The organism is Arthrobacter sp. J156 (genome assembly GCF_056172865.1).
Map to the genome: position 1 here is coordinate 1,703,345 of NZ_CM149650.1, position 115,343 is coordinate 1,818,687.

The window sequence follows — 115,343 nt, forward strand, 5'->3', positions numbered from 1 at the left end:
CGGCCTGCGCTCCGCTCCGCGCGGGCCCGTCCCCTACCGTCGCTCATGGCGCGAGCTGCTCTCCGTCTACCGCCGGCCCCTCGCGGCGGCACTCGCGGCGCTCGCGGTCGCCTCCGCCCTCGCGGCGCTGGCCCCGGAGCGCGCCGAGAAGGTGCCCGTCGTCGTCGCGGCGCGTGAGCTGCCGACGGGCGCGGTCGTGGGCGCCGGAGACGTCGAGCTCGTCGAGCTGGCCGAGGCCGCGCTGCCGCCGGATCTCATCGCGGATCCCGCGCGGGTCGCGGGAAGCCAGCTCGCGGTCCCGCTCGCCGCCGGCTCGCCCGTCTCGGAGGCGATGCTCGTGGGGCCCGGCCTGCTGACGGGAACGCGTCCGGGAACGGTCGCGGTGCCGGTGCACCCGAGCGACCCCGAGACGGTGGCACTGCTCTCCCCCGGACAGCTCGTGGACGTGGTCCTGAGCGAGGGCAACGGCTACGAGCGGCCCGTCGAGTCCACGGTGCTCGCCCGGCGCGTCCCGGTGCTCTGGGTGCCCACGGGGAACGACGCCGGAGCCTGGCTCGGCGGGCAGGGCGCCTCCACGGGCGGCATGGTGGTGCTGGGCGCGGATCGGGAACAGTCAGCTGAGCTCGCCGGCGCCGGAACGCGCGGGAGGATCTTCCTGGTCCTCGTGGCCGCGGAGGGCCCGCCGTAGCCTCCGGCCGCCGTCGTCCGGGCTCCCGTCGTCCGGGCCGAGGGTCTCGGCCCGGTCCCGGGGCCCGCGCCCGCCTGCGGCTCGGCCGTCGCGGTGGGCTGGCTCAGCCCCAGTGCGGCGGTCGCTGCTCCAGCAGCCAGCGGTCGCGGTCCTCGGAGGAGTCCCCCCACGCGCGGGGATCGTCCTCCGCGGCGCGGCGCGGCAACACGCTCTCGGCCGCCCGTCGTCCGATCGGCTGGGTTCCGGACCCTGCCGGACCCGCAGTCGACCCGGCCGCGGTCGGCTCCGTCGTCCCCGCCACCGAGGTTCCTCCCGTGGCGGCGCGGCGGCCCACACGGGACGTCCCGTCCACGGCTGCTGACGTCTTGCCGGCTGCGGACACGGCCGCTCCCTCCCGCTCGTCGGCCGCCACCGGGCCGAGGTCAAGCGACGCGGCGAGCGCGTCGGCGATCGATCCCGGATCGCTGAAGACGTCGATCGTCCACAGCGGCACGTAGCGCCAGCCGAGGGCCTCGAGCTGCTGCGGGCGCAGGCGGCTGCGCTGGCGCACGGTCATGGACCGGTACTGCTGCGTGCCGTCGGAGACGATCGCGAGCGGCGGGGTGTCCGCGGCGTCGGCGTCCGGGGCCTGGGCCGCGAGGTCGAGGACGCCACGGTGGCTCGGCGCCACGCGCGCGCCGCGTTCCTCGAGCCGCGCCTTGAGGTCCGCCACGAGTGGATCGCCGAGCGCCTCCCCGTCGCCGGAGACGCCGGAAGACCCGGAGAGCACACGCCCGACGAGCTCGATGAAGCGCGACGCTCCTCCCTTGATCCGGTCCGGGTCGAGGTCCTCGGGCTTGAGCGAGGTGACCAGGTGGAGCAGGGCCCGGGAGCGGGTGACGGCGGTGACGAACAGCTCGTCGCCGCGCGTCCCGGACAACGGGCCGAAGTCGTGCACGGCCTTGCCGTGCGGCGTGCGCCCGTAGCCGAGCGAGAACACGACCGCGTCGCGGACCAGCCCGTGGGCGCGCTCGACGGAGGAGACCTGGAACTTCTCGCCGGAGCCGCGGAAGAACTCGACGGCCCACGGGTAGTTGGGCAGCTGGACCTGGATCGCCTCGGCGATCCGGGCCGCGTGGCGCTGGTTCCCGGCCACGACGGCGAGGGAGAGGTCCGGGCGGCGGCGCGCGTGGGCGAAGACCAGGTCCACGACCCGGTTGACCTCGGCGACCGTCGTCTCGACGGCCTCGGCGCCGGCCGCGGGCAGGCCCGTGCCGTCCGCAACGTACTCCACGGTCAGCGCCGGCGACTGCCCGGAGAGGCCCCGCGCGGCGGGGAGCCGGCGCAGCCGTCCCTCGTAGTAGGCATCGCCAAGCGCCTCCGTCAGGCCCTCGTCGACCCCGCGGTAGACGGTGTCGAGGCGGCGCAGCGGCAGGACCCCGGCCAACGCGGTGAACGTCGAGACCGGTTCCGCCGGCCCACGCAGCGACGCGGTGGGATCCACCGAGACCTGGAAGGACCGCGGCGCGCCGAGCAGCGCGTCGCCGAACGCCACGACCTGCCCGGAACGGCTGATGGAGCCGATCGCCGCGCGGAGGGAGAGCGCGTCCGCATCGAGCAGGATCACCGCGTCGAAGCGCGTCTCGGCCGGCACGGCCGCGGGGATCTGCAGCGGCGATCCGATCCACAGCGGCAGCAGCGACGTCACGAGCGGGGCGCCGAGGCCGCACAGCGCCTCGATGGACGGTTCGCCGTCCTTGAGCATGGCACGCAGTTCCCGGGACGCGGCCCGGTGGTCGGCCAGCGCGGCCTTCCACCGCTGGGCCAGGAGCCAGCACAGGCGCGAGGCGCCGGAGGCGATGTGCGTGTTGTCGGCCAGCCGGTACTCGGCCTCGAGCCGGCGCAGCTTCTTGCCGTCGGCCATCGCCAGGTAGTCGTCGCCGCTGATCATGGCCTCGAGGGCGGACTGCCACCAGGCGAGGTCCAGCTCGGCGGCGACCTCGTCGGGGCCGACCTCGCGCTCGGCGAGGTCCACGAGGAGCTCCTCGAGGCCCTGGTTGCGCAGCTGCTCCTGGAGCAGCGTCCGCTCGGGCAGGACCTCGAGCGCCTCGGCGTCGGCCACGAGGGCCTGCAGCCGCTCGACGAGGGTGTCGATCGGAAGCCGGTGCAGGGCGTCCTTCTTGTCCACGCGGGCCAGGGCGTCGGCCAGGCGGTGCAGGCGCTCGTCGGCGTCGCGGTAGGCCTTGTTCAGCTCCAGCAGGCCGGTCGGCACGGTCGGGTGGCGCTGGCTCGTGGCGTAGCGGGACCACAGCCCGCGCTGGACCTGGACGTCCTGGAGCGAGGCGTGCAGGTCGGCGATGTGCACGCCGGGGCGCACGTACTCCTTGGCGACGCGGCGGAGGCGAGAGCGCGTGATCGAGGACATCTCGACGCCGCGGTCGCGCCGCCACGCGGACGTCGCGGTCGCGGAGATGAGGTCCTCGACGGAGCGGTCGAAGATGTCCGGCTCGAACTTGTCCAGGCTGCCCCGCACCGCGACGAGGAGCTCGAGCTGCTCCCCCCACTCGATGAACGTGGTGCCGAGGGTGATCTCCGAGTGCCCTGCCACTTCCTTCATGGTGGTGCGCAGGCCGGGCAGGTCCCCGCTCAGGCTGCGGGCGAGGCCGAGGGCGTCCTCGGTGTCCTTGCGGTTGCGCAGCCGCGCGCCGAACCACGGGCTGCGCGTCGTCTCGACGCTGAAGCTGCCGACCTCGGCGGCACGCTTGAGCCGCGCCGAGGTCTCCTGGCGGTCGGTGATGCTGTCGAGCACGGAGCGCTTCAGCCGCACCGTCGTCGACGGCGCCGGGTCGAGTGCGGTCAGCCGGGCGAGTTCCTGCATGGCCTGATACGGCGAGCAGCGCCAGCGCTGGCGCGTGGTGTGCAGGGAGCGGACGTGGTCCAGGAGGGCGTGGCGGTGCGAGACCAGGTTCTTGTGCAGCTTCTCCAGCTGCGGTTCGGTGGCCCGCTCGTTGCGCAGGATCGCGGCGGTGAGCTGGCGGCGCAGCTGCTCCGGCCCGGTCTCGGGCGACATCCGCAGCGCGAGGCTGCCCAGCTGCAGCGAGTCGAGGCGCTCCGTGAACGCCTCGGCCGTCGAGCGGCGCTCCGCGACCACGAGGACGCGCTTGCCCTGCCCGGCCAGGAGGGCGGCCGCGTTGACGGCCGTCTGGGTCTGGCCCGTTCCCGGCGGGCTGGAGACCACGAGGGACTCCCCCGCCTCGACGAGGTCGAGCACTTCCTGCTGGCTCGCGTCGGCGTCGAGGACCAGCATCTCGTCGGCCGGGTCCCGCTCGTCGCTGCTGAGCACGGTGATCCCCGGATCGGGGACCTCGACCTCTTCCCCGGCGTCGGCGGCCAGGAGGCTGGCGACGACGGGGTGGGACGGATCCAGCCGGTCCGGGTCCGCCGGGTCGGCGAGGTCGGCGAACGTCGAGGCCAGGAGCCGGTGCTCGACGACCGTTCCCGGGATCGGGGACAGCTGCTCGCGCAGGGTGTCCATGGCCTGGCGCGGGTCGAAGCGGGCGGTCATGTAGGCCGCGGCGGCGAGGGCCTCGACGTCGATGCGCAGGCCGTGGGCCTCGGCGAAGTACCGCACGAGCGCCGGATTGACCTGGGCGCGCCCGGTGAGCTGGAGCTCGTAGTCGTCCTGGCCGTCGCGCGCGGTGAGCGCGATCCGGCCGAGCATCACGGGCGCGCTGAACTGCTCGGAACGGCCGTCGACGGTCGCGCGCCACGTGACGAGGCCGGACGCGAGGTAGCCGACGTCGATCCCGCGGTCCTCGGAGAGCTCCTGGATCTTGGCGCGCAGGGCGCGCGCGGTGCGCTTGCCGGCGAGGAAGACGTCCTGGTCCCGCAGCAGCATGGACAGCCGCGTGCGCCGCCCCGCGAGGAACTGCGCGAGCCCCGAGGGGTGCGCGTGCGTGATGTCGATGCTGTTCGACGGCGAACCGGCGAACCGCAGCAGCGTGTCCGTCCCGGCTCCCGGCCCCAGCTTCTCCAGCCAACCGGCCAGCGCCGACGCACCCTCCTGAGTCCCTCGCACGGGAATACCGCCTTCCTAGCTCTTGCGCCGCGGGCCTGCCCTAGCCGGACGCACTCTCTAAACTACTGGACTCGCCGCCTCGAGCGGCCGAACGAAACACTCGCCCAGGCGGGCAATCGGCTCGGCGTCCCGGGAAACGGCGAGGGGAGGAGCCTGCGCCCCTCCCCTCCCGCGGCCGTCGTCCCGGCCGATCCGGCGTCAGGACGCCGGGCCTACTCCCATTCGATGGTGCCCGGCGGCTTGCTCGTCACGTCGAGCACGACGCGGTTCACGCCGTCGACCTCGTTGGTGATCCGGTTGGAGATCCGGGCCAGCAGATCGTAGGGCAGGCGGGACCAATCGGCCGTCATCGCGTCCTCGGAGGACACGGGGCGCAGCACGATCGGGTGGCCGTAGGTGCGGCCGTCGCCCTGCACGCCCACGGAGCGGACGTCCGCGAGGAGCACGACGGGCATCTGCCAGACCTCCTGGTCCAGGCCCGCAGCGGTCAGCTCGTCGCGGGCGATCGCGTCCGCCTTCCGCAGCAGCTCCAGGCGCTCCTCGTTGACCTCGCCGATGATGCGGATGCCCAGGCCGGGGCCCGGGAACGGCTGGCGCTGGACGATCTCGGCGGGCAGTCCCAACTGGGCGCCCACCGCGCGGACCTCGTCCTTGAAGAGGGTGCGCAGCGGCTCCACGAGCTCGAACTGCAGGTCCTCGGGCAGGCCGCCGACGTTGTGGTGGCTCTTGATGTTCGCCGCACCCTCGCCGCCGCCGGACTCGACGACGTCCGGGTACAGCGTGCCCTGGACGAGGAAGCGCACGGGCTCCCCGCTCTCGGCGGCGTCGGCCATGATCGCGGCCTCGGAGGCCTCGAACGCGCGGATGAACTCGCGGCCGATGATCTTGCGCTTCTCCTCCGGGTCGGTGACGCCGGCGAGGGCGTTCAGGAAGCGCTCCTGCTCGTCGGCGACGTACAGCTTGGCGCCCGTGGCGGCGACGAAGTCGCGCTCGACCTGCTCGGCCTCGCCCTCGCGGAGCAGGCCGTGGTTGACGAACACGCATGTCAGCTGGTCGCCGATGGCGCGCTGGACGAGGGCCGCGGCGACGGCGGAGTCGACGCCGCCGGAGAGGCCGCAGATGGCACGGCCGGTGCCGACCTGCTCGCGGATCCGCTCGACCTGCTCCTCCACGATGTTGCCCGTGGTCCAGTCCGGCTCGAGGCCCGCCCCGTTGAAGAGGAAGTTCTCGATGACGCGCTGGCCGTAGACCGAGTGCTTGACCTCGGGGTGCCACTGGACGCCGAAGAGCCGCTTGGACTCGTTCGCGAACGCGGCGACGGGTGCGCCGGCGGTGGAGGCGAGGACGTCGAAGCCCTCGGGGGCCTCCTGCACGGAGTCGCCGTGGCTCATCCAGACGTTCTGGCTCGCGGGCAGGCCGGAGAGCAGGGACCGGGAGTCCCCCGTGGAGCTCGCGTCCGTGGCGCCGTACTCGCGCAGGCCCGTCTTGGCGACCGTGCCGCCGAGGGCGTTGGCCATGGCCTGGAAGCCGTAGCAGATGCCGAGGACGGGAACTCCGGCCTCGAACAGCTCGGCGCCGACGCGCGGTGCGCCGTCGGCGTAGACGCTGGAGGGGCCTCCGGAGAGGATGATCGCGGCAGGGTCCTTGGCCAGGATCTGCCCGGTCGTGAAGGTGTGGGGGACGATCTCCGAGTACACGTGGGCCTCGCGGACGCGGCGGGCGATCAGCTGCGCGTACTGGGCGCCGTAGTCGACGACCAGGACGGGGCGGTGTTCGGTGGCGGGAGCTGGGTTGGTCACGGGCTCTACCTTAGTCGACGGGACGGGGCCTAGTAGCGCTTGGCGGCCTGCGGGTGCTCGGCCAGCTCGCGCTCGACCTCGCCGTGCACGCGCTTCTCCATGAAGAAGGACAGCAGCGGTACGACGCCGCCGAGGGCGATCGTGATGAAGCGCATGAACGGCCAGCGCATGAGCGACCACAGGCGGAAGTCCGCGATCAGGTACACGACGTACATCCAGCCGTGGACGATCAGCACCACGGAGGAGAGGTTGACCCCGCCGGTGAAGGAGTCCTCGGGCAGGAAGCCCAGGACGTTCGACGCACCCTCGGCCGTGGTGCCGCCCGCGACGATCTCGGCCCCGAAGCCGTACTTGGCGACCATCTCGACGACCACGAGGAGGAGCATCACGCCCGTGGCGTAGGCGAGGACCTTGTAGAAGCCGGCGGCGGAACGGATCTGCGCGGGAGTCCCGGCGAAGCGGCGCTTCTTGCCGGCGGGGCGCGGGGCGGGGCTGGGCTGGGTCACTACTGGTCCTCGGATCGGGAATCGGTGGATTGGCGGGCGTCGGCGTCGAGATCGGTGGTGGCCGCGAGGTCGTCCTCGTCCTCGTCGGCGAGCTCTTCCTGCTCGCGCCGGTAGTCGTCCACGACGAGGCGCCACCAGAGGAACACGGCGAACCCGGCGAAGACGACCCACTCGATCCCGTAGAACACGTTGAGCCAGTTGACCTGGCGCTCCTGCGGCTGCGGGCCGATCTCGATGGCGTCGAGCCCGGTCGCGACGGCCCCGGCGTCCTCGCCGGCGGCGGTCCGGACGTCGAACGCGGCGAGGAATCCGCTGTAGGCGTCGACATCCCAGAGATTGATCAGCTGGGCGACGGAGAGCGAGGCGTAGGCGCCGTCGACCGGGGCCTGGTCGAGCGGCGCCTCGGTGGGCAGCAGGCGTCCGGTGACCTCGAGCTCCCCCTCGGGGGCGGGCCCCGGCGGGGTCGGATCGGGCTGCCAGCCGCGGACGACGGCGATCGCCGCGTCCCCGGGGGCGTCGTCGACGGAGAACGGGGCCACGACCCAGTACCCCTCGCGGCCCTCGTCGATGCGGTGGGCGACGAGCACCTGCTCCTGCGGCAGGAAGCGGCCGCTCGCGGTGACCACCTGGTCCGCGTCCGCGGCGAGCATGGGGCGGAAGGGCTCGAAGTGGGCGGTGAGCTCGACGGGCGTCTCGGTCGTGGTCACGGGCGGCGGGGCCTCGCTTTGCGAGCGGTCGAACTGCCACTGGCTCAGGAGCACGAACACGCTCGCCACCGCCAGGGCGCCCACGAGGGCCAGGATCCACTGGGGTTTCAGGGCGGTTCGCAGCACCGTACCAGCCTACTTCGATTGCCTGTAGAACTCCGAATGCGCCTCGGCGCCCGGGGCCTCAGACGGCGCCGAAGTCCACGGTGGAGTTGATCAGCTCGGCGATGACCTCGGGATCGTACGCCCGGCGCAGGGATTCGCGGAAGCCCTGCTTGGACAGGCTCCGGGCGAGCGCTGCGAGCAGCTGCAGGTGCAGGGAGAAGCTGTCGGCGGGCGTGGCCAGGAGCAGCACGACGGTCGCGGGTCCGTCGGAGGCGCCGAAGTCCAGCGAGTGCCCGTAGGCGGTGATTCCGACGGCGATGCTCACCTGGGCGGCGTGCCGGGTCCTCGCGTGGGGCATCCCGACGCCGCCCGGCAGGCCCGTGGCCAGCTGGTGCTCGCGGCGGCGGACCTCTTCGAGGAAGCCCTCGTAGTCGTCGATGCGGCCGGCATCGGCGAGGCGGCGGGCCAGGATCGCGGTGGCCTCGTCGCGGTCGGCGGCCTCGAGGTCCAGGACCACGAGCGCAGGCTCGGTCAGTTCCTGGCCGGCGGCGGTGAGCTCGTCGAATCCGGGCACGGCTCAGGCCTCCCGCACGGGGACGATGTCCTCGACGTTCATCCGCGTCTTGTCCGCGGAGACGTCGTCGGGCTGTTCCTGGCTCGCGCGCTCCGCCTCGACCCGGGCCGTGTAGTGCTTGACCTCGCGCTCCGTCTGCTCCTCGGACCAGCCCAGCAGCGGCGCCATGAGGCGCGCGACCACGGGTGCGGCCTTGATGCCGCGGTCCCAGGACTCGATCGAGATCCGGGTGCGCCGCGTGAGCACGTCGTGGATGTGGCGGGCGCCCTCGTGGGTCGTCGCGTAGACGACCTCGGCGGCCAGGTAGTCGTCCGCCCCGGGCAGCGGGACCCCGAGCTCCGGGTCGGCCGAGATCAGGTCCAGCACCTCCCGGGTCAGCGAGCCGTAGCGCTGCAGCAGGTGCTCCACGCGGGCCACATGCACGCCGGCCGCGCGGGCGAGGCGGTGGCGGCTGTTCCAGGCGGCCCGGTAGCCCTCGGCGCCGAGCAGCGGGATGGTCTCCGTGCACGAGTCGGGGGCGTTGAGGTCCATGGTGCGCACGGCCTCGTCCACGGCGTCCTTGGCCATGACCCGGTAGGTCGTGTACTTCCCGCCGGCCACGACGACGAGACCCGGGACGGGGTGGGCGACGACGTGCTCGCGGGAGAGCTTCGCGGTCGAATCGCTCTCCCCCGCCAGCAGGGGCCGCAGCCCCGCGTAGACGCCCTCGACGTCCTCGCGCGTCAGCGGGCGCTTGAGGATGCGGTTCACGTGCTCCAGGAGGTAGTCGATGTCCTTGCTCGAGGCCGCCGGGTGGGCCTTGTCGAGCGTCCATTCGGTGTCCGTGGTGCCGATGATCCAGTGCCGTCCCCACGGGATGACGAAGAGCACGGACTTCTCCGTGCGCAGGATCATGCCGACGGTGGACTGGAAGCGGTCGCGCGGGACCACGAGGTGGATGCCCTTGGACGCCCGGACCTTGAGCTGGCCGCGGTCCGTGACCATCGCCTGCGTCTCGTCCGTCCAGACGCCCGTGGCGTTGACGACCTGCTTGGCGCGGACGTCGAACGCGTCGCCCGTCTCCTGGTCCTCGAGCCGGGCCCCGACGACGCGCTCGCCCTCGCGCAGGAAGTCCACGACCTTGAGCCGGTTCGCGGCGAGCGCCCCGTAGCGCGCGGCCGTGCGGACGAGGTCCACGACGAGCCGCGCGTCGTCCACCTGCGCGTCGTAGTAGCGGATGGATCCGACGAACGCGTCGTCCTTGAGGCTCGGCGCGCTGCGCAGCGTGCCGCGGCGGCTCAAGTGCTTGTGGATGGGGACGCCGCGGCTGTGCCCGGAGGCCATCGAGAGGGCGTCGTAGAGCGCGATCCCCGCGCCGACGTAGGGCCGTTCGACGAAGCGCTTGGTCAGCGGGTACAGGAACGGCACGGGCCGGACCAGGTGCGGGGCGATCCGGTCGATCAGCAGGCCGCGCTCCTGCAGGGCCTCGCGGACCAGGGCGAAGTCGAGCATCTCCAGGTAGCGCAGTCCGCCGTGGATGAGCTTGGAGGAGCGCGAGGACGTGCCCGAGGCCCAGTCGCGGGCCTCGACGATCCCCACGCGCAGCCCGCGCGTGGCGGCGTCGAGCGCGGATCCGGCGCCCACGACGCCGCCGCCGACGATCAGCAGGTCGAGCTCGCGGCCCTCCTCGGCCGTCTCCCGCAGCTCCTGGAGCGAGGTCCGGCGGAAGTCGGGCCCGAGCACGCCGGGTGCGGCCCCGGCGTCGTTCCCCGTGGTGTTGGCGGCTCCCCGGCGCGGCATCGGCTCAGCCCACCTCGTAGGGGGAGACGACGACGTCGACGCGCTGGAACTCCTTGAGGTCGGAGTACCCCGTGGTGGCCATGGAACGGCGCAGCGCCCCGACCAGGTTGGACGTGCCGTTGGTGTGGTGCGAGGGGCCGTTGAGCACCTCCTCGAGCGGGCCGACCGTGCCGACGTGCACGCGGTCGCCGCGCGGGTTGGCGTCGTGGTGCGCCTCGACGCCCCAGTGCCAGCCGCGGCCCGGGGCCTCCTCGGCGCGGGCCAGGGCGGAGCCCAGCATGACCGCGTCCGCGCCCATGGCGATCGCCTTGACGATGTCGCCGCTCGTGCCGAGGCCGCCGTCCGCGATGACGTGCACGTAGCGGCCCCCGGACTCGTCGAGGTAGTCCCGGCGCGCCGCGGCGACGTCGGAGATCGCCGTCGCCATCGGGACGTGGATGCCGAGCGAGCGGCGCGTCGTGCCCGTGGCCCCGCCGCCGAAGCCGACGAGCACGCCCGCCGCGCCCGTGCGCATGAGGTGCAGCGCGGGCGTGTAGCCGGCGGCGCCGCCCACGATGACCGGGACGTCGAGCTCGTAGATGAACTGCTTGAGGTTCAGCGGCTCCTGGTTCTGCGAGACGTGCTCGGCGGAGACCGTGGTGCCGCGGATGACGAAGATGTCCACGCCCGCGGCGAGCACCGTCTTGTAGTGCTCCTGCGTGCGCTGCGGGGTGAGCGAGCCGGCGACGGTGACGCCGGCGTCGCGGATCTCGGCCAGGCGGGAGGTGATGAGCTCCGGCTGGATCGGGGCCGCGTAGAGCTCCTGCAGGCGGGCCGTGACCGCGGGGTCGAAGTCGCCGCGGGCCTGCCCGGCGCCGAGGCCCACGATCTCCTCCAGCACGGGGGCCGGATCCTCGTAGCGCGTCCAGAGGCCCTCGAGGTTCAGGACGCCGAGGCTGCCCAGGCGGCCGAGCGCGATCGCCGTCGCCGGGCTCATGACCGAATCCATGGGCGCGCCGATGATCGGCGAATCGAACTGGTAGGCGTCGATCTGCCAGTTCACGGACACGTCCCGGGGGTCGCGCGTCCGCCGGTTGGGGACGACCGCCACGTCGTCGAGCGAATAGGCCCGCTTCCCGCGCTTTCCGCGGCCGATTTCAATCTCGTAAGTCACCCGGCCAGCCTATCAGCGCCGCCCGCGGAGGCCGGGGCCCGGGCCGCGTGCCGGGGGTCACGCCCGGTCGCGGGGTCAGCCCGCCGTCCCTCCCGCGGCCTCCTGCAGTTCGCGGGCCGCGGCTTCCTCCGCCCGGGCGATCCGCTCCACGAGGTCCGCCATGCGTGCGAACAGCCCGGAGCGCTCCTCCACGTCGACGTCCGGGTCCACGAGCTCGGACAGCTCCTCCCACATCGGGGCGAGGTCCCGATAGCGTCCGGCGACGGGTCCGAGCGCTTCCAGCCCCGGCCTGACGGCGGCCTCCTCCAGGAAGTCCGCATACAGGCCGCGCAGTCCGCCCGCGCCGCAGAAGCGGTCCGAATCGAAGAAGCCGGCGAGCTGGGCGAGCCCGCCGCGCAGCCTCTCCTCCTCGGCGAACAGGGCCGTCCACCCGCGCTTCGTGGTGGTATCTCGCAGCTTGCCCGCCCACGTGTCCAGTCCCGCGACGCCGAAGTTCTTCGCGAAGTGCGCCGGAAGGCCCGGCAGTTCGGCGGCGCCCAACATGCGGGCCGCGGTGTGGGCGGCGGCCTCGCGGACGGCGGCCCGGAGGTGCTTCGCTCCCGGCGACACGGGCTCGGGCACCCACGCCTGCCAGTGGCGGTCCTTCTTGCGCATCGCGCGCGCGTCGGCGAGCTCGGTGGCGTCCAGGACGCGCAGGCTGCCGGAGCCGTCGTCGACCAGGAAGCCGTCCTCCTCCCCCACGACGACGACGTCGACCGACTCGCTCTCCGCCGGATCGCCCCCGTCCTCGATCCACGGCAGCGCGCCCTCGAGCACGCGCACGACGACGGCGCGGCCCGCATCGAGCCCGGCCTCCAAGTGGTCCAGGGCCTGCTTGCGGCTCGCCGTGTGGGTCTCGCGGACCGGCACGCCGAGGCGGGCGAAGAGCGTCGGGGCGAACGGCTCCGGGTGCGCGCGGGTGACGACCGTGGCCGTCGTCGTCTGCTCGTATTCGAAGGTGAAGACCATAAAGCCGATTCCGCCCGAGAGCCCGGACAGCATCGCCTCGCTGAACGGGGCGCCCGTGTGCGGGTCCGTCACCCCGGCCTGGGTGAGCACGCGGTGCCAGAGGCCCGATTCGTACTGGACCACGTTGTCCGGGGCCGGGTATTCCGGCAGCTCCTCTTCCCCGGGGACGCCGGGTCCGGCGCCGTCGGACGAGGTGCCGCCCGGGGTCCGCCCCCGGACTCCCTGGTCCCCGGCCGTGCGCTGGCCGCCGCGGCCGCCGCCCTGGCCGACGGCCGCTGCGGGACGGCCTCCGCGCTCCGGCTTCCCGGCGAGGAGGGCGTTACGGGCCTGGGTGTAGCTCTCCCCGGTGCGCTCCATGCGCTCGCGGGCGAGCTTCTTCAGCTGCTTCGGCTGGGCCATGGAGTGCTACCGCGACCGGTAGTTCGGGGCCTCGACGGTCATCATGATGTCGTGCGGGTGGGACTCTTTGAGCCCGGCCGCGGTGATGCGGACGAACTTGCCCTTCGCCTTGAGCTCGGCGATGTCGCGCCCGCCGACGTAGAACATGGTCTGGCGAAGGCCGCCGACGAGCTGGTGGGCGACGGCGGAGAGCGGGCCGCGGTACGGGACCTGGCCCTCGATGCCCTCGGGGATCAGCTTCTCGTCGCTCGGCACGTCCGCCTGGAAGTAGCGGTCCTTGGAGTAGGACGTGTTCTTGCCGCGCGTCTGCATGGCGCCGAGGGAGCCCATGCCACGGTAGGCCTTGAACTGCTTGCCGTTCATGAAGACCAGGTCGCCCGGGGACTCCGCGGTTCCGGCCAGCAGGGAGCCGAGCATCACGGAGTCGGCGCCGGCGACGAGGGCCTTGCCGATGTCGCCGGAGTGCTGCAGGCCGCCATCGGCGATGAGCGGCACGCCCGCGGGGATCGCGGCCTTGGCCGACTCGTAGATCGCGGTGACCTGCGGGACGCCCACGCCGGCGACGATGCGGGTGGTGCAGATGGAGCCCGGGCCCACGCCGACCTTGATGGCGTCGGCGCCCGCGTCGACGAGCGCCTGGGCGCCCTCGCGGGTCGCCGCCTGCCCGCCGATGATGTCGACGTGCGCCGAGGCGGAGTCCTTCTTCAGGCGCGCGATCATGTCCAGGACGCCCTGGCTGTGGCCGTTCGCGGTGTCCACGACGAGGACGTCGACGCCGGCATCCACGAGCGCCATCGCGCGGTCGTAGCCCTCGCCGAAGAAGCCCACGGCGGCGCCGACGCGGAGGCGGCCCTCGTCGTCCTTGGTGGCCAGCGGGTACTGCTCCGCCTTGTCGAAGTCCTTGACGGTGATGAGGCCCTGCAGGATCCCGGCGTCGTCGACGAGCGGGAGCTTCTCGATGCGGTGCTTGCCGAGCAGATCGATGACCTCCTCGCGGGAGACGCCGACCCGGGCGGTGACGAGCGGCATCGGGGTCATCTTCTCGTAGACCTTGGTGGTCAGGAACTCCTCGCGCGGCACGAACCGGGTGTCGCGGTTCGTGATGATGCCGAGCAGCTTGCGGTCCTCGTCCACGACGGGCAGCCCGGAGACGCGGTAGTGGCCGCAGAGGTCGTCGAGGTCCCGGAGGCTCGCGTCCGGGGCGATCGTCACGGGATCGGTGATCATCCCGGACTCGCTGCGCTTGACCTGGTCCACCTGGCGGGCCTGCTCGTCGATGGACAGGTTGCGGTGGATGATGCCGATGCCGCCCTGGCGCGCGAGCGCGATCGCCATGCCGGCCTCGGTGACGGTGTCCATGGCGGCGGAGAGCAGCGGGATGTTGATGTTGATGCGCTTGGTCAGGCGCGTCGTCGTGTCCGCCTCGGAAGGGATCACGTCCGTCGGGCCGGGCAGCAGGAGCACGTCGTCGTAGGTGAGGCCTTCGAAGGCAAAGGGATTGAACTCGGACACGGGGGGCCTTTCGCACACGGGGAGGAGTGACTACATCCTAGAACGCCCGCGCCGCGAACCCCATTCCGCGCCGGCGATGTGGGGAACGCGACAGCCCCTACCAGTCCAGCGCCTCCTTGAGCCGGCGCTCGAACACCGGGGCCGTCGTCGCGACGAACGTCTTGGTCAGGTGCGACTCGTCCATGTAGGCCAGGACGTTGCCGATGACGGGAGCGCACGTCCCGTCGACGCAGAGCTGGTCGGTCATGTCGAAGAAGGAGAGCTCGTCGGGCAGCTGCCCGTGGTCGACCTGCGACTCGAGCTCGTCGAGCGGGTTCACCGGGGCCATGAGCTCGTCGGTGCCGTGGGCGCAGGCCTCGGCGTCGGGGCCCTTCATGTCCACGCACTCGGGGACGTTGAACGTGAAGCGCGGGGTGTCGCGCATGCCGACGACCTGGATCCCCGCGTCGAGGAACGGGGCGACGCCCTCGAGATAGCCGGGGACGATCCGCTCGTTGTCCGCGGGCACGGAACCCTCCTCGCCGTTGCCGTGGTGGGCGGTCAGCGAGGCGACGGTGAGCACGGCGTCCGGGCGGTGGTCCAGGACGTACTGCGTGGCCGCGGCGTTGAAGTCGTTGCATTCGGCCTCCCGCTCCCCGCTCCCGGCGCCGAAGCGGCATGCGGGGCGCGTGACCAGGATCCAGGCCCAGTCGTTCTGGGCGGCGATCTCGTTCAGCGCCGTGGTCCAATGCTGGGCGTGCGAGTCCCCGACGACCATGACGGTCTTGGACGCGGTGGCCGGGTCGCCGGCGCTCTGGCAGTACTCCATCCGCGGGTCGGTGAGCGCGTACTCCCCCGTGCAGTCCCCTCCGAAGTTGGCCCACTGCTCGTTCATCTTGTTGGGCAGCGGCAGCACGACGGCGTCGGGGTCCGGCGCCTCCTCGTAGTCGCCGGCGAGCACGAGCGCCCCGGGGTTGTCCTGCGGGGTCTGCTCCTGGACCTTCTGCTCGAACGCGTCGACGCGCGTCTGCCAACCGGTGAGCGGCATGGCGACGAGCCCGATCATGACGGCGATGACGAGGCCCAGCCGGCGGCGGCGCTGGGTGGGCCAGCGCCAGGCGTGGAACGGGGTCTCGATGGCGCGGGTCGTGGCCCACGCGAGGGCGAGGGAGAGCGCGATGACGGCGGTGCCGCCGAGCGGGCCGGCCTCCTTGCGTCCGTCGACCGTGAGGTAGATGACGAGGATGGGCCAGTGCCACAGGTACAGGGCGTAGGAGATGTCGCCGAGGCGCGTGAGCGGGGCGGCGGAGAGCAGGCGGTCTACGCCGAAGCGGTGGCCCGTGGCGCCGGCGGAGATGATGAGCGCGGCGGCAAGCGTGGGCCACAACGCGATGTAGCCGGGGAACACGGCCTGGACGTTGAGCACGATCCCGCACGCGAGCATGGCCGCGAGGCCCATCCACCCCATCACGACGCGGACGGCCTGCGGGAGCCGCGAGGCCCAAGGCAGGACGACGACGAGCAGGGAGCCGAGCGCGAACTCCCACAACCGGGCGCGGGTGTCGAAGTAGGCCAGCGCCTGGTTCGTGTAGGTGACGTGGACGGAGTAGGCCAGGGACGCGGCGAACACGGCCCCGAAGGCGGCCGCGAGCACGGGGCGGAAGCCGAGCGTCGGCCGCAGGCGGCGCAGGGCGGCCCAGGCCAGCGCGGCGGCCGCTAGGATCAGCGGCCAGAGGATGAAGACCTGCCCCTGGATGGACAACGACCAGAAGTGCTGCAGGGGGCTCGCGGTGGAGTGGTTGGCGGCGTAGTAGTCCACCGCCGCGTCGGCGAGGGTCCAGTTCTGGTAGTAGAACAGGCTGGACCACGTCTGCTCTGCGACGTCCTCCCAGCGCGTGCGCGGCAGGAGCGAGACGGTCGCGGCGAGGACCGCGAGGAGCACGACGATGGCCGCGGGCAGGAGGCCCCGGGCGCGGTTGAGCCAGTAGCCGAGGAGCTTGAGCGGCTTGCCGGCCTCGACCTTGTAGGTGAAGGAGACCGTGAGCAGGAAGGCCGAGATGAGCAGGAAGACGTCCACGCCGCCGGAGACGCGGCCGAGCCAGACGTGGTAGACCACGACCATGAGCACCGCGAACGCGCGCAGGCCCTGGACCTCGGGGCGGTAGGCCGGCTTTGCGACGGTCGCGGCGCCGGTGTTCGGCTCCCGCGTGCGGAGCCGTTCCTGGTGGCCGATGGCCATGCTGACTGGTCTTCCCGTAGACGACGAATGGACGGTCGAACCGGCATGCAACCGGCTCAACCGTCCATTCTACCAGCCTCCGTTACCAAACGGTGATCTTGGGAGGCTCCGGGCCACTCCTAGTGGTTGTGGCCGGCGTGCTCGTCGTCCTCTTCGGGCTTGTCGGAGACCAGGGTCTCCGTGGTCAGCACGAGGGCCGCGATCGAGGCGGCATTGCGCAGCGCCGACCGCGTGACCTTGACCGGGTCGATGATGCCCGCGGCCAGCAGGTCCTCGTAGACGCCCGTCTTGGCATTGAAGCCGTGGTTGACGTCCGACTCGGCGACCTTGGCGGCCACGACGTAGCCGTCGAAGCCGGCGTTCTGGGCGATCCAGCGCAGCGGCTGCACGAGCGCGCGGCGGACGATGCCCACCGCTGCGGCGGCGTCGCCCTCGAGCGCCTGGACGGCCGGATCGGTATCGAGCGCGGACAGGGCGTCCACGAGGGCGGTGCCGCCGCCGGCGACGATGCCCTCCTCGAGCGCGGCACGCGTCGCGGACACGGCGTCCTCGATGCGGTGCTTGCGCTCCTTGAGCTCGACCTCGGTCGCGGCACCGACCTTGATGACTCCGACGCCGCCGGAGAGCTTGGCGAGGCGCTCCTGCAGCTTCTCGCGGTCCCAGTCGGAGTCCGTGTTGGCGGACTCGGCCTTGAGCTGCGCGACACGGTCGGAGACGTCCTCGGCGGAGCCGTTGCCGTCCACGATCGTGGTGTTGTCCTTGGTCACGGTGATCCGGCGGGCGGAACCGAGCACCTCGGTGCCGACCTGGTCCAGCTTCAGGCCGAGGTCCGGGGAGACCACCTGGGCGCCGGTCAGGATCGCGATGTCCTGCATCATGGCCTTGCGGCGGTCGCCGAAGCCCGGGGCCTTCACGGCCACGACGTTCAGCGTGCCGCGCAGCTTGTTCACGACCAGGGTGGACAGGGCCTCGCCCTCGATGTCCTCCGCGATGATGAACAGCGGCTTCCCGGCCTGCAGCACCTTCTCCAGGAGCGGCAGGAACTCGGCCACCGTGGAGATCTTGCCGGAGTTGATCAGGATGACGGCGTCCTCGAGGACGGCCTCCTGGCGCTCCGGGTCGGTGACGAAGTGCGGGGACAGGTAGCCCTTGTCGAACTGCATGCCCTCGGTGATGGCCAGCTCGGTCTGCGTCGTGTTCGATTCCTCGATCGTGATGACACCCTCGGTGCCGACCTTGCCGAACGCCTCGGCCAGCAGTTCGCCGATCTCGTCGTTCTGGGCGGAGATCGCGGCGACGTTCGCGACGTCGCTGCCCTCGACGGGACGGGCGATCTCGGCCAGGCGGGCCGCGACGGCCTCGACGGAGGCCTCGATGCCGCGCTTGATCTCGCCCGGGGCCGCGCCGGCGGCCACATTGCGGAGGCCTTCCTTGACGAGGGCCTGGGCCAGGACGGTGGCGGTCGTGGTGCCGTCGCCGGCGACGTCGTTGGTCTTGGTGGCGACTTCCTTGGCCAGCTGCGCGCCGAGGTTCTCGTAGGCGTCCTCGAGCTCGATCTCGCGGGCGATCGTCACGCCGTCGTTGGTGATGGTCGGCGCGCCCCACTTCTTGTCCAGGACCACGTTGCGGCCGCGGGGGCCGAGGGTGACCTTGACGGTGTTGGCGAGCTTGTCGATGCCGGCCTCGAGCGCCTTGCGGGCGTCGTCGTTGAAAATAAGCTGCTTTGCCATGCTCAAACTCCTTGCTGACTGCGTGAAGCCCCGGCCGGGGCCGGGGCTTCACACGGGGAAACTACTTGACGACGATGGCCAGCACGTCGCGGGCGGAGAGCACCAGGTACTCGGTGCCGCCGACCTTGACCTCGGTTCCGCCGTACTTGGAGTAGATGACGACGTCGCCCTCGGCGACGTCGACCGGCACGCGGTTGCCGTTGTCGTCGACGCGGCCGGGGCCCACGGCCACGACCTTGCCCTCCTGGGGCTTCTCCTTGGCGGTGTCGGGAATGACCAGTCCGGATGCGGTGGTCTGTTCGGCCTCGAGCGGCTGAACGACAATACGATCCTCGAGGGGCTTGATGGAGACCGACATGCGGCTCGCTCCTTTGCATGAGTTACCAATGGATAAGGGGGCCGTTGGGTTGGACCAACCGTCGTCGCGGTGCCAGCTGGCAAGTACCTCAGGCTTTAGCACCCGGACGGGCCGAGTGCTAATGAAGACTCTATGAGCTGGCTGGCACTCGGTCAAGGCGAGTGCCAACACGCCGTCGCACGAAGCATCACGGGCCGCCGTCTCCGCGTTTTCCGAAACGCCTCCGCCACACTGCGGCCATCCGACGAATCGCCGTCCAATGGACGACGATTCGTCGACTTTCGGAAGTTCGCCGGGCCAGTCCTGCCTGGGTGGGGCGACGCCTGTCGGCGCGGCCCCGTCAGCCGCGACGCCGGCGTTGGCGGAACACGCCGTACGCTCCCGCGCAGATCGCCGCGAGCGAGACGACGACGGCCACAATGAATCCTCCCAGCGGCACCGCGAGCAGTTCACGGGCCAAAGCGCCGTCGATCCCGGAGCCGAGGTAGTCGATCCCGGCCTGCATCGACGTCCCGGCGACGATTCCCTGCAGGAGGGCAGCGGCCACGAGGCCGAGCGCGGCGATCGTTCCCACGGCCATCCCGGCGTAGAGCAGCACGCGGAACGCCACTCCGGACGCCCCCACGCTGCTGGGGGACTCGTCCTCGGCGCGCGTCGCCTCGACGGCCTCGGGAAAGCGCCCGAGCAGGCCGGCGTCCTCGTCCGGTTCCCCGACCCCGACCCCGACCGCAGCGTCGGCCGGCGCACCGGGGGCGGCCCCGCCGTCGTCCTCCGAGGGCAGGGCGGAAGCCCCTTGAGCGTGCGTCGGCCCCACGGCCGGATCCTGGTCCACGCTCCCACCGTACCCGCCGTCTAGTGCAGCTGCAGGGCGAGGCCGATCTCCCGGGTCATGGTCCGCCACACGTGGCCGGAGTGCGTCGCCTGCACCTTCATCTCCCCGGACGTGATCCGGCCGATCGCATGGTGCCCCGAGGCGCCCGCGACGGACTGCGCTCCGAGGGCCGGAAGCGCACCGGAGGTCGGGCGGGAACGGACCACCACGTTGGGCCGGAAGCCGCCGACCCGTACCTCGAGCGCGGCCAGGCGGGGCCGGTCTTGGCGCTCACGGCGTCCCGCCCGGCCCCGGGCGGCCGGTGCCGGCTCCGGCGTCGTCATCGCCCGGCGCGTCGACACCCAGCCGGCCGTGCAGCGCCCCGCCGGGCCGCAGCGCCCGGGACAGCCTGTCCTCCCCCGCCGCCAGACGCCGTCTGGTCTCCTTGACCCACGCGGGCAGCATCAACGAGGGCAGCCAGAACATGCCCACGATCCCGAGGACCATCGAGGCGAAGAGCACCAAGGCGAAGAGGAGGAACACGAGCGGCGGGGCGTGCTCCATCACGAACCCCGCTCCCGCGATCGCCAGGAACGCGATTCCCAGGTACAGCGACGCGAGCCCGGGCCAGCCCGGAAACAGGAAGGACTTCAACACGAGCCACGCCTTGTACCTTCCCCGGTCGGCCAGGACACCGGCCACCACCAGGACGGTTCCCACCGCCGCCAGCACCGGCGACATCAACTGCCCAGCGTTCACTTCCCGACTCCGTCCATCGTCTCCACCCGTCCGCGGGCCCTGCGTTCCACGCTAGCCGAACACCGGGTTCCAGGCCTTGCCGATCGCATCCCCGGCGTCGGAGAGGAGCTCTTTGCCGCCGGAGTCCAGGACCCAGTTGGCGCTCGGGGCCGCGACGGAGCAGTCCCAGATCGGCACCTGGCCCCCGGTGGGAACCGTGGAGGTGTAGGTGACGCACTGGAAATCCATCCACGCGTGCGGCGTCAGGCCGTCCGAGGGGCTGAGCTCCGGCAGCCATCCGGCGTCACCGTTCGCCCCGGCGTCGATCCCCTCGAGCGCGGACGAGCAGTCCACGGCCGCCTGCGCCAGGTCCCCGACGATCGAGTTGACATACTGCTGCACGGCGTCTCCGCGTTCTCCATCATCGCCTCGTCGCCCTGCTCGAAGGCCGGCACGGCCGACTCCATCCCGTTCACGGCGTTGTCGATGCGGGTCTCGGCGACTTCGGCCTGCAAGGCGATGAGGTCGTTCCACACCGAGGACAAGGCCGTGGTGACGGCCCGCATCGTGGCCGCCGCCATGAACTCGGTCAGGTCCGCGTGCATCGTCTCCCGCTTCGGGATCCCTCCGCCGGGCAATCCATCGTCAAACGATTGGATCCCGCCCTGGGGAGGACTCCCCCTGGCGGCCGACGCCCAGACGCTAGGGTTGAACCCATGCCTGCCGCACCCTCCGTGGAAGACCTCGCGCCCGTCCTCTCCCCCGAGGGCTTCGCCCTGCTCAACGGCCTGCCCGAGGGGGCCGCCGCCACCGAGGACGCCGCGCTCGCGCTCAACCTGCGGCTTCGCAAGGAGGGGCACTCGCCGGAGCTCGCGACCGCCGTCGTGCACCAGGCCCGGATGCGCGCCCTCGCCGCGGCCAAGCTCGGTCCCTTCGCCGCGCACATGATCCTCACGCGCGCCGGGCTCGAGCAGGCGACGCGGCTGAACGTCGCGGCCCTGCACGCGCGGCGCTTCACGACAGCGGGCGTGCGGCGCGTCGCGGACCTGGGCTGCGGGCTGGGCTCGGACGCGATGGCCATGGCCTCGCTCGAGCTGGACGTCACGGCGGTCGAGTTGGATCCCGTGACCGCGGCCGCGGCGACCATGAACCTCATGCCCTGGCCGAACGCGCGCGTCGTCAACGCCGACGCGACGGCGTTCGAGCTGGACGGCTTCGACGGCGTGTGGCTGGACCCGGCACGGCGCACCACCACGACGTCCGGGACCGCGCGGATCTTCGACCCCGAGGCCTTCAGCCCGCCCCTGTCCTTCGTGGAGGCGCTCGCGGACCGCGGGCTCGCGGTCGGCGTGAAGCTGGGGCCGGGGCTGCCGCACGAGTCGGTCCCCGGCGGGTGCGAGGCCCAATGGGTCTCCGTCGACGGCGACGTCACGGAAGCGGCCTTGTGGTTCGGGCCGCTCGCCCGCCCGGGTGTGCGGCGCTCGGCCCTCGTGGTGCGTTCCGGCGGCTCCGCGGAGCTGACGAGCGCCGAGGAGTACGACGCCGGTGCCTCCGCCCGCGGCGAGGTCCCCCTCGGCGACGTGGCCGGGTTCCTCTACGAACCCGACGGAGCCGTGATCCGGGCCGGGCTCGTGGCCGAGGCCCTGGAACGGGTCGGCGGACACCTGCTGGATCCGCACATCGCCTACTTCTGCGCGCCGGAACGCGTCGAGAGCCCGTTCGCCCGGGCCTACCGTGTCCTGGCCGTGCACCCCTACAACCTCAAGGCCCTGCGCGCCTGGATGAAGTCGGAGCGGATCGGGGCGCTGGACATCAAGAAGCGCGGGATGGACGTGACACCCGAGGAACTGCGGCGCGTGCTGCTCGCCGGCAGCGGGAAGAAGAACAGGAAGAAGGCCACCCTCGTGCTGACACGGATCGGCGAGCGCCGCGTGGCGGTCGAGGTCGAGCCGGTCTGAGGCGCCCTGCCGCCCCGCCGTCTCGACCCCTTGGCGTCTCAGCCTGATCGGCGTCTCGGCCCCTCGGCGTGTCAGCCCCTCGGCGTCTCGGCCCCTCGACGTGTCAGCCCCTCGACGTGTCAGCCCCTCGGCGTCTCGGAGATCCCGGCGCTCGGAAACGCGTGTGCGGATAGTGCGATTGGGACGCCTTGGACACCGCATCATCCGCCCACGCGTTGGCCGGGCCCCAAGCAACCACCGGCCCGGCGTGCGCGGGCTCCACCCACGAGACACCCCATGGCCCCGGCCACCTCGGCGTCTCGGCGATCACGGCGCCCCACCATGTCGCACCCCTGGCGTCTCGGAGTTCATGGCGCGTGGAAACGCGTGTGCGAATATTGCGATTGGGACGCCTTGGACACCGCATCATCCGCCCACGCGTTGGCCGGGCGGACAGGCCGCACCGCCGTAGTCCGAGCCGCCGGCATCATCTGCCCACGCGTTGGCCACGCCACAAGCGACTACCGGCCCGGCGTGCGCGGGCTCCACCCACGAGACACCCCATGGCCCCGGCCATCGCGGCGTCTCGGCGATCACGACATCTCGGCCCCGGCCACCTCGGCGTCTCGACACTCACGGCACCTCGGTGCCGACGAACTGCGTGGACCTCAGGCGTTGCCGGCGCCCAGTCCACCCTGACGCTCGAGAGCGCGGACCAGCCGCTGCAGGAACTCGGCACGTCCGGCGTCGGTCAGGATGGCCCGGTCAGCTTTGACTGTGGTCCACCCGTGGGCTTCGAAGGCGAAGTCGCGCTTGATGTCCTTCCCGATCTGGTCGAGCTCACCGTGGTGCCGGCCTTCGTACTGGATGGCGATCCGCAGTACCGGATACTGGAGATCGGGCACGATCTCACTACCGTCCGGCAGCAGGACGGGTAGATTGACGATCGGCTCCGGAAAACCTGCACTCACAATGATTTGCCGGAGGATCGATTCCGGCCGGGAGTCGACGCGTTCCCGCAGCAGTCCGAGAGCTTCCCGAGCAACACGGATGCCGCCCAGGTTCTTGCGGCGTTGCAGCACGCCCCGCAGTTCCGTGATCGACGACATCGGGTGCCGCTCCAGCTGGCCGGCCACGCGATTGGGTCCGTCGGCCCGCTGCAACAGGGAGTCTCCGGCAACGACCAGCTCTTGAAGGCTGAACCCCAGGGCAGCGAGGTCCGTCCATGTCCAGGCCGGCGATGTCAGGCGCATCCCATAGACGTTCCGGACATCCGCATCGGTCAGCGGGGCGCGATGTCCGATGACTCCACGCCGTCGTGGGGCCGCGGCCGTTCCGCTCCGCCGGGTCAGATGGATGGGCTCGACGCCTTCCCGCGACTGTTCCAGCCACATACCCCAGGCCACCGCGGCGCTCGTATGGCTGAGATACGTCTCGCCGTGGAGCTGCGAGTAGGCTGCGAAGAACTCGCGGACGTCAGGTTCAGCCTCCGTATTGATGCGCAGGCCGCGGCTGGGAACGTCGTATCGATCGGCGCGCAGCTGGGAACGGCTCGCCCCCTTGCCCAAGGCCTCATTCCGCAGGAACGCGGACTTGCGCGCAATCAGCGGGACGCGTTTCGGCGTGGGCATGGATCCATGGTGCCGGGATTCCCGCGATCCCGCCGACGTTATCCACAGGCGCCCACGCCCGGACACCACGCTCAGCGCCGCCCGCCAACGCGTGGGCGGATAGTGCGGATCCCTCGGCCATCGAACAGCACCAACTGCCCACGCGTTGAGGATTGCAGGCGTCCAAAGCGGGCGGGCCAACGCATTGCGGACTGCCCAGGCGCGGGCGCCGTTCACCCGTCTGGAGTAGATGGGCCCACGCGTTGGGGGCTACCCGCGCGCTCGAAGCGGGCGGGGCTACGCGTTGGGGACCGCCCATGCTTCAGGAGTGAGAGGGCCTACGCGTCCGCGGAGCGCATGAAGGCCTCGGCCTCGGCGATCTGCCCGGGCGTCGGCGTGATGCCCGTGTAGAGCACGAACTGCTCGAGCGCCTGCAGCGTCATGACCTGCCCTCCCGTGATGACCGTCTTGCCCAGCTCGCGGCCGGCCGCGACGAGCGGCGTCTCCGACGGCACGGCGACCACGTCGAACACGGCGTCGGCGGCCTCGATCTGGGCGCGGGTAAAGGACAACTGCCCTTCACCCGATCCCCCGTCCATGCCCACGGGGGTGACGTTGACGAGGAGGCGGGCTCCGGCGTCGTACTCGGGGACCCATTCGAAGCCGTACTGCCCCGCGAGCGCCCGCCCCGCGGCCTCGTTGCGGGCCACGAGCTGCACGCGCCCGAACCCGGCGTCGCGCAGCGCGGCCACGGTCGCCTTCGCCATCCCGCCCGATCCGCGCAAGGCCACCGGTGTGTCGACGTCGATCCCGCTCTCGGCCAGGAGCTGCGCCACGGCGGCGTAGTCCGTGTTGTGGGCCGTGAGCACTCCGGAGTCGTTGACGATCGTGTTCACGGAGTCGATGGCCGCGGCGGAGGGTGCAAGGTGGTCCACGAGCGCGATCACGTCCTCCTTATATGGCATGGAGACGGCGCATCCGCGGATACCCAGCCCGCGCACGCCCGCGATCGCCTGCGCGAGGTCCGTCGGGGCGAACGCCTTGTAGATCCAGTTCAGGCCCAGCTGCCCGTAGAGGTGGTTGTGGAAGCGCGTGCCGTTGTTGCTGGGGCGCGCCGACAGCGAGATGCACAGGGTCATGTCTTTGTTCAGGATGGGCATGGTGCCAAGCCTAGTGTCCGGGGACCCCGCTCCGTGGAGTACGACGACGGGGCCCGGCTCACGGGCACGTGCTGTGGCCGAGCGGGTGGTCCCCGACGGCGACGGGCAGCGTGCCCGGGGCCGCCGCCCCACCGGTGAGGACCTCGACGAGCGCGGTGAAGGACTCCGGCGAGCGGCCGAAGAGGGCGATCTCCGCGGTGCGCCCGGTGGAGCGCGCGAGGCCCCACGGCGCGTCGAGCGCGACGACGACGTCGCCGTTGCCGGTGCTCGATCCCGCGCCGAGGAGCGTGACGACATCGCCCGCCCCGAGGCGCAGACCGGCCTCGCGGGCCGCGGCGGCGAGGCGGTCGCGGTCCTCCGCCCGGCCGCCGACGATCTGGATCGCCTCGCCGACCAAGGGAGCCCCGCACTCCCCCTCGACCTGTGTCACCGCGGCGCGGGCGGCTTCGAGGGCGACGGCGTGGGCCGTCCGGGAGGCCGGCGCCGCGGACGACGCACCGGAGGAATCCCCGGCCGCCGAGCCTTCGGCGCCGGCGTCCCCCGCGAGCCGCTCCTGCCACATCATGAGCGCGACGACGCGTACGGCGGCCTCGTCGAGCCGCGCCTCGTCGAGCTCCCCGGATTCGACGGCGTCGACGACGGCGGCGTGGGCCCGCCGGGAGTCGGAGGGCATGAGCAACAGGTCGGCACCCGCGGCGAGCGCCCCGACGGCCGCCGTCCCCCCGGGCGCGGACTGCTCCACGGCGCCCATGTTCAGGGCATCGGTCACGATGACGCCCTCGAAGCCGAGTCCGCGCAGGGCCTCGTAGTTGGCGGCGGACAAGGACGACGGCACGCCGGGGTCGAGGTCCGCGACGGCGATGTGCCCCATCATGACCATCGGCGCCCCGGCCTCGGCCGCGCGGGCGAACGGCACCCAGTCGCGGGCGGCGAGCTCCTCCGCCGTGGCGTCCTGGACGGGCAGGCCCACATGGGAATCGGTGGTCACGGAGCCGTGCCCCGGAAAGTGCTTGACGGCGGGCAGCACGCCCGCGGACAGGGCGCCCTCGACGGCGGCCACGGCGTGTTCGGCGACCGTGTGCGCGTCGGAGGAGAAGGACCGCGCGCCGATCACGGGGTCGGCGGGTCCGATCGTCACGTCGGCGTCGGGCGAGAAGTTCATCGTGAATCCGAGCGCTGCGAGCTCGGCGTCCATCGCGGCCTGCGCGCGGCCGGTCAGCGCCGGGTCGCCCGCGGCGCCGAAGGCCATGGGCGTCGGCCACTCGGCGAGCGGGGCCTTGAGCCGGGCGACGAGGCCGCCTTCCTGGTCCACGCCGACGATCCCGGGCCAGTCCCGGCCGGTGGTCAGCACGTCCTGGAATGCGGCGATGGTCTCGGCGAGCTCGTCCGTGTCGACGCCGCTCGCGCCTCCTTCGGCCCCTTCACCGGCCGCGCCGCCTCCCGCTGCACCGCCCGCGGAGAGGGGCACGTTGTCGCCCATGATGATGACGCCTCCGAGGTGGAGCTCGGCGGCGCGCTCGAGCTCTGCGGCCGGGTCCACGCCGGAGTAGAACCCCACGATGACCTGCCCGGCCTTCTCCTCCAGGCTCATGGCCGCCACGGCGTTGCCTGCCGCCTCGACGTCGTCCTCGAGCGGTCCCCAGCTCGTCCTCGCGGGTTCGGGCGGGGCGGTGGAGGACGACGCCGGGGCCGGACTCGAGCCGTCCGGTTCCGGGACCGCTGGCGTGCAGGAGGCGAGGAGTGCCACCGCGGCGACGGCCGCCGTCAGCCGGAGGATCGCGGGAGGCGTCCTCCGCGCCGGCGGCCGGCCGGAGCGAGGTGGGGTGTCGGCGCGCGGCATCGCGGGGGTGGAGGGGCGGTTCACGAAGCGGCCAGGCTGATCCGCTGGACGGGCTGGCCGGAATCGCTCGCGAAGCCGAGCCCGCTGGGGGCCACTCCGTCGGCGACGAGCCGGGCCGCGAGGGCGGCGACCATGGCCCCGTTGTCCGTGCAGAGGCTGGGCTTGGGGATGCGCAGGGCGATTCCCGCCGACGCGCAGCGGTCCGCAAGGAGCTCCCGGAGCCGGGAGTTCGCGGCCACTCCCCCGCCGAGCAGGAGGTTCTCCAGGCCGTGCTCCCTGCACGCGGTGACGGCCTTGGAGGTGACCACGTCCACGACGGCCTCCTGGAAGCTCGCGGCGATGTCCGCCGTCGGAATCTCCAGCCCGCGGACCTCGTACTGCTCGACGCAGCGGGACACGGCGGTCTTCAGGCCGGAGAAGGAAAAGTCGTAGCGGTGCTTGCCGGGCGCCTCCGGCGTGCCGACGAACTTGGGGAGCGTGAGCCCGCGCGGGAAGCGGATGGCCTTGCCGTTCCCCTCCTTGGCGAGCCGGTCGATCACCGGGCCGCCCGGATAGCCGAGACCCAGCAGGCGGGCGACCTTGTCGTAGGCCTCGCCGGCAGCGTCGTCGATCGTCGCCCCGAGGAGCTCGACGTCGCTCGTGAGGCTGTTGATCTTGAGGATCTCGGTGTGGCCGCCGGAGACGAGCAGGGCCCCGAGCCTGGGGGGCAGTTCGCCGCCGTCGAGCACGCCGACGCCGACGTGGGCGACGAGGTGGTTGATCGCGTAGAGCGGCTTGCCGGTGGCCAGGGCGAGGGCCTTGGCGGCGGCGACGCCGACCATGAGCGCGCCGGACAGGCCGGGGCCGGAGGTGACGGCCAGGGCGTCGACCTCCTCGAGCGTGACCCCTGCGGTGCGCAGGGCCTCGCTGAGCGTGGGGATGATCGCGTCGAGGTGCGCGCGCGAGGCGATCTCCGGGATGACTCCGCCGAAGCGCACGTGCTGGTCCATCGACGAACTGACCGTGTTCGCGAGCAGCTCCGTCCCGCGGACGATGCCGACGCCGGTCTCGTCGCAGGAGGATTCGATGCCTAGGACCAAGGGAGCTGCGGACGTCATGGTTTCAAGTCTAGGGCGCCGCGACAACGCCGGAATTCCTCGTCGGCGACACGGCGGTGTGGAAGGTTGCCCAGTTCCCGGACCAGCGGCCCGGCGTGTCGGTGGGACACGCCGGGCCACATCGGCCTAGGCCATGGAGAACCGGGAAGGTCTTCGCGCGGCCCGTCGCGCCTACGGTGTCTGGCGCAGGACGGCCACGTCGCCGGAGTGCCAGTTCGCCGTCAGCAGCTCCAGCACCCCGTCCGCGTCCAGGTCCGCGGCGTGGACCGCGAAGGGCGTGAGCCCGACCGGCGCGCTGAGCGGTTCGGCGTAGCCGCCCGAGCCGGTGCCGAACAGCACGGTCAGGCTCGTCGGCGTCGACCCGTTGGGGTAGTTGCCGTGGGTGTTGGCGGTGACGATGTCCAGCACCCCGTCCCCGTCCAGGTCGGCGACGGCCGCGGCCTTCGGGTGCGGTCCGACGTCGTGGAACACCGTGTCCGCGAAGGTCCCGTCCGCGCGGCCCGCCAGGATGCCGACGACGTTGCCGATCTCCGCCGTGACCAGTAGGTCCGGAATCCCGTCGCCCGTGAGCTCGACGAGCTGCAGGTTGTGCGGACCCAGCCCCGACCAATACTCGACGGGGGCCGCGAAGCCTCCTTCCCCATCGTTCAACAGGACGGTCACCCGGTTGGATCCGTAGGCCGCCACCGCCAGGTCCAACTGCCCGTCCTGGTTGAAATCGGACGAGACGAGCGAGTGTCCCGCGTTGCCCGCCGGGAAGAACGCCGGCTCGCCGAGCTCCCCGTCGCCGAGACCCGGCAGGAGCGCCGCGTCGTCGCCGCCCCAGCAGGCCACGGCCACGTCCAGCACGCCGTCCCCGTCGAAGTCGGCGACCTCTACCTCGTGCGGGCGCAGGCAGGCCGCGTACGTGACGGCCTCCGCGAACGTGCCGTCCCCGGCACCGAGGAACACCGCGACGTCGTCGCCGACGGTCGAGTCCTGGTTGGCCGTGACGAGGTCCAGCGTCCCGTTACCGTCGAGGTCCACGACCGCGGCGTACTTCGGGAAGCTGCCGGGTCCCGTCGAGTAGCGGGTCGGGGCCGCGAACGTCCCGTCCCCGTTGCCGCGGGCGACCGCCACCGCGTCGAGTCCGGCGACCGCCGCCACGACGTCGAGGACGCCGTCGCCGTCGAGGTCCGCCGTTGTCACCGAGTGCGTGTTCGCACCCGTCGCCACCGGCGCCAAGGTCTCGACGGACCAACCGGGGTCGCCCGGCTCGGTCGGATCAGTGGGATCGGTCGGGTCCGTCGGGTCCGTCGGGTCCGTCGGATCAGTGGGATCCGTCGGGTCAGTGGGATCGGTCGGGTCGGTCGGGTCGGTCGGGTCGGTCGGGTCCGTGGGATCCGTCGGATCGGTCGGGTCGGTCGGGTCGGTCGGGTCCGTGGGATCCGTCGGATCGGTCGGATCGACGGCGCCGCACTCGACGCGTGCGCTGCCCCATGAGGCGTGGTCCCACCAGTCGTTGTCGCCCGCATTGGTGACCTCGAGCGTCAGCCGGTCGACGCCGGTGAAGTCCACCGACAGCGCCACTCCGTCGTCCGAACCGGTCAACACCCCGGTCTCCTCCAGCAGCTCCCCGTCGCCGAGAACCCGGAAGACCACCGAGCCGTTGGAACCGACCTCGTCGTCCACCCCGACCACGGCGGAGAACACCGCGCATTGGCCGCCCAGGAGCACCGAGACCGAACTCGCCGCATGCACTCCCAGACCACGCTCGAAGACCGTCCCGCCAATACTGATCGGCAAGCCGTCACCTGAACCGTCCTCGCCGTTGGACTGGTCCAGCTCCACCGGACCATAGCCGTTGGACACGTCGATCAGCTCCAGCTCGGAGACCCACGCCGACTCCGTCGGCTCGCCCGGGTCGGTCGGATCCGTCGGATCCGTCGGATCAGTGGGATCCGTGGGATCCGTCGGATCCGTCGGATCCCCCGCATCCAGCGCGATCGAGTCGAACTGCGCCGCCGCCGGCGGATACCCGCCGTGCGAGGAGAGCGCGAAGCCCACGAACTGGCCGGGCACCGGGGCCCAGTCGAAGGTGTCGAACGGCGTCCAGGAAGCTCCGTCGTCGGACAGGGACGCCGTCACGGTGCCGCCGCTTCGCTCCAGGCGCAGCCATCCGGCGTCGTACTCCTGCGTGCTGCCGACGACGGACGTCGGCGCGCCGGCCTCGGCGCGGCGCTGGAGCATCGCCAGCCCGCCGCCGGTCGCGACGAACGCGGCGTTCGCGGCGTCCGCCCCGAGCCCGTTGCGCAGCATGATCCCGGCCTTCGCCCAGTCGTCGTGGACGTCGAGCGAGGCCACGCGCCCTGTGAGGGAGAAGTCGCCCTCGGCCGGGGCGTAGACGTAGCGGAACTGGTCGCCCGTTCCCCAGATGTCCGTGCCGCCGACACCGAGCGAAAGCACCGCGCCGTCGAACGCCGCGGCACCCGGGTCATAGGGCGTGCCGACGGCCCGCGTCTGCCAGGGATCCGGCATCCCGATCGGCGAGCCCACGCTGTACTCGAGGGCGGCGGTCGCCTGCGCCCCCAGCGAATCGGTGACGACGGCGGTCACCGTCCGCTCCCCGGGGCTCGTGAAGTCGTGGACCAGCTCCAGGCCGGTCCCCAGCGGTTCCCCGTCCTCGAGCCACGTCACCGTCAGGGCGTCGTTCTCCGGATCCGCGACGGTCGCGGTCAGCCGGGCCGTCAGCGGCGCGGGGCCGCTGAGCGCGCCCTGGGCCTGCACCGAGATGGTCGGGGGCAGGTTCTCGTAGACGGCCGTGAAGCTGCGCGGATCGGTCCCCGCGGTGAAGTTCCGCGACCTGGACTCGACCCCGTCGCTCCAGCCCGTGAACGTCCGGCGGGCCTGGATCGGCGCCACGGACAGCGTCTGCTCGGAGGCACGCACGGGCCGGATCACGGCCGGGCCGTGGACCTGCAGGCCCTCGTCCTCGTAGCTGACCGCGAGTCCCTCGGGCTGGGTGTGGACCTCGTACTCCAGCCGGTCCGGGTGCGCAGCGCGACACGCCACGTCCTCGAGCCCGCTCGGCCCGCGGACGGTCAGGCAGATCTCGTACCAGGTCTCGTCCCCATGCTCGTCGACCTCCACGGAGCCCGTGCTGATGCCCGGCTGCTCCGGGTCCTCGGCCCACGTCGGGGTCACGTAGTGCATGTGGGTGTTGTGCCAGAGCCGGACCTCCCAGCGGTGCTCGGAGACCGGGATCGCTTCGCCGGCCGCCTGCCCGCCGCCGCTGAACACCAGGTCGTCTCCGACCTGGTAGACCTCGGGCGCGAGCGAGGCGACCTCGGCCATCGGCGGATCCGTGCCGGCGCTGACGATCACCTCGGAGGTGTGGCTGAGCTGCTCGGGGCTGTCGTCCGTCACCGTGAGCCGCGCGGTGTGCACGCCGGATTCGGTGTAGACGTGCGTCGGCGAGTCCTCGGTGCTGGCGGGGCTGCCGTCGCCGAAGTCCCAGCTGTAGCTGAGCGAGTCGCCGTCCGGGTCGTAGGATTGCGCGCCATTGAACTCGACCGTGAGCGGCACGGTCCCGCTCGTCCGGTCAGCGGTGGCGATCGCCGTGGGCGGGAAGTTGCCCGCTCCGACGTACCGGATGCGCCGCACCTCGCCGCCGCTCGAGGAGTACTTGACCCAGTAGATGTTGGAGTCGGGCCCGGTGAGCAGCTGCACGGGTCCGGATCCGGTCGAGGCGGCGAGCCCGAACGTGCCGACCTCGGAGACCGCCCCGCCCTCGTCGAAGTGCACGGCGCGGATCCAGCGGCGGTCGTAGTCGGTGATGAACAAGGCGCCGTAGTACTCGGCCGGGTAGTAGGACCCCTCGTAGAAGGTGCCCGCGTTGGCGGAGGCGCCACCGGCGGAATGGTCGTAGCTGTAGCGCGGGGCGGTCACGGCGTCGACGCCCTGGGCGTAGACGGCCGCGCAGCCGGCCGCGGTGGCCTGGCTCGTGGCGTACGTGCCCTGCTGCAGGCTGACCGTGTTGGCGCCCTCGGTGCCGGAAGCGGCGCCGCCCTCGTAGCAGGGCCAGCCGAAGTTGGCGCCCTTGCCCGTGTTGATCTCCTCCCAGGTCCCCCAGCCGACGTCGCCGACCCACGGCGCGCCGCTGCCCGGGTGGATGGCCACCCGGAACGGGTTGCGCAGGCCGTAGGACCAGACCTTCGATCGGTTGGATCCGGGGTCGGCGGGATCGTAGAAGGGGTTGTCCGGCAGGCCGTCGCCGGTCGCGGGGTCGATCCGCAGGACCTTGCCGGAGAGCGAGTCGAGGTCCTGGGTCAGCAGGGCGCGGGGGTCGATCGAGTTGTAGTTCGCGCCGTCGCCGTTGGTGAGGAACATGCTGCCGTCGGGCGCGAACGCCACGGAGCCGATCGTGTGCGAGTTCTCGTCGGAGGCCAGGCAGTCGCGGATCGGTTCCCCGGCGAGGGTCCCGCCGGTCATGCAGGAGACGAACGCGTCGTCGCGGCCGTCGTTCTCGTTGCCGATATTCTCGCGGATGCTGTTGGTGCCGGCGAGCACGACGCCGGAGCCCGGCACGGCGCGCAGGTATCCGTGGGCGGGGTCGGCGGTGAAGCGCTCGAGGCGGGAGACGCGGCCGGCTACGGGCCAGCCCTGGTCCGGGTTCACGCCGGGCGGGTCGTAGGTGTACAGAAGGTACACGTACGGTTCGGCGGGGAACTCGGGGTGGACCGCGAGCCCCAAGAGCCCGCGGTCGTCGTTGTCGTGGACGATGTCGGAGAGGTTGATGAACGGCTCGGCGAGCAGCCCGCCGTCCTCGACGACGCGCACGATCCCCGACTTCAGCGCGACGAACATCCCGCCCTCGGGCGTGAACGCGACGGCCGTCGGGTACGGCAGCCCGCCGACGACCTGCTCGTCGATGAAGCCCGGCGGCAGCCCCGTGAGGCTCGCGTGGCTCGGCGGCGCCGCGGGCAGTGCGACGAGGATCGAGCCGACGAGCGCGAGCACGGCCGCAGCGACGACGGAACGCACGCCCCGGCGTCGGAATCCCGGCCGGCCGGTCGTCTGCTTCCGGCGACCGGGTGCGTCGGCCGCCCGCTTCCCGCGACCGGATGCGCCCGGCCCCGCTTCCGCGCCCGCCGCACGGCGCGCCAACCCAGCGCGCCCCACCTCAGCGGCGCGCCCCCGCACGCCCCGTTCCGGCGGCCCGCTCCCGTTGCCGCGTTGCTCGTTCCACGTCTCCTGGCCCATGTCCCTTTGCCTCCTTGCGAGTACACCGGGGGCTCCCCCCACCAGCGTGTGATCCGTTGTGTCCTCGGCGCCGCGGCGCCGTCTGTTGTGGCGCCGCGGCGCCCGTTGGCCGCGGCTTCCAGGCGCCGCGGTCCGCGCCTAGGGCGCGGTGATGCCCGCCGCCCTCCTCCGTCCGCTCGCCTTGCCGCGGGCGGCGATGCCGTAGGCGGCGGCAAGGGATTCGACGATGGCCCCGGGGGCCGTGGTCCGCTGGACCCAGGCCGCCGCGGCGCGGGCGCGGGCGCGTCCGGCGGCCGGGTCGGCGAGGGCCGCGGAGAGGGTGCGCGCGGCGTCGTCGGGCTCGTTGGGGAGCACGCAGACGCCGGCGGCTCCGTCGGCTCCGAGCGTCGGGGCGACCTCGGGCGAGACGGCGCAGGGGACGCCCGCGCGCATCGCCTCGAGGACGGCGACGGACATCCCCTCCCAGCGCGACGGCTGGAGGTAGAGGTCGGCCCCGGCGAGCGCGCGGTCCTTCTCCTCCCCCGTGACGACTCCGGCGAAGTCGAGGTTCGGCGGGGCGGCGTCGATGAGGCGCCGGGCGCCGTCGGGGTCGTTCTTGTCGAAGGTCCCGTGGACGGTGAAGTCGATCCCGGGCAGCCGGGCGGCGAGCTCGGCGATCCGGTCCAGCCCCTTCTGGTGGACGTCGTACCGGGCGAGCGTCAGGACGCGGGGACGCGGTACGACGCCGGGGCCCCCGCCCGTGCCCGGGGCCGCCGGGATGCCGTCCCCGGCCGGGGCGACGACGCCGGACGGGTGGGGCGCGGCGCCCGGGTCGCCGGTGCCGCCGATGCCGCCGGTCCAGCGCGGCACGTCGGCCGGGTCGCCGGCGAGCAGGTTCGCGACGATGCGGGTCCCGGCGCGCGGCGCGGCGGCGAGCACGTCGTCGCGTTCCTGGCCGCTGAGGCACACCACGGCGCGGGCCCGGCGCAGCATGGGCGCGTCCACGAGCCGGATCCACCACGCCTTGCGCACGGCCTGGCGGCGGCGCGCCGCCGCGGCGAGGCCGGAATGCGGTGAAACGACGTAGGGCACGGCGTGCGCCCGGCACCACAGGGCCAGCAGGGCGTGCGCGGGCCGGTAGACGGAGTGGAAGTGCACGGCGTCGGGAGCGAAGCGGGCCAGTTCCCGCTTGGCGCGGAACAGCGGCGGCGGCTCGCCGGCATCGGACTCCGCCCACGCGGGTCCGAGGACCAGGACGGTGGCACCGCGCCTCTCCTGTTCGGCGGCCAGGGTCGCGACGACGGCGCCGATCCCATCCGCGGCGGACGCGGAGCCGCCGAGGTTCACGTGCGCGATCCGGCTCATGCGCTCACCACCACGAAGCGGGCGGCGATCAGCACGATCGCCAGCAGCACGGCCAGGCTCGCCGCGATCCGCAGCGGCCACAGGGCGCGCTGGATCGGGCTGTTGGGGAGCCCGGCGATCGAGGCGCCCACGAGGAGCGGGAGCGAGGCCAGGCACAGCAGCAGTGCCGCGGGACTGGTCAGGAACGCGTAGTCCATTGCTTCACCTCCATCACGGCCCACATCAGGGCAACGGCCGCGGTCAGGATGCCGGCGATCGCCTGCGGGGAGTAGTCCCCGGTGAGCACCAGGAGCTGGCTGACCACGATGACGGCGGAGATTCCGCCGCCGGCGGCGACGGCGATCCGCAGGGCGCCCTCGTGGTTCCAGAAGCCGGAGGCGACCATGGCCACCCCGGCGCCGAAGAGCATGAACGGGGCGATGACGCCCGACGCCCACGCGCCCGTGGCCCCGGAGGCCAGGAGCGCCACGGCGCCGAGGCCCCACGCCAGCACGAGCGCCAGGAGCGCGCGCCGCACGGCGAACGGCGAGCGCCGGGGTGGCGGTGCGACGGCCGGTGGCTGTTCCCTGGTGTCCTGCATGGCTCTCACTCTCCTGATTCCGGCTGGAAGCGGTAAGCGGCCCCGGCCCCGTTGGAGCAGACCAGGGTGTAGCGCGGGTCGGCGGCGAGCGCGGCATTCAGCGTCTCGCCCCAGTCGGCGGGCGCGCCGAGGGCTCGCTCCGCGTAGACGAGCTGCGGTTCGCTGACGATCACGTAGCCGCCTCCGTCGGCCTCCATGAGCTGCCAGCCGATGCCGTCGGGGTCGGTCACGTCGAACGACATCTCGTTGACGGTGAGGTGGTAGTGCCGGGCGACGTCGCGGAACTGCCAGGCCAGGTGCGGGCTGACGGCGAGGATCGCGGTGCCGGCCGGGGCGGAGCGGTAGAGGCACTCGCCGAGCGCCACCTCCTCGGGCGTGACCCGTTCGAACGACTCGTTGCCGTACTTGGCCACGAGGAACAGGGGCGAGGCGAGGGCCGCGGCAAGCACCACGGCGACGCCGGCCTTCCACCCCAGGCGCAGCGCGGGCGCGAACGCCTGGGCGAGAAGGATCGCGACGAACGGCGTGGCGTAGAGGAAGACGCGCAGCATGACCTCGCCTCCATAGTCCTGCAGGAGCACGAGCGCGGCGGGCGCGGCGGCGAGGAGCGGGACGGTGAGGTCGAGCCCCCGGGCGGCGCGCACCGCCCGCGCGAATCCGGCGAACGCGCCGACGCCGAGCAGGCCGACGTAGAGCATGCGCAGGTCCAGGACCCGGGCGTGCTCTTCGGAGACCTGCGGCTTGGGCGCGACGGTGTTCTGGAACACGGCGCCGGGGTCGCCGACCTGCCCGAAGACGTCGTCGAGATGGGAGATCCAGTAGTCGATCGCGCCCCACGAGGTCCACAGCAGGGCGGTGAGGCCGACGAGGACAGGCAGGAGGACCGAGCGCAGGCGGCGCGCCATCCAGAGGGCGCCGAGCTGCATGGCGAGCACGAACGGCGTGAGCTGGTGGCTCGCGGCGAGCGCGGCGGCGAGCAGGGTGATGAGCAGCACGGCGGCGGTCTGGGTGCCGACGGGGACCTTGGCGCTGCCGGGCACGACGCCGGGGCCGCGCCCGGGTGCCGTCGCCGCCGCGAGCGCGGCGCCGGGTCCGGACCCGGCCGGCACGGCTTCACGGGTGCCCGCGGCGGCGGGCGCCCCGGGGTCGGCGGGGGCCGACGTCCCGGGCCCCTGGGCAACGGAACGTGCGGCGACGGCCTCGACAGCAGGTGCGACGGCAGGTGGGACGGCGGCGGCGGGCGGGGCGTCCGGCGTCGTACTCCGGGCCCCGGAGCCGCGGCGGAGGCGGGCGGGCCAGCGCAGGACCTTGGGCGGGCCCGTGAGGAAGCCGAGGACGAGCGCGAGCAGGGTCAGCGAGATGAGGATCGCGGAGGCCTGCGGGGCGAAGTAGTCCTGCCCCACCCAGTTGGCGAAGCCGAAGAGCGCGACGGCGAGCCAGGCCGTGCGCCACGAGGCGCAGAGCCGGCGGGCGATCACGAGCAGGGGCGCCAGGTAGAGGACCTGGAAGAACACGGGAGCCCACCGCAGCACGGGCTCCGGCACGCCGTCGGCGCTGCCGGAGAGGACCGCGGCCGCGGCGGTGAAGAACCCGGGCCAGCTGAAGCGCGCGCCGAGCTGCGGCTCCACGTCGAGGTTGACCATGACGGACTCGGTGTAGCCGGCGTGCAGCCACGCGGTCGGGAAGCGCGCCCACCCCTCCAGCAGCGGCGTGGTGCCGTGCAGGACGGCGGCCAGGACGGCGGTGTTCAGCCCCAGCAGGAGCGGGTGCTCGCGCGCTTGGTGCAGGAGGACGACGACGGCGGCCGTGGACGCCGCGACGGCCACGTAGAACGTGGCGGGGACGGCATGGATGATGCCGAGCGGCAGCGGCCCCTCGGCGGGGTTCGCGGCCGCGACCGCCACGTGGCAGACGGCGACAATCAGGGCCGTGAGGCTCGCCCACGCGGCGGCGGGTGGGACGGGGGTGCGCGCGGGGCGGGGCGGGGTCGTCTGCCCGGGCGACGCCGGGCCGGACGACTGAGGACCGGACGAACCCGGGCCGGGCGAACCCGGGCCGGACGCGGTCGCGGGGCCGGGCGACGACGCCGGGCCGGACGGCGCGGTGGCCGGGGAGGCCGCGCGGCGCCCCCGCTTCCCGCCCGCTCCGCGGGAGGCCGGCATGTCCTTCCCCGTCCGCTTCTTGGCGCCCTTGACGGGCGCGGCGACCCTGCGGTCGGCCGTGCCGTCGAAGGCCAGTGCTCCGTTGCTCATCGAGTGCTCCCCCCGGTCTCGCGTGTGAAGTAGGCGGCGGCGGCCGTGGCGGCCTGGGCGACGAGCCAGGCGGCGGCCATGCCGGTGACCCCGTGCGCGGGCACGAGGACGGCGGCCGCGCACAGCAGCGCCGCCAGGTGGACGGCCTCGACGCCGGACGCGGCCCCCGCGCGCCGGCGGGCCCGCAGCAGGGCCAGCGTGAGGACGGTGTAGCAGCGGGCCAGGCTCGCGAGCACCATGAGGCGCAGGGCCGTGGCCCCGTCCGCCGCGTACTCGGCGCCGAAGAACCCCAGGATGAACTCGGCGAGCAGCAGCGTGCCGGCCACGCCGAGGGCGACGAGCGCGAACGCGCGGCGGCCGATCATCCCGGCGAGGCGGCGTGCCGAGCGCGGGTCGCGCGCGGCCTCGGAGGCGAGCGGGACGCCGGCGTTGTGGGCCAGGGTGTCGAGCATGACCACGAGGAGCCAGACGACGGCGAAGATCCCCGCCGCGTGCGCGCCGGCCCAGGACAGGATGAGGAACGGCAGCAGCGTCGTGGACAGCTGCAGGCAGACGAATCCGAGGTAGTCGACGCCGATGAAGCGCCGGTCCAGGCCGCTCGGCGCCCCGGCCGAGGAGGCGGCAGGCAAGGGCGCGCCCCCCTCGCGCGTCCGGCCCAGGAGCAGCCAGGCGGCGACGGGCAGGACGAGCAGGATGGGCAGGAACGTCGCGAGGACGATCGAGGCGCCGCCGAGCGCGGCGGCGGTCAGCACGAGGGCCGCGATCTTCAGCAGCCCGTACGCGGTGTTCAGGACGGGCACGGCCATAAAGCCGCGCAGGCCCACGAGAAGCCCGTCCTTGAGCGCGAACAGCGTCCATCCGAGCGCGCAGGCCAGGATCAACGGCCCGCCGACGACGAGCTCGTCGCCGAGGTCCGTCACGGTCCACAACAGCAGGGCGCCGCTGCCGACGACGGCGGTCGCGCCGGCTGCGAGCCCGGTGAGCTCGAGGGACAGGCGGCGGCGGCGCGTGCTCCCTGCGAGCAGGACGCCGGCGGTCTGGTAGAGGTTCAGCTGGCCGAGGTTGGCCACGGTCGTGATGGTCGCGACCGTGGCCATGCCGAGTCCGACGTGGGCCACGGGCAGCAGGCGCGCGGCGAGGACCCAGAACACCAGGCCGAGCGCTGCGCCGGCGATGCTGTTCAGGGTGAGGGCGAGTCCGCCCCGCAGGACCGGGGAGCTCCATTCGCTCGTCCGGACGGCGACGTGGCGGCCCCCCCGGCCACGTTGCGCCGTCACGGTCTCAGGCATGGACCGGCTCCTTCCCGTCCTGGACGACGTCGGTCCCCTTCCGGGCGGTCCCGCTCGCGTAGCCGAAGACGGTCGCGGCGAGGCCGAGCACGATCGCCCCGGCGCGCAGTGCCCGGGCGGGCCGGCGCTCGGCGAGGGATTCGACGACGGCGCGGAGCATCCCGGTGGGCAGGGTCTTGAGCGCGTGGGTGCGTTCGCTCGAGAGGCCCGGGCCCCCGCCGTCGCCGATCCTCCTGGCGAGGACGGCCTTGCTGACGCCCTCCCAGTAGCAGCGGCGGAGGAAGTAGCCGAGGTGCTGGCGGTCCTTCGGGACGCGGTGGTGGACGACGGCGGTGCGGGCCAGGACGACGCGTCGGTCCGGCTCGCGCGCGGCGATCCGCAGGGACAGGTCGGTCTCCTCGCAGCCCACGGGCTTGTCCCCGATGCGCCCGAGCGTGCTGGAGAAGCCGCCCGCGGCGCGCACGCTGGGGGCCCGGAAGGCCATGGCGGCGCCGATGGGGTTGCGGATCGGCTGCCGGTCGCCGGGCAGGCCCCGGTAGCTGCAGCCCACGACCCAGTAGAACTCCTCCGGGAACCAGGCCGGTTCCACTCCGCCGTCCCAGGCGGGCAGCACGTAGCCGCCCACTCCGACGACGTCCGGGTCGACGAGCGGTTCCGTCATCTCGCGGAGCCACTCGGGGTCCGCCGAGGCGTCGTCGTCGAGGAACAGGACGGTGTCCCCCAAGGCCACCGACATGCCCGTGTTGCGCGCGCCGGAGAGTCCCTGCTCGGCGAGATTCGCGACGACGGTGGCGTGGGAGAACGTCCGCTGGGCCCGTTCCAGGAGGGCTTCGTTGTGGTCGATGACCACCACGACCTCCTCCGGGGCGACGCTCTGCCGCCCGAGCGAGGCCACGGCCTTGCAGAGGTCGTCCCAGCGTCGCTCCGTGAAGGCGCAGACGACGACGCTGACCCGCTGGGGTGCAGGCGCGGCGTCGGGGCGCCTCACGAGGCCCGCCGTGCGGCGGCGCCGGACTCGGCGGCGCGCTGGAGGGCCCCGGCAGCGCTGTCGGCGATGCGCCGGCCGACGGAGACGAGGTCCGGGTGGACCTCGTGCACGCCGGGGATGCTCAGGACGGGCACGGGCGCGGTCTCCGGGATCCGGGAGATGGTCTGCGGCGCGACGCCCTCCGTGATGAGGGTGCGCAGGCAGCGCGCGCCGTCCTTGAAGGTGTTCAGGTTGCTTTCGCCGTTGAGCCGGTCGGCCTCGAAGCTCGGGACCTCCGAGATCTGCAGGCCCGCCTTCGCGGCGCGAATGGCCATGAGCGTCTCGATCTCGAACCCGTCGCCCCAGACCCGGCCCAGCCCGGGGTCGAAGGGGTCGGGAAAGCGCATGAGGTCCAGGACCGAGCGGCGCAGCGCGACGTATCCGTAGCAGAGGTCGGTGAAGCGGGTCCCGCACATGACGTTGGCCAAGCCGTTGAGGACCTGGTTGCCCGCGTAGCGCAGGGGCGTGATGTCGGTGCTGCCGCCCTCGCGCATAAAGCGGCTGCCGCGCACATAGTGGGCGCCGCCGTCGAGGGCATCGACGAAGCGCGGGATCTCACGGGGTTCCATGGAGCCGTCGGCGTCGATCGCGACGATCCGGTCCCCCGAGGCGGAGTAGAAGCCGGCGACCATGGCGTTGCCCTTGCCGCGGCGGGTCTGGAAGACGAACTTGATGTCGTTGCGCACCTCGGCGGCGGCCTCGATGGTGCCGTCGGTCGAGTGGCCGTCGACGATGATGATCTCATCGACCATCTCCGGCAGTCCGGAGAGCACGTGGCCGATGTTGGCGGCCTCGTTGTAGGTCGGGATCACGACGGAGAGGTTCGGCGTGGGTCCGGAAGCATGCATGATTTTCCCCAATGTTTCCTCGGAAGGCGGTCTCGCCAGCTCAGCCGGCAAGCGATGACGCGACCGAGCCTAGGAAGGGGTCCGCGGGGCGGCACGGGTGGACGGATACCCCATTGGCGCGGTGCTCCACGTGGCCGGGGCGCCGGGTTCCGCGGGCCCTACGTGGTCGGTCTGGGGGGACTACTCGAAAGCCGTTCGGGACCACGTGGTTCCGGACGGTTCGCTTCCCGCGCACAGCGGACCCCGCCACCTGCCTGGAACAGGTGCGACGGGGTCCACCGGACGGCCACCCGCGCTTGGGGGGAGTTGGCCGGACAGGACGGCGTCAGGTCCGGCCACACGGGAAGCCCCTTCACGGAAGGCGGACCGAACCGTGGCTTGCCGGTCGCGGTCCGCAAGGCCAGGGGCGTCCGTGCGCGTTGAGTTCCCCTGGCCCGATCATGGCGCCGACCCGGGCCGCGGTGCTCCGCGGTCCCGTGTTCCGGCGTTGACTTGAGACTACGGAGAACGGGGGCCGCGTGAACGCGTGGGGACTACGTAATCCGGGCCGATGTGCACGTGTCCTTCGGGGCCGGCCTACCCGATGCGGCAGGGTTCCGCAGCGTCCCTCCGCGGCCCCGCGCCCCGTGGTCGGCGGTGGCCCTGGCCGGGCCGGAACCCCATGAGCTCCGCCGTCTCAGGGGCGCCGGGGTGTCTGGCGCACCGGCGGGTCAGGGGCGCCAGCGGGCGAGCTCTGAGCGTTCGCTGATGCCCAGTTTGGCGAAGATCCGGTAGACGTGGCCTTCGACGGTGCGGGGCGACAGCACGAGTTCGCGGGCGATCGCCACGTTGCTCATCCCGCGGGCGACGAGGGCGGCAATGCCCTGCTCGCGATCGCTCAGGGCACCGAACCCGGCGGCACGCTCCACGAGTCGGGAATGCGGGCGACCGGCGCGGGACTGCAGCTCCAGGAGGGAGCGCAGCGCGGCCCCGCGGCGGCGCTCCTGGCGCTCCGCGTCGTAGGCGAGCACCGCCTGGGCGTAGCCGAGCGCCGCGAGGTGCGCTTCGCCGACGTCCTGATGGGCATCGGCCGCGGCCGTCATCTCCTCCCCGCGACCGCTGCGGGCGGCGCGGACGAAGCGCAGCATCGCAGCAGGGCGGGGGCCCTGCCCGGCGGAGGCAAGCGCGGCGAGCCGGTCCAGGACGTCGTCGACGGACGCGGCCGGGACCTCGTCGTGGGCGACCGCAGCGAGCAGGATGTTCGCCTCGGCGAGCGGCAGCCGGGCCGCCCGGGCGTCGAGCGCGGCGCGCTCCCAGCCGGCGGGATCCGCAAGGCCGCGCGCCACGGCGAGCTGCCCCGCCGTGGGCGCCTCGTCGACGCGCGGCAGGGCCGATCCGCCCCGGCTGCGGACCGCTCCGACCGCGGCCGCGAGCTCCCGGGCCATGGTCAGAAGCCCGGCCGGATCGCGCTGCTCGAGCTCGGGCACGGCCTCGCTGAGGTGCCCGCGCGCGGCGTCGGCGTCCCCCGAGAGCAACGCGATCAGCCCGCCGAGCGCCGCGATGCTCCCGCCGCGGTGGTGGATCTCCCACGGAGTCGTGCCGTGCCAGGCCTCGAGCACGTCCCGCGCCTGCGCGTACTCCCCGCCGAGCGCCAGGTTCCAGGCCAGGCGGGAGACGAGCTCGGCGTCGCGGCGACGGACCCGCGCTCCCCCGGCCTCGAGCAGCCCGCGCACGAATTCCGCGGCCTCGGTGGTCCTCCCGGCTCCGGACAGGGCATCGGCGAACGCGATCCGCAGCGTCAGGCCGGCCTTGCGTCCCGCGGCCGGGTCCAGGAGGCCGCGCAGCTGGTCGATCTCCTCGGCCGCCAGCCCACGCTCGCGCACGGCCCGCCACCAGCGTGCCGAGGCCATCGAGTAGGCGTCGCGCTCCCAGCCTCCAGCGGCCTCCCCGCCCCAGACGGCGGTGGCGAACCCCGCCATCGTCTCGCGCAGGATCCCGTCGGCGTCGAGCCGTCCCGTGGCCCGGTGCACGGCGCGCAGCCACAACGGCACGGCCTGGCGGGCGGTCCGGGCCGGCGGCCGGATGGACTCGAGGCCGCGCAGGGCCCCGAGCGCGTCGGAGATCCGGCCCGTGGCGAGGTAGGTGCGGGCGCGCAGCAGGGAGGTCGTGCGGCCCGGTTCGCCTCCGTCGACGGCGTGGCACATGGCCAGGGCGTCGTCGTGCTGGTTGAGCGTCAGGGCCTCGCGTGCGCCGGCGAGCAGGGCGTCGACCGGCACTTCCTGGCCGGCATCGAGCGCCCAGGCCGCGCGGCGGTGCGTCCAGTCCTCCTCCGCCCCGCCGGCCTCCTCCCAGCGGGAGCGCCACACCGCGCCGGGGACGGCGGCGCGCAGGCACGCGGCGTAGAGCTCGGCGGGCACGCGCGCGATTCCGTCCTCGACGACGAGCAGGTGCCCTTCCGGGACGGGCCGCCCCGTCGCGGCCCGGACGGCTTCGACCGGAGCCGGGCCTGTGTGGGCGAGGAGCTCGATCGCCTCGCGCTCGCCCTCGGGCAGCGCCCGGTGGATCGCGAGGACGTCCTGGATCAGGGGCGCGTCGGCCTCGGGCAGGGCGCGGGACAGGTACCACGCACGGGCGGGTCCCTGCTCCCCCGCGCTTGCACCCGATCCGGCGTCGGAGCGGTGCAGGATCCCCTGCGAGGCGGCCGCGTCGATGAACGCCCCGACGAGGGCCGGGTTCCCGGCGGTCGCGGCGTGCACGACGCGGGCCGTCGTGGCAGTGACCGCCCCGCCCAGGAGCGACGCGCAAAGACCCGCGACGCCGTCGACGTCGAGCGCTGAGACCGAGAGCGTGGACAGGACCCGCCCCGTGACAAGCGCGTGGAGCGGCGAGCGGGGCTCGGGCGGGGTGTGCCCGACGGCGAGGAGGAACGCGCTGCGGTTGTAGACGAGCTGCGTCAGGACGAACCCGCTCGCCGGGTCCAGGTGCTGGTGGTCCTCGAGCACGATCACGGCCCGTCCCGCGGCCCATCCCGGCCCCCGTGCCGCCGCCGCGCCCCCGGGTGCGGCCCCGGCGTCGTCCTCCGTCCCGCCCAGCGTGTCCCTCGTACCGCCGGACGTCCCCTGGGCGAGAGCGGACTGGAGGCAACGAAGCACTGAGACGGGCTCCGGCTCGCCGGGGACGTCGAGGAACGGGGCCAAGACGGCGTAGTCCATGGCCGCCAGGTGGGGCGAGCAGTGCAGGCGCAGCGCGCTGCCGGAGTGCCCGGTCCAGGTCAGGACCTCCTCGACGAGGGTGGTCTTGCCGGCCCCCGGCGGCCCGACGAGCACCACGCCGTGGTGCTCGTGGCTCGTGAGGAGGCCGGCAAGTTCGGTGGCGATCGGCTGGCGCCAGGAGGGCGAGGTCACGGGCCGCTCCCGAGGACGGATTCGACGGCGGCGAGGGCCAGGAGCTCCTGCCGTCCCGTGAGCCCGAGCTTCGAGTAGGCCTGGTAGAGGTGGCCCTCGACCGTGCGGACCGACACGGAGACCAGGCGGGCGATCTCGGCGTTGCTGTGCCCGGCGAGGACAAGCAGGGCGGTCTCCCGTTCGCGGGCCGTGAGCGCTTCGGCCCACGCGGGGCCGGCGCCGGCGGGGGCCTCCGCCCGGTCGGCGCCCCGGTGCCCGCGGCAGCGGACGGCGGCGCGGGCGACGCGCCGCGCGGAGCCCTCGGAGAGCAGGGGCAGGAGCAGATTGCCGGGTTCCTCGGCGAAGGCCGCGTAGCCGCGGGCCGCGAAACCCTCGAGCGCGGAAGCGATCCGGGCCGGGTCGCGCTCCAGGACGCCGTCGGCGAGCTCCTGGCACGGGCCGGCGAACGCCATGCCGTGACCGCGTGCGGCCTCGCGCAAAGCACGCGCCCGGCCGGCATCGCCCGCGCGGACCGCGTGGGCCAGCGCGAGCAGGGCGACGGCCCGGTTCCCGTGGGCCGCGGCATCGTCGGCCAGCTCGGCGAAGCGGGCCGCGTCGCGGGCCAGCCCCGCCCGGGTCGGCTGCCCGGTGCCGGCCAGGGTCGTGGCGGTCGACGTCGCCGCGAGGTCCAGGAGGCGGGCGAGGTACGACGTCGGACCCCGCCCGGGTTCCGCGGTGGCGGTGCGCGCCGTGGCCGGCTGGGGAACCGGTGGCGCCGGCGGGATCGCGCGTTGCCGGGTGGCGGTGCGTGGCGGAGCCGTCGGGGCCGGCGGGGCAAGCGCCGGCGCTCCCGGGTGCCGGGCGAGGCCGGCGAGCGCCGCGCGGGCCAGCCCGAAGTCGTCGGGCCTCCCGGTGCGGGCGAGCTGCTGGGCGAGGGGTTCGAGCTGCTCGGCGGCTCCGCGCAGGTGGCCGCCGAGGGCGTCGAGCATCCCGCAGATCAGCTCGGCGCGTTCGGCGGAACCGGCGGCGGGCGAACCAGAGCGGGCGAGCGCGGCGGCGGCCTCGCGGCAGCCCGGCCAGTCGCCGTCGGCGAGCCGGACCTCGAGGAGCAGGTGCGCGATGTCCCCGAGCTGTCCGGGGTCGAGCAGGTCCGCCAGGTGCCCGGAGGAGGCGTGGTAGTCGAGCTCGGCTGCCACACGGTCGGCGAGGTCCCGGGCCGCTCCGTTGCGACCCTGCCATGCGAAGGCCGCCGCGCGGATGGCGGTGGCCTCGAGTCGGAGCCCGTCGCCGCCCCACGTAGTGCCGGAGACCGCGGCCCGCGGTGTCGAGGCGGCGTGACCGGACGCGGACGCCCCGACGCCAGCGGGCGCGGGCGCCGGACCCGGGGCGGTTTCCGTGAGGGCCTCGTCCAGCTCTCCGCGGCGGAGCGCGGTCCGGGCCCTCGAGAGGCGGAGCCGTTCGACCACGGCGGGCAGCGCGTACCCTCCCGCCGCAGCGCGGGCGAGCGCGGCGTCGAGAAGGCGCGCCGCACCGGCGTCGTCCCCTACGGCCACCAGGGCGCGCTCCCGGGTCACGACGATGCCGCACCATTCCCGCGTGCCGACGGTGGACGCGGGAGCCGGCTGCGCCAGGCCGGCGTCCTCGAGTGCCTCGAGGGCGGCGGCGGGGCCGCCCGCGTCGATGAGGTCGTTGGCCGCGGCGAGCACGGCCGCTGGACCGACCTGCGGCAGCAGGGCGCCCAGCTCCGCGCGGCGCTCGGGCGCCAGTTCCGCGCGGGCCGCGTCGCCGTCGAGGTGCCGGTCCAGGACCAGATGGCCCGGTGCGGTCGGATCGGGATGGACGAGGCCCTGCGTGCGGAGCCCGTCCACCGACTCGGCGAGACCGAGGCCCGCCAGCCTTCGGGTGGGCAGCCGGCCGTGCAGGGCGAGTAGTTCGAGGACCGTGCGCCGGTCCCCCGTGGCGTCGGCGGGCCAGGGCTCGGGTTCCTCGCCCGTGGCGGTCTCGCCGGCGACGTGGACCCACGTCCCGTCGATGGCGGCCAGGCGGCCGCTCGTGACGAGCTCCTCGACGACGACGGCGAGGCGGCCCGGGCGTCCTGCGCCGGCGCGGTGCAGGGCGCGGACCGCGGCGGAGGTCAGCGGGGCGTCGAGGTGCGCGGCGGCCGCGGAGCGCAGACCGGCGAGGTCCAGAGGCTCGACCCGGATGGCCTCGAGGACGCCGCCGCGGGCGAGCGCCTCGAAGTCAGCGGGGACGTCCGCGAGATGGTCGGCGTTGACGATGAGGCGGATGGCGGCCTGCTGGGCGAGCTGGGCGAGGACGGCCATCGTGTCGACGTCGACGTGCGCGGCGCCGGAGACCACCACCGTCGTGGGTCCGTCCAGGCCGTTGAGGGCCCGGGCGAGCGAGCGGACCAGGTGGTGCCGCGGGGTCAACGGGACCTCCGGCAGGCCGGCCAGGATGAAGGACAGGGTCCCGTACGGGAACGCGGAGGCGAACGGGCTGCCGTGCAGGTGGACCACGTTCCCGGCCCCGCCGCGGCGCTCCATCACCGCGTCGACGACCGCCTGGGCCTCCACGGGATCCGCGTAGAGCACGGCTCCGGCCGGCCGGGGGCCCTTGAGCGCCCGCAGCAGGGCTTCCTCCGCCGGCTCGCGCCGCGGCGGCGCATCGGAAAGCTGGTGGCCGTCGATGCTGCGGACGGCGTCGCCCAACAGGACGGAAGGAAGTACACCCATGATGAAACCCCAAGCCAGGTAGGGTGGCCCCCGCCACCCGGGACGTCCCCAACGGCGTCCCTGCCTTCGAGTGTAGAAAGGCGCTTCCAAGGCTCACAAGGAGGGTTAACCACACTGATGTGGTTCCGAACCGCAGGAAGCCTACCGGCTCCACGCGGGGCAACGGGGCGACCTGGCGAAAGGCCCGAGGCCACGAGCACTGGCCTCGCCCCAACGCGTGGGCAGATGATGCTGACCAATCACCGTCCGGGCCGCACCATCCGCCCACGCGTTGAAGGCGTTGATGCCATGGCCACGGGCCTCCCCTGAACGCGTGGGCAGATGGCGCTGTCCAACCACGGTCTGATCCGCATCATCCGCCCACGCGTTCAGGGCAGCCCGACGATGTCGTCCACGCACCAGCCATCCGGCGGATCACCCTTCCAACAGCGTGGCGTACTCGGGCTCTCGGGATCGACGGAAAGTCCGTCTGGCATCCGGATCGTCAGCGGCCGGCCAATCGCTCACTCAGGAAACGATTGAGCGAGACTCCCTGCTCGTTGGCGGCGATGGCAAGGTTCCTATGCGTCTCGGGCGAAACCCGTACCTTGAGGTTCCCGCTGTACTTCCGTTCCGCAAACGGCTGGGGAACGGCCTCGCCGGAGGCTGACATGTCGTGCACGACTTCCCGAACCAGGTTCTCCAGCCCTTGAAGTGCTTCGATCTGATCGGCTTCCATCCACGAAAGCGAGGGGAACTCGGCAACCGTTGCCAAGAATTCTTCGTCTTCAGGTGACCACACCACCGAGTACCGGTAGTGCGCCACGATAGAGGGCATCTGGTTAGACATCACCCTGCTCCTTCATCCTGTCGATGGCTGCAAGTACCTGTTTGACTTGGTACGGCTTCGCCATCCCTCCCTTGTTTTGGATGTTGACCCGTGGATCGCCCTGTCACGGTGTCTTGTACGTTCGGTGGCTTCCGCCGTTCGAGTTCCGAGGGTCACCAAAGTAGTGCTGTCAGAGCTTTGCCAGATCCTCGAATCGAACATTCGTCGGAGCGTTCCGCACCTTGCTTTCAATGCCGTCTATCCTCGGCATCTAGCCATGGTTCCACTAATGGAACCATTCTCGCAAGGTGGTCCCCCGTTCAGCCCGGTCATGGGAGGATCCTAGCCCCCACAGGCTCTCGGCTGCCCGGATCGACGCTGGGCCACGAGGCCTGGGGACTGGGAGCGCATCATCGACAGGCCCCGGTGGTTCAGGCGTGTCCGCCTCGCAGGAAAGGGCGGTGGACACGGCGGTGGAGAAGACCCGCATGGTCGTCGCTTCCCGGATGGGCACGGCGCGCTGCATTTCTTCCCACTTCCCGGGTCACACGCCGCCTGGAAAGCGGCGTGTCGCGCCGACACGCCGCGCCTCGACGCGGAGAAGTGGGAACCTTTTCACGAGCGCATTGACCGTTGGGGTGGCGCAGGCAGTGAGGCCACAGTTGCGCCCGTCTACGCCAACGTGAGCGCGCCGGACAACCAGGTCGTGGAAGCACTGGCCAGCTCCACCTGCGCCAACGTGAGCGCGCCGAACAACCAGGCCGTGGACGCGCGCCGACGGCAGCGCGGCTACGGCAGCGCCAGCCGGAAGACCTTCCCCCACGCGGAGCCGACCTGCTTCAGGAGCGGCCCGGTGTTGTACGGCAGGCCGTAGCGGCGGCAGATGTCCCGCACCTGCGGGGCGACCTCGGCGTAGCGGTTCGACGGGAGGTCCGGGAAGAGGTGGTGCTCGACCTGGTGGGACAGGTTCCCGGTCATGAAGTGCATGAACTTCGATCCGGAGATGTTCGAGGACCCGATCATCTGCCGCACGTACCAGTCGCCGCGCGTCTCGCCCTCCACCATTTCCTCGGTGAACGTCTCGGCCCCCTCGGGGAAGTGGCCGCAGAAGATCACGGAGTGCGCCCACACGTTGCGCACGGCGTTGGCCGTGAGCGTGCCGTAGAGCGCCTGCTTCCCGGAGCCGGTGACCATGGCCAGCGCGGGGGTCGCGGCGTAGTCCTTGGTGAACTGGCGCAGTGCCTTCCGGCCCATGGCGCGCAGGTCCTTGAAGAGCTCGGACTTGGGCTTCTTGCCCTCCTTGACCTCGGCGATCTCGAGGTCGTAGATCGCGATCCCCCACTCGAACACGGGGGCCAGGACCGCGTTGAAGACGGGATTGAGCAGGTTCACCGGCTTCCACGGCTGCTCCTCGTCCATGCGCAGGAGGTTGTAGCCCACGTCCTTGTCGAGCCCGACGACGTTGGTCCAGCGGTGGTGCAGGTCGTTGTGGGTGTGCTGCCACGAGCGGGCCGGGGTGACGAAGTCCCATTCCCACGTGGTGGAGTGGATGTCGGGGTCGCGCATCCAGTCCCACTGGCCGTGCAGGACGTTGTGCCCGATCTCCATGTTCTCGATGATCTTGGACCCGGAGAGCAGGGCGGTCCCGGCGATCCACGCGAACTTGTTGCGCCCGCCGAGGATCAGGGCTCCGCGGCCGGCGACCTCGAGGGCCCGCTGGAGCTTGATGACACGGCGGATGTAGGCGGCGTCGGACGCCCCGCGCCGGGCGAGCACGGAGTCGCGCACGGCGTCGAGTTCGCGGCCGAGCTCGGCGACGTCGGCATCGCTCAGGTGCGCAGCGGCGGGCGGGCGGACGGTGGGGCTGCCGGCGGCGGCCAACGCCCCACGGCGGGGCTTCTCCCGGACGACGCCGATGCCCCCTTCCGCATCGGCCCCGCCCCGGGCGCCGTTCCCGGCGGCATCGTGGGCGGCGTCCGCGCCGGGCACCGCGGCGGACGGCGAGGCTTCTCCGGTCGGGAGGGCCCCGTCGTCGTGCTCGTCTCCGCGCGGGGCCCAGCTCGTGGTATCGGGGCCCGGGACGGGGCGGCGGCGCAGGCCGGTGCGGACGTGGGCCGTGGCCCGGGTGGTGTCGGTCATGGCGTGCTCCTGGTGGTTCGGGGCAGTGTGGTTCGTCGTGGCGTGGTCCGCCATCGTGCGGCTTGACGTGGTGTGCTTCGGGGTCGCGTAGTTCGGGGTGGCGTGGTCGTCGGCGTTCCTCAGGCCTCGAGGCTGACGTTGCCGGCGGCCGCGGACACGCAGGTCTGGATGAGCTCGCCGGGCTCGCCGTGGACCTCGCCGGTGCGCAGGTCCCGCACGGAGCCGGAGCGTAACGGGGTCAGGCACGAGTGGCAGATCCCCATGCGGCAGCCGGAAGGCAGCAACAGTCCCGCGTCCTCGGCGGCGTCGAGCAGCGGGGTGGAGCCGTCGCACGCGACCTCGCGGTCCGAGGCCTCGAACGTGACCGTGCCGCCCTCGCCGTCTCCCGCGGCGAGCGTCGTCGTGAAGCGCTCGATCACGAGGGCGCCCGTCGCGACCGCGGCCTGCGCGGCCACGCCGCCCGTCCCGCCCGGGACGCCCCCGGCGCCCGGCGCGGCGGGCTGGGAGGGGGCTCCGGCGTCGTACCCGGAAGCGGTGCGGCCGCCGTTGGCGAGCCAGAGCGCCTCGGCCGAGTCGAGGAAGTCCCCGGGGCCGCAGGCGTAGGCGGCGCGCTCGCGCCAATCGGGGCACACGGCCTCGAGCGCGGCGGCCGTGGAGAGGTCCAGGCGGCCGTCGCGGCCCGTGAATCGGTGGTGGACCTTCAGGCCCGGGAACTGGTCGGCGAGCTCGAGCAGCTCCTCGCGGAACAGGGCGTCGGCCTCGGTGCGCGCGGAGTGGAGCAGGACCACGTCGGCGTCCGGACGGGCCGGGACGAGCGTGCGGATCATCGACATCACGGGGGTGAGCCCGGAGCCGGCCGTCAGCATGAGCAGGGGGCGCGGGTGCTCGGGGAGCGTGAAATCGCCCTGCGGCGGGGCCAGGAAGAGGACGTCGCCGGGGCGCGTGGTGCGGACCAGGGTGCCGGAGACGGCGCCGACGTCCGTGACGGTGATCGCGGGATCGAGGCCCGCGGCGGTGGAGAGCGAGTAGGAGCGCCAGTGGCGGACGCCGTTCAGCTCCACGCCGATGCGCGCCCACTGGCCCGCGAGGTGGGCCTTCCATCCGCGGCCGGGCCGGAAGAAGATGGTGGCGGAGCCCGCGGTCTCCTCGACCACGCGGGTCACGATGCCCCGCAGCTGGCGGGCGGAGGAGAGCGGATTGACGAGCCGGAGGAAGTCCTCCGGCGAGTGCGGGGTGGTGAAGATCGACGCGGCTTGCGCCAGGGGGCGAAGCCTGAACATGTTCTAAGCATATGGCCCGGGACGCCAGATTTCTCCCGCCCGAGCCTACAATTGGGCAGCAAAAACTATCGCCGGGCAACAGGAAAGGCTGGGAGCGAGCCTCATGGACGCGAGAGACGGCGCCGTGCCGCGCCACCCCAACGATCCGCCGTGGCTGTCCCTGCCGAGCGGCATCAGCGACGTCCTGCGCCCCTACGTTCCCGAGGTCGTCGCGGCGATCATCGACACCGTGCCGCGCATGGTCCCCACCTACTCGCTGCCCATGGAGGGGCGGTTCGGGCGCGGCCTGCGGCGCGGCGTCGCGGGCGCCCTGGACCGCTTCCTGCAGCTTCCGGGCACGCGGCTGCCGGCGCTCTCGGCGGAAACCGGGCTGCTCGTCGCCGGGCTCGGCGCGGGCGAGTTCCGGCAGGGCCGCTCGATGGACGCCCTGCTCGGCGCCTACCGGACGGGCGCGCGGATCACGTTCCGCGAGCTGTCCAAGGCGACGCTCGAGTCCGGGCTCGGGGCGGAGGCCGTCGTGGACCTGGGCGAGTCGATCCTCGCCTACATCGACGAGCTGTCCGCGGTGAGCGTGGAGGCGTACGCGTTCGAGCAGTCGGAGCGGGCCGGGGAGCTGGACCGGCGGCGGACGGCCCTGCTGGAGCTGCTGCTGCGCGGCCAGACGAACGAGGCGTCGCTGCGCGCGGCGAGCCTGCAGGCGGACTGGGTGCTGCCGCCGCGGCTCGCGGCCGTGGTGCTGCCGCTCGACACGGCGCCGGGGCTGCGGGTGCGGCTCGGTCACGCAGCGCTCGTGGTGGAGCGCGATTCCGACGCCGTGGCCCTCGTGCCGATGCCGCCGACCGCGGCGGCGCGGGCCGACGTCGTGCGCGTGCTGCGCGGGCGGCGGGCCGTCGTGGGGCCCGCCGGGAGCTGGGAGCAGGTCGGGTCCTCGCTGCGGCTGGCCCAGCTCGCCGCCGCGGCGGTGTCCGTCGACGAGGGGGCCGATGGGCCGACGGACGGGCACGATGCCGCCGAGCCCGTGTGGGCCGAGGACCATCTGGCGCTCATCGTGATGCGGGCCGAGCCGACCGCCATGACGGCGCTGGCCCGGAAGCGGCTGGCCCCGCTCGACGAGCTCCCGGCCGGTCCGCGGGCCCGCCTTGAGGAGACGCTGCTGGCCTGGCTGCGGCATTGGGGCCAGCGGGCGCCCGTGGCCGAGGAGCTCGGCATCCACCCGCAGACCGTCGGCTACCGGCTCGGGCAGCTGCGCTCGCTGCTCGGCGCCGAGCTCGAGGATCCGTTGGCGCGCTTCGAGCTTGAGCTGGCGCTGCGGGCCCGCACGCTGGGCTGACCACGGCACCCAGTTCACGTCTACTCGGCGCGATCATGCCCCCAGCCTCACGCCCAGTTCACGCATAGTGGGCGAGACCATGGGCCGCTGTCCATTTCACGAGGTAGACCCCGTGCTCTGGCCACCAACACACCGACTCACCGAGACAACGTGAACTCGGCGAACCCCCGGCCCGCACCGACGTCCAGTTCACGCATAGTGGGCGACACCATGGGCCGCTGTCCATTTCACGAGGTAGACCCCGTGCTCTCGCCACCAACACACCGACTCACCGAGACAACGTGAACTCGGAACCGCCTCGAGCCGACCGCAGCGTCCAGTGCACACCCAGCTGCATTGGCAGCGGCCCACCCTCGCGCCCAGTTCACGCAGAGTGGGCGAGAGCGTGGGCTACCTTCCGGATGGGGGGCCTCCATCTGAGACGGCGTGGAATTCCCCACGGCCTTGGATTCAACCAGCAGCCTGGCCGAGGCAACGTGGCGCGCCCGCCAACCGAGAGGTCGCCGGCGGTCGCCGAGCCCAAGGCGACCCGGCGCGCAATACGGAAGCAGCCGGCGGCGTACACCCATAGAATGGACCATCCGTTTGAACCAGCGATCAGGAGCCCCCCGGATGCAGATCGACTTCGCACAGTCCCGCCAGTCCACGCTCGGCGTCGAGTGGGAGATCGCGCTCGTGGACAGCGAGACGTTCGACATGCGCTCCGTCGCCAACGAGGTCCTCTCGGGGGTGCACGCGCTGCACGGCGGGCTGGACGAGGACGAGGAGCATCCCGCGATCAAGCAGGAGCTGCTGCTGAACACGGTGGAGATCGTCACCGGGGTGTGCCAGACGGTCGCGCAGGCGCGGGCCGAGCTCCACCAGAACATCGAGGCGATCCGCACGGTCACGGACCCGATCGGCGTGGACCTGTACTGCGCGGGATCGCACCCCTTCGCCGCGCCGAAGCTGCAGCCCGTGACGGACAAGGAACGCTACGCGAAGCTCATCGACCGCACCCAGTGGTGGGGTCAGCAGATGGCGATCTACGGGGTCCACGTGCACGTCGGCGTCGACCGCCGAGAGAAGGCCCTGCCGATCGTCGACGGACTGGTCAACTACCAGCCGCACTTCCAGGCGCTCTCCGCGTCGAGCCCGTTCTGGGGCGGCGAGGACACCGGCTATGCGAGCCAGCGGGCGCTCATGTTCCAGCAGCTGCCCACGGCCGGACTCCCCTACTACTTCCGCTCGTGGGGGGAGTACGAGCACTACGTCGCCGACATGCTCCACACCGGCGTCATCGACGACATCTCCGAGATCCGCTGGGACATCCGGCCGGTGCCTCGCTTCGGCACCGTGGAGATGCGCATCTGCGACGGCCTGAGCTCCCTGCAGGACATCTCCGCGATGGCCGCCCTGACCCAGTGCCTCGTCGACGAGATGTCCACCGCCCTGGACAACGGGTGGTCGATCCCCGTGATGCCGCAGTGGTACCGCGTCGAGAACAAGTGGCGTGCCGCCCGCTACGGCCTCGACGCCATCATCATCCTCGACAAGGAGGGCAACGAGAACCTCGTCACCGACGAGCTCTACAAGGTCCTCAACCGCCTCGAGCCCGTCGCCAGGAAGCTCGGTTGCGCCGACGAGCTGGCCGACGTCGAACGCATCATCCGCGGCGGCGCCGGCTACCAGTGGCAGCGCAACGTCGCCGAGCAGAACGGCGGTGACCTGCGGGCCGTGGTCAAGGACAACGTCGCGCGGATGCGCATCGCGTAACGCCCGCCGCTACTTCAGGTACTTTCCGCTCATCCAGCCCGTCCTGGTCCCGTACTTCACGGGATGCCACCCGTTGCGCGCGGCCCCCGTGACGGTGACGCGGGTCCCCTTGGAGAGCGTCGTGACGATCCGGTGGCCGGTTCCCGGGCCGCTGCGCATGTTCAGATTGGCCGTCGTGGCCAGGAGCCGTCCGGCAGCGGGCTTCGCGGTGGCCTGGGCAGCCGGCTTCGCGGCGGCTCTCGCCCCGGGCTGGCCCTTGGCGATCCCGTAGTAGTGCTCGAGCGTGGGGACCTTCCGCGCGGCCATGTCCTGGGCGACCCGGGGGCCGACGTAGCGCAGGTGCCACGGCTCGTAGCTGTAGCCCGTGGTGGCCTCCTGCCCGCTGGGGTAGCGGATGATGAAGCCGTACTTGTGGCCGTAGGCGCTGACCCACCGCCCCACGGGCGTCTTGGCGAAGCATGCCTGGAGGGCGCACGCCTTGCTGGCGTTCCCGACGTCGATCGCCAGCCCGGTCTGGTGCTCGGAGGTGCCGGGGCGGGCGGAGATCCTCGCGGCGTAGGCCGCGCCGTAGCGCTTGCTGTAGCTCGCGAAGAGCGAGGCCTGCGTGGCATAGGAGCGGTAGGCGCTCGTGATCCGGATATCGACCCCGGCCCTGCGCGCGTCCGCGGCCATGCGCTTGAACGCCGCCGCCGCGTCCGGATGCGCACGGAACCCGCCGGGCAGGGCCGCCAGGCTGGGCGCGAAACGGGCCGGGGCCAGCGGGTGGTCCTTGTTGACGAGCATCGCGACGCGCCGCGGATTGCGCTCGAGCGGGGGCACCTTCGCGGCGGGCACCACGTGCCGGTACGACGCCGGGGCCGCCGTCGGCGCGGAGCCCCACCCGGCGCCGGGGCCGGCTCCGGCAGGTGTTGCGACGGCTCCCGCGGCCTGGGCGGGCGCGATGCCCGGAAGCAGCAGGAAGAGCGCGGCGGCGACGGCGAGCACTGCCCGGGCCGCGGCAGACCGTACCTCCCGGGCGGCGGCAGCCGGGAGCGGGAGGCGGCGTCCGGCGTCGTACCCGAAGTGGCGTGGCGTGGTGGAGCTCATGATCTGGACCAGCCTTCCCCCTGGCGGCGCTGGCGCATCAGTGCGTTGATGCCAAGGACCGCGCCCCGGAGACATCCTAAGCACGATGATCGGCCACCGGCTAGAGCAATTCGCCGGCCTGTGGATGAGGGAACGGCTGGACCGCCCCTTTTCAGGGAGGCGGTCCAGCCGCTGTGGCCGCAGACCGGTCTGCCCGAGCGGGGGAATCGGGACGGCCTGCGGGGCCTTAGGGGTGCCGGTCGACGCTCCGGATGAGCGCCGGCGCCGGCGGTGAGCCGGGGCCGCAGCAGGGGATCATCCGCCGCGGCCCCGGGGTCTCAGTGCAGCCTCCTCGGCTTGGAGGAGACGATCGCCGCGGCTCCGCAGGCCATCAGCAGCACCGCGGCCCACACCGTCAGCCATGTCCCGGCGCTACCGGTCCTGGCCAGCGTCGGACCGTACGACGGCGGGTCGGCGGGCGGCGTGGCCGTCGGCACCGGCGTCGTGCTCGTCGAGGCCGACGGCTCCGGGCTCGCGCTCGGCGTGGCGGTCGGATCCGGCGTCGGGTCCGGCGTGACCGTCGGCGTCGCGCTCGGATCGGGCGTTTCGCTCGGCGTCGGGTCAGGCGTCTCACTCGACGTCACCGTTGGCGTCGGATCCGGTGTCTCACTCGGCGTGGGCTCGGGCGTCTCATTCGGCGTCACCGTTGGCGTTGGCGTCACCGTCGGCGTCGGCGTCGGGGTCGGCTTGACCGGCGTCGGCTCGAAGCACGCCTGGTCCTTCTCGGACTTCCCGCCGGAGGTCATGAGCGCCGTGTTCAGGAAGCCCGTCCCGGACTCGTTCTTCTGCAGCTTGCAGTCCATCGCTTCCGTGCCGACGGCCCCCGGCGCGACGGACGCGACCACCGTGATCGTATACCGCTCCGAGTCGGCGTCGCGCTTCAGGGCGCGGTCGCTCGCGAGGACGGCTGTGGTGGACGGCAGGTTCCAACTGCCCGATCCCGTCGGACCCGTCCAGCCCGCGGAGAGGATCTGCGCGCCGGCGCCGAAGCGGAGCGTGTCGGTGAGGCTGTAGACGGTCGCGCCCTTCTCGTCGCCCTCGACCTCGATCCGATAGCGGACGAGCCACGTGCCGTTGGACTGGTACGCCGCGGAAAGGGGCTTCTTCTCCATCTCCGGCATCGGCTGCCGGTCCTTCTGGTCGTCGTCCTTCTTGTCGTCCTTCTTCTTGTCGTCGTCTTTCTTGGAGGACGACGCCGATGCCGCCTTCTCCGACGGCGTCGCCTTCGCGCTGGACTTCTGCGAGGGAGCCGACGACTTGGCCGCCTGGCTGGGTGGCGCGGCGGAGGTCGGAGCCGCGGCCTTCTTCTGGGCCGCCTGCTGCGCGGGCGGGTTGACGGCCTGCTGGACGACCGGAGGCTCGACGGCGGCCGGCTCGACCGGCGCCGGTGGCGCCTCGGACGAATTGGCCTCGGCGGCCTGGACGACGGCGGGTCCGGCCTCGGCGTCTTCCGATCCGGAGGCGCCGGGCAGGCCGAGCCCGATGATTGACAGGCTCATGACCAGCGCGGAAGCCGCGATGACCGAGACGGCCTGCCGTAGGATGCGACGAGTACCCCGGCGCGGGGCGCGCGGCGGCGTCGTCGTACCGTGTTCTTTTCCCCAACGGTGCGGTGCCACATTTCCCCCATGTGCCCCAAGAGCCCGCGACGCCCTCAGGCAAGTTGCCGGGCCCCGCTCCCCAGCGGATCAATGCCCCGGCAGATGGGTAGTCGCCCCCAAGGTTCCTACTGCATCCCCCGCTTGTGACAGCCCCAAGAACTCGAACCGAGTAAATTGCTTGTCGAATCTCAACTGTAGAACCAGCAGTCGACCGTGTCCAGCGTCCGCGTTGACTCAACGTAGATGCTCGCGAAACGGGGCCGTTGCCTCATTTAGGAATGCTCGCGTAGCTCTGGCCATCGATGGGGCAACGGGGTGTGCTGGGGCGATGAGAGAGGGAATCTCGATGAAGGCCCGCCGTGAGATCGTCCGGGCGTTGGCGGTGGAGTACGCGAAGGCGTCCAAGGGCGAGAAGTCCGTGATCCTGGACCATGTGTGCACGGCGATGGGCTGGTCGCGTGCGAACGCCCGGCGCCGGCTCGTTGCCGCCGGTAAGGCGCGGGCCGGTCCCACGCCGTTGCCGCGGCGGCGGCAGCGGAAGTACGGTCCGGAGTCCCGGGCCGTGTTGGAGCGCGTGTGGACGCTCTCGGGCGAGCCCTGCGGCAAGTACCTCGCCGTGGTGATGGAAGACCATCTGGAGCGCTTCGAGCGCTTCGGGGAGCTCGCAGAGCTGGCCGGGCTGCTCGACGACACCGTGCGGGGCGAGCTGTCCTCGATGTCCGGGGCCACGATCGACCGCTACCTGGCCCCGCTGCGCAAGGCCCGCTACCCGGCCGCCTCGCTCTCGTCCACCCGGCCCGGGGCGATGCTGCGCTCGGAGATCCCGGTGCGCTGGTCCGGGACGCCGATGGAGCAGGAGCCGGGGTTCTTCGAGACCGACACCGTCGCGCACTGCGGACACAGCCTCTTCGGGGAGGACCTGCGGACCATCACGCTCACCGACGTGTTCACCGGGTGGACGGCGAACACCGCGGTCCGCAACCGCGCCCACCGCAACGTCCTGGCCGGCGTCGCCGGGCTCGCGGACGCGTTGCCGTATCCGATGCGTGGACTGGACTTCGACAACGGCGGCGAGTTCGTCAACGTCCCGCTGACCGGGTGGGCCCGGGGCCGGGGCATCGAGCTCACCCGGGCCCGCCCGTACCGGCACAACGACAACGCCCACGTCGAGCAGCGCAACCGCGACTGGGTGCGCCGGCACGCGTTCCGCTACCGCTACGAGGGCCCGGAGGAACTGGAGCTGCTCCAGCAGCTCTGGGTCCTGGTCGACGCACGGAATAACCACCTGCTGCCCATGGTCAAGGCCAAGGACCACACGACCTCGTCCTCCGGACGCCGACGCCGGACCTACGACAAGCCGCGGACCGCCTACCAGCGGCTGCTGGACGCGGGGGCGATGGACGAGGAGAACGCCCGGGCTCTGGCGGAGATCCACCGGGAACTGAACCCGGCGGCGATCACCCGCGGGATCAACGCGATCCAGAACCAGCTCATCAACCGGGCCAGGCTACGCACCCAGCACGACGGCACCACCGCTACGCGAGCAAAATAGCTGAGGCAACAGCGAACACCACGCGAGCATATTGACATGAGGCAAGGCGCGGCCGCCTCAAACCCCAACGGAGAGCATCCGTCGTTCCTCGCCGATCGGTGGCGACCTCGCCGAGAGCCGCGGGATCCTTCCCAGTTCTCGGTCATCCCGGGCTCTCGAACACGGCGAGTCTCGCCGACACGCCGCACGGCCGCAGCGAGAAGTGGGAAGCTCTTCAGACCGTCCTGGAGGAGCCCACCTTGGGGAGCCGATTCGCTCGGCAGGCACGGATATGGTGCCGCCGTTTCGGCGCCAACGCGATCGGCTAGTCGGCGGCCACCGCGCCGAGCGTGAGGCGCATGATGAGGGCGTCGGTGCCGCCCGGGTAGTAGCCGCGGCGGGTGTGGATGTGCTCGAACCCGAACCGTGTGTAGAGCTCCTGGGCGCGCGGGTTGTCGGCGCGCACCTCGAGCAGCACGTCGCCGGCGCCACGGGCCCGGGCCTCGGCGACGAGCCCTGCGAGCAGGGCGGAGCCGATGCCCCTCCCCTCGTGCTCGGGGACCACGGCGATGGTCTGCACGTCGGCGAGCGGCAGGACGCACATCAGCCCGCAGTAGCCGACGATCTCCCCGCCGGCCTCGGCGACCCAGTAGCGCCGGGTGTCGGTCTGGCCCAGCTCGTCGTGGAACATCGACAGCGGCCAGGCGTCCTCCGGAAAGAGCCGCTCCTCGAGGGCGTGCACGACGGGGATGTCGGCGGCGGTCATGCCGCGCAGCACCCAGCCGGGTGCCGTCTCGGCGCTCACGCGGTGCCCTTGCGCATGGCGGCGGGGACCTTGGCGTCGGACTCGCGCAGGTAGAGCGGGGTCGTGGGCAGCAGCTCCTGCCCCTGGGCCAGGCACCCCAGGGCGAAGGCGCCGAGGGAGGCCGCGCGCGGGACGCGGGTGGCGAAGCGTTCGACGCCGGTCGCCCCGGCCCCGGCGAGCGCCTCCGGATACAGCGCGGTTCCGGCGCCGTAGACCCGGCACGCGGGGAGGTCTCCGGGGGCTCCGACGTGCGGGCCGTCGAGCAGCGCGCCGTCGCCGGCATAGCGGGCCCAGTAGAGCTCCTTGCGCCGGGCGTCGATGGCGACGCTGAAACCCTCGCCCACTGCGCCGGCCTCGGCCGGGTCGGCGAGCACGTCCCAGGCGATGGCATCAAGGCTCATGACCCCGTCGACGGGCACGCCCCAGGCGAAGCCGAGGGTGCGGGCGGTCGCGATGCCGACGCGCAGGCCGGTGAACGGGCCGGGTCCGACGCCGACGACGATCCGCTCGAGCTCCCGCCCGTCGATGCCGGCCTGCTCGAGCAGGCCGGCGATGGCGGGGGCGAGCACCTCGGAGTGCGTGTTGGTCTCGGTGGTGGCGAAGGACTCGAGGACCTCGGCCCTCCCGTCCTCGTCGTGGGCCTTGAGCAGCGCCGCGGAGGCGATGGCGGACGTGTCGATGGCGAGGACGAGCATGGTCTCGATTCTAGCCGCGGTCCGCCGGCTCCCGTCCCCTCTGTGGTGTGTTCCTAGGTCTCCGACCCCGACCTCACGAGCCCGGCCAGCAGGCGCCAGACCCGGCCCGAGTCGATCGGCGCGAGGCGGACCTCGGCCCCGCGGGAGCCATCGTCTGCCACGCCGAACGCGCAGTGCCCTGCCCGGCCCGCGTTGATGAAGCCCAGCATGGCTCCGTCCGACGTGGCGACGTCCCAGACGAACCACGGCGCCTCCCACAGCGCGCCCAGGCCTTCGGGGCCCGGCCCGTCGTGGCGCCCGGCGGCGCGCGCCTCGAACTCGTCGAGCGGCAGGGCCGCGGGTCCGGCCAGCAGCGGCGCCACGGGCCGCACGCCCGCCCATGCGCACACGGTCGAGGGTGCCTCGGAGGACCGCACGAGGTCCAGCCGCTGCATGGCGTCGTCGGCGATCCCCGGCACGGCTCCCGGGCGTAGTTCCTCGGCGCTGGGCCCGGCGAGGACCGTCGCACCTCCGTCCCCGAACCACAGGCTCAGGGTGGAGTGGCTGTCCAGGTAGCGCCCGGTGACGGTCCAGGCCGGCCCGGCGCCGACGTTGTCCAAGTAGCGAGCCCCCGACGCGCGCAGCCGCGAGCGCCCGTCGATCAGCCCCGCCTCGTGCAGGGCCAGCAGTTCCCTGCGGCGTCGGACGCGGTCCAGCAGCCCGGGGCCGCCGCGCCGGTGGATGCGCTCGAGCAGTCCGAACCCGGCCGGGTCCACGCCGGGCCCGGTCGGCGCGTAGAGCGGTTCCACGCCCGCGGGTCCCGCGCTCATGCGGCGAGCCGCAATCCGGCGGCGAACTGGTCGAATTGTCCCCCAAGCATCGGGTAGTCCTCGAGCGCGCAGCTGAGCGTGACCTCGAGCATCCAGTCGCTGTAGGGGACCTCCCAACGGCGCGTGAACACGGGCTCGCCCGCACTGCTGCGGCGCGTGAGGTCGGTGCGCCGGGCGGGCCTGCCGCGGAACTCCTCCCAGGACTGTTCGACGACATAGAGCCGATCGGCGCCGGGCTCCATCGATCCGGCGTAGGCGACCGCGACGATCCCCGCGGGCCGGCCAGGGCGCGGGAGCACCGCGGCGAACGCGGAGCCGTGGGCCTCGAGCTGGATCCACCCGTCGGGCAGGTCCTCGGCGCTGAGCGGGATTCTCGTCATGGTCGTTTCAGCGTAGGCGGGCCGGCCGCGCCCCGCGATGGGGAGAACTCCCCATCGCGCCGCGCCGGAGACCCCCGCACCTAGACTGGGCAGGTGAAGAAGCTCCCGCACCCGGTCCTGATGCTGGGGTTCCGCGACTACTACGACAACCTTCCGGTCAACCAGCAGCACGTCATCAGCAATCTCCCCCTCGCCGCGGCCTCGCTCGCGGCGGTCGTCCTGCTGCGCTGGATGCATCCGGGTCAGGAGGACCGGCTGCTGAACTACGCGGGGCTCGCCCTCGTGGGCCTGGTCCTGCTGGCGGCGTGGCGCGTCCCGTGGGACCGGCTGCCGTATTGGGCGCCGGTGGTCCTGGCGGGCGTGGACGTCGTCGCGATCACCTTGATGATGTCGGCCTGGACGCCGCTGCTGGGCGGGGTCGCGGCGCTGACCGTGTTCCCGGTGATGTGGATCGCGTGGTCGGGCTGGCATCCGGTGGCGACGGTCGTGGGCGGCTTCGTCCTGCCGATCTCCGTGGCCCTCGTGGGCGAGTGGGTCAACGGGGACGGCCGCTCCCCCACGGCGCTCGTCGCGGCGGCGCTCATGAGCGTGATCGTCGGCTTCATCGCCATCGAGGCCACGGGGACGACGGCGGACCAGCACCGCCGCGCGCGCCTCGCCTCGCGCCTGGCGGACGTCGAGCGGCAGCGCGCGGAGTCCTTCGCGACGGCCCTGGACGCCACGGGCGTGGGCGTGGTCTCCTTCGATGCCGAGGGCCGCGTGCTCTTCCGACACGGGCCGATGGCGCCGGGCGAGGAGCTGGCGACCATGGCCGACGCGTTGGCGTGGGAGCGGCGGGCCGGGATGCTGGACCGGGACGGGAAGCGGCCGCTCGCGGACGCGGAGTACCCGTTCCGGTCGGCGGCCGACGGGCGGTCGGTGCGCGGCAAGGTCGTCTGGATCCGCAGCGGCGGCAAGGACCATGCCGCCCTCGTGACCGTGGAGCAGCACACCGACTCGAGCGGCGGACGGGCCGGGGCCACGGTGGTGCTCCAGAACGCCACGGAGCTGTTCGAGCAGCTCCGCCGGCGCGAGAACTTCCTCGCCGCCCTCAACCACGAGCTGCGCACGCCGCTGACCACGATCCTCGGTACCGTGGAGCTCTCGCTAGAGCTCGGCGCGGAGCCGGACCGGCGCACCCTCGAGGCCGTGCACCGCAACGCCGTCCGCATGGCCTCGCTCGTGGAGGGCCTGCTCTCCACGGTCCCGGGCTGGCAGCGCTCGGCCTCGCTGCCCGTGGACCTCGGCGAGCTGCTCCAGGGGGCCGCGGACGACGTCCGCCGCTCGGCGCCGGACGGCATCACCGTCCACGTCGAGGTCTTGGATTCCCCCGTGGTCCTGGGTGATCCCGTCCGGCTTGAGCAGCTCGTGGCCAACCTGACCTCGAACGCCGTCAAGTACTCCCCCGGTGGCGGCGCCGTCCGGCTTCGGGCCGTCGGGACGGAGACCGGGCACGTGGTCCTCGGCGTCTCCGACGAGGGCGTCGGCATGGACGCCGCCGACCTCGAGCGCGCCCAGGAGATGTTCTACCGTTCGGCGACCGCCCGCACGTCCACGACGCGCGGCCTGGGCCTGGGCCTGGCCATTTGCCGGGAGATCGCCGAGGCCCATGGCGGCACGCTCGAGATCGAGTCGCGCCCGGGAGCCGGCACCTCGGTCCGCGTCACGCTGCCCGCGGGCTGAGTGCCGGCAGCGGCCGATGGTCGCGGAGTCGACGACTGGCGCCCTCCGCAAGGATCCTTCCCCTCAGTCCGCCGCGGCTTCCTGATGGAGGACCGAGCCGATTCGGGAGGCCGTCACGGGCACCCGCCCCGCTGCCGTCGACGACGACGGCGCCGCGAGCCGGTACCCGACGCCACGGACGGTCTCGATCCAGCGGAGCGCGCGGGAGTCGTCGCCGATCTTGCGGCGTAGGTTGGCCATGTGGACCTCGAGGGCGCGCAGTTCGGACGGCTGCACGGGACGCCGACCGGCGCCGCCGCCGAGCAGCCGGGCCAGGCACTCGCGCGAGCGGACCCGGCGTCCGCCGCGGAGCAGCTGCTCGAGGAGGATGAACTCGCTGCGGGTCAGCGACACGGGCTCGCCGTCGCGCGTGGCGTACTGCTGGCGGTGTTCAGGCGCAGCCCGTCGCTTTCAAAGACGTCGCCGGGCCCGGGCACGGCGGCCCCGTCCCAGCGGGCGCGGCGGATGAGCGCGTTGACGCGGGAGCGGACCTCGCGGACGGAGAAGGGCCGGGGCATGAAGTCGTCTGCGCCGGCGTCGAGCGCCTCGATCGCGTCCCCGGTGCTGTCGTGGCTCGAGACGACGACGAGCAGGGCGTCGCTCGCGGCCCGGATCTGGCGTACCACAGCGGGCCCGTCGGCGTCGGGCAGGCAGAGGTCGGCCACGACGAGGCCGGGCCGGGCGCGGGCCAGCAGCTTGGCGGCGTCACGCATCGTGGCGGCCTCGTGCACCGTGAACCCACCGAGCTCGAGAGCGTCCCGAAGGCTCCCGCGCGCCTCGGCGTCGGCGTCCAGCACCACGGCCAGGCGGCCTTTGCCCATGGTCTTCCTCCCCCAGGTCGTCTTCTCGGCCCCGCTCCCCGGCGGGGCCCGCGCCGGGACCAGGCGTCCGGCGTCGTACCGGATCCTTTCAGCGCTTCCTTCAGGAAAGAGCCCAGTTCCGCTCGATGATGACGCCGGCTTTACACGGAATCCGCGCAAACCTTGAGGAAATCTTTCGTTTTGCGCGTCATACTCGTCGGGAAAGCAACTCTTTAGTGTGCGAGAGCCGTTGGGGACGGCTCCGCACCGACGGAAGGACTGTGTTCTTGGGGGATGTGGCCCAGACCGCCGCCGGGGACGTTCCCAACGGCCCCGGCGACGCCGAGCTGATCGGCCGTGCCCGGGGCGGGGACGCCGCCGCCTTCGGCGAGCTCTTCCGCCACCACCGGGCCCGCGCCCTGGCGACGGCCCGGCACAAGCTCGACGACGCCTCGCTCGCGGAGGACGTGGTCTCCGACGCGTTCGCGGCGATGCTCGGCGTGCTGCAGCGGGGTAAGGGGCCCGAGGAGGCGTTCGGCCCGTACCTGTGCACGGTGGTGGCCCGGATGTCGATGCGGCAGAACCTGCGCCGCAAGCGCGAGCGCCCCACGGAGGACGTGGCGCTGTTCGAGGCGGGCACGGAGCACGCGGACCCGGTGCTGGAGGGCTTCGAGGCGGGCGCGCGCGCGGAGGCGTTCCGGCCGCTGCCGGAGCGCTGGCAGCTGGTGCTGTGGCACCTGGAGATCGAGGGGGCCACGCCGGCGGAGGTCGCTCCGCTGCTGAGCCTGAGCCCGAACGCGGTCTCGGCGCTCGGCGTGCGGGCGCGGGACGGGCTGCGCACGGAGTACCTGCAGGCGCACGTGGGCCGCGGGGCGCGGAACCAATGCGGGCAGTCCCGGCAGCTGGGCGCGTACGCTCGCTCCCGGCTGGGGGCCCGGGCACGGCGGAGCTTCGAGCGGCACCTGGAATCGTACGCACGTTGTACGGCGGCGCTGGTCCACGTGAACGACGTCGGGGCGGGCCTGCGCGGGGTCGTCGCCCCGCTCTTCCCAGGGCCTGGGCGGCGCGGGCTGGCTGGGCGGCGGCGCGGTGTCCGCGGCCGCGGGATCCGCCGCGGGCGGCGCGGGCGCTGCGTCGCTCGGCATCGCTACCGGGTCCGCGGCTGGCGCCACGCCGCTGGGCACGTCCGGCGGCGCCGGCGGGACCGGGGCGGGCGGTAGTGCCGGCGTCGGCGCCGGCGCCAGCGCGGGCGCCTCGAGTGCGGCCGGGGCGGGGGTCGGGGCCCTCGCGGCCTCGGTGCCGCTCGTGGCCGGCGTCGCGGCGGTGTCGCTGTTGGCGGCCGGTCTCGCCTTCGGCCTGTCCCGGCAGCCGGCACCGCCACCGTCACCGTCACCGTCACCGGCATCATCGAGTTCCGCGGACCCCTCCTCGTCGCCGATCCCACGGCCGGCGTCAACCCCGGCGCCCTCCGCCTCTCCGGCGGAGACGGTGCCCCCTCAGATGTCGGCGGCGCGGCCGACGGTCGGCGTCGAGCCGCCTCCTCCCCCGGGTGAGGCTCCGTCGAATCCGGCCGCGTCGACCGACGTGGGCCCGTCCTCTCGAGCTCCACGGCGGTAGGCCCCTCGACCCTCCCGGTCCAGCCGAGTCCTCATGCCTCGACGAGCGCGCCGACGACGAGCCGCTCGTCATCCGCGACCGCGCCTCGTCCGACGGCGGCCCCGTCGCCGACGGTGACGCCCAGCGCCAGTCCGACGCCGACCGTCGTGCCGTCGGCCACCGCGGAACCGAGCACACCGCCGACTGCGGAGCCCACGGTTCCTCCGACCACTGAGCCGTCGCCGGGGCCGGACGTCTGCAGCCCATGGTGGCACCCGTTGTGCTGGCTGGACTGGTTCCTGCCCTGACGCCCGGCCTTGAGGAAGGCATTGGTTGCCCGGGCGAATCTTGAGCCTTTCTTGAGGAAGTCTTGAGCCTCCGATGTGGCCGAATGGACGACCATTGATCCATGGAGGATCTCGAGGCGCCACGCGCCGCCCCGCGGGAGCGGAAGCTCGTGGAGTGCCCCCTCCTGGTGAGCCTCGTCGACGAGCTCGGCCTGGAGCCCGTGATCCGCTGCATCGATTCCTTCACCCGGATGTGGGGCGGCCGCTGCGAGCGGCTGGAGCGGGCCGTTGTGGAGCGGGACGCGGACGCGGGCATGGACGCCGCGCTGTCCCTGAAGTCGGGTGCCGCGATGCTGGGCGCGCTGCCGCTGGCTTCCCTCGCGCAGGAGATGCACGCGGCCGCCCGGGCCGCTGGATGCACGGGGCTCTGGACGCCGGCGGAGCGGTTGTTGACGACGCTGCAGGGGCTGGGCAGCGCGACGGCCGTGGAGCTGGATGCGATTGCTACCCGCGAGGGCGGGGACTACCGGGGCAGCGCGGCGCGGTAGCCGATTCCGCGGACGGTTTCGACCCAACGGGGTTCTCGGGCGTCGTCGCCGAGCTTGCGGCGCAGGTTGCCCAGGTGCACTTCGATGCTCCGCTCGTCGGAGCCTGAGACGAACGTCCCGGCGTCGTGGTCCTCGTCGCGGAGGCGGCGGACCAGGTCGGCCTTGCTGGAGACCACGCGGCCGCGCTCGAGGATGGTCTGCAGCAGCAGGAACTCGGTGGGCGTGAGCTGCACTTCCGTGCCCTCGCGATCCACACGGTAGAGCGCGGGCTGCAGCACGAGTCCGTTGAGCTGGAGCGCGCTGCCCTCGGCCACGTCGACTGAGGCTCCCACCACCGGCGCGACCGGGGCCGCGCTCGGGGCGGCTGACGCCGTGGCAACGGATCCCTCAGTCGCCACGGTCGAGGTCGGCACCGGAGCGTCGTCGGCTGCCGCCGTGCGTCGGCGCATGATGGCGTCCACCCGGGCGCGCAGCTCGCGGGGGCTGAACGGCTTGGTCAGGTAGTCGTCGGCGCCCATCTCGAGCCCTAGGACGGTGTCGATCTCGTCGGTCCGGGCGGTCAGCATGACGATGTGCGCGTCGGAACCCCGGCGAATGCGCCGAGCCACCTCAAAGCCGTCGATGTCGGGCAGCCCGAGATCCAGGGTGACCAGGTCCGGAGACTGGGCGGCCGCGAGCTCAACGCCCTCGAGACCGGTCGATGCCGGGTGGACTTCAAAGCCGGAGCTCTGGAGGACTGCTTCGAGCAGTCCCCGGATGTCCTCGTCGTCCTCGACGACGACTGCAACCCTACGTTCGTCCACAGTTCCCCCTACAAGAAGATTTCCCTAGGCCATGGTATACGCAGGCGGCGCCACTCGGGGGAGGCGACCCTGGTCATCGACAGGGCGGTCGGTTCGGGATGCCGGCCTTGGCCTCCAGGGCGAAAGGGTCCTCAGACGTCGGTCCGCCCTCGAACGGACGCCGGTGAAGCCAACGTGGCCCGAATGCACTGATGGTGAGCTGGCGCGCCTCGTCGGCTCCCGTCTCGTCGAAGTCGAAGACCAGCCTCTCTTCACCGCCGCCTGGAACCACTTCGCGCACGAATTCGATGTCCAACCACGAATCGCCGAGGTGTTCGACCTTGCCCCGCCCCCATTCCACGACGGTCACGGCGTCGGCCAGCGTTGACTCCAGGTCGATGTCGTCGACGTCGGCAGGCGAGGCGAGCCGATACGCGTCGACGTGGACAAGATCTGGGCCCCCGCTGGACGAACGATGAATCCGGGACAGGACGAAGGTCGGGGAGATCACGGCTTCGCCAACCCCCAATCCATCTCCGAGGCCCTGTGTGAAGGTGGTCTTTCCGGCCCCGAGGGGCCCGGTGAGTATCAGCAGGTCGCCGTGAACCAGGTACGGGGCCAGCGACCGGGCAAGCGAGGCCGTGGTCTCGGCGCCGCTCGTTGAAACGTCGGCGACCCACACTGGAGTCGCGGGGCCGGGATCACACATCCGTAGGCCCCCACGAGCCGCGGACGTACTTGCGGGGCACTCGTGTCGAGATGCGCGTAACGATCTCGTAGTTGATCGTTCCGGCTGCCTTGGCCCACTCGTCAGCCGACGGGCCGTCGGGGCCGAAGAGTACGGCTTCCTCGCCGATCAGCTCGTCCGGGTCAACGTCGCCCACATCGACGACGAACTGGTCCATCGCAATTCGGCCACAGCTTCGATAGACGGAACCTCCCATCAGCACCGGCCCGCCGACGGACGCGCGCGGAACACCGTCACCGTAGCCGAGCGGGATCAGGGCCAAGGTCGTGGGGCCTTGCGTCCTATAGGTCAACCCGTAGGAGACGCCTTGACCGGCGGGTACCCGCTTCGCGTTCGCGATACGCGCGCTCAGCCGCATGGCCGGCCTCAAGCCCAAGTCGTCCGATGACTGGTCCGCGAACGGACTCAATCCGTACATCCCGAGCCCGAAGCGAACGAGATCGAAGTGCGCGTCAGGCCGTGAGAGCGTGGCGGGAGTGTTGGCGGCATGCCGGACTTCGATGTCGAATCCGGCGTCCTCGGCGAGTGCGATGGACTCGCGAAAGACATCCAACTGCTCATCGGTTTCCTTGCGGTCGGGTTCGTCGGCAACCGCGAGGTGGGTAAAGACTCCGACGACCCGCAGGAGGCCGGCGTCCTGCAACTCGTTGGCGGCGTCCAACAACTGTTCCCAACGGTCGGCGGGGCAACCGTTTCTCCCGAGGCCTGTGTCGATCTTGAGGTGCACCCTGGCTGGTTGGGCGGCTTCGCGGGCAGCCGCTGCGACATGGTCAAGTTCCCATCCGGAGACGCCGAGGTCAACGTCGTTGAGGATCGCCTCCGCGAAAGGGGACTCGATCGTGTGAAGCCAGGCCAAAGCAGGCGTCGTGATGCCGGCCTTCCGCACGTCGATGGCCTCTTGGACATGGGCGAACCCCAACCAGCCGGCACCCGCTTGGACTGCGGATCGGGCGATGGGAAGGACCCCGTGCCCATAGGCATCGGCCTTGACGACTGCCATGACCTGCGCTGGCGCCGCGAGTTGTACGGCGCGTTGGATGTTGTGGCGGACGGCATCCAAGTCGATCGTTGCCATGCGGCCGCACACGTCGGGGCCGTGGATCCGGGTCGATGCGTCGGCGGTCAAGGGCTCGTCTATCATCACAGGTCCATTGTCGCAGGCCGGGGACAGGAACCGCCTCGAGGGCGGTGGAGTGGTCCCCGGGGTCGTGCCTGCCTGCGTTGATGGCTCCCGGAGCCGGGGGTTGCGGCTGCGAGTCCGCAGTCGTGCTCGGTTTCATCGGATGTGTTCAGCCAGGAGGCTTGCTCCGAAGCCCCTCTCTCCGAGGGCACCGGCCGCTGCGCCGCACTTTCCGATGGCGATGCCGGCCGAAACCACGACGTCTTCCGGCGAGCGTAGTTCACCCATGGTGGCCATGACCGCGCCAAGCACCCCCGTCAAGACATCACCGGAGCCGGCCGTGGCCAGCCGGGACGATCCTCCGCGAAAGACGTGCGTTGTTCCGTCCGGTGAGGCGCAGACCGTCGTCGGGCCCTTGAGCAGGACCGCCGAGCCGTAGAGCCTGCTGACCACGCGGGCCCACTTCAGGGGATCCGACTCGACGCCATGCCGGTCGACGGCGAATCCGGCTTTCCTCAAGAGGCGCGATGCCTCACCGGCATGCGGAGTCAGGATGGCGTTCCACCGCCCGTCCCCCGGTTCCACGACATCAAGCGCGCTCGCGTCGACGACGATCGGGAGGCCGGACTCCAAGGCAACCCTGACGCGGCGGATCTGGCATGCGTCGTCGCCGATTCCCGGGCCGACGGCCCACGCCTGGACCCGGTCCCCTTCCCGGACGAGTGGAACCGCTTCCGGGACGGCCCGGAGCACGGCGTCCTGCGAACCACCGGCCGCGATCCTCAGAAGCCCCAGGCCCGTGTTGACGGCGGCTGTGGCGCTGAGGACCGCCGCCCCCGGATAGCGCGACGATCCTGCGACGAGACCGAGGACGCCGCGCGTGTACTTGTGGTCTCCGGGCTGAGGCCGGGGCACCGCCGCGCACACGTCCGCCAACTCGACGACCTGCAGCTCGGGGTTCCCCAGATGGGGGCCCAATCCGATGTCGACGACTTCGATGCGTCCCGCCGCCAGATGGCCCGGCCCCACGGCGAGGCCGGTCTTCAGTCCTCCGAAGGTCACCGTCAGGTCTGCCGCTAGCACGTTCCCATCGGCCCCACCGGTATCCGCGTCGACGCCCGAGGGGAGGTCGCAGGCGACCAACGCTGCGCCGGCGGGCACGGTGGGGAGGTCGATGCCGCCCCGGGCACCGGTTCCCAGGACGGCGTCGACGACGACCTCCGTGCCGGCAGGGATCATCTGGACCGTCAGGATCCGGCCGCCGGCGCCCCGATAGGCCTCGAGCGCCTCCGCGTGGGCGGTGCCGCGGATCAGGAGGGCGCCGCAGGCGGCTCCCCGGCGGGCCAGCTCCGCGAGGGCGTAGAGTCCGTCTCCCCCGTTGTTGCCGGGACCGATGAGGCCGACCACCCGGGCCCCGTAGACCCCGCCGCGGCGCTGGACCAGTAGGCGTGCCGTGTGGACGGCCAGCCCGTGGGCGGCGCGTCTCATCAGCGCCGGACCCTCGCCGCGCTCGAGGAGCGGCTTCTCCGCCTCGCGGATCCGCGTTCCGGTCCAGGCGGGGATCACGGCTACTTCTCGGCGATGACCATGGCCGTGGCCAGGTCGCCGTCGTGGCTCAGGGACAGGTGCCAGTGCAGCACGCCCTTGCGGGCCGCTGCCTCCGCCACCGTGCCATCCATCATCACGTGCGGGTCGCCCGCGGCATCCACGACCACTTGGCAGTGCTGCCAGTTCATGCCCACGGGCGCACCGAGGGCCTTGGCGACGGCCTCCTTGGCCGCGAAGCGGGCCGCGAGCGAGCGGACGTTCAGGCCCCGCTCGGCCGGCACAAACAGGCGCTCGCGCAGCGCGGGCGTCCGCTCCAGTTGCTCCCTGAAGCGGGACACCTGCACCACGTCGACGCCGATCCCGACGATCACTGCCAGGCCCGTCCCCTACTCGACCGTGACCGACTTGGCCAGGTTGCGCGGCTGGTCGACGTCGAAGCCCTTGGCCGTGGCCAGCTCGCACGCGAAGATCTGCAGCGGCACGGTGGCCAGCAGCGGCATGAGCAGCGTCGGGGTCTGGCCGACGGTGAAGACGAACTCGGCGAACTGCTGCACCGACTCGTCGCCCTCCTCGGCGATCACGAGCGTCTTGGCGCCGCGGGCGCGGACCTCCTGGATGTTGGAGACGACCTTGGAGTGCAGCGAATGGCGGCCGCGCGGAGACGGCACCACGACGAAGACCGGCTGGCCGTCGTCGATCAACGCGATCGGCCCGTGCTTGAGCTCGCCGGCGGCGAAGCCCTCGGCGTGGATGTAGGCGATCTCCTTGAGCTTGAGCGCGCCCTCCATCGCGACCGGGTAGCCGACGTGGCGGCCCAGGAACAGCACCGAGTTCTCCTCGGCCATCGAGCGGGCGAGGGACTTGACGTCCTCGGAGCGGTCCAGGATGTCCTGGATCTGCGCGGGGATCTGCTGCAGGTCGGCGAGGATGTCCTTGATCTGCCCCGTGAAGAGGTTGCCGCGCAGCTGCGCGAGGTAGAGGCCCAGCAGGTAGGTCGCCGTGATCTGCGCCAGGAACGCCTTGGTCGAGGCGACCGCGATCTCCGGGCCCGCGTGCGTGTACAGCACGGCGTCGGACTCGCGCGGGATCGTGGACCCGTTGGTGTTGCAGATGGAGAGCGTCTTGGCGCCCTGCTCCTTGGCGTAGCGGACGGCCATGAGCGTGTCCATGGTCTCCCCCGACTGGGAGATGGACACGATGAGCGTCCTGGCGTCGACAATGGGGTCGCGGTAGCGGAACTCGTGGGAGAGCTCGACCTCCACCGGGATGCGGCACCAGTGCTCGATCGCGTACTTGGCCACCGAGCCGGCGTAGGCGGAGGTGCCGCAGGCCAGGACGATGATCTTCTGGATGTCCTTGAGTTCCCCGGCGTCGATGCGCAGCTCGTCGAGGGTCAGGCGGCCGGCGGCGTCGGAGCGGCCCAGCAGGGTGTCGGCGACGGCGGCCGGCTGGTCGTGGATCTCCTTCTCCATAAAGGACGGGAAGCCGCCCTTCTCCGCGGCGGCGGCGTCCCAGTCCACCGTGAACTCCTTGCCCTCGGCGGGGTTGCCGAAGAAGTCGGTGATGACATGGCTCTCGGGGGTGATGGTGACGATCTGGTCCTGGCCCAGCTCGACGGCCCGGCGGGTGAAGTCGATGAAGCCGGAAACGTCCGAGCCCAGGAAGTTCTCCCCCTCCCCCAGTCCGACGACGAGCGGGGAGTTGCGCCGGGAGGCGACGACGACGCCGGGGTGCTCCGCGTGGACCGCGAGCAGCGTGAACGCGCCCTCGAGGCGCTGGGAGGCGAGCTGGAGGCTCCGGGTCAGATCGCCGCCGCCCTCGCCGCGGTAGATGTCGCCCAGCAGAGCGGCGGCGACCTCGGTGTCGGTCTCCGAGAGGAAGGTATGTCCCTTGGCCAACAGCAGGGCCTTGATCTCGGAGAAGTTCTCGATGATGCCGTTGTGGATGACCGCGAGGTTTCCGCCGTCGGCAAGGTGAGGGTGCGCGTTCTGGTCGGTCGGGCCGCCGTGCGTCGCCCAGCGGGTGTGGCCGATGCCCGTCAAGGACTCCGGCAGCGGATCCGCCTCGATGGCCTGGACCAGGTTGCCGAGCTTGCCCGACTTCTTCCGGGACTCGATCCCGGATCCGGACAGCACGGCGACGCCCGCTGAATCGTATCCGCGGTACTCGAGGCGCTTCAGGCCCTCCAGGACAACGTCCAGGGCACCATGGTCACCGGACGACTTCGTTGCAAGGCCGACGTAGCCAACAATTCCACACATGCGCACCAGATTACCCTGCCCCGCCAGCGACCCCGTTGCGCCGCGCGTTTGGGAAGGACGGTGAACATTGGCACAATTCCTTGGGTGACTGAACCCCGAGGCCATGACAACGGCGTCTCGCCCTTCGTCGAGCTGGAGCGCCCTACGTGGGCACGGCTGGCCCACGAGATCGAACAGCCGCTCAACGAGGAGGACCTCGTTCGGCTGCAGGGCCTCGGCGAGCAGCTGGACCTCGACGAGATCCGCGACGTCTACCTCCCCCTCTCCCGGCTCCTGAACCTCTACGTCCAGGGCGCCGGCCGGTTGCACCAGGCCACCAACACCTTCCTCGGGGAGTCGACGCAGCGCACGCCGTTCGTCATCGGCGTCGCCGGCTCGGTTGCCGTGGGCAAGTCGACGACGGCCCGCGTCCTCCAGGAGATGCTGCGCCGTTGGCCGGACACTCCGAACGTCCAGCTCATCACCACGGATGGCTTCCTCTACCCCAATGCGGTCCTCGAGCGGCGGGGCCTCATGCAACGCAAGGGATTCCCCGAGTCCTACGACCGCCGACGCCTCCTCCGCTTCGTCGCCGAGGTGAAGTCCGGCGCCGAGGAGGTGCGCGCCCCCTGGTACTCGCATTTGAGCTACGACATCGTCCCGGACAAGGAGGTCGTGGTCACCCGGCCGGACGTCCTGATCGTCGAGGGGCTGAACGTCCTGGCCCCGGCCCGTGTCCGCTCCGACGGCACCTCGGGTCTGACACTGAGCGACTTCTTCGACTTCTCGGTCTACGTGGACGCCCGCACGAGTGATATCGAGGAATGGTACGTCCGCCGCTTTATGAAGCTGCGCCACGGCGCCTTTGCGGACCCCCAGTCCTACTTCCACCGCTACGCGAGCCTGAGCGACGACGAGGCCCGGGCGACCGCATTGGGAATCTGGAAGCGCATCAACGAACCGAACCTCCGCAAGAACGTCCTGCCGACCCGGGGACGTGCCCAACTGGTGCTGACCAAGGACGCGGACCATTCCATCCGCCGCATGCTGCTGCGCAAGATCTAGCCACGTCTCGGCGCGAGGATCCCCCGGCCGGATCGTGACGCCACCTACTGGTGGATAAAGTTCACAAAAAGAGTGCCCACATATCCCCCACGATGCGTATGCGGGGTTGTACTCTGGCTCTTATGATCCAGGGATTCAAAGAATTCATCATGAAGGGCAACGTCGTAGACCTTGCCGTCGCCGTTGTCATGGGCGGCGCCTTCGGCGCCGTCGTCACCGCACTGGTCGACAGCGTCCTGATGCCGCTGATCTCCATGCTGGTGGGAACCCCCAACTTCGACGAGTTCCTCGTCTTCGGGGCCGTCAAGCTGGGCGTCTTCCTGACCGCCCTCGTCAACTTCCTGCTGGTCGCCGCGGCCATCTACTTCGTCGTCGTCATGCCGATGAACAAGATGATCGAGCGCCGCAACGCCCGCCTGGGCATCACGGAAGAGGAAGAGGCCGTCGACCCGCAGATCGCGCTCCTCACGGAGATCCGCGATTCGCTGAAGACGAACCGCGCCTAACGAACATCCATCTGCTGGCGGGGTCTCGTAAGGGGTCCCGCCAGTTCTGTCATCTGGACCGGGTGTCGCACCACCATTGCTGAAGACCCGCGCGCTGCAGCTACGACCCGCGTTCCGCGAACCCCCGACAGCTGTGCGCCGCGCGGGTCAAATTCCTCGCCACCGGCAGCGTGACGGTCATATCCGTTCCCTGCGCGGGCCAGCTCCGGGCCTCGATGCTGCCGCCGTGCGCCTCGACGAGCTCCTTCGCGATCGCCAGCCCGAGGCCCGCACCCCCGATGGCCGTCTTGCGCACACTCGAGGTGCGGTAGAAGCGAACAAAGAGCCGGTCCAGCTCGTCCGGGCTCATGCCGATGCCCGTATCCCCCACGGTGAAGACAACCTGGTCGTGGATCCGGTACGCGTTGAGGGACACGGTGCCTCCGGAAGGCGTGTACTTGATGGCGTTGGACAAGAGGTTGTCCACCACCTGGCCCAGGCGGAGCTCGTCGCCCTCGACGACGAGACCCTCGTCGATGGACCCGTCCACGGTCAGGCCGGCCGCCGATGCCCGCGGCTGCTGCGATTCGAGGGCGCGCTGGAGAACCTGCGACAGGTCGACGCGCTCCCGGCGGATTTCGAGCCTTCCCGAAGCGGCGTCCAGGAGGTCGTTCACCAGACCCAGAAGCCGCTTCGAATTGCGTTGGATGACCGCAAGGTACGTCGCGAGACCCGGCGCTTCCTTCGCCTCCTCGCGGGCCATCTCGACGTAGCCGATGATCGAGGTCAGCGGCGTGCGCAGGTCGTGGTTGACGTTGGAGAGGAAGTCGTCCCGCGCGGCGAGGGCCTCGACGAGGTCCGTGACGTCGTGGAAGACCGTGACGGCGCCGCGGCTGCGCCGTCGGCGGCGCGCTGGGTGCGGGCCGAGACCGAGTAGGCCCGCTGGAGGCCGGACGGGCCCGCCCAGATCAACTGCCCGTCGAACTCCTCCCCCGTGACCGCGCGGCGCACGGGCCGCTGCTCGGGCGGGATCGGCGTGACGCGGTCCTCCCCGAACAGCAGGAGCTCTGCCTCGGTGGGGTCCGGGTGGTCCTCCGGCGTCACGAGCTCGTGGATGGCGTCCTGCTGCCGGTTGCGCAGCACATCGTGGCCGCCGGCGTCCGTCACGACGACGCCGACGTTCGCGGCGTTGAGGATGCCGTTGAGCAGCGCGCGGCGCTCCTCGGACTTCGCGAGCGCCTCGTTGAACTTCCGATTCTCGGCGGCCACCGTGGAGGAGACGACCTGGATGGCGATCGTGAAGGCGAGGATCAGGATGGGGATGAGCGCCGGGCGGAAGTAGTGGTCCAGGCCCTTGGTGCCGTCATCCGCGGAGCGCTGCTGGAGGTGCAGGATGACGGAGGGGATGACGACGGCGCCGATCCGGGTCAGCGTCGGGACGACCCGGGCCCAGGCGAACCAGAAGTAGGGCAGCGCGAGCAGGACCGAGAGGCCGGCGAGGGCGTAGTGCCCCGCGATGGCGATGACGCACAGGCCAACGAGGTTCGCCGCCGGGATCAGCAGCTGCCGGATGAACCGCTGGGTCTCCCAGCGGACGGTGAACGCCGCGGCCGTGGCGCACACGATGATGCCCGTGCCCACCCAGAGCCAGGCGTCGCCGTCGTCCGGCCGTTCGGGGTGCGTCGTGAACGTGAAGAACAGGACCATCGCGACGGCGACGACGGTCGGCAGCTGGTTCAGCATGACGGCCGCGCGCGGGGTCATGGTCGGGACGTCGTCCCTCAGCCCATGACGCGGCCCATCTGCCGGAACTGCGTCCACGTGCTGGGCGCGGTCCCCTGGTTCTCTGCCGTCACGGTCCGTCAGAGGGCGAGCGCGGTCTGCACCGTCTCCGCCAGGCTCCGGGCCACCGATTCCGCGGTGCCGTGGTCAGCGGCCTCGACCATGACGCGCACGACGGGCTCGGTGCCGGAGGGGCGGAGGAGGACGCGGCCGGTACTGCCGAGCTCGTCGGCCGCGGAGCGGACGGCATCGGCGACGGCGCCGTTGCTGGAGACGGCCGACTTGTCGACGTCGCGGACGTTGATGAGGACCTGGGGCAGAACCGTCATCATGGACGCCAGCTCCTTGAGGCTCTTTCCGGTGGCCGCGACGCGGGCGGCCAGCTGCAGGCCCGTGAGGACGCCGTCGCCGGTGGTGGCGTAGTCGGAGAAGATCACGTGGCCGGACTGCTCGCCGCCGAGGCTGTAGCCCTCGGCGCGCATCGCCTCGAGGACGTAGCGGTCGCCGACGGCCGTCTCGCGGATGGCGATGCCGGCGGCCTCCATGGCCAGCTTGAGGCCGAGGTTGCTCATGACGGTGGCCACGAGGGTGTCGTCCTTGAGCTTGCCCTGGTCCTTGAGGGTCGTGGCCATGATGGCCATGATCTGATCGCCGTCGACGATGGAGCCCTCGTGGTCCACGGCGAGGCAGCGGTCGGCGTCGCCGTCGTGCGCGATGCCGAGCGCCGCGCCGTGTTCGACGACGGCGGCCTGCAGCTTCTCCAGGTGGGTGGACCCGTAGCCGTCGTTGATGTTGATGCCGTCCGGGTCGGCGCCGATGACGACGACGTCGGCACCTGCGGCGGCGAAGACCTCGGGTGAGCAGCCGCTCGCGGCTCCGTGGGCGCAGTCGAGGACGACCTTGAGGCCCTCGAGGCGGTTGGGCAGCGTGCCGAGGAGGTGGACGACGTAGCGGTCCTCGGCATCGGCGAAGCGGCGCACGCGGCCGACATCCGCGCCGAGCGGACGCAGCGGCTCGAGCTCGAGCTGGGCCTCGATGGCATCCTCGAGCGCGTCGTCGAGCTTCTGGCCGCCGCGTGCGAGGAACTTGATGCCGTTGTCGGGCGCGGCGTTGTGGGAGGCCGAGATCATGACGCCGAAGTCGGCGTCCAAATCTGCGACGAGGTAAGCGGCCGCAGGCGTCGGCAGTGTCCCCGCGTCGAAGACATCGACCCCAGCTGCGGCGAGCCCGGCTTCGATGGCGGCCGAGATGAAGTCGCCACTGATGCGCGGGTCCTTGGCGACGACGGCGACTGGACGCTTACCGGCCGGCACCTGGTTGAAACCGAGGACGACGGCCGCGGCCTGAGCGAGGCCCATCGCCAATTGAGGCGTAATGAGGACATTCGCCTTCCCTCGTACACCATCGGTACCGAACAACCGTGCCATAGGACTCCAGACATCGAGCTGGCCGCCAGCCAAAGTGGTCCCCCCGGATCCGGCACAGCGGCAGCAATCTACACGTGTATAACCACATCGAGTGTACGTCACGGGTCCACGCGGCTCGTCCCCCGTGATGGACCGGACGCTTTCCGGCCCTTGGGTGCTACGTCACCGGGCCGAGCAGGTAATCGACCGAGGCGTGCTTCCCCATGCCGCAGGGCGCTTCCGGATCGCCGGCGACGGGAACGCACAAGAACCGTTCCGTCTCGTTTCACGGACCCGACGGTGGCACCCGGGCCGCATACCAAAGAGACCACCGGCACCGGGCTGGACGCGTGGGAGAGCCCCAGCGTCTTGAACCATGGGGAAGGGTGATTTTCGGGGTGAAATCCGCCCGTTCCTCTCCACGTGGAGACCCGTGACCGTGTACGCGCCGATAGCCTGAACCGATCCCTTGGCATCTTCCGGCGCCCGCTACAGGGAGCCAGGGCGCCGGGCCAGGGGATCACCGCCGAAGGGTCGGTACGCACTTGGGGGCACTACCGGCCCTTCGGCGCGTCCGGGCCAGACCCGCGCGCCTCCGGCCAGCGCCGCCCGCGCGGAACCCTCCCGAGCCGGCCCCGCGCCCGCGGAAGCCGGGGCCAGGAGGCGCGCGTCCGGCGTCGTACCGGCTAGAGGAAGCCCCACTCCCGGGCGGCCTGCACGGCCTCCTCCCGCGAGGACACCCCGAGCTTGCGGTACAGCGACGCCGCCTGCGCCTTCACCGTGTTCACCGAGACGTGCTCCTGCGCCGCGAGCTCCGCCCGGCCCAGCCCCCGCGCGATCCCCGCGAGCACCGCGAGCTCCCGCGTCGTCAGCTGCGGCCGCGGCGACTGCCCCCGCCAGCGCGTGTACCAGATGGCGTCCAGCCGCGCCCGCTCCTCCGGCGCCAGCCCCAGCGCGTCCCCGACCGCCCCGCGGTGCGCCGGCGTCTGCCACAGGCCCAGCAGGTCGATCAGCGCCCCGCCGGAGCGGTGGTTGCCCGCGAGCTCCCGCAGGACCTCCGGCGGCAGCTCCCGGTGCCCCTCGAGCGCGATCTGCATGACCCGCGCCCCGAAGCGCGAACGCGCGCTCGCCCCTTCCTGCCACGCGAGCGCCCGCGCCCGCGCCGTGGCCGCCTCCAGATCGCCCGTGGCCGCCTTGAGCCAGATGTCCAGCAGCGGGCCCTCCGCGCCCAGCTCCTCCGGGCGCAGCCTCGGCGGATCGAAGCGGCCCGCCGAGAGCGCCGCGAACCACTTCGCCGCCTCCAACAGCCGCACGGCGAGCGGGTTCGCCGCCGACTTGCGCGCCTGCTGCAGCGAGGAGATGAGCCCGTAGCCTCCCATCGGCGAGCCCGTGAGCACCTGGTGGCGCGCCGCGAGGCTCGCGTGCGCCGGCCACAGCGTGTGGTGGTCCGGCAGCGGCGGCAGCTCGGCGAGAATGCGCCCGAGCTCCTCGATATCCAGGGCCTCGAACGCGAGCTGGGCGCGCGCGAGGCGGGCCGCCCGGCCCATGACCGGCTCGCCCCACGGCAGCAGCGCCGCCTGCAGCCCGTAGAGACGCAGCCACTGCCGGGTCTGCTCCGAGTCCCCATCCATCGCGGTGATGAGCGCCAGGTGCGCCGCCGCGGCCGAGGTGACCTGCGGGGCATTGCCGCGCAGGCCGTAGGACAGGCAGGAGCGGAACGCCTCGAACGCCTCGCGGTCCCGGCCCGCGAGCAGCAGCTGCAGGGCGCACTCGCCCTCCACCATGCCGCAGAGCAGGCGGGAGGCCGCCGCGGAGTCGTCCGCCGCGCGGATCACGGGGCGCAGCGCCGCCGCCCGGTCCGCGGCCTCCTTCACGTGCCCGCGGTGGCGCAGCGTGTAGACCTCCACGAGGCCCACCGTCAGCGCGAGGCCGTCCGCCTGGTGCGCGAGGCCCTCCGCGAGCTCCGTCAGCCGGGCCGCCGCCGCGTCCTCCCGGTACCCCTCCCCCGTGCCGTGCCCGCCGGCCACGAGGTCCACGCCGCCCATGAGCGCCGCGAGCAGCTCAACGCCGACCGCGGCCAGGCTCGATTCGCGCAGCAGCGCCCGCGGGGCCCGCTCCATCGCCCGGCGCAGGCGGACCGGGTTCTGGGCCAGCAGCTCCGCCCAGCGGCCCGCCGCGAGCACGTCCAGGAGCGGCTTCCACCAGTGGTGCTCCTCCACCGCGTCCAGGACCTCCCGGCCGTGGCCCGCGGCGATCCCCGCGTCCAGGACCATCCGCACCCACGCGTGGTCCTGCCCGGCGTCGTGCGTGGTGCGCAGCGATCGGACCACGGCCTGGCGGATGACCTTGGGGGTGCGGACGTTGCCGTCCAGGCCAGTCACCGCGAGCCCCGCGGCCTGCAGTTCACGGCACGACGGCGGCGCCTGGCCGCCGTCCGCGAGCATCCGCCAGACGCTGTCGTCCAGGACCGGGAGGAACGCCATCCGGGCCAGGCGGCGGTCCGGGTCCGCGGCGCGCAGCCACGTGCGCAGGCCCGTGACGACGGCCTCCACGGGGTCCGTGGGCAGGGCCGTCGCGGCGACGGGCGGGCGGCGGGCGGCGCTCCGGCGGGTGGACGTCGAGGCGGCGGCGGTCGAGGCCGCGGCGGTCGTCGAGGCCGCGGCCGCGCCGGGGCCGTCGGCGTTGATGCCATGCCCGGGCAGATCCAGGGTCGCCGCGTCCGGCAGGGGCGCACCCGTGCGGGAGCTCAGGGCGATGAGCGCCCTGTTGTCCAGGGCCTCGAGGGCGTTGCGCCAGCCGCCGGCCAGGTCGTAGAGCGCGTCCGCGGTCGGCAGCGAGGCGTCCTCGAGGCCGCCGCGGCGGGCGGCGAGCCACGTGCCGACCTCGGCGCGGTCCAGGAGCAGCTCCGCGAGCTCGACCGTCTCACAGTCGATCCGGTCCTGCAGCTCCGACCAGTCCTGGTCCGGGAGCGCGACGAGCGCGATGCGCAGCCGGGCGTCGTTCTGCAGGCGCGAGTGGATCGAGGCGACGAGCTCGGCGTGGTGGCGGTTCGCCGGCGGCGAGTACTCGAGGATCCCGCCGCCGAGGGTGCGCAGCCAGTGCCGGGCGAAGCGCATCCGGCCCGAGCCCTTCGGCGCCAGGACCAGGAGCAGGCGCGTCGAGCCGTCGAGGACCCGGGGCCGGGTGGCGAAGCGGTCCCACGTCGGCGGCGCCGAGGCCGCCGTGCCGTCCTGCGAAAAACTCAAACACGTCCCCTTGAGAATGTCCTTGCCGCCGTTGCGATGCGGTGCCCCCTTGAAAGGCCATGCTAAGGCATCCTGGCCGTGCCTCGTCACAGGAGACGGCCGTTCCGCCACCGGCTTCGCCTCGCTGACTCGGCGCCCGAGTGAGTCGACGGGAAGATCTCCCGCTTCTCGGCGCCCGGACCGGCCCGAACACGGCGAGTCCGCGCGACTCGCCGACCCCACTCTCGGAGAAGTGGGAACTTCTGCAGCGCCCCCGACGCTGCTGCCCCCTCACAGCCCGGGGCTGACGGTTCCGGGAACGTTGCTGTCCACAGAACTCCGGCCGGCCGTCGCGCGGGATCGGCTTCGGCGGCTGGATGGATGCATGGAGATCGAAGAGTTCATCCGTCAACGCGGGGGCGTCGTCAAGGTCGGGAGGCTCCTGGACGAGTACCCGCGCCACCTGGTCATCCGGGCGAGGGAGGGGCTGCTGCGTCCCGCGCGCGGATTGGTGGCGGTCCCCGGCTACCGCGCCGATGTCCTGACGGCCCTGAGGAACAACGGGGTCCTGACCTGCATCTCGGCGGCGAAGGACTACGGGCTGTGGCCCAACGACACCCCCGACCGGCCCCACTTGGCGTGCAACCACAGCAGGGCCACGGGCGTGACGGTCCACCGCCGGTTCACCGACAAGCCCCCTGCCGGCCTTCCTCTGGCGTCGATGCAGGACGTGGTACTCCACGCCTTGGGCTGTCTGCCACGCGTGCAGGCCGTGGGAATCGCCGAATCGGCCTTGCGGAAAGGGCTGGACCGGCAGATACTGCTGGGCCACCTCCAGACGAGCAAGCTCGGGACGCTGCGCCGCCGGCTCGAGGAGGCCGACGCCACCGCCGAGTCCTATCCGGAGCTGGCCATGCGGCTGGCACTGCGTGACCACGGCGTCCCCTTTGAGGCCCAAGCCAGGATCCCCACGCTCGGTCGGGTCGACTTCCTGATCTGCGGCGTACTGATCCTGGAGATCGACGGGTTCGCCTACCACTCAACCCGCGATGCGAAGCGCCGGGACGACGAGCGGAACAACCGGGCCGCGGCGCTGGGCTACGCCACGTTGCGCTACCTGCCCGAGTTCGCCCAGTTCCAACCCGAGGCCGTCATCGCGGACATCAAGACGGTCCTCACCACACTGGGCGTCCTGCGCGACGATGAAGACTTCCCATTTCTCGCCGCCTGAACCGGCCGGCACCCGGCGCGTCCGGCCGACACGCCGAGCGGGCAAGGCGAGAACTGGGAAGGTCTGCACGGGCCAGGCGGCAGGGCGACGCAGGTGGGGACGCGGAAGGGCCCCGCGGCGTTCGCCACGGGGCCCTTCCAGCCGACGACCAGGTCGGCGCAAGCGGGTTTAGCGCTTGGAGTACTGCGAGGCCTTGCGGGCCTTCTTGAGACCGGCCTTCTTGCGCTCGATGACGCGGGCGTCACGGGTCAGGAAGCCGGCCTTCTTCAGGGCCGGGCGGTTGTTCTCGCGGTCGATCTCGTTCAGCGAGCGGGCAACGCCCAGGCGCAGCGCGCCGGCCTGGCCGGAGTCGCCGCCGCCGTGGATGCGGGCGATGACGTCGTACGCGCCATCAAGCTCGAGGAGCTTGAACGGCTCGTTGACTTCCTGCTGGTGCAGCTTGTTCGGGAAGTAGTCCTCGAGCGAGCGGCCGTTGATGGTCCACTGGCCGGAGCCCGGGACGACGCGGACGCGGGCGATGGCCTGCTTGCGGCGGCCAACGGCTCCACCGGCAACGGTCAGCGCCGGGCGCTCCTTGACGACGGTCTCCTCGACCGAGGAAGACTCAGAGGTGTAGGCCGTGGGGGCCTGACCCTCGAATTCATTCAGCTCTTCAGTGTTCTGAGCCACGATTCTCCTTGAAAACTTGTCTCTTGTTTCGGGGCCCAGCGCTACTGCGCGACCTGGGTGATGTCGAAGGCCTTCGGCTGCTGGGCAGCGTGCGGGTGCTCGGCACCGCGGTAGACCTTGAGCTTGGACAGCTGCTGGGCAGCCAGGGAGTTCTTCGGGAGCATGCCCTTGACGGCCTTCTCCACGGCCTGAACCGGGTTCTTCTCGAGAAGCTCGGCGTAGCTCACGGACTTGAGGCCGCCCGGGAAGCCGGAGTGGCGGTAGGCGCGCTTCTGCTCGAGCTTGGCACCCGTCAGGGCGACCTTCTCGGCGTTGATGATGATGACGAAATCGCCCATGTCCATGTGGGGGGCGAAGGTCGCCTTGTGCTTGCCACGCAGCAGAGTTGCGGTCTGGCTGGCGAGGCGGCCCAGAACGACGTCAGTGGCGTCAATGACGTGCCACTGGCGGTCTGCGTCGCCGGGCTTCGGAGTGTACGTACGCACAGTAATTGCCTTCGTTTCCTTAGATACTGGTCAAGCGCCCGTCCGGCAGCAGCGGTGAGATCCACTACCAGCCAAGCACTGTGTTCTTGAGTTGCGCTCTACCAGTTCATCAGGTGAGGACTGATTCCAACCGGCCGCCCAAGGCTGCCCGCACGCCCCGCAGACCAGGGCCCTGCAACTGGGCCGTCACGCGAAGCGAGTGATGTCGGGCAAAAGGACACGCACTGCAGCCAACAACTTTACGGCATTAACGCCCCGCAGCCAAAAGCACAAGTCGCCTCGAGCATCCCGCGCCGGGGACGACGACGGGGCCCGCCTGCGCTGCGCAGGCGGGCCCCGGCGTCGTACGCGAGGCTACCGGGCCGGCGTCACGAGCCCGTCGAGCCGGTCAGCGTTCCGAGCGCGTCCCGCAGGAACGCCGGCGGGCGCAGCCAGCCGTTATCGTTCGCCGAGAGCTCGCCGTTGGACGTGAGCGCGTAGTCGTCCGTGACGATCGAGCCCTCGTCCACAAGCGCCAGGCCGAAGCTGATCGCCGTGTGACCCTCCGGGATCACGGGCGTGGTCCACACCGCTTCCCGCACCTTGTCCGAGGCCCGGAAGAACGGGCTCGCCTGCCAGTAGTCCCACCGCCCGTCCACCGTGCGCAGGTAGACCACGAACTGCGGGTCCCCCGTGCCCTGGTAGTGCGTGCGGAGCGTGTAGCTGTGCCCCGGCTCCACGATGGGGCTGCACTCGCCGAGGTCCATGCGCAGCAGCAGCTTCGCGTCGCCGTCGACGTGGTCCGCCACCGTCACCCGGTACGCGGTGTCCCCGCGCAGCCCCGGGCTGACCCGCGTGAACGACGCCGTGTTCTTGCCGTAGCCGGCCGCCTCCCAGCACACCGGATACGCCTCGTTGTCCAGCATCTCCAATCCCGGGTTCACGACCCCGGCGCTGCCCGTGTCCGGGACCGACGGGTCCGGGCCGTCCACGGCCGCCTTCTCCTCGCCGCCGACCACCTCGTCCACCGTGCGCACGATCGTGCCGCGTGCCTCGCGCTCCTTGAGCCACGCCATGTACTCCTCGAAGACCTGCGGATCGACCGAGATCCCGCCACAGCTGCCCTCGCAGACCGTGTGGAACGTCATCTGCACCCAGCCTCCGCCGTTCGCCTCCGCGCCGAGCACCGGCGCCTTGAGGTCCTCGAGCGTCCAGTCCTCGTTCACCATCTGCGGCGCCTTGGTCAGGAACGGCTCGTCCGGAACCAGCTTCTCGGCCGTCGGGCACGCCCCGCAGGAGAAGTCCGTGGCCGTGCCGCCGAGACCGCGGGCCGTGTTGTAGCCGCACTCCTCCGCCGCGTCCCGCACGCCCTGGGTGCTCGCCGCGTTCGGATACGCGAAGCTCGTGGTCCTGAAGCCCCAGCCCATGAGCATCGCCCGGTCCAGGCAGATCTGCCGGGCGGCCTCGTCCACCGGGACCTTGTCCAGCTCCACGTGCTGGTAGCCGTGGCCGCCGAGCTCGTGCCCCGCCGCGTACAGCCGGTTCAGGTCCTCGAGGTCGAGGTAGCCGTCGAAGCCCGTCGACCCGGAGTTCACGAAGAACGTCCCCAGGAGCCCGTGGCGCTCCATCACCTCCGCGGCGATCAGCTGGTCCTTGGTGCCGTCGTCGAACGTCAGGCTCACCACTGTGCTGCCGTCGACCGGCAGCCCCGCCGACGTCAGCGGCACCTGCCGGGCCAGGCCCACCGGGTCCGGCTCCGTCGTCGCACGCTTCTGCCCGCCGGCCAGCCGCGTCGACGGGCTCGGGCCCGCGGCCGCCGGCTCCCCCGAATCCCCGGCGAGCGCCGGGAACAGGGTGACCGCGACCGGGACCGCCATCACCGCGACCAGCAGCACGGTCAGGATCAGCAGCGGAACCCTCCAAACGCCCCTTCGTCTGGATGTCGGTTCTGTCATGACTTCACTTCCTTACGGTCCTGCGCGGAATCCCCCACGCTTCCTTGAAGGCTGCGGCGCGACGCCGCCTCCCGTAGTGCTCGCGGACGGGTCCCCTCCGTCCGTTCGGCCGCCGTGGACTCCTCCGCGGCTCCCCCGGCCGGTGCCGTGCGCGTCGCGTGCGGCGCGTGCAGCGGGTTAAAAGCAGGGCGGCCGGCGTTTGGGGGGTTACGCCGGCCGCCCCTCAGCGGCCACCCGGGGGCGGCCGCGACTGTGGGGGCGCGTCCCGGGCCCAAGCCCGGGACCGCCCGGTGGCGGCCTATCCCGCGGCCGCGAGGGGCGCCAAGGCGCCCGGCTTGCCCATGAGCCGCGCCTCGAGCGAACCCCGCTGGCGCAGGTCCTCGGCCACGAGGTCGATGATCCGATCAACATTGGTCCCCGGGACGAACCCGATCAGGCCGTTCGCCTTGGAGTTGTTCGGCACGCGGCGGCGCATGTCCTCGTAGCCCGGCGAGTACGCCTGCTCGTAGGGCACGAGCGTGATGGAGCTGTCGCTCCCCGTGCGCTCGACGATGCGCTCGGCCAGCTCCAGGATGCTGACCTCCTGCGCGCCGCCCAGGTTGAACGCCTGGCCGAACGCCGACTCCTGCCCGGACAGCCGCACGAGGGCCGGGACGACGTCGCCCACGTAGGAGAAGCAGCGGCTCTGCAGTCCGTCTCCGAACACCGTCAGCGGGGCACCGGCGAGCGCCTGGCCCACGAGGTTCGGCACGACCATGCCGTAGCGGCCGGTCTGGCGGGGGCCGACGGTGTTGAACAGGCGCACGATCGCGACCTTCAGGCCCAGCTCCGACCAGTAGGCGTGCGCGAACGCCTCGTCGATGCCCTTGGCGCCCGCGTACGTCCAGCGGGACTTCAGCGCCGAACCGAGGATCCGGTCCGCCTCCTCGTCCAGGGAGTCCGAGGCGTTCTTGCCGTAGACCTCGCTCGTGGAGGCGAGCACGAGCACGGCGTCCTCCGCGAGCGCTGCGTTCAACACGTTCTCCGTGCCGTGGATGTTGGTGCGCAGGCTCTGCAACGGCTGCTCGACGATCAGCTGCACGCCGACCGCCGCGGCGAGGTGGAACACCCGGTCGGCGCCGGCGACCGCGCGGCGCACGGCCTCCTGGTCCAGGACGGAGCCCTCGATGAAGCTGAAGGACTCGCTGTCCAGGGCCTCGGCGAGGTTGTCGAGGCTGCCCGTGGAGAGGTCGTCGAGGACGGTGACCTCGTCGCCCTCGGCCAGGAGGTAGTCGGTGAGGTGGCTGCCGATGAATCCGGCGCCGCCGGTGATGGTGGTCTTCATGGTGTGGCTCCCTTGTGGCTGCTGTTTCTTTTGCGGCTTCGAGATGTGGTGGTCAGAGGGCGATGCTGCCGGGCACGTCCGTGGCGCGGTAGGTCGCGTCCAGGACGATCGCGCGGGGGTCGATCCAGTCCAGGTCCACGGCGGAGTGGCGCGTGTGCAGCAGCACCAGGTCCGCGCCGAAGCCGGCCGGGTCCTCGACGTGGGCGAGGCGCTCACCGCCGAAGTCGATCGCCGCGAAGTGCGGGTCGTGGTAGCCGACGTCGGCGCCCATGGCCCGCAGCTCGGTGATGATCTCCAGGGCCGGCGACTCGCGCAGGTCGGCGACGTCCGGCTTGTAGGAGACGCCGAGGACCAGGACGCGGGCGTCCCGGATGCCGGCGCCGGCGCCGGAGAGGACCTCCCGCACGCGGTCCGCCGTGCGGCCCGGGCGCTGCGAGATCGCCGTCATGGCCTGCTCGATGACCGGCGCCCCGCGGTGGCGCTTGCGCAGCTGCCACAGCAGGTAGTGCGGATCGCACGGGATGCAGTGCCCTCCGACGCCCGGCCCCGGGTAGAACGCCATGAAGCCGTAGGGCTTGGTCGCCGCGGCGTCGATGACCTCCGTGACGGAGACGTCCAGGTCCCGGCAGGCCTCGGCGAACTCATTGATCATGGCGATGTTCACGGCCCGGAAGGTGTTCTCCAGGAGCTTGGTCATCTCCGCGGCCTCCATCGAGGCGACGGTGTGGGTCCTGTGGGCGTAGCGCGAGATCAACGCGTGGGCCTTGGCCGCGCAGGCGCGCGTCGCCCCGCCGATGACGCGCGGCACGTCCTCCTGCGCGAAGCGCGTGTTGCCGGGGTCGATGCGCTCGGGGCTGAAGGCGACGAAGACGTCGGTTCCGGCCTCGAGGCCGCGCGCCGCGAGCGGCTCGACGAGCAGGTCCCGTGTGCACCCGGCATAGGTCGTGGAGGTCAGCATGAGCAGCTGCCCCGCGACGGCGGTGTCCACGACCATGGCGCAGGCGCCGCGCAGGATCTTCAGGTCCGGCACCTGGTGGGCGTCGATCGGCGTCGGGACGCAGACGATCACCGCGGCCGCGGCCTGGATCACCGAGGTGTCCTGCGTGAGCAGGAAGTGCTCGTCCTCGAGGGCCTCGTCGAGGCGGGCCCGGTCCGATTCGACGAGGTCCGCGCGGTAACTGAAGATCTCCTCGAGCCGGCGGGCGCTGACGTCGACGCCGAGGACGCGGGCGCCGGCGGCGTGGAAGGCCAGGGCCGTGGGCAGGCCCACGTATCCGAGGCCGACGATCGCGACATCGAAGTCGAACCGCCGCTGGCCCGCCTCGATGCGTACTGCTTCCTCGAGCCCCGTCGGCCGCTCCGGGCGGAGCGCGGCGCCGGGAGCGCTGGTAGTTGCCGCCGCAAGGGTTCCCTGAGCAGACGTGGTGGAGGCAATGGTGGTCATGTCGATGTTCCTACTTCCCAAGTTGGATCCGACCGGATGCTGGCCCCAAGGGCCCGGCGGGCCTGTCCGTTCCCCTTACTCGACAGGCAGATCCCGCGCCGGAACCTCCCAGGGGCTCCGCCGGCCTTTCCACTCTGCGCCGCCCCGCCACCGCGCCCCAAGCCCCGGCCGCGGATCGTGTGGGTGCCCACCGCGGCCCCGCAAAACGGTGTGGTGAACCGCACACGGGACGCTCGCGGGGCCGGGACCGCCGCACCTACGCTGAAGGAGCCCGGACGGCTCTCGCACGCCCCGGACCACCGCACCTTGGAGGGAATGGCACCGATGGAACCCATCTACGCCCTGGCGATCCTCGTGATCCTGGGACTCAGCACCGCCGTGTGGACCACCGCCGGCCTCATCCGCTACCTCGCCGGCACGCCGCGCCGCTTGCGGCGCCGCTCCGGAGCCGTGGGACACCGGACGGAATCCGGGCACGACGGCGGGGCCCCGGCGTCGTCCCCTCCCCTGCCCTCCGACGTGGCGGTCCTCGTCGCCGCGCACAACGAGGAGCTCGTGATCGCCGAGACGATCCGCTCCGCCGCGCGCCTCGTGAAGCCGCACCAGATCTACGTGGCCTCCGACGGCTCGAGCGACCGCACCGCGGAGATCGTGCGCTCGATGGGCGCCAACGTCGTCGAGCTGTTCCCCAACCGGGGCAAGGCCGGCGCCCTCGTCGCGGCGATCGGCCACTTCCGGCTCGAGGAGCGCTACAAGGCCGTCATGCTGCTCGACGCCGACACCCAGCTCGCTGCCGACTACCTCGAGACCGCCCTGCCGATGCTGGCCGACGAGGACGTCGTCGCCGTCGCGGGGCGCGCCTCCACGCTCGCGGACCCCGCGCCCTCGACCTGGCTCGGGAGGGTCCTCGTGGGCTACCGCGAGCGGCTCTACATCGCCGTGCAGTACCTGCACAAGTACGGCCAGGCCGCCCGGCACGTCAACGTCGTGATGATCGTGCCCGGGTTCGCGAGTCTCTACCGCACCCGCGTGCTGCGGCATATCGACATCGCCGCGAAGGGACTGGCGATCGAGGACTTCAACATGACGTTCGAGGTCCACGCCAAGAAGCTCGGCCGGATCGCGTTCCACCCGCACGCCGCCATCGCCTACACGCAGGACCCCGACAACCTCGTCGATTACGCCAAGCAGGTCCAGCGCTGGGCGCTCGGCTTCTGGCAGACCCTGCGCCGCCACGGCGTGCTGCACCGCGGGCTGTTCTGGCCCGTCGTCGGCTTCTACGCCGTCGAGCTCGTGTTGAGCAGCATCGTCATGCTGCTCATGCTGCCCGTGCTGATCATGAGCACCACCGCGCTCCTGGTCTCCGAGGCCGTCGTGGTGCAGGACCAGTCCTGGCTGTGGCTGACCGGCGTGCTGCCGGTGACGGTCGTGGTGTTCGGCGTACTGCTGCCCGACTACCTGCTCACCGTCATCGCCGCCGTCATCACCCGCCGGCCGCATTACTTGCTGCTCGGGATCGTCTTCCCGCTCGTGCGCGTGCTCGACGCCTTCCTGTGCCTCAAGGCCTTCGCCCGCGCCTTCGGGCCCCGTTCCAAGACCAACGGCGCCTGGGCCAGCCCCTCCCGCCGTCCCGCCGCGCTCGACGACGCGAACGCCGAAGACGACGCCGTCGCGGACGGGCGGCGGCCGGCCGCCCTGGGCGCCGGCTGATAGGCGGCGCCGGGAAGTGAAGACTTCCCACTTCCCGGCACCGGGCCCCGGTGTGTCCGCCCGACACGCCGCGCTGGACGAGGTCCGGAGGCCGGGACGTGGGCAACCTCGGCACGGCGGCTTGGGGGCACCGTGGCGCAGAACCCCTCAAGGGCGAGGGAACAGGACCGCCGCAATGGTGCGGCGGACCGCAGAGGGAGCCCGGGTCATCGGCCCGGGCTCCCTCTGCGTTGTCGTCGGCCGCGCCGGGCCGCTAGACCTGCGCGTTCTCGCTCGCGCTGTACCCGGCGTGGCCGTTGCCGTTCGCGGTCCCGTTCGCGTGGCCGTTGCTCAGCATGGCGGTCAGGTGGGCGCGCGTGCGGGCCCCGAGCTTGCGGTAGACCTTGGTCAGCCGCACCTCCACGGTCCGCAGGGAGACGAACAGCTCGGCCGCGATCTCCTTGTTCCGCCGGCCCTGGATGACGCGTTCGACGACGGCGCGCTCGTCCGCGCTCAGCTGGGCCATGAGCGGATGCTGGATCGGATCCCCGCCCGCGGCCCCGTCGAGCGTGAGGTGCTCGGCCCACGTCGTCGCCCCGACCTCGCGGTAGAGCGTCTTGGCCGTGCGCAGGGTCTCGTGCGCCTGGTCCACCTGGCCGTACTCGTGCAGGCGGCGCGCGTAGGCGGCCATGAGGGGGGCCAGCTCGTACTGGTTCTGCCGCTGGGACCCCGTGCGGACGGCCTGCGCGTAGACGTCGAGCGAATCCTGGCCGCGCATCAAGGCAGCCCGGGAGCGGGCCAGCGCCATCCGCGACCACTTGGACGGGAACCGCGCCACCCGCTGCTGGAAGTCCCGGCAGCGCACGGCCGCCTCGGCCTCCTGGCCCGTGAGCACGAGGAGCTCGATGAGGCGCGGCTCGAGCCGCTTCAGCTCGGGGTTCTCGATGAACTCCGTCAGCGAGGCGGCGCGTAAGAGCTTGCGCACGGCTAGCTCGTAGTCGCCGGTCAGGGCCGCGAAGCCGCCCTCGATCGAGGACAGCCGGGCCACAAGCCACGCATGCGACTCGGGCGAGGCGACGGTGCGCAGCTTCACGGCGTAGGCCTCCGCGAGGTCGGACCGGTCCTTGGCGAACCAGTACCAGGTCATGTACAGCCATCGGTAGGGGCGCAGGACCTCGCTGTCGGTCATCGTCCCGATCAGCTCGATCGCGCTGAACGCGCCCGAGATGTTCCCGGCCCGCAGCTCGTTCTCGACACGGACGAACCGCGAGATGTCCATCCACAGCGTCTCGGCATGGTTGGGCGTCTCGACGAAGCGCGAGAGCACGGCCCGGCACTCGCCGTAGTGGCCGGCGTGGGTCAGCGCCACCGCCACCATGACCAGCGTCTGCGGCGGGACGTCACCCGGGTCGGCGTTCATGATCGACTCGTAGGCCCGCTCCGCCGCGCCCGCACGGCCCTGGAGCGCCTCGACGAGGCACGCGTTCCCGTCCTGCAGGTACCGCGAGGACGGCTCGGCCACGTCGAGGTAGCCCCGCGCCCCGGCCGCGGCTGCCAGCGCCTCGCTCGCCTCCCAGCGCACGGCGTGGAAGAGCGAGGCGAGGACCCAGGCATGGGCGCACTCGGCGGCCTCCGTCGGGCTCGCCGATCCGTCCTCGGCCACCCGCAGCGTGGACTGCAGCCCACGCTGCGGCGCCGTGAGGTTGAGCAGGAAACCGTACTCCATGCGCAGGGTCTCGAGCGCGATCGGGTGCTGCTCGTTTCCCGGCGAGCGCGAGACCACGTGCACGTAGCGCCGCACCCACGACAGCCGCCCCGTCAGTACGAGCGCGTGGCACACGTTGATCAGCGCGGCGGTCGCCTCGGGGTTGGCGAGTCGGCGCCGCAAGGCCAGTTCGATGAGCTCGAGCCCGGGGACGGGCCAGCCTTCGCGGATGAAGGACTCGGCCGCGCCGAGCAGCTCCACGGCCGTGGCCTGGCGCGCCCCGGCGAGCGTGCCGTGCCACAGCGTGAGGCGGTCGTCGAAGCCCTCGCACGCGGCAGCCAGCGCCTCGTGCGCCTCGCGGCGCTTCTGCGAGCCCTGTTCCCAGTACGCGTAGGACCTGATGGCCGGTTTCAGTTCGAGGTAGCTCCCGTTGACCTCAATCCAGCCGTCGTCGATGAGGTCGGAGACCAGGTCGACGGCGGCCGGGTCGGTGCGCATGAGCGCCTCCATGGGCGTCAGTTGCGCGGTCGCGAGCAGCTCCACGAACCGCCGGGCGCGCTCATCCAGGCGATCCAGCCCCTGGGCCGCGGCCCTCGTCGAGGCCGTGCCCATACGCAGCGGCAGGCGCATCGGGTCCCAGCCGTTGAGCTGGCGGGCGGGGAGCAGCTCGAGCGTCTCCCGCACGGCCCGCGGCACCCCCTCGGCATGTCCGACGACGGTGCGCAGCACCGCGGCCTGGGCGCCGGGCCCGGCGAGGTCCCCGGCCAGGGTGAGTGCCTCGTCGAAGTCGAGAGGACGCAGCTCACGGGCCGGCCACCCCGAGAGGGGGCCGCCTGCTTCGACCTCGGTGGCCGCGCAGATCAACGTGATCCCCGCGGCGTGGGCGCGCGTGGAGAGGTGCCCGAGGACCTCGAGGCTCGGGCGGTCCATCGCGTCGACGTCGTCGATCAGGACGACCCGGCGGATGGCCGTCTCGGGCTTGCAGAACGTGCCGACGAGCCGGGCGACCTGGAACGGGTCGTCGCCCGCCTCGCCCGTGGCCAGGGCGGATCCGACCTCGTCGGTCCCCTCGACGCCCGTGATCTCGAACGCGGCGAGGAGCGCGTGGACGCCCGAGAAGGACCGCCCGGTCTCGCTACCATTGACGAGGACGACGGCGGGGGCCGGGTCCAGGTCCGACTGCAGCTTGTCCATCACGGCCGTCTTGCCGATGCCCGGGGCGCCCGTGAGCAGCAGGACGGAACCCGTTGGCGCGGCCGTCAGCGACTTCAGTTCCTGGAGCAGCTCGGCGCGGCCCACGAGTTGCGACGGCTGCCGGTGGTCGGGAGCCAAGGACAGCGGAGTGCTGGACATCGGGACTAGCACGCGTCCTCCACTGGCGTAGTGCAGCCACCCGGCACAGCGACTTGCCGGTCGAGGCAGCCGTGAAGGCTGCCTAAATGAATATGGTTCAAGAAACCGGGACGCATGAAACTCCCCCCAAAAGAGATGTATGCATTTATGATCAACGCGCACCGGATTCCCCAACCCGGATACGGTTTCAAACGGTGGGCAGCGCGTTCGCCCAACAGAACCCCAACTCGCGCCGCCCGCACGTGCCGCTTCCAGTCTCAGACTGGCGCGGCCTTGCTTCGGTATTTATGCGATTGTATTGAATATTCGTTTCCTACTCAATGCGCCTGCCCATTCATGCGGAAAACCACAAAAGCACTTGTCAGAGGCAGATTACACGGCGCTCACCTTCGGGATCAACGGCCTCGACGGGATCCCACCCGCCATCGCCTACCTCTAGGAGAACACCAACACCTCCACTTCAGCACTCTTGGTGCGGGTTCCCAAGAAGGTTGAACCACAAAGTTTTCGTCAACAATGTGGGCACCCATGTGGGCAAAAGCCTTGATCCGGTCGGAATCTCCTGCTATCACGAGTCGAGCTACCACCTCGCCACCCCAGCGCGCACTACGCAACATGGTCGCCGGCCCCACCCCGCGCCCGGGATACGGGGCCCGGAAGGCGCGCATCCGGCGTCGTACTCCGCCCGTTCCCGACCTCGGCCGCGCCCCTAGCGCGCCGCGTCCGCCGGCGTGCGCCGCGCCCGCGTCAGCTCGGCACGGGCCGCGAGCTCCGCATCCGCCGGGTAGGCGACCTCCTCCAGCACCAGCGGATGGGGCGCGGCGAGGGTCGTCCTGGCATCGCGGATCCGCTGGCCGAGCCGCAGCGCGAGCCAGCCCGGCTCCTCACGGCCGTCCCCGACCCGCAGCACCGCCCCGACGAGCGTGCGCACCATGTTGTGGCAGAACGCGTCCGCCCGCAGGTGCGCCACGATGATGCCGTCCGCGCCGCGATCGAACCGGAACTCCTCGAGCGTGCGGATCGTCGTCGCACCCTCCCGCGGCTTGCAGAAGCTCAGGAAGTCGTGCCGCCCGTTGAGCGCCGCGGCCTCGGCGTTGAGCGCGTCGACGTCCAGGGCGGAGTCGAACCACAGCGTGTCGTTGCGCGTGAGCGGATCCCAGCGCCCGCCGCCGTCCGCGATCCGGTACGAATAGCGCCTCCACAGGGCCGAGAAGCGGGCATCGAACCCTGGCCCGGCGAGCGCGGCCGCGTGCACCACGACCTCGCTGCCGTAGCGGCCCATGACCCCGCGCAGGCGGCGCACGAGCGCGGTCTCCGGCGGGATGTCCTTGCCGCGCGGAAGCCCCGAGTACTCGTCCGGCGTGAGGTCGAAGTGCACGACCTGGCCGCGCGCGTGCACCCCCGCGTCCGTGCGGCCTGCGACCGTCGTGCGCACGGGCCGGCGGAAGAGCAGCGCGAGGGCCTCCTCGACGAGGCCCTGCACCGTGCGCCGACCGGGCTGCGTGGCCCAACCGGAGAACCCGGTGCCGTCGTAGGCCAGGTCCATGCGGATCCGTACGGTGGGGATCCCGGGAAGCGTCGGGGCTTCGGGGATTGTGGCGGCTTCAGGTGCCGCGGGGGCGGTGGCGGTCTCGGAGGCTTCGGGTTCCCGGGGGGCCTCCGCGCGAGCGTCCGGCCCGGCGGCCTCCTGACGCGCCGGGTTGCCGGCCGGGAGGGAGTTTTCCATGCGCACGATTCTAGGCGTAGGGACAGGGGCGGCCGCTCCCCACGCGCCGCAAGTGATTGGCCTCCCCGATCATCACGTCCTGGACGAAACCGTGACCGTTGGACGACGAATCGTCCAAGACCTGACGATCCATCGGCGGCGGCGCGCGGCGGCCCCACGCTCCGGGCGATGTTGCGGCGCACGGCCATCTCCGCGCTCCGGACCGCAGCTGTCCGAACCTCCCTTCCACATCCGTGACATGGGCGGATTCGTCCACACGGTGTTCAGGAAGCTCTTCACACCCATGTCGGAAGCGGATAGCGTGAACTGATTGCCCGGCGCACACAGCGCTGGCCGGAGGGGGGTCCGCGGTGCTGATGCGTCTCATCGCACTCCCCCGCGCGCGCCGGCACCGCGGGCTGCTGACCGTGTTCGGGGGGGCCGTGCTCCTAGCGACCGCCGCGTTGACGCTCGGCAGCGGGCACGCGGGGCTCGCGACGGGGCACGCCCTGCGCGCGCTGGCGGCCGGGCCGCAGGACTCGACGACGTACCTCGCGCTCCACTCGGGCGCGGCCTCCGACCGGCAGGCCTTCGACGCCCTCGTGGCCGCGCGGGGGCTCGAGGACGGGGTCGCGCGGTCGGACGCTTCCCTACTCACCGGCTTGGATCTCGCAGGCGACGCCGGGGCCGCCGCCCCGGGCGACGGCAGCACCGCTCCCGGTGCGGACGGCGAGGCCGGCGCGGGTAACACCGAAAACCCCGACGACGCCGGGGCCGCCACCGCGGAACGGCCGGCCATCGCCGTGGTCTCCTCGGAGGCCTTCACGCTCGAGGACGCGCCGCCCGTCGACTCCGATGAGTCGCCGGGCCCCGTGGTCCGGGTGGCCGTCGGAGCGTCCTCAGCCGAGGCGTACGGGCTGGGCCCTGGAAGGACCCTGCCCCTGGAGGGGAAGGACGGTGGACCCGCGGCGGTCCTGCTCGTCGCCTCCGTGCTGGACGACCCCGAACCGTCCGCCGCCGCCCTGCTCGCCCACCCGGCCGCAGCGCTCGACGGGCCCGTGCTGGTCCTCGCCGCCCCCGTCGACGCCGCCGCGCTCCTCGTGGACGCCGGCGCCTCGGAGCGCACGCTGCACGGGCTGGCCCTGGATCCGGACACCGTGGAGGCCGGCCAGTTGTCCCGCCTCGTCGCCGGGCTCGGCGGCCTCGCCGACGCCGCGGCGGCCGACCGAGCCGTGAACCGCTCCGGCGTCGTCGCGAGCGGCGCCCTGCCCGCGAGCTCGCCACCGCGGCCGCGGCCTCCCAGTCCGCGGGCGCGATCATCCCCGCGGCTGCCGTCCTCCTCGTCCTCGTCGCCGTCCTGGCCCTCGCGATGCTGGCCCGTCTGCTCGTCCGCTACCGCTCGCAGGAGGCGCTGCTGCTCGTCTCGCGCGGCACCGCACCGGGGCAGACCACCGCGCTCGCCGCCGCCGAGTCGGCCGTTCCCGCCGTCGCCGGCGCGCTCGCGGGTTGGGGCCTGGGCGCCGCGCTGCTGCCCGTCCTCGCCCGTTGGCGCACCGGCGCACCCGGAGGCTACGTGCCGCTGCTGGGAGAGGCGGCCGCGGTGACGTGGTGGGTTCCCGTCGCCGCGGCGGGCACCGGCGTCGTCCTCGCCACCGGCGCCGCCCTGCTGGCCGCCCTGCGCTCCCTGCCCGACACCGGCACCGCGCTGCGCCGCCTGGCCCCGGTCGGCTACGTGCTCGGCGTCCTCGGCGCCGGGGCGGCGGCCCTCAGCACGTGGCAGCTGCTCACGACCGGCTCGCCGCTGAACGCCGGCGCGGCCGGAGGGGCGAACCCCGTCGCCGCGCCCGCGCCCGCGCTGCTGATCGTGGGGCTCTGCCTCGCGGCGGTGGGCCTCGGCGCGGCGGCAGTGCGGCTCGCCGACCCGCTGCTCGGCCGGTTCCCCGGCATGCCGGCCGTCCTGGCGGGGCGGACGCTCGCGCGTTCGTTCGGCTACTTCGCCGTTCCTGCGCTGCTCGTGGCCTTGACCCTGTCCTCGGCCGCCTTCAGCGCCTCGTTCACTGCGACCGGCGGGGCCGCGCAGCATGCGGCCGGCCAGCTCGGAGGCGGCACGGTGCGGGCCGCGTTCCCCGGGCCCGGCACGGTGCGGCCGGGAGCGGGAATCGTGCCGCTCGCGCCCGTGTCGGAGGCCGGCGCAACGGCCTCACGGGTCTACTCGGCCGAACTGCGCACCGGGTCCGAGCGCTCCATGCTCTCGGCCGTCGACTCCACGGCGCTAGCCGGCCTGGTGGGCGCGGACCCGGGGATCTTCGACGCCGAGCGCGCCGCCGCCCTCCTCGGCGGTCCGGGCGTCCTCGGGAGCGCGGACCTGGGCGCGCCGTCCGACGGCTTCGACGGCGCCGACGGCTCCACAGGACGTCCCACCGGGACGACGGGCGGGTCCGGCACGGCCGGCGCGCCCGCCGACTGGCCCGAGCCCCTCGTGGTTCCGGAGGGCACGGACTCCATCCGGCTTGTGGCGCGGGCCGAGCGGGTCGCCTTCGAGGCCGACGTCTTCGAAGCGCCGAGCGAAGCCGAGCTGGCACAGATGACCCCCGCCGAGCAGAACGCGTTCCACGACATGATCCGGCGTCTGCGCGAGGCGGGGCAGGCCACGGGAACCGGACGGGCCCTGACCGCCACGGCCTGGATCGCGGATGCCGACGGCCAGTTGCACGCCATTCCCGCCACCGCGCCCGCCGCGCTGCCCGTCGTGGCCGGGACGGAGGCCGAACTCGAGATCGACTTCCCGCTCCCCGACGCCGCCAGGCAGCCGCTCCGGATCGCCGCCCTCGACCTCGACGCCGCCCCGCCGGACGGCAGCGCCCACCACGAGCTCCAGCTCCGCACGGTGGACTTCACGGGCGCGCCACACGGGGCCCCATTGGCGGCCGAAGACTTCATCGTCCCCGCGGGGGACTTCACCGGCGAGGGGCTCGCGGACGCGCAGCAGCAGGGACTCGACGCCGTCTACGACTTCGAATGGGCCGACGGACGCTTCACCCGGGCGAGGTTCATCGCGGCGCCCATCGCCGACGCCCCGGTCCCGGCCATCCTCTCCGCCGAGCTCGCGGGCCGGATCGGCACCCTGGGCGGGCCCCTCGGGGCCGCCGTCGGCGGGACGCGGCTCCAGCTCGACGTCGCCGGCACCGCGCCCGTGCTGCCCGGCCTCCCCACGGCGTCGGGAGTCCTCGTCGACTGGCCACGCCTGCAGGCCGCGTACCTTCACCACTCCCCCGTCCAGCCGCGGCCCAACCAGCTCTGGGCCTCCCCCGCCGACGGATCCGCCACGGCCGGCGCAGCCTCGGCCCCCGGCGAGCCCACCGGCGCCGCCGCAGGCACAGCCGCACCCCACGCCACGTCCGCAGAGCTTGGCCGGATCCTCGCCGCGCTCCCCGGTGCCGGGGCCGTCGACACCGCGGAGGCCGCCGCGCCGCAGCGCTTCACGAGCCCGGCCCGGGACGCGCTGTGGATCGGCTTCGCGGGCATCCTGCTGCTCGGCGGAACGGCCCTCGCGGCGGCGACGCTCGCGCTCGTCCACCACCGCCGCCGCGAGACCTCGATCCTGCGCGCCCTCGGCCTCTCCGCCGCGGCCCAGGTGCGCAGCCGCAGGCTGGAGCTCGCGCTGGTCGGAGGCACCGGCGTCGTCTGCGGAACCCTCGTGGGGCTCGGCACCGCGGCCCTCACGGCCACGCTCTTCGCCCGCTCCGCGCTCGTCGGCGCGCCCGCGGAAATGCCCGTGCCGTTCCTCGTGGACTGGCCCGTCCTGGCCGCCGCCGCGGCCGTCGAACTCGGCGCCGTCGCGACGTGCGTGTGGTGGTACGGGCGCGCCGTCGGCCGGCACGCCCGCAGCGGCGAGCTGGCGGTGGACTTCCGATGATGCTCGCCGCCCTGCTCCGCCGCCAGTTCGGCCGCCACCGCGGACCCACCGTCCTCCTGGCCGTGTTCGTGCTCATCGTCGCCGGACTGCTCGCCCTCTGGCCGCGCGCGATCCTGTCCATGCACACCGCCTCCCTGCAGCACGGCCTGGCCCAGCTCGGCCCCGGCGACCGCGCCCTCGTCGGCTCCTGGGCCGAACCCCGGCTGCCCGAGCGCACCGCGGCCTTCTCCCCCGAGTCCTTCCAGTCCCAGCTCGACGCCTACCGGGACCAGTTGCCACCCGAGCTGCGCGACGCCACGGGCGATCCCGCGTGGACCGCCGCGGCCACCGGCGTCCCCGTCGTCTCCGGGCTGCCGGACCGCGTCCGCTCGCTCACCCTGGACCTCACCCTGGCCCCGTCGGCCGCCGGGGCCCTCGAGGTCGTCGACGGCCGCCTGCCCGCCGAGCCGCGCCGTGGCGACGACGCCGCCCCGGTCGAGGTGATGCTGCCCGCCACGGCCGCCGAGACCGCGCAGTGGGAGGTCGGCGAGGAGAGGCTCGTTCCGCAGGCGCCCCAGGTCTTCGGCGAGACCGGCGAGCGCCCGCCGCAACGGCCGCTGGTCCTCGCCGGCACGTACCGCCCCGCGGACCCCGGCGCCGTCCTGTGGAGCCTCGACACCGCCCTGGCCGAACCCGCGCTCGCCTTCGATCCCGACCTCGGCTGGGACGTCGACACCGGCGCTCTCGTCCACCCTGACGTCCTGCTCCGGCCCTTCGCCACGGCCAACGCGTCGGTCACCGTGAGGCAGTGGATGCCACTCGACGCCTCCCGCGTCCACACGGGCAACGCCGCCGCGCTCGAGCAGCAACTGCGCGGCCTCGGCGCAGCCCCCATGGCGCTCGAGAGCGACGCGGGCAGGCATCTGATCCCGTTCACCTCGCGCGCGCAGGACGCCGTCTCGGAGGCCACGCGCATCACCGCGACCACGCAGCAGGCCCTCGCGCTCCTGGCCTCGGGGCCGCTCGGCGTGTCCCTGGCCGCTGCCGCGCTGGCCGTGCGCCTGGTCCTCGGCCGGCGCCGCACGGCCCTGGCGCTCGTCGCCTCCCGCGGTGCCTCCGGGCCCCAGCTGCGCGCCATCCTCGCACTCGAGGGACTCGCCTACGGACTGCCGGCCGCCGCGCTCGGGGCCGCGGCCGCCGTCGTCCTCGTCCCCTCCACCGTTCCCGGCACGCTCATCGGCCCCGGCCAGCTGTGGCTCCCACTCGCCGCCGGCCTCACCCCCGCGGCCCTGTTCTGCCTCACCCACATCCCCACCGGGCTGCGCCACGGCGACGACGGCGACGGCACGGGCCCGTCCGCCCGGCTCCGCGCCGCGCTCGAAGGGCTCGTCGTGCTCGCGGCCGCGGCCGCCGTCGTCCTGCTCTACCAGCGCGGCGCGAGCGGGCCAACGGGTGCCGGGGACGACGCCGGGGCTGCCGCCGGCCTCGGGGTCGACCCCCTGCTCGCGGCGACGCCGCTGCTGCTTGGGCTCGCCCTGACCGTGGTGGTGCTGCGGCTGTACCCCGTGGTGCTGCGGCGCTGGGCCGTCCGCGGGCGGGCCTCCACGGGCCTGATCGGCTTCCTCGGGCCCGAGCGCGGGCTGCGGGCCCCCGGGGCGACGGTCGTTCCCCTGCTCGCGCTCGTCGTGGGTGTCTCCGTCCTCGTGTTCTCCGGGCTGCTGCTCGCGACCGTCCGGGACGGGATCGCCGAGACCGCGCGGGCCGAGGTCGGGGCGGACGTGAAGTACCGCGGCACGCCCCTGGACCCGGACCAGGTCCGCGCCCTGCGCGGCATCGAGGGGGTGCAGGCGCTCGCGGTGGTCTCCGACGTCGGCGCCCGCGCCGTCGACCTGCCCGGCGCCCGGCGCAACTACCGCTTCCTCGCCGCCGACACGCGGGCCCTCGCCGAGGTCCAGGCGGGCTTCCCCGGCGCCATCGGCGCCGAGCGCCTGTCCCGGCTCTTCCCCGACGGCACGGTCGGCGGAGTGGACGACGCCGGGACCGCCGGCGCGGAGGGGGCCTCCGACGAGGACGCGGACCTCGCGACGCGGCCGGTCCCGGTGCTGCTCTCCGACCGCTTCGACGGAGCGCTGAGCGGCGAGGGGACCGTGCGCTTCGACCGCTACTACCCGGCCGTGCTCGTCGGGACGGGACCGCAGGACGCGGGGATCGTGCCCGCCGTGGACTGGGCGATGGTCGACGTCGCCAACTACAACGCCGTCCGCGGCAGCCAGACGCGGCCCTCGATCGTGTACTTCCGGCTCGACCCGGCAGCCGACCGGGCCGAGGTCCTCGCCGCGATCCGCGATGCCGTGCCCGGGTCCTCCGTGCTGGCCACCCCGGACGGCGAGGCCGCGAGGATCCTGGACCAACCCGCCGTCACGGGCCTGAGCGCGGGGCTGTGGGCGATCGTCGGCGTCGTCGCCCTGCTGGCACTGCTGACCCTCGTGCTCACCGCGCTCGTGACCGGGCCGGCACGGAACCAGCTCGTCGCGCTGCTGCGCACGCTCGGCATGCCGGCCACGCAGGATCCACGGCTTGTGCTCTGGGAGCTGGTCCCGCCGTCGTTGGCCGCACTCGCCTCAGGTGCCGTCGGCGGGGCGGCGCTCACCGCCGTCGTCCTCCCCCGGCTCGACCTGCAGGGCTACACCCGGGGCGCGGGACCGCCGGCACTGAGCGTGGACCCGTGGCTCATGCTGGGGTTCCTGGGGTTGTTCGCGGTGGTGCTGGGCGCCTCGCTCGCGGCCGCGTTGTGGGCGGCGCGGCGGCAGCAGCTGGCGACCGTGTTGAGGATCGGACAGGGGTAGGACGATGCAGCAGAGCAGCAGAAGCACGCACGAAGCGGGCCGCGAGGGCGTGCCGGTGGGCGGACGGCCCACGCAGGGCGGCACGCCGGTCGACGGCGGCACCGCGCCCGCGGCGCTGGGGCCGGGGCGTGGACAGCCGACCGGCTCCGCGCAGCCGGTCATCGTGTGCGAGGACGTCGTGCGGATCTTCAGCGGCGACGGCTTCGAGGTGCAGGCGCTGCAGGGGCTGAACCTGCGCGTCGAGGAGGGCGAGATGACGGCGATCATCGGGGCCTCGGGCTCGGGGAAGTCCACGCTGCTGACCATCCTCTCCGGCCTCGACCTGCCCACGGCCGGCACGGCGCGCGTCGCCGGCGTGGACCTGCTGACGCTGCGCGGCGCCGAACGCGTGCGCTACCGGCGCGAGACCGTGGGCTTCGTCTGGCAGCAGACGCCGCGTAACCTCCTGCCCTACCTGAGCGCGCGGGAGAACGTCATGCTGCCGATGTCGATCGGGCGCCGGCGCGAGGCGCGCGAACGGGCCGGCTACCTGCTCGAGACCGTGGGGCTCGGAGACCTCGGGGCCCGGCTGCCCTCGGAGCTCTCCGGCGGGCAGCAGCAACGCGTGGCGCTCGCGGTCTCGATCGCGAACAACCCGCGCGTGGTCCTGGCCGACGAGCCGACGGGCGAGCTGGACGAGCGCACGAGCGCCGAGGTGCTGGAGGCCATGCGGGCGGTGAACGAGGAGCTCGGGACCACGACCCTGATCGTCACGCACGACCCCACGGTGTCCGAGCACGTGCGCCGCACCATCCAGATCCGCGACGGCCGCTGTTCCACCGAGACCCTGCGCCGCACCCACACGACCGAGGCCGGCCACGAGCACCAGATCGCCGAGGAGTTCGCCGTGATCGACAAGGTCGGACGGCTGCAGCTGCCCGAGGAGTTCATGGATGCCCTCGACATGCGCGAGAGGGTCCGGCTGGGCCTCCAGGACGACCACGTCCAGGTCTCCCCCGGCCACGCCCCGCCGCCTGCGGCCGCTTCGGCCACAGGCAACTCGGAGTCCCCGACCGCGGAGGATCCCCCCGGGGACGCCGCTCCGGATCCCGGCCCCGACCCGGGGCGTGCCGGGAGCGGTGGTGGGGCCCCGGCGTCGTCCTCCCCGGACCAGGAAGGGACGCCGGCCGGGGACTCCGACGCGGCCTACCGCCGGCCGCGCGGCGCCCAACGCTACACGGGACGGGAGGAGCAGTCATGAGCGGTCCGGTGGCGCTGCGGGCCGAGGGACTGAACCGCAGCTACGGGAGCGGCGAGGCCGCGGTGCACGCCGTGCGCGACGTCGACCTCGCCGTGCACGCGGGCGAGCTCATGGTGGTGCGCGGACCGTCGGGCTCCGGCAAGACGACGCTGTTGAACTGCCTCGGCGGGCTCGACGCTCCGGACTCCGGGCGGGTGTGGCTGCGCGGCGGCGACGGGGCGGAGCGGGAGCTGACCGCGATGGACGAGCCCGGCCGCGTGGCGCTGAGGCAGCGGGACCTCGGCTTCATCTTCCAGTCGTTCGGACTGCTGCCGATCCTCACCGCGGCGGAGAACGTCGAGGTCCCGCTGCGGATCGCCCGGTGGGACGCGCCGGCGCGGCGCGAGCGGGTCGACGAGCTGCTGCGGCTCGTGGGGCTCGAGAAGCACCGGAACCAGCGGCCGTCGGAGCTCTCCGGCGGGCAGCAGCAGCGCGTCGGCACGGCCCGGGCACTGGCGAACCGGCCCGCGGTGATCATCGCCGACGAGCCGACCGGCCAGCTGGATTCGCGGACCGCCGCGACCATCATGGACCTGCTCGGGACGCTCGTGCGCGAGCAGGGCGTCGCGGCGGTCGTCTCCACGCACGATCCGCTCATGATCCAACGCGCCGACACCGTCCTGGAGCTCCACGACGGCCGCATCACGGCCTGACCTCCGCGCACACTGCGCCCACCCGCCGCACGGGCGTTCCGGTGTGCGGGCGTGCGAGGATGGCCGCATGCACTGCGAGAGACTCGGTCCGTCCGACGCCCCAGCCGTCGTCCTGCTGCACGGCGGAGGAATGGCCGGCTGGATGTGGCGGCCCGTCGCCCAGCGGCTCGCCACGAGCCACCACGTCCTGGTCCCCGACCTGCCCGGACACGGACGCAGCGCGGACGCTCCCTACACGACCCACGACGATGCCCTGGCACTCCTGCGCGATCTCCTGGGCGCACTCCCGGTCGACGGTCCGCGGGCCACCGCGCGTCGGGGGGCCGTCGTCGTCGGCTTCTCGCTCGGCGCGCAGCTCGCCGTCGCGCTGGCCTCCACGTCCCCGGAGCTCGTGCGCGGAGTCATGGCCGTGAGCGCGCAGGCCGAGCCCATGCCCGGACCCCTGGCCGCGTCGACGCTGGGACTGCTGGCCCTCGCCTCCCCGCTCGCGCGCTACGCCTGGTTCGCCCGCGCCCAGGCCCGTGAGCTCCACGTTCCCGACGAGCTGCTGCCCGAGTACCTGGCGACCTCCCGCGGCATCAGCCGCACGACCTTGGTCAACGCGGTCCGCGAGAACCTGCGCTTCGAGCCCCCGGCAGGTTGGCGGCGCTACCCGGGCCCCGCCGTCGTCATGGCCGGCGCCCGCGAGCGCGCCCTGATGCTCCGCTCCGCCGCCGCCCTGCGCCGCGCCCTGCCGGGATGCGTCCAGGAGACGGTGCCCGACGCCGGACACGGACTCCCGCTGCAGCGTCCCGGATGGCTCGCGGGGCGCATCGAAGAGCTCTCGGTCTCGGCCTCCTGAGCCCTGGTTTTCCCGGACGGCGGTCACCCAGGCTCCAACGCGCTCAAGGGCCCGCCTGCTCGAGGACCCAGGGCAGGCGGTGCGCCCACCGTCCGAAGTCCCCCGCAGGGCGTGGCACGGGCGAAGCGTTCGGGAGCCTCCGGAGCCTCCGGGAGCGGGGAGGGTGCCCGGGAACGGCAGGAGGCCCGCCTCCCCTGACGGGGTGGCGGGCCTCCTGGACGCTGTGCCTGTCGGCGGCTCAGAGGGTCGGGGCCTAGGCCTCGTCCTTCTTCTCCTCGACGGTCTCCTCAGCGGCCTCGGCCGGAGCCTCGGTCTCCTCGGCGGCGGCCTCGGTCTCGACGACCTCGGTCTCCTCGACCTGCGGCTCCTCGACGGGGGCGGCCTGCTCGGCGGCCTTCTCGGCCTCCTTCACGACGGCCTGCTTCGGGGACACCGGTTCCAGCACCAGCTCGATGACGGCCATGGGGGCGTTGTCGCCCTTGCGGTTGCCGATCTTGGTGATGCGGGTGTAGCCGCCGTCGCGGTTGGCCATGAGCGGCGCGATGTTCTCGAACAGCTCGTGGACGATGCCCTTGTTGGTGCGGCTGCGGGACGCGATCGCGGCCTGCACGCGGCGGCGCGAGGACAGGTCGCCGCGCTTGGCGAAGGTCACCAGGCGCTCGGCGTACGGGCGCAGGCGCTTGGCCTTGGTCACCGTCGTGGTGATGCGCTTGTGCTCGAACAGCTGGGCGGCCAGGTTGGCCAGCATCAGACGCTCGTGGGCAGGACCGCCTCCGAGGCGCGGACCCTTGGATGGGGTAGGCATTGTTGTTATCTCCTCATATGGTGCCCGCGGCTCCGCGCCGTCTCGGCGGGGATGCAGCAGGCAAAGTACTGGTTGTGAAGGCGGCCCTAGGCCTCGTCGTCACTGAAGTCGACGTCGTCCTCATCGATCGCGGCGGCACGAGCGGCGAGGTCGAACCCTGGAGGGGAATCCTTCAGGGACAGGCCCAGCTCGATGAGCTTCGCCTTGACCTCGTCGATGGACTTGGCACCGAAGTTGCGGATGTCCATCAGATCGGCCTCGGAACGGGCCACGAGCTCGCCCACCGTGTGGATGCCCTCGCGCTTGAGGCAGTTGTACGAGCGCACCGTCAGGTCGAGGTCCTCGATCGGCAGCGCCATGTCGGCGGCGAGAGCGGCATCCGTCGGGGACGGGCCGATCTCGATGCCCTCGGCGGCGGCGTTGAGCTCGCGGGCCAGGCCGAACAGCTCCACCAGGGTGGTGCCGGCCGAGGCGACGGCGTCGCGCGGAAGGATCGAGTCCTTGGTCTCGACGTCGACGATCAGCTTGTCGAAGTCGGTCCGCTGCTCGACGCGGGTGGCCTCCACGCGGAAGGTCACCTTCAGCACAGGCGAGTAGATCGAGTCGACCGGGATGCGGCCGATCTCTGCATCGACGCTCTTGTTCTGCGACGCCGAGACGTAGCCGCGGCCGCGCTCGATCGTCAGCTCCATGTCGAACTTGCCCTTCGCGTTCAGCGTCGCGATGTGCAGGTCCGGGTTGTGGAACTCGACGCCGGCCGGCGGGGTGATGTCCGCGGCCGTGACGACGCCGGGGCCCTGCTTGCGCAGGTACGCCACGACGGGCTCGTCGTGCTCGGAGGACACGGCGAGGTTCTTGATGTTCAGGATCAGTTCGGTGACGTCTTCCTTCACACCCTGAACGGTGGTGAACTCGTGCAGCACGCCGTCGATCCGGACGCTGGTGACAGCAGCACCAGGGATGGAGGACAGCAGCGTGCGGCGCAGCGAGTTGCCCAGGGTGTAGCCGAAGCCCGGCTCCAGCGGCTCGATGATGAACCGCGAACGGTTGTCCGCTACTACTTCTTCGGTGAGGGTGGGGCGCTGTGCAATAAGCACTTACATTTCCTTTCAGCGAGCATCCGCTATATGACGCAACACATGTGGGTGGAAACGACGTCTGCCGCTCGGGCGTCCGTCTGGATCAGGCGAGAGGACCGCGCGGGGCGCGCCCCGCCGTCGTACCCCCGGGGGGAGGACGACGGCGGGGCGTACCGCGCGTGCCTCAACTAGACGCGGCGGCGCTTCGGCGGGCGGCAGCCATTGTGAGCGCTCGGGGACACGTCCTGGATGGACCCGACCTCGAGGCCGGCGGCCTGGAGCGAGCGGATGGCGGTCTCGCGGCCGGAGCCCGGACCCTTCACGAAGACGTCGACCTTCTTCATGCCGTGCTCCTGCGCGCGCTTGGCGGCGGATTCGGCGGCCATCTGGGCGGCGTACGGGGTGGACTTGCGGGAGCCCTTGAACCCGACCTCGCCGGCCGAGGCCCAGGAGATCACGGCACCGGTCGGGTCCGTGATGGACACGATGGTGTTGTTGAACGTGCTCTTGATGTGCGCCTGACCCAGCGCGATGTTCTTCTTGTCCTTGCGACGCGGCTTACGCACCGCTCCACGAGTCTTTGGGGGCATTGCTAACTCCTACGAATTGGGTGTGTGGGGATCCGCTTAGCGGGTCTTCTTCTTACCGGCGACGGTGCGCTTCGGGCCCTTGCGGGTACGAGCGTTGGTCTTGGTGCGCTGACCGCGGACCGGCAGGCCCTTGCGGTGGCGGATGCCCTCGTAGGAGCCGATCTCCACCTTGCGGCGGATGTCGGCCGCCACCTCGCGGCGGAGGTCGCCCTCAACCTTGAAGTTGCCCTCGATGTAGTCGCGCAGCTGCAGCAGCTGCTCGTCCGTGAGGTCCTTGACGCGGATGTCCGGGGAGATTCCGGTTTCGGCGATGGTCTGTTCTGCACGGGTCTTGCCCACGCCGTAGATGTAGGTAAGCGCGATGATCACGCGCTTTTCGCGCGGGATGTCTACGCCAGCGAGACGAGCCATAGTGGTTGTCTTCCTTCGGTGTTTCGCGGAGGTGTGGAGCAGCACCACCCTGTCTCCAGGTCCCCGGCCTCCGTGCCGGGGGTGTGCGTCCCGCGTAGTGGACGCTGTGCTGCCGTATTTACTAACTACGCGCAGGCCTGGTTTCCCGTGCGGGAAACTAGCCCTGGCGCTGCTTGTGGCGTGGGTTTTCGCAGATCACCATGACCCGGCCGTTGCGGCGGATCACCTTGCACTTTTCGCAGATCGGCTTCACGCTAGGGTTGACCTTCAAGGTTCTTTCCTTTGCGGTTGCTGTTGATGTGGAGCAGTAGGCGTCGAGGCCCTCCCTCGCGGGCGGGCTCCGGGTCTACTTGTAGCGGTAGACGATTCGGCCGCGGTTGAGGTCGTACGGGCTGAGTTCAACCACCACGCGGTCCTCGGGGAGGATCCGAATGTAGTGCTGACGCATCTTGCCCGAGATAGTGGCAAGGACCACGTGTCCGTTGGGAAGCTCAACGCGGAACATCGCATTGGGCAGTGCCTCCGACACGGTGCCTTCTACCTCGATGACACCCTCTTTCTTGGCCATATCCTCCGCTAACGTTTGTGCCGGTCGCTTGCGCTTCCGACGTGTATGTTTTTTGCTTGTTTCCAGCATCCGCCGCACCCGTGGACAGGTCCCGGGTTTTTGGGCATAGGCATAGAGACAACCAACAAACAAGCCTACCCGCTTGGGGTCGATAAGGCGAATCGCCGCGTGGCGGCGTCCAACACACCGGCGCGTCGCGATCCTCCCGTCGGCGGCGTCGGGGAAGATGTCGCTCCGCGCGAGGTATTCCCGCACTTTCCCCGACCCCACGGGGAGGGTCGCGCGTGAAGGCTGGGTGCGCGGCCAGGTGACGGGAGCGGCGCGCGTGTCAGGGCCGCCGGTGCCGGGGCGAGCGTTGGCTTCGGGTTCATCGACTCGTCACCTGCCGACCCGCGCCGTTCCACCCGCCGTGCAACGGTGGTCGGCGTGAATCCGGAATCCACCCCCTCGTCGACCGCGCCGCCCGCGACCGCGACCACGCCCGGCCCCACCGGCCCCGTGCGCGCCGCCGGGCCCGCGCCCACCACCGCCGCGGAACACGCCGCCACCGCGCGTACCGCCCGCCCACACGCCACCCACGCACGAGCCACGGCCGCTCCTTCCGCCGCGCCCGCACGCGTCGCGCCGCCCGGCCCCGACGCGCCGGAGGCCCCGGGCGGGAGGCGGGGCCCCGGCGTCGTACGCCATCCGGCCAACCCGCGCCCGAGCGGGACCCGCGGCACCCGCCGCAGCGCGCGCAGCCGCCGCGACTTCTGGATCTTCCTGGCGTTCGCAGCCCCGAACCTGCTGCTGATCGCCGTGTTCACCTACCGGCCGCTGCTGGCGAACCTGCAGTACTCGACCCTGAACTGGACGCTCGGCTCCCCCACGGCGACGGTCGCCGGGCTCGACAACTACCGCCGCTTCCTCACGGGACCCGACGCCGCCGATGTCCTCGGCACCACGGCCGTCTTCACGCTGTGGACGGTCGGCGGCTCCATGGCGCTCGGCCTGCTCGTCGCGTTCGCCCTGAACCGCGGCCTGCGCGGCACCACCCTCACGCGCGCGGCGGTGTTCGCCCCGTACGTCCTTTCCGGCGTGGGTGTCGGCCTGGTGTGGCTGTTCATCTTCGACCCGGTCTACGGCGTCCTGTCCTGGGTCCTGCGCTCGTTCGGGCAGGCGAGCCCGCAGTGGATCAACAACCCGGACCTCGCGCTGGTCATGGTGATCATCGTCTACGTGTGGAAGAACCTGGGGTACTGCGCGGTCGTGTACCTGGCCGGGCTGCAGTCGCTCAACAAGGACGTGCTCGAGGCGGCCTCGCTCGACGGTGCCGGGACGCTGCGGCAGTTCTGGTCCATCAAGCTGCCGCTGCTCTCGCCCACGACGTTCTTCCTGACCATCACGTGCCTCATCTCCTCCCTGCAGGCGTTCGACCTGATCCGCATCATGACCCCGCTCGGCCAGGGCACCTCCACGCTCGTGTACGAGGCCTACCTCCAGGCCTTCGGCACCTACAACCAGGCCGGCTACTCCGCGGCGATCTCCACGATCCTGTTCGTGATCCTCCTAGTCATCACCCTGGTCCAGCTCCGCTTCGTCGAAAGGAAGGTGCACTACGCATGAGCACCGTCGAGACCTCCCCTCCCGGCCGCCCTTCCGGGTACGACGCCGAACCCGCCTCCCCCGGACCGCGCCGCACGCGCCGGGGTGCGGCGCGGGACGGCCGCGGCGCCGGGCTCCGCGGAGGCGGTGGCCCGGGTGGCCGTGGCCGGGCGCTCTCCGGACGGGGCGCTGCGGCCGGCGGCGGGAACATCTGGTCGACCGCGCTCGGCGGGTACCTTCCCCTCGCCGTGACGCTGCTCGCCGTCTTCCTGCCGCTGGCCTGGATGATGCTCTCCTCGCTCAAGCTGCCGCCGGAGATCATCACGACGCAGTTGAGCATCCTGCCGAAGGACCCCACTCTGGACAACTACGCGACGGCCATGAGCTCGGTGCCGTTCGGGCGGTTCTTCCTGAATTCGACGATCGTGACGTTCGTCGGCGCGGCGATCAAGGTGGCGCTCGCGATCCTGACCGCCTACGCGCTGGTGTTCGTGCGCTTCCCCTTCAAGAACACGGTGTTCGTGCTGGTGCTCGTGGCGCTCATGGTGCCGCCGCAGGTCTCGATCCTGCCGAACTACCTGCTCATCAGCGACCTCGGCGGGCGGAATACCCTGTGGGGAATCATCCTGCCCGGGCTGGGGACCGCGTTCGGCACGTTCCTGCTGCGCCAGCACTTCAAGACGCTGCCGTACTCGATCCTCGAGGCAGCCGAGATCGACGGAGCGAACCACTGGGCGCGCTTGTGGCGGGTGGTCGTTCCCGTGTCGGGGCCGTCGATCGCGACCGTCGCGCTCGTGACGATCGTGTCCGAGTGGAACGAGTACATCTGGCCGCTCATCATCGTCGACCACCCGGAGAAGATGACCCTCCCCGTCGGCCTGACGCTCCTGCAGAACTCCGAGGGCAACTCGCAGTGGGGCGTGCTCATGGCCGGCGCGGTCCTGGTGATCCTGCCCGTGCTGCTGGTGTTCGCGCTGCTGCAGCGGCACATCGTCGCGGGGCTCACGCAGGGATCCGTCACGGGCTGACGGCCCGGCCCGCCCATCCGAGGAGGCGAGGACCGAAGCGGACGGCGGCCCCGGCGTCGTCCTCCCCCGACCGATCACCGCAGGTCGGCGGGGGGTTACCCGCGGTTCACCTGCCGGCCAAGCGCCGCTGGGAGGCTCGGGACGTTCCCGTTCCCCGGCGCGCCAGCCGCCGGCAGACCACCACTCGAAAGGGCCCTCATGAGCCGCCTCCACCTCCCCGCCACAGCACTCGACCGCCGCCGCTTCCTGGGGCTCGCGGCGCTCGGCGGATCCGCCTTCGCCCTCGCCGCATGCGGTGGTCCCTCCACCGCCGGTACGGGCGACGCCGCCGCCGAGGACGCGATCGACTATTCGGGCGTCACGCCGGCCTCCACGATCGACTTCTGGTCCACGCACCCCGGCCAGTCGCAGGCGGTGGAGAAGGAGCTGATCGCCAAGTTCGAGGCCGCCCACCCGGAGATCAAGGTCAACCTGGTCACGGCCGGCGCGAACTACGAGGAGATCGCGCAGAAGTTCCAGTCCACGCTCGCCTCGAAGTCGGGGCTGCCGGCCGTCGTCGTCCTGTCCGATGTCTGGTGGTTCCGCTACTACATGGACCGCACGATCGCCCCGCTCGACCCGCTGATCGCCCAGCTCGACTGGGACCTGGGCGACTACCAGGACTCGCTCGTCGCCGACTACCAGTACGACGGCGCCCAGTGGGCCATGCCGTACGGCCGTTCCACCCCGCTGTTCTACTACAACAAGGACCACTTCAAGGCCGCCGGCCTCGAGGACCGGGCGCCGGCGACGTGGGCCGAGTTCGAGGAATGGGCGCCGCGGATCGCCGAGGCCAACGCCTCAGCGCCCGGATACCTGACGCCCTTCACCTACCCCGAGCTGGCCGGCTACGCCGCCTGGACCATGCAGAACAACCTGTGGGGCAACGGCGCGGCATGGTCCGACGGGTTCGAGATCACGTGCGACTCCGACGAGGCGGTGGCCGCGTTCCAGTGGATGCAGGACTCCGTCTACGGCGACGCGAAGTGGGCCGGCGTCTCCTCCACCGACGCCGCCGCCGATTTCGCCTCGGGTGCCGTGTCCTCCACGATCGTCTCCACGGGATCGCTCGTGGGCATCCTCGGCAACGCCCAGTTCGACGTCGGCGTGGGCTTCCTGCCCGGCGGCAGCGTCGACGGCCCCGTCTGCCCGACGGGCGGCGCTGGCCTCGGCATCCCGTCCGGCGTGAGCCCCGAGGAACAGCTCGCCGCGGCGATGTTCATCAAGTTCGTCGGGGAGCCGGAGAACACGGCCGCGTTCTCCGCCGCCACCGGCTACATGCCGAACCGGAAGTCCGCGGACATGTCGGCCGTCCTCGCCGAGAAGCCCCAGATCCAGACGGCCATGGACCAGCTCGTGCAGACCCGCACGCAGGACTTCGCCCGCGTCTTCCTGCCCGGTGCCGACCAGGAGATGGCGAAGACGGCCGCGGCGATCCTGACGCAGCAGAAGGACGTCAAGGAGTCGCTCGGCGCGTTGAAGTCGACGCTCGAGGGGATCTACGAGTCCCAGGTCAAGCCGAAGATCGACGCGTAGGGGGCGCCGCTTCCTCCCCCCTCCTAGCCACCCCCTCCTAGCCACCCCCCGGCGGTGTCGGGGAAGATGTCGTTCGGACGCGGGTATTCCCGCAGCGTCCCCGACGCCGCCGGGAGGGGTGGGCCCGGGAGAGGGCCCGAGAGCGGGTGGGCCCGGGAGGGGTTGGGTGCGGGCGGCCCCCGGGAGGGTTGGGGCCGGGTGGAGAGGACGACGCCGGACGGCCGGCTGGGTGCCCCGGCTCGCGCTTCCGGGGCCCACTCTCCCCCGGAAACCTGTGGACAACCCGATTTCGCCGGCGGTCTTCCGGCAGCATCGGAGGATGCGCCCTCCATCCCCCTTCCCGCCCGCCCTGCAGGACCGGGTCTTCACCCTGCGGCAGGCCCGCGAATCCGGCGTCACCCGAGGAAGGCTGCGCGCCCACGACGTCCGCCCGCTCCACCGGGGACTCTTCGCGCACGGGGCGGCACCGGCGTCGGAATCCGCGGTCGCGGCGGGGCTCTGCCTGCTCTACCCCGGAGCCATGGCCAGCCACGCGACCGCCGCGCGGATTCACAGGCTCTGGCTGCCCCAGGGGCTCGAGACCGGGACCGAGCTGCACTTGACCCGCTTCCGCGCCAAGCCCCTGGAGATCGGCGGCGTCACCACGCATCGGATGCGCTTCTCCGCTCTCGACGTCACGGAGACCGCCGCGCCCGGCGACGCGGGACTCGCTCGCCCGGCTGCTCGAGAGTCACCGGGGGTTCCCGTGGACGGCGCGCGCCCGGGAGGCCCTCGACCTCGTCCGCGTGGGGTCCGATTCGGCGATGGAGACGCGCTTGCGGCTCGCCCTGCTGGACGCCGGACTGCCGGAGCCGGAGCTGCAGATCCGCCTCGATCCCGGCGCGTGGGTCTCGCCCTCGTGCGATCTCGGCTACCGCTGGGCGCGCCTTGGGATCCAGTACGACGGCGCCCACCACCGGAACGCGGAGCAGCTGACCCGCGACAACCGGCGGGACCTGGCGTTCACGGCCGCCGGGTGGGAGTACCTCAAGTTCGACGCGTCGGATGGGAGAGACGGGTTCCGCCGGGCCGCGGCGTTGGTGCGCAGGGCCCTGGCCGCGGCGGCCTGAGCGGCGCCCTCGGTGGCTGCTCGCCCGGAACCTCGGCTGGGTCCTGACCCGGGGCCTCGCCCGCACCACGTGGCGTCGGGAAAGATGTCCCTTTGCGCCGCGGGCTTTCCCGCACTTTCCCCGACACCACGGGTGGGTGCGGACCGGGCGGATCGGTCGAATGGGTCGGGTCGCGGTCACCGAGTGGACCAGGTCAACGCCGCACCCGATACCGGACGTGGAGCACCCGGTTGCCCTGGATCACCTCCACGGGATCCTCCAGGAGGTGCTGTGCGTCGACGGATCCGAAGTAGCGCTTCCCCGACCCGAACACGACGGGCGCAATGTCCATGCGGATCTCGTCGACCAGGCCCGCGGCCAGCACTTGACCACCGACGTCGCCCGCAGCGACCTCGACGATACGCGCGCCCGCGAGCTCCTGGGCCCTGGCCACGGCCGCCTCGACGCCCGCGACGAAGTGGAACGGCGCCGCGTGATTCCAGCCCTCCGGCGGGCCCCGGTGCGTCACGACGACGACGTGGTCGACACCGGCCGGAGGCGTCCCGTCCCAACCGTCGGTCATGTCGAAGACGTGGCGGCCGGCAACGGTCGCCCCGATCCCGTCCCAGTACGGCCTGGTGTAGTCGTACGAGGTCTGAGATACCTTCAAGACCCCGCCGTCGTCCAATGACACGTCGCCATTCGTGAGCCAGTCGAACAAGGGCCCGGGCTGATCGTTCGCGTCGGCGATGAATCCGTCGACCGACACCGAGCCGTACATCACGACCTGGCCCATGGAGTGCTCCTCTGCGCTGGGATGCCCCTACCGTAGCGCGGGACGCCGGCCGCATCACGTGATGTCGGGGAAGATGTCCCTCCGCGACCGGCTTTCACGCACTTTCCCCGACGCCGCCGGGAGAGGTCGGGACCCGCGGCCTACAGCTTCTGCAGCGGCGACGGCTTCACGCCGAACGGCGCAAGCCCGGCCTCGCCGCCGTCGTGCGCGGAGAGCACCCAGATCCCGCCCAGATGGACGGCGACGGTGTGCTCCCACTGCGAGGCGCGCGCCCCGTCGTCGGTCACGACCGTCCACTCGTCCTGGAGCACGTGCGTCTCGATCGAGCCGCGCACGAGCATCGGCTCGATCGCGAAGCACATCCCCGGCTTGACACGGGGCCCGCGGTGGCCGGTGCGGTAGTTCAGCACATCCGGCGCCATGTGCATCTCGGAGCCGATCCCGTGTCCGACGTAGTCCTCGAGGATCCCGAGCGGCTCGCCCTCCTGCGCGGAGACGAAGTCATCGATCGCGTCGCCGATCTGTCCGACGAAGCGCGCCTCGGCCAGGGCCGCGATCCCCCGCCACATCGCCTCCTGCGTGACGTCGCTCAGCCGCTGATCGGCCGGATCCGCGGTCCCGACGATCACCGTCCGCGCGGAGTCGGAGTGCCAGCCTTCGACGATGCAGCCGCCGTCGATCTTCAGGACGTCGCCATCGGCCAGGACGTATCCGCCCGGGATCCCGTGGACGACCTCGTGGTTGACCGACGCGCAGATCGTCGCCGGGAAGCCGTGGTAGCCCTTGAAGTTGCTCTGCGCCCCGTGCCGCTTGAGCACGGCGGCGAAGACGGCGTCGATCTCGGCGGTCGTCGTGCCGACCTGGGCCGCGGCCTCCGCGGCATCGAGGGCCTCGGCCAGGACCAGGCCAGCCTCGCGCATCTTGAGGATCTGCGCGTTGGACTTGTATTCGATCTTCGGCTGGCCGAAAGCCATGGGTTTCCTTCCGTTGGTTCCGCTTCATTATCCCGTACGACGCCGAAGCCCCCGCCCGTGCGGGGCGGGGGCTTCGGTGGTGGCCGAGTCGGGCGACGCGGGGCGGCCCGACCCGCCCGCCGCTGGAGCGTCGTGGCCGCGGGCGGGGGTCTGCCGCGGGCCGGGTGGCTGTTGTGCCTGGTGCTAGTTGGCCGGCGTGAGGGCCGAGAGGATGCGGGCGGTCACGTCGTCGATGTCGCCGAGGCCGTCGACCTCCCGCACGATCCCGCGGTCGCGGTAGCGGTCCACGACGACTGCCGTCTCCGCGTGGTACAGGCCCAGGCGGTGGCGGATGACCTCTTCGTTGTCGTCGGCCCGCCCCTCGATCTCGGCGCGCTTGAGCAGGCGGGTGACCAGTTCGTCGTCGTCCGCCGTCAGCAGCAGCACGGCATCAAGCTGCTGGCCGTTCTCGGCGAGGATCCCGTCGAGCGCGTCGACCTGAGCCGAGGTGCGCGGGTAGCCGTCCAGGAGGAAGCCGGGCTCGACGTCGTCCTGGGACAGGCGGTCGCGCACCATGTCGTTGGTGACGGAGTCGGGAACGAAGTTCCCGGCGTCGATGTACTTCTTCGCCTCGACGCCGAGCGGGGTGCCGCCCTTGACGTTGGCGCGGAAGATGTCGCCGGTGGAGATCGCCACGACGCCGAGGTTCTGGGAAATGCGGGAGGCCTGGGTCCCCTTGCCGGATCCGGGCGGGCCAATGATGAGGAGTCGTGTCATCGCAGAAGTCCTTCGTAGTGTCGCTGCTGCATCTGGGCATTGATTTGCTTGACGGTCTCAAGACCCACACCGACCATGATGAGGACCGAGACACCGCCGAAGGGGAAGTTCTGGTCGGCGTTGATCAGGACGAACGCGATCAGCGGGGTGAGCGCGATCAGGCCGAGGTAGATCGAGCCGGGGAACGTGATGCGGCTGAGCACGTACTGCAGGTACTCGGCCGTGGGGCGGCCGGCACGGATGCCGGGGATGAAGCCGCCGTACTTCTTCATGTTGTCCGCGACCTCCACCGGGTTGAACGTGATGGAGACGTAGAAGTACGTGAAGAAGATCGTCAGGAGCAGGTAGACCACCATGTACAGCGGGCTGGAGCCGTTGAAGTAGGTCTGCATCCAGAGCGCCCAGTCCGGCAGCGAGCCGTCGGGACGCGCGTTGAACTGGACCAGCATGGACGGCAGCGCGAGCATCGAGGACGCGAAGATCACGGGGATCACGCCGGCCATGTTGACCTTGATCGGGATGTAGGTGGACGTCCCGCCGACGGTGCGGCGGCCCACCATGCGCTTGGCGTACTGGACGGGCACGCGGCGCTGGGACTGCTCGACGAACACGACGAGGGCGACGACGACGAGGCCGATCAGGATGACGCCGAAGAAGACGCCCCAGCCCTGGGTGTTCATGATGGCGCCCATGGAGGACGGGAAGCCGGCGGCGATGGACACGAAAATCATGAGCGACATGCCGTTGCCGATGCCGCGCTCCGTGACGAGCTCGCCGAACCACATGATCATCATGGTGCCGACGGTGAGCGTCAGGACCATGAGCAGGATGTTCACGATCGACTCGTCGGGGATGATCGGCAGCGGGCACTGGAAGAGCGTGCCGCTGCGGGCGAGCGAGACGAGCGTCGTGGCCTGCAGCA

Annotated in this window: 89 protein-coding genes and 2 pseudogenes (2 of these 91 running past the window's edge); 21 read left to right on the plus strand and 70 right to left on the minus strand. The window is 72.1% G+C overall.

The window, feature by feature from the left end; translation table 11 throughout:
- Positions 1-688, plus strand: partial view of a Flp pilus assembly protein CpaB gene (cpaB, locus tag AC0QR5_RS07790; RefSeq protein ID WP_329860443.1) — the 3' portion only. 23 nt of this gene lie to the left of the window's left edge; only the last 688 of its 711 coding nucleotides appear in the window; the start codon falls outside the window, past its left edge; the stop codon is at positions 686-688.
- 103 nt (positions 689-791) lie between these two features.
- On the opposite strand, the gene AC0QR5_RS07795 is transcribed toward cpaB, so the two are convergent.
- From AC0QR5_RS07795 to AC0QR5_RS07870, 16 genes are all read right to left on the minus strand, one after another.
- Positions 792-4,745: a DUF4011 domain-containing protein gene (locus tag AC0QR5_RS07795; RefSeq protein WP_329860445.1), complete on the minus strand. Its 3,954-nt coding sequence runs from the start codon at positions 4,743-4,745 to the stop codon at positions 792-794.
- A 212-nt stretch (positions 4,746-4,957) separates the two neighbouring features.
- The gene (gene guaA / locus AC0QR5_RS07800; protein WP_329860446.1) at positions 4,958-6,544 is read right to left on the minus strand and encodes a glutamine-hydrolyzing GMP synthase; all 1,587 of its coding nucleotides are present in this window, start codon (positions 6,542-6,544) and stop codon (positions 4,958-4,960) included.
- Between the two features lie 29 nt (positions 6,545-6,573).
- Entirely contained in the window at positions 6,574-7,050 is a 477-nt protein-coding gene (locus AC0QR5_RS07805) for a DUF3817 domain-containing protein (protein WP_329860448.1), read from the minus strand.
- Positions 7,050-7,883 (minus strand): SURF1 family protein, encoded by an 834-nt coding sequence (locus AC0QR5_RS07810; protein WP_329860449.1) that lies wholly within the window; start codon positions 7,881-7,883, stop codon positions 7,050-7,052. Before AC0QR5_RS07810 ends, AC0QR5_RS07805 begins: the two co-directional genes overlap by 1 nt.
- Positions 7,884-7,941: 58 nt before the next feature.
- Positions 7,942-8,436 carry a PTS sugar transporter subunit IIA gene (locus tag AC0QR5_RS07815; RefSeq protein WP_329860450.1) on the minus strand — a complete coding sequence of 165 codons (495 nt, stop codon included), beginning with the start codon at positions 8,434-8,436 and terminating at the stop codon, positions 7,942-7,944.
- 3 nt (positions 8,437-8,439) lie between these two features.
- Entirely contained in the window at positions 8,440-10,215 is a 1,776-nt protein-coding gene (locus AC0QR5_RS07820; protein WP_329860451.1) for a glycerol-3-phosphate dehydrogenase/oxidase, read from the minus strand.
- A gap of 4 nt (positions 10,216-10,219) precedes the next feature.
- Positions 10,220-11,368: a GuaB3 family IMP dehydrogenase-related protein gene (locus AC0QR5_RS07825; protein WP_329860452.1), complete on the minus strand. Its 1,149-nt coding sequence runs from the start codon at positions 11,366-11,368 to the stop codon at positions 10,220-10,222.
- 75 nt (positions 11,369-11,443) lie between these two features.
- Positions 11,444-12,775, minus strand: a complete 1,332-nt coding sequence (locus AC0QR5_RS07830) for a DUF4872 domain-containing protein (RefSeq protein ID WP_329860454.1) — start codon at positions 12,773-12,775, stop codon at positions 11,444-11,446.
- A 6-nt stretch (positions 12,776-12,781) separates the two neighbouring features.
- Positions 12,782-14,287 (minus strand): IMP dehydrogenase, encoded by a 1,506-nt coding sequence (gene guaB, locus AC0QR5_RS07835; protein WP_329860455.1) that lies wholly within the window; start codon positions 14,285-14,287, stop codon positions 12,782-12,784.
- A gap of 97 nt (positions 14,288-14,384) precedes the next feature.
- Positions 14,385-16,505: an acyltransferase family protein gene (locus tag AC0QR5_RS07840; RefSeq protein WP_329860456.1), complete on the minus strand. Its 2,121-nt coding sequence runs from the start codon at positions 16,503-16,505 to the stop codon at positions 14,385-14,387.
- 119 nt (positions 16,506-16,624) lie between these two features.
- Positions 16,625-18,235, minus strand: coding sequence for a chaperonin GroEL (groL, locus tag AC0QR5_RS07845; protein WP_329860457.1), 1,611 nt, complete (start codon positions 18,233-18,235; stop codon positions 16,625-16,627).
- Positions 18,236-18,296: 61 nt separating this feature from the next.
- Positions 18,297-18,593, minus strand: a complete 297-nt coding sequence (gene groES, locus AC0QR5_RS07850; protein WP_329860459.1) for a co-chaperone GroES — start codon at positions 18,591-18,593, stop codon at positions 18,297-18,299.
- A gap of 340 nt (positions 18,594-18,933) precedes the next feature.
- Positions 18,934-19,425 carry a hypothetical protein gene (locus tag AC0QR5_RS07855; protein WP_329860461.1) on the minus strand — a complete coding sequence of 164 codons (492 nt, stop codon included), beginning with the start codon at positions 19,423-19,425 and terminating at the stop codon, positions 18,934-18,936.
- Between the two features lie 20 nt (positions 19,426-19,445).
- A complete protein-coding gene (locus tag AC0QR5_RS07860) occupies positions 19,446-19,748 on the minus strand; it encodes a hypothetical protein (protein ID WP_329860462.1) in 303 nt (100 codons plus the stop codon).
- Positions 19,696-20,163, minus strand: coding sequence for a hypothetical protein (locus AC0QR5_RS07865; protein WP_329860463.1), 468 nt, complete (start codon positions 20,161-20,163; stop codon positions 19,696-19,698). Before AC0QR5_RS07865 ends, AC0QR5_RS07860 begins: the two co-directional genes overlap by 53 nt.
- A gap of 51 nt (positions 20,164-20,214) precedes the next feature.
- Positions 20,215-20,544, minus strand: coding sequence for a hypothetical protein (locus AC0QR5_RS07870; RefSeq protein WP_329860464.1), 330 nt, complete (start codon positions 20,542-20,544; stop codon positions 20,215-20,217).
- Positions 20,545-20,858: 314 nt separating this feature from the next.
- Between AC0QR5_RS07870 and AC0QR5_RS07875 the strand changes: the two genes are divergently transcribed.
- Complete coding sequence (locus AC0QR5_RS07875) at positions 20,859-22,100, plus strand: class I SAM-dependent methyltransferase (protein ID WP_329860465.1); 1,242 nt, start codon at positions 20,859-20,861, stop codon at positions 22,098-22,100.
- A 647-nt stretch (positions 22,101-22,747) separates the two neighbouring features.
- Here AC0QR5_RS07875 and AC0QR5_RS07880 read toward each other — a convergent pair.
- From AC0QR5_RS07880 to AC0QR5_RS07960, 17 genes are all read right to left on the minus strand, one after another.
- Positions 22,748-23,710 carry a hypothetical protein gene (locus AC0QR5_RS07880; RefSeq protein ID WP_329860466.1) on the minus strand — a complete coding sequence of 321 codons (963 nt, stop codon included), beginning with the start codon at positions 23,708-23,710 and terminating at the stop codon, positions 22,748-22,750.
- A gap of 317 nt (positions 23,711-24,027) precedes the next feature.
- Positions 24,028-24,849 (minus strand): shikimate 5-dehydrogenase, encoded by an 822-nt coding sequence (locus tag AC0QR5_RS07885; RefSeq protein WP_329860467.1) that lies wholly within the window; start codon positions 24,847-24,849, stop codon positions 24,028-24,030.
- A 58-nt stretch (positions 24,850-24,907) separates the two neighbouring features.
- Positions 24,908-26,713, minus strand: a complete 1,806-nt coding sequence (locus AC0QR5_RS07890) for a glycoside hydrolase family 3 N-terminal domain-containing protein (RefSeq protein ID WP_329860469.1) — start codon at positions 26,711-26,713, stop codon at positions 24,908-24,910.
- Entirely contained in the window at positions 26,710-27,786 is a 1,077-nt protein-coding gene (tsaD, locus tag AC0QR5_RS07895) for a tRNA (adenosine(37)-N6)-threonylcarbamoyltransferase complex transferase subunit TsaD (protein WP_329860470.1), read from the minus strand. The genes AC0QR5_RS07890 and tsaD overlap by 4 nt, the downstream gene beginning before the upstream one ends.
- A 171-nt stretch (positions 27,787-27,957) precedes the next feature.
- Entirely contained in the window at positions 27,958-32,808 is a 4,851-nt protein-coding gene (locus AC0QR5_RS07900; protein ID WP_329860472.1) for an NPCBM/NEW2 domain-containing protein, read from the minus strand.
- A 357-nt stretch (positions 32,809-33,165) separates the two neighbouring features.
- Positions 33,166-34,371 (minus strand): glycosyltransferase family 4 protein, encoded by a 1,206-nt coding sequence (locus AC0QR5_RS07905; RefSeq protein WP_329860474.1) that lies wholly within the window; start codon positions 34,369-34,371, stop codon positions 33,166-33,168.
- Positions 34,368-34,568: a hypothetical protein gene (locus AC0QR5_RS07910; RefSeq protein WP_329860475.1), complete on the minus strand. Its 201-nt coding sequence runs from the start codon at positions 34,566-34,568 to the stop codon at positions 34,368-34,370. The genes AC0QR5_RS07905 and AC0QR5_RS07910 overlap by 4 nt, the downstream gene beginning before the upstream one ends.
- The gene (locus AC0QR5_RS07915; RefSeq protein ID WP_329860476.1) at positions 34,550-34,951 is read right to left on the minus strand and encodes a hypothetical protein; all 402 of its coding nucleotides are present in this window, start codon (positions 34,949-34,951) and stop codon (positions 34,550-34,552) included. Before AC0QR5_RS07915 ends, AC0QR5_RS07910 begins: the two co-directional genes overlap by 19 nt.
- Positions 34,952-34,956: 5 nt before the next feature.
- Positions 34,957-37,203: a hypothetical protein gene (locus AC0QR5_RS07920; protein ID WP_329860477.1), complete on the minus strand. Its 2,247-nt coding sequence runs from the start codon at positions 37,201-37,203 to the stop codon at positions 34,957-34,959.
- The gene (locus tag AC0QR5_RS07925) at positions 37,200-38,492 is read right to left on the minus strand and encodes a polysaccharide biosynthesis protein (protein ID WP_329860478.1); all 1,293 of its coding nucleotides are present in this window, start codon (positions 38,490-38,492) and stop codon (positions 37,200-37,202) included. Before AC0QR5_RS07925 ends, AC0QR5_RS07920 begins: the two co-directional genes overlap by 4 nt.
- Positions 38,485-39,480: a glycosyltransferase family 2 protein gene (locus tag AC0QR5_RS07930; RefSeq protein WP_329860480.1), complete on the minus strand. Its 996-nt coding sequence runs from the start codon at positions 39,478-39,480 to the stop codon at positions 38,485-38,487. The genes AC0QR5_RS07925 and AC0QR5_RS07930 overlap by 8 nt, the downstream gene beginning before the upstream one ends.
- Positions 39,477-40,367: a glycosyltransferase family 2 protein gene (locus AC0QR5_RS07935; protein WP_329860481.1), complete on the minus strand. Its 891-nt coding sequence runs from the start codon at positions 40,365-40,367 to the stop codon at positions 39,477-39,479. The genes AC0QR5_RS07930 and AC0QR5_RS07935 overlap by 4 nt, the downstream gene beginning before the upstream one ends.
- 710 nt (positions 40,368-41,077) lie before the next feature.
- Positions 41,078-43,750: a LuxR C-terminal-related transcriptional regulator gene (locus AC0QR5_RS07940; protein ID WP_329860482.1), complete on the minus strand. Its 2,673-nt coding sequence runs from the start codon at positions 43,748-43,750 to the stop codon at positions 41,078-41,080.
- Positions 43,747-46,464, minus strand: coding sequence for a helix-turn-helix transcriptional regulator (locus tag AC0QR5_RS07945; protein ID WP_329860484.1), 2,718 nt, complete (start codon positions 46,462-46,464; stop codon positions 43,747-43,749). Before AC0QR5_RS07945 ends, AC0QR5_RS07940 begins: the two co-directional genes overlap by 4 nt.
- A 484-nt stretch (positions 46,465-46,948) precedes the next feature.
- Positions 46,949-47,293, minus strand: coding sequence for a type II toxin-antitoxin system HicB family antitoxin (locus AC0QR5_RS07950; protein ID WP_329860485.1), 345 nt, complete (start codon positions 47,291-47,293; stop codon positions 46,949-46,951).
- A gap of 768 nt (positions 47,294-48,061) precedes the next feature.
- Complete coding sequence (locus AC0QR5_RS07955; protein WP_329860486.1) at positions 48,062-49,411, minus strand: fatty acid desaturase family protein; 1,350 nt, start codon at positions 49,409-49,411, stop codon at positions 48,062-48,064.
- A gap of 119 nt (positions 49,412-49,530) precedes the next feature.
- Positions 49,531-50,691: a ferredoxin reductase gene (locus tag AC0QR5_RS07960; protein ID WP_329860487.1), complete on the minus strand. Its 1,161-nt coding sequence runs from the start codon at positions 50,689-50,691 to the stop codon at positions 49,531-49,533.
- A 103-nt stretch (positions 50,692-50,794) separates the two neighbouring features.
- On the opposite strand from AC0QR5_RS07960, the gene AC0QR5_RS07965 reads away from it, so the two are divergent.
- Together AC0QR5_RS07965 and AC0QR5_RS07970 are read left to right on the plus strand one after the other, a co-directional pair.
- Positions 50,795-52,021 (plus strand): PucR family transcriptional regulator, encoded by a 1,227-nt coding sequence (locus tag AC0QR5_RS07965; protein WP_329860489.1) that lies wholly within the window; start codon positions 50,795-50,797, stop codon positions 52,019-52,021.
- Between the two features lie 612 nt (positions 52,022-52,633).
- A complete protein-coding gene (locus AC0QR5_RS07970) occupies positions 52,634-53,776 on the plus strand; it encodes a glutamate--cysteine ligase (protein ID WP_329860490.1) in 1,143 nt (380 codons plus the stop codon).
- Between the two features lie 9 nt (positions 53,777-53,785).
- Here AC0QR5_RS07970 and AC0QR5_RS07975 read toward each other — a convergent pair whose 3' ends face one another.
- Together AC0QR5_RS07975 and AC0QR5_RS07980 are read right to left on the minus strand one after the other, a co-directional pair.
- Positions 53,786-54,862, minus strand: a complete 1,077-nt coding sequence (locus AC0QR5_RS07975) for a D-alanyl-D-alanine carboxypeptidase family protein (RefSeq protein WP_329860491.1) — start codon at positions 54,860-54,862, stop codon at positions 53,786-53,788.
- 317 nt (positions 54,863-55,179) lie between these two features.
- On the minus strand, positions 55,180-56,400 hold the full coding sequence (locus tag AC0QR5_RS07980; RefSeq protein ID WP_329860493.1) for a hypothetical protein: 1,221 nt from the start codon (positions 56,398-56,400) through the stop codon (positions 55,180-55,182).
- 430 nt (positions 56,401-56,830) lie between these two features.
- Here AC0QR5_RS07980 and AC0QR5_RS07985 point away from each other — a divergent pair, with 430 nt between their 5' ends.
- Positions 56,831-58,054 carry an integrase gene (locus AC0QR5_RS07985; RefSeq protein ID WP_329860494.1) on the plus strand — a complete coding sequence of 408 codons (1,224 nt, stop codon included), beginning with the start codon at positions 56,831-56,833 and terminating at the stop codon, positions 58,052-58,054.
- Positions 58,055-58,358: 304 nt separating this feature from the next.
- On the opposite strand, the gene rimI is transcribed toward AC0QR5_RS07985, so the two are convergent.
- The 4 genes from rimI to AC0QR5_RS08005 are packed head-to-tail and all read right to left on the minus strand — an operon-like array spanning position 58,359 to position 60,722.
- Positions 58,359-58,799 carry a ribosomal protein S18-alanine N-acetyltransferase gene (rimI, locus tag AC0QR5_RS07990; RefSeq protein ID WP_329860685.1) on the minus strand — a complete coding sequence of 147 codons (441 nt, stop codon included), beginning with the start codon at positions 58,797-58,799 and terminating at the stop codon, positions 58,359-58,361.
- A 35-nt stretch (positions 58,800-58,834) separates the two neighbouring features.
- A complete protein-coding gene (gene tsaB / locus AC0QR5_RS07995) occupies positions 58,835-59,533 on the minus strand; it encodes a tRNA (adenosine(37)-N6)-threonylcarbamoyltransferase complex dimerization subunit type 1 TsaB (RefSeq protein ID WP_329860495.1) in 699 nt (232 codons plus the stop codon).
- A gap of 53 nt (positions 59,534-59,586) precedes the next feature.
- On the minus strand, positions 59,587-60,342 hold the full coding sequence (locus tag AC0QR5_RS08000) for a hypothetical protein (protein WP_329860496.1): 756 nt from the start codon (positions 60,340-60,342) through the stop codon (positions 59,587-59,589).
- Positions 60,339-60,722: a hypothetical protein gene (locus AC0QR5_RS08005; protein ID WP_329860497.1), complete on the minus strand. Its 384-nt coding sequence runs from the start codon at positions 60,720-60,722 to the stop codon at positions 60,339-60,341. Before AC0QR5_RS08005 ends, AC0QR5_RS08000 begins: the two co-directional genes overlap by 4 nt.
- Before the next feature lie 93 nt (positions 60,723-60,815).
- Between AC0QR5_RS08005 and AC0QR5_RS08010 the strand changes: the two genes are divergently transcribed.
- Complete coding sequence (locus AC0QR5_RS08010; protein ID WP_329860499.1) at positions 60,816-62,444, plus strand: sensor histidine kinase; 1,629 nt, start codon at positions 60,816-60,818, stop codon at positions 62,442-62,444.
- Positions 62,445-62,507: 63 nt separating this feature from the next.
- Here the strand turns inward: AC0QR5_RS08010 and AC0QR5_RS08015 are convergent, their stop codons facing one another.
- Positions 62,508-62,837: a winged helix-turn-helix domain-containing protein gene (locus AC0QR5_RS08015; protein WP_329860501.1), complete on the minus strand. Its 330-nt coding sequence runs from the start codon at positions 62,835-62,837 to the stop codon at positions 62,508-62,510.
- On the minus strand, positions 62,828-63,304 hold the full coding sequence (locus AC0QR5_RS08020; protein WP_329860502.1) for a response regulator transcription factor: 477 nt from the start codon (positions 63,302-63,304) through the stop codon (positions 62,828-62,830). The genes AC0QR5_RS08015 and AC0QR5_RS08020 overlap by 10 nt, the downstream gene beginning before the upstream one ends.
- A 275-nt stretch (positions 63,305-63,579) precedes the next feature.
- Between AC0QR5_RS08020 and AC0QR5_RS08025 the strand changes: the two genes are divergently transcribed.
- A complete protein-coding gene (locus AC0QR5_RS08025; protein ID WP_329860686.1) occupies positions 63,580-64,503 on the plus strand; it encodes an RNA polymerase sigma factor in 924 nt (307 codons plus the stop codon).
- Positions 64,504-64,931: 428 nt separating this feature from the next.
- Here AC0QR5_RS08025 and AC0QR5_RS08030 read toward each other — a convergent pair whose 3' ends face one another.
- On the minus strand, positions 64,932-65,096 hold the full coding sequence (locus AC0QR5_RS08030; RefSeq protein WP_329860503.1) for a hypothetical protein: 165 nt from the start codon (positions 65,094-65,096) through the stop codon (positions 64,932-64,934).
- Between the two features lie 192 nt (positions 65,097-65,288).
- Between AC0QR5_RS08030 and AC0QR5_RS08035 the strand changes: the two genes are divergently transcribed.
- Positions 65,289-65,714, plus strand: coding sequence for an Hpt domain-containing protein (locus tag AC0QR5_RS08035; RefSeq protein ID WP_329860504.1), 426 nt, complete (start codon positions 65,289-65,291; stop codon positions 65,712-65,714).
- On the opposite strand, the gene AC0QR5_RS08040 is transcribed toward AC0QR5_RS08035, so the two are convergent.
- The 6 genes from AC0QR5_RS08040 to glmS all read right to left on the minus strand — a co-directional run bounded on the left by AC0QR5_RS08040 (position 65,690) and on the right by glmS (position 72,173).
- A complete protein-coding gene (locus tag AC0QR5_RS08040; protein ID WP_329860505.1) occupies positions 65,690-66,517 on the minus strand; it encodes a response regulator transcription factor in 828 nt (275 codons plus the stop codon). The two genes, AC0QR5_RS08035 and AC0QR5_RS08040, sit on opposite strands and share 25 nt — an antisense overlap.
- Before the next feature lie 73 nt (positions 66,518-66,590).
- Positions 66,591-67,205, minus strand: coding sequence for a tRNA (adenosine(37)-N6)-threonylcarbamoyltransferase complex ATPase subunit type 1 TsaE (tsaE, locus tag AC0QR5_RS08045; protein WP_329860507.1), 615 nt, complete (start codon positions 67,203-67,205; stop codon positions 66,591-66,593).
- The gene (gene alr / locus AC0QR5_RS08050) at positions 67,198-68,385 is read right to left on the minus strand and encodes an alanine racemase (RefSeq protein ID WP_430633655.1); all 1,188 of its coding nucleotides are present in this window, start codon (positions 68,383-68,385) and stop codon (positions 67,198-67,200) included. Before alr ends, tsaE begins: the two co-directional genes overlap by 8 nt.
- A 135-nt stretch (positions 68,386-68,520) precedes the next feature.
- Complete coding sequence (locus tag AC0QR5_RS08055; protein WP_329860509.1) at positions 68,521-69,930, minus strand: bifunctional ADP-dependent NAD(P)H-hydrate dehydratase/NAD(P)H-hydrate epimerase; 1,410 nt, start codon at positions 69,928-69,930, stop codon at positions 68,521-68,523.
- Positions 69,931-69,932: 2 nt separating this feature from the next.
- On the minus strand, positions 69,933-70,283 hold the full coding sequence (locus tag AC0QR5_RS08060; protein WP_329860510.1) for a holo-ACP synthase: 351 nt from the start codon (positions 70,281-70,283) through the stop codon (positions 69,933-69,935).
- 15 nt (positions 70,284-70,298) lie between these two features.
- Positions 70,299-72,173 (minus strand): glutamine--fructose-6-phosphate transaminase (isomerizing), encoded by a 1,875-nt coding sequence (glmS, locus tag AC0QR5_RS08065; RefSeq protein WP_329860511.1) that lies wholly within the window; start codon positions 72,171-72,173, stop codon positions 70,299-70,301.
- Between the two features lie 75 nt (positions 72,174-72,248).
- Here glmS and coaA point away from each other — a divergent pair, with 75 nt between their 5' ends.
- Positions 72,249-73,217 (plus strand): type I pantothenate kinase, encoded by a 969-nt coding sequence (coaA, locus tag AC0QR5_RS08070; RefSeq protein WP_430633656.1) that lies wholly within the window; start codon positions 72,249-72,251, stop codon positions 73,215-73,217.
- 122 nt (positions 73,218-73,339) lie between these two features.
- Positions 73,340-73,723, plus strand: a complete 384-nt coding sequence (gene mscL / locus AC0QR5_RS08075) for a large conductance mechanosensitive channel protein MscL (protein ID WP_329860514.1) — start codon at positions 73,340-73,342, stop codon at positions 73,721-73,723.
- Between the two features lie 202 nt (positions 73,724-73,925).
- On the opposite strand, the pseudogene AC0QR5_RS08080 reads toward mscL, so the two are convergent.
- From AC0QR5_RS08080 to AC0QR5_RS08100, 5 genes and pseudogenes are all read right to left on the minus strand, one after another.
- Positions 73,926-74,378 (minus strand): annotated as a pseudogene (locus AC0QR5_RS08080) (sensor histidine kinase); the annotation flags it as partial.
- A 33-nt stretch (positions 74,379-74,411) separates the two neighbouring features.
- Positions 74,412-74,504 (minus strand): annotated as a pseudogene (locus tag AC0QR5_RS08085) (hypothetical protein); the annotation flags it as partial.
- A complete protein-coding gene (locus tag AC0QR5_RS08090; RefSeq protein ID WP_329860515.1) occupies positions 74,489-75,466 on the minus strand; it encodes a hypothetical protein in 978 nt (325 codons plus the stop codon). The pseudogene AC0QR5_RS08085 and the gene AC0QR5_RS08090, both read right to left, overlap by 16 nt.
- Positions 75,467-75,564: 98 nt before the next feature.
- Complete coding sequence (gene glmM, locus AC0QR5_RS08095; protein WP_329860516.1) at positions 75,565-76,911, minus strand: phosphoglucosamine mutase; 1,347 nt, start codon at positions 76,909-76,911, stop codon at positions 75,565-75,567.
- Positions 76,912-77,576: 665 nt separating this feature from the next.
- Complete coding sequence (locus AC0QR5_RS08100; protein ID WP_329860517.1) at positions 77,577-80,135, minus strand: helix-turn-helix transcriptional regulator; 2,559 nt, start codon at positions 80,133-80,135, stop codon at positions 77,577-77,579.
- Between the two features lie 364 nt (positions 80,136-80,499).
- On the opposite strand from AC0QR5_RS08100, the gene AC0QR5_RS08105 reads away from it, so the two are divergent.
- Positions 80,500-81,345 carry an endonuclease domain-containing protein gene (locus AC0QR5_RS08105; protein WP_329860518.1) on the plus strand — a complete coding sequence of 282 codons (846 nt, stop codon included), beginning with the start codon at positions 80,500-80,502 and terminating at the stop codon, positions 81,343-81,345.
- Between the two features lie 168 nt (positions 81,346-81,513).
- Here AC0QR5_RS08105 and rpsI read toward each other — a convergent pair whose 3' ends face one another.
- The 5 genes from rpsI to AC0QR5_RS08130 form a co-directional block, all read right to left on the minus strand.
- Positions 81,514-82,014: a 30S ribosomal protein S9 gene (gene rpsI, locus AC0QR5_RS08110; RefSeq protein WP_329860519.1), complete on the minus strand. Its 501-nt coding sequence runs from the start codon at positions 82,012-82,014 to the stop codon at positions 81,514-81,516.
- A 41-nt stretch (positions 82,015-82,055) separates the two neighbouring features.
- Positions 82,056-82,499 carry a 50S ribosomal protein L13 gene (gene rplM / locus AC0QR5_RS08115; protein WP_329860521.1) on the minus strand — a complete coding sequence of 148 codons (444 nt, stop codon included), beginning with the start codon at positions 82,497-82,499 and terminating at the stop codon, positions 82,056-82,058.
- A gap of 368 nt (positions 82,500-82,867) precedes the next feature.
- Positions 82,868-84,373, minus strand: coding sequence for a polysaccharide deacetylase family protein (locus AC0QR5_RS08120; RefSeq protein WP_475372507.1), 1,506 nt, complete (start codon positions 84,371-84,373; stop codon positions 82,868-82,870).
- A 358-nt stretch (positions 84,374-84,731) separates the two neighbouring features.
- Entirely contained in the window at positions 84,732-85,757 is a 1,026-nt protein-coding gene (locus AC0QR5_RS08125; protein ID WP_329860523.1) for an NAD-dependent epimerase/dehydratase family protein, read from the minus strand.
- 52 nt (positions 85,758-85,809) lie between these two features.
- Positions 85,810-87,201 carry a nucleotide sugar dehydrogenase gene (locus AC0QR5_RS08130; protein ID WP_329860525.1) on the minus strand — a complete coding sequence of 464 codons (1,392 nt, stop codon included), beginning with the start codon at positions 87,199-87,201 and terminating at the stop codon, positions 85,810-85,812.
- Between the two features lie 324 nt (positions 87,202-87,525).
- Here AC0QR5_RS08130 and AC0QR5_RS08135 point away from each other — a divergent pair, with 324 nt between their 5' ends.
- Positions 87,526-88,911 carry a glycosyltransferase family 2 protein gene (locus AC0QR5_RS08135; protein ID WP_329860527.1) on the plus strand — a complete coding sequence of 462 codons (1,386 nt, stop codon included), beginning with the start codon at positions 87,526-87,528 and terminating at the stop codon, positions 88,909-88,911.
- 253 nt (positions 88,912-89,164) lie between these two features.
- On the opposite strand, the gene AC0QR5_RS08140 is transcribed toward AC0QR5_RS08135, so the two are convergent.
- On the minus strand, positions 89,165-91,948 hold the full coding sequence (locus AC0QR5_RS08140; protein WP_329860529.1) for a helix-turn-helix transcriptional regulator: 2,784 nt from the start codon (positions 91,946-91,948) through the stop codon (positions 89,165-89,167).
- A gap of 709 nt (positions 91,949-92,657) precedes the next feature.
- Positions 92,658-93,494: a tRNA pseudouridine synthase A gene (locus tag AC0QR5_RS08145; protein WP_329860689.1), complete on the minus strand. Its 837-nt coding sequence runs from the start codon at positions 93,492-93,494 to the stop codon at positions 92,658-92,660.
- Between the two features lie 1,528 nt (positions 93,495-95,022).
- Between AC0QR5_RS08145 and AC0QR5_RS08150 the strand changes: the two genes are divergently transcribed.
- The 5 genes from AC0QR5_RS08150 to AC0QR5_RS08170 all read left to right on the plus strand — a co-directional run bounded on the left by AC0QR5_RS08150 (position 95,023) and on the right by AC0QR5_RS08170 (position 103,167).
- A complete protein-coding gene (locus AC0QR5_RS08150; protein WP_329860530.1) occupies positions 95,023-97,569 on the plus strand; it encodes an ABC transporter permease in 2,547 nt (848 codons plus the stop codon).
- The gene (locus AC0QR5_RS08155; RefSeq protein ID WP_329860531.1) at positions 97,566-100,394 is read left to right on the plus strand and encodes an FtsX-like permease family protein; all 2,829 of its coding nucleotides are present in this window, start codon (positions 97,566-97,568) and stop codon (positions 100,392-100,394) included. Before AC0QR5_RS08150 ends, AC0QR5_RS08155 begins: the two co-directional genes overlap by 4 nt.
- 115 nt (positions 100,395-100,509) lie before the next feature.
- Positions 100,510-101,634, plus strand: coding sequence for an ABC transporter ATP-binding protein (locus AC0QR5_RS08160; RefSeq protein WP_329860691.1), 1,125 nt, complete (start codon positions 100,510-100,512; stop codon positions 101,632-101,634).
- Positions 101,631-102,326 carry an ABC transporter ATP-binding protein gene (locus AC0QR5_RS08165; RefSeq protein ID WP_329860532.1) on the plus strand — a complete coding sequence of 232 codons (696 nt, stop codon included), beginning with the start codon at positions 101,631-101,633 and terminating at the stop codon, positions 102,324-102,326. Before AC0QR5_RS08160 ends, AC0QR5_RS08165 begins: the two co-directional genes overlap by 4 nt.
- Before the next feature lie 67 nt (positions 102,327-102,393).
- Entirely contained in the window at positions 102,394-103,167 is a 774-nt protein-coding gene (locus AC0QR5_RS08170; protein ID WP_329860534.1) for an alpha/beta fold hydrolase, read from the plus strand.
- Between the two features lie 253 nt (positions 103,168-103,420).
- Here the strand turns inward: AC0QR5_RS08170 and rplQ are convergent, their stop codons facing one another.
- The 6 genes from rplQ to infA form a co-directional block, all read right to left on the minus strand.
- A complete protein-coding gene (gene rplQ, locus AC0QR5_RS08175) occupies positions 103,421-103,972 on the minus strand; it encodes a 50S ribosomal protein L17 (protein ID WP_329860535.1) in 552 nt (183 codons plus the stop codon).
- A gap of 86 nt (positions 103,973-104,058) precedes the next feature.
- Positions 104,059-105,069, minus strand: coding sequence for a DNA-directed RNA polymerase subunit alpha (locus AC0QR5_RS08180; RefSeq protein WP_329860536.1), 1,011 nt, complete (start codon positions 105,067-105,069; stop codon positions 104,059-104,061).
- A 170-nt stretch (positions 105,070-105,239) separates the two neighbouring features.
- Positions 105,240-105,641: a 30S ribosomal protein S11 gene (gene rpsK / locus AC0QR5_RS08185; RefSeq protein ID WP_329860537.1), complete on the minus strand. Its 402-nt coding sequence runs from the start codon at positions 105,639-105,641 to the stop codon at positions 105,240-105,242.
- A 36-nt stretch (positions 105,642-105,677) separates the two neighbouring features.
- The gene (rpsM, locus tag AC0QR5_RS08190; protein WP_329860538.1) at positions 105,678-106,052 is read right to left on the minus strand and encodes a 30S ribosomal protein S13; all 375 of its coding nucleotides are present in this window, start codon (positions 106,050-106,052) and stop codon (positions 105,678-105,680) included.
- Positions 106,053-106,209: 157 nt separating this feature from the next.
- Positions 106,210-106,323 (minus strand): 50S ribosomal protein L36, encoded by a 114-nt coding sequence (gene rpmJ / locus AC0QR5_RS08195; protein WP_030148013.1) that lies wholly within the window; start codon positions 106,321-106,323, stop codon positions 106,210-106,212.
- 75 nt (positions 106,324-106,398) lie between these two features.
- Entirely contained in the window at positions 106,399-106,620 is a 222-nt protein-coding gene (gene infA / locus AC0QR5_RS08200) for a translation initiation factor IF-1 (protein WP_068731548.1), read from the minus strand.
- A gap of 756 nt (positions 106,621-107,376) precedes the next feature.
- Between infA and AC0QR5_RS08205 the strand changes: the two genes are divergently transcribed.
- The 4 genes from AC0QR5_RS08205 to AC0QR5_RS08220 all read left to right on the plus strand — a co-directional run bounded on the left by AC0QR5_RS08205 (position 107,377) and on the right by AC0QR5_RS08220 (position 111,916).
- The gene (locus tag AC0QR5_RS08205) at positions 107,377-108,225 is read left to right on the plus strand and encodes a carbohydrate ABC transporter permease (protein ID WP_329860693.1); all 849 of its coding nucleotides are present in this window, start codon (positions 107,377-107,379) and stop codon (positions 108,223-108,225) included.
- Positions 108,222-109,232 carry a carbohydrate ABC transporter permease gene (locus AC0QR5_RS08210; RefSeq protein WP_329860540.1) on the plus strand — a complete coding sequence of 337 codons (1,011 nt, stop codon included), beginning with the start codon at positions 108,222-108,224 and terminating at the stop codon, positions 109,230-109,232. Before AC0QR5_RS08205 ends, AC0QR5_RS08210 begins: the two co-directional genes overlap by 4 nt.
- Before the next feature lie 198 nt (positions 109,233-109,430).
- Positions 109,431-110,807: an ABC transporter substrate-binding protein gene (locus AC0QR5_RS08215; protein WP_329860541.1), complete on the plus strand. Its 1,377-nt coding sequence runs from the start codon at positions 109,431-109,433 to the stop codon at positions 110,805-110,807.
- 803 nt (positions 110,808-111,610) lie between these two features.
- Positions 111,611-111,916, plus strand: coding sequence for a hypothetical protein (locus AC0QR5_RS08220; protein ID WP_329860542.1), 306 nt, complete (start codon positions 111,611-111,613; stop codon positions 111,914-111,916).
- A gap of 193 nt (positions 111,917-112,109) precedes the next feature.
- Here AC0QR5_RS08220 and AC0QR5_RS08225 read toward each other — a convergent pair whose 3' ends face one another.
- From AC0QR5_RS08225 to secY, 4 genes are all read right to left on the minus strand, one after another.
- Positions 112,110-112,691, minus strand: a complete 582-nt coding sequence (locus AC0QR5_RS08225) for a dihydrofolate reductase family protein (protein ID WP_329860543.1) — start codon at positions 112,689-112,691, stop codon at positions 112,110-112,112.
- A 140-nt stretch (positions 112,692-112,831) separates the two neighbouring features.
- Positions 112,832-113,665, minus strand: coding sequence for a type I methionyl aminopeptidase (map, locus tag AC0QR5_RS08230; RefSeq protein ID WP_329860544.1), 834 nt, complete (start codon positions 113,663-113,665; stop codon positions 112,832-112,834).
- Positions 113,666-113,848: 183 nt separating this feature from the next.
- Positions 113,849-114,421 carry an adenylate kinase gene (locus AC0QR5_RS08235; RefSeq protein WP_329860545.1) on the minus strand — a complete coding sequence of 191 codons (573 nt, stop codon included), beginning with the start codon at positions 114,419-114,421 and terminating at the stop codon, positions 113,849-113,851.
- Positions 114,418-115,343: the 3' portion of a preprotein translocase subunit SecY gene (gene secY, locus AC0QR5_RS08240; RefSeq protein ID WP_329860546.1), read on the minus strand. It continues 376 nt past the right edge of the window; only the last 926 of its 1,302 coding nucleotides appear in the window; its start codon lies off the right edge, out of view — the gene reads right to left on this strand; it ends in the stop codon at positions 114,418-114,420. Before secY ends, AC0QR5_RS08235 begins: the two co-directional genes overlap by 4 nt.

Coding starts and splice junctions, on each gene's coding strand:
- AC0QR5_RS08130 (WP_329860525.1), bottom strand. CDS start 87,201: ATGACCACCATTGCCTCCACCACGTCTGCTCAGGGAACCCTTGCGGCG.
- rplQ (WP_329860535.1), bottom strand. CDS start 103,972: ATGCCTACCCCATCCAAGGGTCCGCGCCTCGGAGGCGGTCCTGCCCAC.
- rpsK (WP_329860537.1), bottom strand. CDS start 105,641: ATGCCCCCAAAGACTCGTGGAGCGGTGCGTAAGCCGCGTCGCAAGGAC.
- tsaE (WP_329860507.1), bottom strand. CDS start 67,205: ATGTGTGATCCCGGCCCCGCGACTCCAGTGTGGGTCGCCGACGTTTCA.
- AC0QR5_RS08155 (WP_329860531.1), top strand. CDS start 97,566: ATGATGCTCGCCGCCCTGCTCCGCCGCCAGTTCGGCCGCCACCGCGGA.
- AC0QR5_RS07860 (WP_329860462.1), bottom strand. CDS start 19,748: ATGACGACGCCGGAGCCGGCACCGGCCGCCCGGGGCCGGGCGGGACGC.
- glmM (WP_329860516.1), bottom strand. CDS start 76,911: ATGGCACGGTTGTTCGGTACCGATGGTGTACGAGGGAAGGCGAATGTC.
- AC0QR5_RS08235 (WP_329860545.1), bottom strand. CDS start 114,421: ATGACACGACTCCTCATCATTGGCCCGCCCGGATCCGGCAAGGGGACC.
- AC0QR5_RS07955 (WP_329860486.1), bottom strand. CDS start 49,411: ATGACCGACACCACCCGGGCCACGGCCCACGTCCGCACCGGCCTGCGC.
- AC0QR5_RS07820 (WP_329860451.1), bottom strand. CDS start 10,215: ATGCCGCGCCGGGGAGCCGCCAACACCACGGGGAACGACGCCGGGGCC.
- infA (WP_068731548.1), bottom strand. CDS start 106,620: ATGGCCAAGAAAGAGGGTGTCATCGAGGTAGAAGGCACCGTGTCGGAG.
- AC0QR5_RS07830 (WP_329860454.1), bottom strand. CDS start 12,775: ATGGCCCAGCCGAAGCAGCTGAAGAAGCTCGCCCGCGAGCGCATGGAG.
- AC0QR5_RS07950 (WP_329860485.1), bottom strand. CDS start 47,293: ATGTCTAACCAGATGCCCTCTATCGTGGCGCACTACCGGTACTCGGTG.
- AC0QR5_RS07980 (WP_329860493.1), bottom strand. CDS start 56,400: ATGAGCCTGTCAATCATCGGGCTCGGCCTGCCCGGCGCCTCCGGATCG.
- map (WP_329860544.1), bottom strand. CDS start 113,665: ATGGCTTTCGGCCAGCCGAAGATCGAATACAAGTCCAACGCGCAGATC.
- AC0QR5_RS07925 (WP_329860478.1), bottom strand. CDS start 38,492: ATGCCTGAGACCGTGACGGCGCAACGTGGCCGGGGGGGCCGCCACGTC.
- AC0QR5_RS07970 (WP_329860490.1), top strand. CDS start 52,634: ATGCAGATCGACTTCGCACAGTCCCGCCAGTCCACGCTCGGCGTCGAG.
- AC0QR5_RS07840 (WP_329860456.1), bottom strand. CDS start 16,505: ATGGCCATCGGCCACCAGGAACGGCTCCGCACGCGGGAGCCGAACACC.
- AC0QR5_RS08135 (WP_329860527.1), top strand. CDS start 87,526: ATGGAACCCATCTACGCCCTGGCGATCCTCGTGATCCTGGGACTCAGC.
- AC0QR5_RS07880 (WP_329860466.1), bottom strand. CDS start 23,710: ATGCCCACGCCGAAACGCGTCCCGCTGATTGCGCGCAAGTCCGCGTTC.
- AC0QR5_RS07875 (WP_329860465.1), top strand. CDS start 20,859: ATGCCTGCCGCACCCTCCGTGGAAGACCTCGCGCCCGTCCTCTCCCCC.
- AC0QR5_RS08170 (WP_329860534.1), top strand. CDS start 102,394: ATGCACTGCGAGAGACTCGGTCCGTCCGACGCCCCAGCCGTCGTCCTG.
- AC0QR5_RS08215 (WP_329860541.1), top strand. CDS start 109,431: ATGAGCCGCCTCCACCTCCCCGCCACAGCACTCGACCGCCGCCGCTTC.
- tsaD (WP_329860470.1), bottom strand. CDS start 27,786: ATGACGTCCGCAGCTCCCTTGGTCCTAGGCATCGAATCCTCCTGCGAC.
- AC0QR5_RS08020 (WP_329860502.1), bottom strand. CDS start 63,304: ATGGGCAAAGGCCGCCTGGCCGTGGTGCTGGACGCCGACGCCGAGGCG.
- AC0QR5_RS07985 (WP_329860494.1), top strand. CDS start 56,831: ATGAGAGAGGGAATCTCGATGAAGGCCCGCCGTGAGATCGTCCGGGCG.
- rimI (WP_329860685.1), bottom strand. CDS start 58,799: ATGACCGCCGCCGACATCCCCGTCGTGCACGCCCTCGAGGAGCGGCTC.
- AC0QR5_RS08005 (WP_329860497.1), bottom strand. CDS start 60,722: ATGACGAGAATCCCGCTCAGCGCCGAGGACCTGCCCGACGGGTGGATC.
- glmS (WP_329860511.1), bottom strand. CDS start 72,173: ATGTGTGGAATTGTTGGCTACGTCGGCCTTGCAACGAAGTCGTCCGGT.
- AC0QR5_RS08090 (WP_329860515.1), bottom strand. CDS start 75,466: ATGACCCCGCGCGCGGCCGTCATGCTGAACCAGCTGCCGACCGTCGTC.
- AC0QR5_RS08210 (WP_329860540.1), top strand. CDS start 108,222: ATGAGCACCGTCGAGACCTCCCCTCCCGGCCGCCCTTCCGGGTACGAC.
- AC0QR5_RS07945 (WP_329860484.1), bottom strand. CDS start 46,464: ATGGGTGTACTTCCTTCCGTCCTGTTGGGCGACGCCGTCCGCAGCATC.
- tsaB (WP_329860495.1), bottom strand. CDS start 59,533: ATGCTCGTCCTCGCCATCGACACGTCCGCCATCGCCTCCGCGGCGCTG.
- AC0QR5_RS07885 (WP_329860467.1), bottom strand. CDS start 24,849: ATGCCCATCCTGAACAAAGACATGACCCTGTGCATCTCGCTGTCGGCG.
- AC0QR5_RS08000 (WP_329860496.1), bottom strand. CDS start 60,342: ATGAGCGCGGGACCCGCGGGCGTGGAACCGCTCTACGCGCCGACCGGG.
- alr (WP_430633655.1), bottom strand. CDS start 68,385: ATGATAGACGAGCCCTTGACCGCCGACGCATCGACCCGGATCCACGGC.
- AC0QR5_RS08165 (WP_329860532.1), top strand. CDS start 101,631: ATGAGCGGTCCGGTGGCGCTGCGGGCCGAGGGACTGAACCGCAGCTAC.
- AC0QR5_RS08220 (WP_329860542.1), top strand. CDS start 111,611: ATGGAGACGCGCTTGCGGCTCGCCCTGCTGGACGCCGGACTGCCGGAG.
- AC0QR5_RS07935 (WP_329860481.1), bottom strand. CDS start 40,367: ATGCATGCTTCCGGACCCACGCCGAACCTCTCCGTCGTGATCCCGACC.
- rpsM (WP_329860538.1), bottom strand. CDS start 106,052: ATGGCTCGTCTCGCTGGCGTAGACATCCCGCGCGAAAAGCGCGTGATC.
- AC0QR5_RS07975 (WP_329860491.1), bottom strand. CDS start 54,862: ATGAGCTCCACCACGCCACGCCACTTCGGGTACGACGCCGGACGCCGC.
- AC0QR5_RS08105 (WP_329860518.1), top strand. CDS start 80,500: ATGGAGATCGAAGAGTTCATCCGTCAACGCGGGGGCGTCGTCAAGGTC.
- AC0QR5_RS07905 (WP_329860474.1), bottom strand. CDS start 34,371: ATGAGCCGGATCGCGCACGTGAACCTCGGCGGCTCCGCGTCCGCCGCG.
- AC0QR5_RS08145 (WP_329860689.1), bottom strand. CDS start 93,494: ATGGACCTGGCCTACGACGGCACCGGGTTCTCCGGTTGGGCCACGCAG.
- AC0QR5_RS08035 (WP_329860504.1), top strand. CDS start 65,289: ATGGAGGATCTCGAGGCGCCACGCGCCGCCCCGCGGGAGCGGAAGCTC.
- AC0QR5_RS08150 (WP_329860530.1), top strand. CDS start 95,023: ATGCTGGCCCGTCTGCTCGTCCGCTACCGCTCGCAGGAGGCGCTGCTG.
- groL (WP_329860457.1), bottom strand. CDS start 18,235: ATGGCAAAGCAGCTTATTTTCAACGACGACGCCCGCAAGGCGCTCGAG.
- AC0QR5_RS07920 (WP_329860477.1), bottom strand. CDS start 37,203: ATGAGCAACGGAGCACTGGCCTTCGACGGCACGGCCGACCGCAGGGTC.
- AC0QR5_RS07910 (WP_329860475.1), bottom strand. CDS start 34,568: ATGGACTACGCGTTCCTGACCAGTCCCGCGGCACTGCTGCTGTGCCTG.
- AC0QR5_RS08225 (WP_329860543.1), bottom strand. CDS start 112,691: ATGGGCCAGGTCGTGATGTACGGCTCGGTGTCGGTCGACGGATTCATC.
- AC0QR5_RS07960 (WP_329860487.1), bottom strand. CDS start 50,691: ATGTTCAGGCTTCGCCCCCTGGCGCAAGCCGCGTCGATCTTCACCACC.
- AC0QR5_RS08125 (WP_329860523.1), bottom strand. CDS start 85,757: ATGAAGACCACCATCACCGGCGGCGCCGGATTCATCGGCAGCCACCTC.
- AC0QR5_RS08140 (WP_329860529.1), bottom strand. CDS start 91,948: ATGTCCAGCACTCCGCTGTCCTTGGCTCCCGACCACCGGCAGCCGTCG.
- AC0QR5_RS07965 (WP_329860489.1), top strand. CDS start 50,795: ATGGACGCGAGAGACGGCGCCGTGCCGCGCCACCCCAACGATCCGCCG.
- AC0QR5_RS07915 (WP_329860476.1), bottom strand. CDS start 34,951: ATGCAGGACACCAGGGAACAGCCACCGGCCGTCGCACCGCCACCCCGG.
- mscL (WP_329860514.1), top strand. CDS start 73,340: ATGATCCAGGGATTCAAAGAATTCATCATGAAGGGCAACGTCGTAGAC.
- groES (WP_329860459.1), bottom strand. CDS start 18,593: ATGTCGGTCTCCATCAAGCCCCTCGAGGATCGTATTGTCGTTCAGCCG.